This is a genomic window from Nocardia sp. NPDC050378 (assembly GCF_040655675.1).
GTDB classification, from domain to species: Bacteria; Actinomycetota; Actinomycetes; order Mycobacteriales; family Mycobacteriaceae; genus Nocardia; species Nocardia coubleae.
Genome location: NZ_JBFAKI010000002.1, coordinates 686,244 through 800,293, shown reverse-complemented (window position 1 = coordinate 800,293; position 114,050 = coordinate 686,244). Strand labels below are relative to the sequence as shown.

Below are 114,050 nucleotides of genomic sequence, written 5' to 3'. Positions count from 1 at the left end.
GCCGTAGACCTGCCACAGGCACGACAGGTCGAGCAGGCCGGGCACCTGGATCACATCGGCGGGGTCGACCTCTAACTCACGTAGTAGCAACTCCAGCATGTGCTCGGTCATGTCGTCGGAGACCTCGAGCCGCACCGGCTTGCCGAAACGGCGACGCGCCAGTTCGCGTTCCATCGCCTGCAGCAGGTCCTCGTCTCGGTCCTCGTCGACCTCGAAATCGGCGTTGCGGGTGATCCGGAACGAATGGGTCTCCACCACTGTCAGGCCGGGGAACAGCAGATCGAGGTGGGCGGCGATGAGTTCTTCCATCGGCAGGAAGGCCGCGATGGCCGACGGCGCGCCGGTGCGGCGCACGCGGACGAACCGGTCGACGTTGTCGGGCACCTTCACGCGGGCGAAGTGCTCGCCGCCGGTGCCCGCGTCCTTCACCGTCACGGCGAGATTGAGGCTCAGGCCGGAGATGTAGGGGAACGGGTGGGCCGGGTCGACGGCCAGCGGTGTGAGGACCGGGAAGACCTGATCGGTGAAATAGCTCGAAAGGCGTTGCCGTTCGGCTTCGTCGAGGCCCGACCAGCCGATGATGTCGATGCCCGCGCCTGCCAGCGCCGGGTTCACCGAATCGATGAAGACCTTCGCGTGCCGCTCGGCGAGTTCCTGTGCGCGGGCGGTGATCATCTCGAGCTGTTCGGACGGTGAGCGGCCGTCGGCGGAACGCACCGAGAGCCCGGTCTCGGCGCGGCGTTTGAGCCCGGCGACCCGGACCATGTAGAACTCGTCGAGGTTGGAGGCGAAGATCGCGAGGAACTTCGCGCGCTCCAGCAACGGCAGGGAGGCATCCTCGGCGAGGGCGAGCACCCGGGCATTGAAGTCCAGCCAGCTCAGTTCCCGGTTGAGGTAGCGATCGCGTGGCAATCGCTGCGAACTGCCGTCGGCGCCCGAGGCGATGGCGGCCGCAGGTGGCGGGGAAATCGGGGGCAGGGACTTGATGGTTTCCGTGTCGCTCACGCTGTCAATCATCCCCTACCGACCGCGTGGTCCGCAGCATGACATCGGGTGAACTCCTGGTGCGGCGACCGGCTAGCACACCGTACGGACGGGATCGCTTCGGTGGGCGGTGATTCCGAACTCCCGCAGCGCGTCGGCGGTGTGGACGCCGACGCCGAGCGCGCGCACGGCGTCCAGATCCTCGGGTGTGTCGACGTCGCAGCGCAGGCCCGGCCAGTGGCCGGGCACGACGACGGCGCCGTATTCACGGTGGGCGCGGGCCGAATCGGGGCCGAAACGTGGTGCCAGCGCATCCGGTGCGGTACCGGCCAGCAATGCCGAAGTGCCGGTCCCCGTGTGATCGATCACCACCGCGCGGGTGGCGGGCGCGACAGCGAGGAAGCCGGTGAGTTCGGCGGTGCGCAGGGCAGGCAGGTCGGCCTGCAGGGCGAGCAGGCGAACCGGACCACTGCGGTGGCGCACGTCGTCGGCCGCGGCGGTGAGGGCGGTGTTGAGGGGGTCGCGGTCGGCGGGCGGCTCGGCCAGGACGTGCGCGCCGAGTTCGCGTGCGCGGGCGGCCACGACGTCGTCGGGGGTGACAACGGTCAGCGAAGCGATCGCGGGCACGGCGGCGGCCGCCTCGACGGTGTCGGCGAACATGGCGAGCACCAGCCGAGCGCGCTGGTCGGCGCTGAGCACGGCCGACAACCGGCTCTTGGCCCGGTCTCGGTGCTTGACCGCCATCACGGCGTGCACGGTGTGCATGGTCTCGATCCTTGCATGGCATATTGGGCTGATGACGAGGGCTGCGGTTATGGGTGCTGGGTCGTGGGGTACGGCATTCGCGAAGGTGTTGGCCGAAGCGGGTACCGAGGTGACGATCTGGGCCAGGCGCGAAGAGGTGGCTCGCGCGCTCGACACCGAGCATCAGAATCCGTTCTACCTGCCGGGCGTGCAGTTGCCGCCCGTGCGGGCCACCCACGATCACCGGATCGCGCTCGACGGCGCGGATCTGGTCGTGCTCGCGGTGCCGTCGCAGTCCCTGCGGGCCAATCTGGGCCATTGGAAGGACGATGTCGGCGCCGACGCCACGCTGATGAGCCTGGCCAAGGGCATCGAGACCGGGACGCTGCTGCGGATGAGCCAGGTGATCGCGGAGGTGACCGGCGCCGAACAGGGCCGCATCGCGGTGCTGTCGGGGCCCAATCTCGCCCACGAGATCGTCGAACGCCAGCCCGCGGCCACCGTGATCGCCTGCACCGACACCGAACGCGCACAGCAGGCCCAACATGCCTGTGCCACCGGCTATTTCCGGCCCTACACCAATACCGATGTGGTGGGCTGCGAGATCGGCGGCGCCTGTAAGAACGTCATCGCCCTGGCCTGCGGTATCGCCTCGGGCATGGGACTCGGCGACAACTCCGTGGCCAGTCTCATCACCCGTGGGCTGGCCGAGGTGATGCGGCTCGGGGTGGCGCTCGGCGCGCAGCCGGTGACGCTGGCCGGGCTCGCCGGCGTGGGTGACCTCGTCGCCACCTGCACCTCGCCGCTGTCGCGCAACCGGTCCTTCGGGTATGTGCTCGGACAGGGCGGGTCGATGCAGGCCGCGCAGGAGGCGACCAACGGTCAGGTCGCCGAGGGTGTGAAGTCGTGCACATCGGTGCGGGCGCTCGCGGCCGAACACCAGGTCGAGATGCCGTTGACCGACGCGGTGCACAAGGTGTGCCACGAGGGACTTTCGGTGAACGAGGCCGTCGGCAGCCTGCTCGGCAGGCGCATGAAACCCGAATAAGGCCGATGCCGCCGCGGCGGCGCGAACCTACTACGGTGACGTTCATGACGGAACGGATCAGGGTAGCTGTGGTGTTCGGCGGGCGCAGCAGCGAGCACGCCGTCTCGTGTGTGTCCGCGAGCAGCGTCCTGCGCAACCTCGATCCGCGGCGCTACGAGGTGGTGCCCATCGGGATCACCACCACCGGCAGCTGGGTGCTTGCCGAGGGGATCGGCGAACTCACGCTCAGCCACGGCGAACTGCCCGCCGTCGATGCCGCGGGCACCGCGCTCACCCTGGCCGCCGACCCCGGCCGTTCCGGCGCGCTCGTCGCCCTGGACGATCCGACCGCCACGCTCGGCACCGTCGATGTGGTGTTCCCCATCCTGCACGGCCCGTTCGGCGAGGACGGCACCCTGCAGGGCATGCTCGAGCTGGCCGGGGTGCCCTATGTGGGCGCTGGTGTGCTGGCCAGCGCGGCCGGGATGGACAAGGAATTCACCAAGAAACTGCTGGCCGCCGAATCGCTTCCGGTCGGTGTGCAGGTGGTGTTACGTCCCGGCACGCAGACGCTGACCGCCGAGGAACGCGACCGCATCGGCCTGCCCGCCTTCGTGAAACCCGCGCGCGGCGGTTCGTCCATCGGCATCACCAAGATCACCGACTGGTCGGCCCTCGACGACGCCGTCGCCACCGCCCGCGCCCACGACCCCAAGGTGATCGTCGAGGCGGGCATCGTCGGGCGTGAAGTCGAATGCGGTGTCCTCGAATTCGCCGACGGCGACGTGCGCGGCAGCGTCGTCTCCGAGATCCGCATGCCCGACGCCGACGCCGCCGCCCCCGAGTTCTACGACTTCGCCACCAAATACCTCGACGACGTGTGCGAATTCGACGTGCCCGCCAAGCTCGACGACGCCGTCGCCGACGAGATCCGCGCGCTGTCGGTGCGTGCCTTCCGCGCCCTGGACTGCCAGGGCCTGGCCCGCGTCGACTTCTTCCTCACCGCCGACGGCCCGGTCATCAACGAGATCAACACCATGCCCGGCTTCACCCCCATCTCCCAATACCCCCGCATGTGGGAAGCAACCGGCATCGACTACCCGACGTTGGTGTCGACCCTCATCGAAACCGCCGTAGCCCGAGGCACCGGCCTGCGCTGACCCGGCGGCGGAACAACCACGGATTTTCGGCCGCCTCGAATCCGAGGGGCGAGACGTAACGGCGAAGCCGAAGTATCGCCCCTCGGATTCGAGGCCTTCCGGGCCGAAAATCCCGCGGCGCCAGCCGCCAATGTCACAGCTCGCCAGGGTTGATCGGTTGGGCGGGGAGGGTCGCGGTGATCGTGTCGGAGACCGTTTGCACCGCGGCTGTGCCCGACCCGTCGGGGACCGTCAGGGCGATGTAGGTTTCGCGATCGACGGCGAACCATGTGCCCGTCTTGGCCGTCTCGTCGCGAACCTGGAACCACTTCACCCCGTCGACCTCCTGCAGCGGTGAGGCACGGTTGAATTCGAGTGGCCGGTCCAGGCCGCAGCGCAGCACGATCGGCTCCCCACCCTCGGGCAGTTGCCAGGCGCGGGTGGCGGGCGGGGCCGGTTCGGCGAGGGTGGATTTGGTGTAGTCGCCCAGGTCGGCGGGCAGGGCAGGCAGCAGGGCCGCGCAGGCGGGGCCGTCGGCGGCGGGGGCGGGGACCGGTCCCAGCGCGAGCGGTTCGCGTTCGACGGGGGCGCGCAGGATCAGGAAGGCGGCCACGAGCACGCCCACGATCAGCACGATGGGTAGGGCGACAGCGGTGGCGATCAACGCGGGGGAGTACTGGCTGTCGGCGGCCGGTGTGTCGTCGGCGCTCTCGTCGTCAGGGTCGTCGGCCGGTTCCGCTCCTGGAGTGGCTTTGCGGAGGGCTGACGGTTCGGCAGTGCCCTCGGGCCCGGTCGCCTCGTCGCGATCGTCCGCTGTCGGGTCCGACGATTCCGCCATAGCCGCGTGGTCCTTTCCTCGTCGCCTGCGCCGCGCACCGTCGGTGGTGCCCGATCGCCTCCGAAAGGGTACCGTCGGGGCGGTTTCGTCAGGTCGGCAGCACAGCGGGAAGGAGTCGGTCATCAGCGAGGACAGCCGTTCGCAGACGGTGCGTGAGCTGGGTGAATTCGCGGTGATCGACCGGATCAACGCCGGTCGCGAGCAGGCCGCGCACGTGTTGCTCGGCCCGGGCGACGACGCCGCGTTGCTCGCCGCGCCCGACGGCCGGTTCGTGGTGAGCACCGACATGCTCGTGGAGGGCAGGCATTTCCGGCTCGACTGGTCGTCGCCGTCCGATATCGGGCGCAAGGCGATCGCGCAGAACGCCGCCGACGTGGTGGCGATGGGGGCGCGGCCGACCGGTTTCGTCGTCGCGATCGGTTGCCCGGCCGATACCCCGGTGCGCGTCGTGGAGGCCATCGCCGACGGCATGTGGGCCGAGGCGACCCGCGCGGGCGGTTCCATCGCGGGTGGCGACCTGGTGCACAGCGACCAGCTGGTGATCTCGGTGACGGCTTTCGGTGATCTGGGCGGGCAGGCGGCGCTCACCCGTTCCGGCGCGGTGGAAGGCGATATCGTCGCTGCCGCAGGCAAACTCGGCTGGTCGGCCGCCGGGCTGACCGTATTGTCCAGCGGGGCAGACCTTTCCGATCCGGCGTTCGCGCACGCGCTTGCCACACACCGGGTTCCGCAGCCACCGTACTCCGAGGTGATCGACCTGTTCGGGGTGCACGTGCCCAACGCGCTCACCGATGTGTCCGACGGTCTGCTCGCCGACCTCGGCCACCTGGCCGCGGCATCGGGCGTCGCGATCGACGTGCATGCCGCCGCGCTCACCGACCCCGCCCTCGACGCTGTCGCCGCCCGGCTCGAAGCCGATGCGGGGCAATGGATCCTGGCCGGCGGCGAAGACCACGCATTCGTCGGCACCTGGTCGCCCGAGACCGCGCTGCCGCCCGGCTGGCGGCCTGTCGGGGTCGTTACCGCAGGCAGCGGCGTCACCGTCGACGGTGCGCGGCCGACCGGAACCACCGGCTGGGAATCGTTCCGTGGGGCGGACGCCACGGTCGAGCCCGGCAAACGATAGGTTGTGCGGTCATGGGTGCCAAACCACTGTCGGAGATCATCGATCCGGGCTGGGCCCGGGCCCTGGAACCGGTCGCCGACCGCATCAGCGAGATGGGCGAATTCCTGCGCGCGGAGAACGCCGCCGGACGCGGATATCTACCCGCCGGGGAGAACGTGCTGCGCGCGTTCCGGCGCCCGTTCGACGCGGTGCGCGTGCTGATCGTCGGCCAGGACCCCTACCCGACTCCCGGCCACGCGATGGGACTGAGTTTCTCTGTCGCGCCGGATGTTTCGCCGATCCCGCGCAGCCTGTCCAACATCTTCGCCGAGTACACCAAGGATCTCGGCTTCGATACGCCCAAGTGCGGCGACCTGAGCCCGTGGTCGGATCAGGGTGTGCTGCTGCTGAACCGAGTGCTCACCGTCACCCCCGGCACCCCGGCCTCACATCGTGGTAAGGGCTGGGAAGCGGTGACCGAGCAGGCGATTCGCGCGCTCGTCGACCGTGACGAACCACTCGTCGCCGTGCTGTGGGGCCGGGACGCGGGCTCGCTGAAGCCGACCCTGGTCGCCGCCGAGGTCCCCTACATCGAATCGGCACACCCTTCGCCGCTGTCCGCCTCGCGCGGGTTCTTCGGGTCGCGACCCTTCTCCCGGGTCAACGAACTGCTCGACGAACTCGGCGCCGATCCTGTCGACTGGCGGTTGCCCTGACCCGGGGTGCCGCCGCACGAGAAGAAAATGATGAAGGAGCACAACCGGATGCACACCACAACCGTTCGCGCCGCACTGGCGACCGCCGCCGTCGCCGCCGCGATCACCGCGGGTGCGGGCTCGGCCTCGGCCGCGGGCCTGCAGCTCGAGCCCTACAACGAGCAGGCGACCCCGGTGCAGACCAGCCCCGTCGGTGAGGAATGGACCTCCACCGGCACCTCGACCATCTCCTCCGGCGTCAACGCCAAGATCACCTGCATCCTGCAGAACACCTTCAGCGCCCTCGGCGCTGTGTGTTAAAGCGGCTGGCGCCGCGGGATTTTCGGCCCTGAGGGCCGAAAATCCGTGGTGGCGGAGTTGCGGCGTGAGCGCCGGTCAGGCGAGGTTCGCGTAGTCCGGCTTGCGCTTGGCGACGAAGGCGTCCACCCCTTCGCGCCCGGTGCTGCTGTTCGCGGCGGCGGCGATGCTGTCGCGTTCCGCGTCGAGCTGCTGGTCCAATGTTGCCGTCGGCGACTGGGCCAGCAGCTTTTTCATGGCCGTGTAGGCGGCGCGGGGGCCGGTGGTGAAGCCGGTGGCCACGCGAAGGGCCTCGGTGCGGATCTCGTCGTCGGGGACGATCCGGCTGAGCAGCCCGAGTCGTTCGGCCTGCTCGGCGCCGATCACGGCGTCGGTCAACAGGATCTCGCGGGCCCGGCCGGCGCCGACGATGCGCGGCAGCGACCACGACATCCCGCCGTCGGGGGTGAAGCCGATGCCGGGGTAGGCGGGACGCATCTGGGTCGACGGACCGCCGATGGCGATGTCGGCCGCGCACACCAGGCTCATGCCCGCACCGGCGGCCCAGCCGTGCACCGCCGCGACGACGGGTACGGGGGCGGCGGTCAGGGCACGCACGAAGTCGTGCAGCTGGGTGGCCAGCTCGTGCAGGAAGGCGCCTCGGTCGTCGGCACCGGCGAAGTGGCGGACATTGCCGCCTGCGCAGAAGTTGGCGCCCGCACCGGTGATCAGGATCGCGCCGACCTCGTCGCCGAGCGAACGCAGGGCGGCGGTGCCCGCGTTGATCAGCTCGAAATCGAGGGAGGTGCCCGCGGCCGCGGTCGCGATGGTCAGGTGCAGTACGCCGTCGACGACGACCGGTTCGCTACTCATGCCCGTCACATTAGCGAGGAGCGCGCCGCCACTGTTGTTCGGGCAGCAGCGTGAACGGGTCGGTGCGGCGCAGACCCGTGTCGGCGAAACCGTGCCTGCGGTAGAAGGCGTGCGCGCGCGGATAGTCGCCGAGCACCCACAACTGGCAGGGCGCATCGGGAACGGTGGCCGCGAGCAGGTCGTCGGCGACGCCGGTGCCGTGCCAGGCGGCGCGCACGTACAGCGCTTCCAGCTCGCTACCGGTGGGCTGTCGCGACGCGGCGGCGAAGCCGATCAGGTCGTCACCGTGCCAGGCGACGAGCAGCCGATAGCGGTCGTCGGTGCGGCGGCGTTCCCAGGTGATCGCCGAACTGTCGAGATCGAACGCGGCGAGCAGGTGGGCGGGGACCAGCGAGTCATAGGCCTCCTGCCAGCTGGCGATGTGGCAGGCCGCGAGCGCGGTGATGTGCGTGGCGCTCGCCGGGACGATCCGCCACTCAACCACGAATCGCCCGTTCGACGACAAAACCCCGGACAACCCATGAAGGGTGCCGGGGCACTGTCGGCAGAATGTACGGGCCGGAAATCAGCCGCGGACGACCTTGCCCGCCTTCAGGCAGGAGGTGCACACGTTCATCCGGCGGGTGTTGCCAGGGGCAACCTGCGCACGCACGGTCTGGATGTTCGGGTTCCAGCGACGGTTGGTGCGCCGGTGCGAGTGCGAGACCGACTTCCCGAAACCGGGGCCCTTGGCGCAGACGTCGCAAACGGCAGCCATGTCGCGAGCTCCTTCATGTCATAAGCGGTCAGCGCGCACGTGTGCCGCTGAACCGGAAACTGATGTCGTCAAATGCCTTGCCGACTTGCATCGGCCAGCGCAGACCTGTCGAGGCCGCACGAGGCAACCCTGCAAGCGTAGCGGGCCCGGCCGGGAACTTCCAAACCGGGTGCCCTGCTCGTCGGCGCGAACACGGGGTGCGTCCGTGGTCAGGGTACTGCTGTCGGTCGCTGGCGCTAACCTGGCTGCGATGCTCGGCGGGCGAGCACGGCCGACGGGGAACGAGGTGACGGTGACGCAGGTGCCCGAGGCGCTCGACGGCGCCGCGCTGCTGTCGTGGGCCAGGTCCTGCTGTGCGGGCCTCGAGTCCCGCCGATCCGAGATCGACGCCCTCAACGTCTTCCCCATCGCCGATTCCGACACCGGAACCAACCTGCTGGCCACGATGCGGGCCGCTCTCGCTGCCGCCGAGGCCGACGGCGGAGCCCAGGAGCGGTCGCATGTGCAGCCCGAGCTGGGGCAGGCGCGTTATGCGACCGATTCGGGCGGCGCGCTGGGCGATGGTCGGGCCGGGGAGGTGGCGAAAGCGCTGGCGCGTGGCGCCACGGCCGGGGCGCGGGGGAACTCGGGGATCATCCTGTCGCAGGTGCTGCGGGGAATCGCCGAGGCAGCCGTCGATGGGCCGTTGACCGGGGAGCGGCTGCGGGTGGCGTTGCGGCGGGCGGCGGTGCTGGTGCGGCAAGGGTTGAGTGCGCCGGTGGAGGGCACGATTCTCACGGTGCTGGATCGGGCCGCCGTCGCTGCCGCCGAGTCCGGCGATTCCTCGCTCGAGGGTGTGGCGAAGGCAGCGGCCGATGGTGCCGCACGTGCGCTGAACGAGACGCCCGCCCAACTCGGTGTGCTGCGGGCCGCGGGCGTGGTCGACGCCGGTGCGCGCGGTCTGCTGGTACTGCTGGACTGCCTCGTCACCGAGGTGTGTGGTGTGGCTCCCGAACGCCATACCTACGCCCGTGAGCGAGGTGGCGGCGCGACGCCGGCTACGGGTGCGCAGCGTCGGCACGGGCAGTCGATCAGCGCCTCCGAGCGCGGACGCGGTGGCGGGCAGCTGCCGAGATCGGTCGGCGCGCCTCCGGTCGGGTCCGATGCCCGTCGCGATCGTGGTGCGTCGCTCGGTGGTCGTGACCTCGGCGGACACGCCGGGACGTGCGGTGACCACGACGATGCGCCGGGGTGCTGGAACGACGAGGCGCCGAGGCGCTGGGCTGAGGCGCGCAGGGTTGACGAAGGGCGGGGCAGCGACCAGGACGAGTCGTTCCGTGGCCGTGACGAGGTGCGCGGAGACCGCGACGGTCTACGGGCGGACGAGGACCGGGGCCGCGGCGCCGACCCGCATTTCGAGGTCATGTATGTGATCTCCGGCACCGACGACGCGGGCGCGGGGATACTGCGGGAGCGGTTGGCGGTGCTCGGTGATTCCGTCGTCGTGGTCGGCGACGGCGATACCACCTGGTCGGCGCATGTGCACTGCCGTGACGCGGGTGCGGCGATCGAGGCGGGGCTCGCGGTCGGGGCGTTGAGCGCCATCCGGGTCGAAAGCTTCGCCGTCACAGCGCACAACGGCGTCGGCGACCATCCGGAGTCGGCTCCGGTCGACGCGGGCTCGGTGGGGCGAACCACCCTTGCCACCGATGGGCTCGCTGACCGAGGGGTCGTCGCCGTCGTGGCCGGCGCTGATGCGGCGGAGCTTTTCGAGGACGCGGGCGCGGTGGTGCTGCGCGAGGACGAGGCCTTCGACGCCGACATCCTCCTGCGGACGATCCGGGCGATGCCGCACCGCGAGGTGCTGGTGCTGCCCAACGGTGCGCTGCCCGCGCAGGAACTGGTCGCCGTCGGTGTGGCCGCGCGTGACGGTTCGCGCGACGTGCTGTTGTTGCCGAGCGCGTCGATGGTGCAGGGGCTCGCCGCGCTCGCGGTGCACGATCGGGGACGGATCGCCGTCGACGACGCCTTCGCCATGTCCGAGGCGGCGGCGACCACCCGCTGGGGTGCGCTGCGGGCGGCCCGGGTGCGTGCGCTGACGATGGTCGGAACCTGTTCTCCCGGTGACGGTTTGGGCCTGGTAGGCGAGGATGTGGTGGTGATCGACCCGGACGTGGTCGGCGCGGGACGCATCCTGCTCGACCGGATGCTCGGTCTCGGTGGGGAATTGGTGACCTTGCTGATGGGCGCGGGCGCCGGGCACGAACTGGGGCAGATTCTCGCCGATCATGTGCGCGCCGGATTCCCCGGCGTGGATGTGGTGGTGTATTCCGGTGGGCAGCAAGCGGATCTGGTGCAGATTGGGGTCGAGTAGACGATGACGACACTGAGCGACCGGCTCGACCACGTACTCGGCGTGAAGGCCGCCGACCGCCTGGCCGAAGCCTTCGACATGACCACCGTCGAAGACCTGCTGCGCCACTACCCGGCGCGCTACGCCACCCAGGGGCAACCGCTGACGGAGGAGGAACCGGAGGAGGGCGCGCACATCACCGTGATCGGCCGGATCACGAAAACCGAACTGCGCCCGATGAAGAACCGCCGCGGCTCGCTGCTCAAAGTGCAGCTCGACACCGGCGCGGCCCGCCCGATCGAGGCCACCTTCTTCAATGGCGACAAGGTGCGCTATCTCGTGAAAGACGGTGTGCGGGCGATGATGTCGGGCACCGTGCACTGGTGGCGCCCCGACCGCTGGAACCTCTCGCACCCCGACTATCTGATCCTGCCCGACAAGGCCGAGGCGGGCGTGGAGCAGCTCACGTCGGTGCGCGGCAGCGGTGCGTTGCGCGGGCTGGCTCAGAGCGCCAAAGGTGCCGGGGGAGTGGACGCTTCGTTCTTCGAGCGGGAGTTCGTCCCGGTGTATCCGGCGACGGCGAAGGTGCAGAGCTGGGATCTGCTGGCCTGTATCCGGCAGGTCCTCGACCAGCTCGACCCGATCGACGACCCGCTCCCGGCGCAGCTGCGCGAGGAACGCAACCTGCTCGAGGTGTCGGACGCGCTGCGCCTGATCCACCTACCCGAACACAAGCTCGATATCGAGCGGGCGAGGGACCGTTTACGTTTCGACGAAGCCCTCGCCCTGCAGCTTGTGCTGGCCGAACGCCGTCACGAGGTGGAGGGCCGCACCGCGCCCGCGTGCCCGCCACGCACCGACGGCATCGCCGCCGACTTCGACCAGCGGCTGCCCTTCGAACTCACCGAAGGGCAGCGGCAGGTGATCGACGAGATCTCCGACGACCTGTCGCGCACCCGCCCCATGCACCGCCTGCTGCAGGGTGAGGTGGGTTCGGGCAAGACGATCGTCGCCCTGCACGCCATGCTCCAAGCGGTGGACGCCGGTCGCCAGTGCGCCCTGCTCGCGCCGACCGAAGTTCTTGCCGCACAGCACTACCGGTCGCTGCGGGCGATGCTCGGCGATCTCGGCACCGCGGGCGAACTCGGCGCCGCCGAGAATTCCACCAAGGTGGTGTTGCTCACCGGCTCCATGTCGGCGGCGGCGAAGAAGTCCGCGCTGCTCGACGCGGTGACCGGCGAGGCGGGCATCGTCATCGGCACCCATGCCCTCATCCAGGACGCGGTCGAGTTCTTCGACCTCGGTCTCGTGGTGGTCGACGAACAGCATCGCTTCGGCGTGGAGCAGCGAGACGCGCTGCGCGCCAAGGCGAAAGGCGGTGTGAGTCCGCATCTGCTGGTCATGACCGCCACCCCCATCCCGCGCACGATCGCGATGACGACCGTGGGTGACCTGGAAACCTCCACGCTCACCCAGTTGCCCAGGGGCCGTTCGCCGATCACGTCGAAAGTCGTTGCGCGCAAACTGCATCCGGCCTGGGTCGAGCGGGCATGGGAGCGCATCGTGGAAGAGGTCGGCCAGGGCAGGCAGGCCTATGTGGTGTGCTCGCGCATCGGCGAGGATCCGGACGCGCCACCGGCCAAGGGTAAGAAGGCAGAGGAGAAGGAAGGCCCGACCACCCAGGCCGCGGTCGACATGTACGAGACGCTGAGTACCGGGCCGCTCGCGGGTGTGCGCGTGGGACTGCTGCACGGGCGGTTGCCGTCCGACGAGAAAGACCACGTGATGCGCCAGTTCAACGACGGCGCGATCGACGTGCTGGTGTGCACCACCGTCGTCGAGGTCGGTGTCGACGTGCCGAACGCCACCGTGATGGTGATCGTCGACGCCGACCGGTTCGGTGTGAGCCAGCTGCACCAGTTGCGCGGACGCATCGGCCGCGGCAAGCACCCCGGCCTGTGCCTGCTGGTCACCGATGCCGCACCCGGCGGCACCGCGATGGCCCGGCTGGAAGCGGTCGCCGCCACCACCGACGGCTTCGAACTGTCGGTACTGGACCTGCGTCAGCGCCGGGAGGGCGACGTACTCGGCTCGGCTCAGTCCGGCACCGCGCGCTCGCTGCGCCTGCTGTCCCTGCTCGACGACCTCGAGGTCATCACCGCCGCCCAGGACCTGGCCCGCCGGATCGTCGCCGAGGACCCCGGCCTGGTGGAACACCCCGGCCTCGCGGGCATGATGAATGCCGCCGTCGACGGCGAACGCCTGGAGTACCTCGCCAAATCGTAGGGGTGGGCGGCGCGGTCATGGATGGCTCGTCGTGCGCTGCGCGCCTGCTTCGTGGCCCCTGGGCGGAAGCGGCTGGGCGATCAGGCGGGACGCACGCCGATCGCCTGATCCATCGCCGCTCGAGCAGGCCGTGTCTCAGCGTGGCAATCGCGGATACGGCAGATCCGTCGCGGTGTGTTCGGCGACCGCCAACGGCCGCCCGATCTGCGGGAACGCGCGCTGTGGGCACGCGGGCCGCTCGCACACCTTGCACCCGGCCCCGATCGGCACCGCGATATTCGGGTCGTCCACCTGCATCCCCTGCGAGTACACCAGCCGATCGGCGTACTCGATATCGCAGCCGAGCGCGACGACGAAGTTCTTCGCCGCTGTCCCGTACCCCTGCGCCGTGGCGGGTGTGGTGCGCGCGATCCACAGGTAGCGTCTGCCGTCGGGCATCTCCGCGATCTGGGTGAGGATGCGCCCGGGGTGGGCGAAAGCCTCGTGGGTGACCCACAGCGGGCAGTTGCCTCCCACGCGCGAGAAGTGGAAAGCCGTGGCGGACTGGCGTTTCGAGATGTTGCCCGCCCGGTCGGTGCGGACGAGGAAGAACGGGACCCCACGCTGACCCTGCCGCTGCAACGTCGCCAGCCGATGACAGACCGTCTCGAACCCCACCTCGAATCGCAACCCGAGCAGGTCGACGTCGTAGCGCAGTTCCTCGGCCGACCGCAGGAACCGCCCGTAGGGCAGGATCAGCGCCCCGGCGAAGTAGTTGGCCAGCCCCACCCGCGCCAGCGTGCGCGACTCCCCGACCAGGGCCCGGGATTCGGCGAGCACATTGTCGATCTCGCGGCCGTAGAGCAGCAGGCCGAGAGTGGACGCGATCTGGAACGCGCGCTGCCCGGGCCGCAGCCGCCGGGCCAGGGTGAGCGTGCGGGTATCCGGGTCGTAGTGGCGTTTGGGGATGGACGGGTCGGCGCCGTCGCCCCGCACGAGCACGGTGACGCCCGCGCGTTCCTCGGCGATGCGCGCCAGCTGCCGGTCCAGCGAACCGATGCTCAGCCCCGACTCCTCGAACAGCTGCTCCGCGGCGTGATCGAGGGTGGCGATGTGATTGCGGTGGTCGTAGAAGAAGTCCCGGACGTCCTCGTAGGGCAGCGGGGTGCCCGGTGCGCCGGTCGGGGTGTCGACGCGGGAGGAGAGCAGGTCGAGCTGATCGGTGGCCGCGCGTAGCCGCCGGTGCATGGCGATGACGATCCGCGCCACCTCCGGTAGCCGGGTGGCCAGCTCCTCCACCTCGGTGATCGGTGCGGTGTCGCCGCCGCCCGCCGCCTCGACGAGCACCTCGTGCAGGTCCGAGACCAGCCGCGCGTCGGAGTCGGCGGCGAAGAACTGCACGTCAAGGTCGAAGGTCGAATTCAGTTTCAGCAGAACGGGAATGGTGAGCGGACGCTGATCGCGCTCGAGCTGGTTGAGGTAACTCGGCGAGAGATCGAGCGATTTGGCCAGCGCGGCCTGGGTCATCCGTCGTTCTTCGCGTAGCCGTCGAAGTCTGGCCCCCGCGTACATCTTCCGCACGCCAGGATCCTAGCGCCGCTGGTTCGCAATGTTCGCTGAAAGTGTGGAATGCCCTAGGAGAAGTGCAGTCCCGCAAGGGATTCTGCCGTGGATTACTCGTGCGTAACATGCGAAGCGAGCGTGGGTGCCGATCGCACCGGAGGCGGGGCGCGGCGGTGAGATGTGACGGCCGCGTAACCGCCGGTTCGCAGGTGGGCGGGGGCGGCGGTGAAGAATGCTGCGAACCCACCTTGCGTGCCGGACGGGTCGGTGCGGCCGGGTACCGTGGTCCAATGTTCTCGAAAGTCTTGGTCGCCAATCGCGGCGAGATCGCTATCCGTGCCTTCCGCGCGGCCTACGAACTCGGCATCGGAACGGTCGCGGTCTTCCCGCACGAGGACCGCAACTCCGTCCACCGGCTGAAGGCGGCCGAGTCGTATCAGATCGGCGAGGAGGGGCACCCGGTCCGGGCGTACCTCTCGATCGAGGCGATCATCGACGCGGCCAAGAGCGCGGGTGCCGACGCCATCTACCCCGGATACGGGTTCCTCTCGGAAAACCCCGACCTCGCCGCGGCCTGCGCACGCGAGGGCATCACCTTCATCGGCCCGTCGGCCCAGGTGCTGGAGATGGCGGGCAACAAGGCGACCGCGATCGAGGCCGCCCGGGCCGCCGGTCTGCCGGTGCTGAAGTCGAGCGAACCGAGTGCCGACATCGACGAACTGCTCGCCGCGTCGGAGCAGCTCGAGTACCCGATCTTCGTCAAGGCCGTGGCCGGTGGTGGCGGACGCGGTATGCGCCGGGTCGCCGCGCCGGAGCAGCTGCGCGAGTCGATCGAGGCGGCCTCGCGCGAGGCCGAGTCGGCCTTCGGTGACCCCACGGTGTTCCTCGAGCAGGCGGTGGTGAACCCGCGCCACATCGAGGTGCAGATCCTTGCCGACCAGCACGGCAATGTGATGCACCTGTTCGAGCGCGACTGTTCGCTGCAGCGCCGCCACCAGAAGGTCATCGAGCTCGCGCCCGCCCCGAACCTCGACCCGGCGCTGCGCGAGCGGATCTGCGCCGACGCCGTCGCCTTCGCCCGCCAGATCGGGTACAGCAACGCGGGCACCGTCGAATTCCTGCTCGACGAGCGCGGCAACCACGTGTTCATCGAAATGAACCCGCGCATCCAGGTGGAGCACACGGTGACCGAGGAGATCACCGATGTCGACCTGGTGCAGTCGCAGTTGCGCATCGCGGCCGGGGAAACCCTCGCCGATCTGGGCCTGAGCCAGGACACGGTGGCGATCCGCGGCGCCGCGCTGCAGTGCCGCATCACCACCGAGGACCCGGCCAACGGTTTCCGTCCCGACACCGGTCGCATCACCGCCTACCGCACGCCCGGTGGCGCGGGCATCCGGCTCGACGGCGGCGCGAACCTGGGCGCGGAGATCGGCGCCTACTTCGACTCCATGCTGGTCAAGCTCACCTGCCGCGGTCGCGACCTGCCCGCCGCCGCCGCTCGTGCCCGCCGCGCGCTGGCCGAGTTCCGCATCCGTGGCGTGACGACCAACATCCCGTTCCTGCTGTCGGTGCTCGACGACCCCGACTTCCAGGCGGGCCGGGTGACCACCTCGTTCATCGACGAGCGCCCCGAGCTGCTCACCTCGCGCGGGTCGGCCGACCGTGGCACCAAGATCCTGACCTACCTGGCCGATGTCACCGTCAACAAGCCCAACGGTGACCGCCCGACCACGGTGTACCCCTACGACAAGCTGCCCGCCGTCGACCTGACGGTGCCGCCGCCGGACGGTTCGCGGCAGCGGCTGCTCGCCCTCGGACCGGAAGGTTTCGCCAAGGCCCTGCGCGAGCAGAAGGCCGTCGGTGTCACCGACACCACCTTCCGCGACGCGCATCAGTCGCTGCTCGCCACCCGGGTGCGTACCAACGGCCTGCTCGGTGTGGCGGGCCACGTCGCCCGGCTCACGCCCGAGTTGCTGTCGATCGAGGCGTGGGGCGGCGCGACTTACGATGTGGCGCTTCGCTTCCTGCACGAGGACCCGTGGGAGCGCCTCGCCGCGCTGCGCGAGGCGGTGCCGAACATCTGTCTGCAGATGCTGCTGCGCGGCCGCAACACCGTCGGCTACACCCCGTACCCGGAGCAGGTGACGCGGGCGTTCGTGTCCGAGGCCGCCACCACCGGTATCGACATCTTCCGTATCTTCGACGCGCTCAACAATGTCGACCAGATGCGCCCGGCCATCGACGCGGTCCGTGCGACCGGCACGTCGATCGCCGAGGTCGCCATGTCCTACACCGGCGACCTGCTGAACCCCGACGAGCAGCTCTACACGCTCGATTACTACCTGAAGCTGGCCGAGCAGATCGTCGACGCGGGCGCCCATGTCCTTGCCATCAAGGACATGGCCGGTCTGTTGCGCGCGCCTGCCGCCGCGAAGCTGGTCACCGCGCTGCGGAGCAACTTCGATCTGCCGGTGCACGTGCACACCCACGACACACCCGGCGGTCAGCTCGCCACCTACCTCGCCGCCTGGCAGGCCGGTGCCGACGCGGTCGACGGTGCGAGCGCCGCGATGGCGGGTACCACGTCGCAGCCTGCGCTGTCGGCGATCGTCGCCGCGGCCGCGCACACCGAGCGCGATACCGGTCTGAACCTGCAGAACGTGTGCGATCTCGAGCCGTACTGGGAGGCGCTGCGCAAGGTGTACGCGCCGTTCGAGTCGGGTCTGCCCGCACCGACCGGACGCGTGTACACCCACGAGATCCCCGGCGGTCAGCTGTCGAACCTGCGTCAGCAGGCGATCGCGCTCGGCCTCGGCGACCGGTTCGAGGAGGTCGAGGCCAAGTACGCGGCGGCCGACCGGCTGCTGGGCCGCCTCATCAAGGTGACGCCGTCGTCGAAGGTCGTCGGCGACCTGGCCCTGGCCCTGGTCGGTTCCGGCGTCGACATCGAGGACTTCGCCGCCGACCCCGGCCGCTACGACATCCCCGACTCGGTGATCGGGTTCCTGCGCGGTGAACTCGGCGAACCGGCTGGTGGCTGGCCCGAACCGTTCCGCAGCAAGGCCCTGGCCGGTCGCAACGAACCCAAGCCGGAAACCCCGCTCACCCCGGCCGATCAGGCCGGGCTCGACGGCACCTCCGAAGAACGGCGCGCCACCCTCAACCGGCTGCTGTTCCCCGGCCCGACCGCCGAGTTCCTGGCCCACCGCGACAAGTACGGCGACACCACCGGCCTGTCGGAGAACCAGTTCTTCTACGGTCTGCGCCGCGGCGAGGAGCACCGGGTGCAACTGGAGAAGGGCGTCACCCTGCTCATCGGGCTCGAAGCCATCTCCGAGCCGGACGAGAAGGGCATGCGCACGGTCATGTGCATCATGAACGGGCAGCTGCGCCCGATCGCGGTGCGCGACCGGTCGGTCGCCTCCGAGGTGCCCGCCGCCGAGAAGGCCGACAAGAACAACCCCGGTCACATCGCGGCACCGTTCGCCGGTGTGGTGACCCTCGCGGTGACCGAGGGCGACACGATCAACGCCGGTGACACCGTCGGCACCATCGAGGCGATGAAGATGGAAGCGGCCATCACCGCGCCGCGCGCCGGTGTGGTCCGGCGCATCGCCACCGCCAAGGTGCAGCAGGTCGAAGGTGGGGATCTGCTGGTGGAACTGGCCGCGCGCGAGTCGGAATGACCCGCATCATCGCCGGTGTGGCCGGTGGGCGGCGCCTCGCGGTGCCGCCCACGGGTACCCGGCCCACCTCCGACCGGGTGCGTGAGGCGTTGTTCAGCGCGATCGATGCCCGGCTCGATCTCGACGGCGCACGGGTACTCGACCTGTACGCCGGGTCGGGCGCGCTCGGGCTGGAAGCCCTCTCGCGGGGCGCGTCCCAGGCGCTACTGATCGAAGCCGACCGCAAGGCGGGCGCGGTGGTGCGCGCCAATATCGCCGAGCTGAACCTGCCCGGCGCCGAACTGCGTCTGGGCAGCGTCGCCTCGGTGCTGGCGCGGCCGGCTCCCGCGGCCTACGACGTGGTGTTCTCCGACCCGCCCTACGACGTGAGCACCGACGACGTCACCGCCGACCTGCGTGCCCTCGCCGAACACGGCTGGCTCGCGCCCGAGGCGCTGGTGGTGGTGGAACGATCCATCCGATCACCCGAAATCGCCTGGCCCGCAGGGTATTCGGTGCTGAAAGCACGTAAATACGGAGAGACGAGGATCGAGCTCGCCGAGTTCGGTGCTAGCGTCTGAGCTATGGCTGCTGCAGCACTGTGCCCCGGTTCCTTCGACCCGGTCACCAACGGTCACCTCGACGTGTTCACCCGCGCCGCCGCGCAATTCGACGAGGTGATCGTCACCGTGATGGTGAACCCCAAGAAGCAGGGCATGTTCACCGTCGAGGAGCGCATGGAACTGCTGCGCGAATCGGTGGCCCACCTGCCCAACGTGCGCGTCGGGTCATGGCAAGGGCTGCTGGTGGACTTCGCCAAGCAGGAGGGCGTCAGCGCGATCGTCAAGGGTCTGCGCGACGCGGGCGACTTCGGCTACGAACTGCAGATGGCCCAGATGAACCACAAACTGGCGGGCGTCGACACCTTCTTCATCGCCACCAACCCGTCACTGAGCTTCCTGTCCAGCTCCCTGGTGAAGGAAGTAGCGGCCTACGGCGGCGACGTCACCGACATGCTCCCCCCGGCCGTCCACAAGCGCCTCCTCGACCGCCTGGCCGAGCGGCGCGGCTAGAAGACGAAGCCTCTGAGCGCCAGGAAGCGCAGACCGCCGACGGCGGCGGTGATGGTGAGCACAGCCAGTGCCTGTGCGACATCGCCGAGACCGGGGGCCCAGACGCCGAGCGCGCCGAGGCTCGCCGTCGTGATCACCAGCCCGAGCAGGGCGAGCCCACCACCTTCCCACTGCGCGGTGAACCAGCCGACGCGGTCGGCGGCGTGAAAGGTGAGCTGGCGGTGCAGTTCGTTGGCGATCACGGTGCTCACGATCGAGCCGACGACATTGGCCACCAGGGGGCCGGTGCCGATCATCGCGAAGAACAGCAGGACGTAGGCGATGTTGCTGGCGCCGCCGACCAGGGCGAATCGGATGAGCTGGGGGAAGGCGCGGTCGCCGCGCAGGTACTCGAGGGTGCGGTCGAGCCGGGGGCGGGCCGCGGGTGCGGCGGGCATCGTCGTCGGGTACGGGGCGAACCAGGGTGTGAAAACACTCGTCACCGGATACTTCGGTGTTTCCAGGACGGTCATGATCGCTCCGATCGCGGTACAGGCGTCGACGCCGTTGTCGTGCCCTTCGATCGTAGCGAAGTGGAGGGTTGCACTCCACTTGATATCTGTGCGATCTCGGACACTGTCGCGACACACCGCGCCGACATTCGGCGCACCGGCCGATCACGGGCAGACTGGGCACGGCGGTAGCCGTTTTCGCCGTGAGTCCGCAGGAGGGTAGTGAGCATGTATCGCGTATTCGAAGCACTCGACGAGCTCGTCGCCATCGTCGAGGAGGCGCGCGGCATCCCGCCGACCCGCAGCTGCATCGTGCCCCGAGGTGACGTCCTCGAGCTCCTCGACGACGTCCGCGACGCCCTGCCCGGCGAACTCGACGACGCCCAGGACGTGCTCGACCACCGCGACAAGATCGTCGGCGACGCCCGCGCCGGCGCCGAGACCACCATCACCTCGGCCAACGAGCAGGCCCGCACCACCGTCGAGGACGCCCGCGCCGAGGCCGACCGGATCCTGGCCGACGCCAAAGCCCACGCCGATCGCATGGTCGCCGAGGCCACCGCGCACGCCGACCGCCTGGTCGCCGCCGCGCAGGCAGAGGCCGACCAGGTGGTCGCCGACGGCAACGCCGAATACGACGAACTCACCGGCCGCGCGCAGATCGACGCCGACCGCGCCATCGAGGCGGGCAAGGCCTCCTACGAACGCTCGGTCGCCGACGGTGAGGCCGAGCAGGCCCGACTGGTCTCGCAGACCGAGGTCGTGCGGGCCGCGCACGCCGAGTCCGCGCGCCTGATCGACGAGGCGCAGGCCGAGTCCGACCGGGTCCGCGCCGAATGCGACGAATACGTCGATCAGCGGATGGCCGAATTCGACGGCAAACTCGCCGCACTCGAGGAGACGCTCACCACCACCCGGCGCACGATCACCCGGGGCCGCAGGCACATGCGCGGCGCTCCGGCGCCCGACTATCCCGAATACGCCGCCGAGCACCGCCGGTGACGTTTTGAATTCGGGCGGGGTCCTGCATTACTGTTGAGTGGTTGCCCACGATCCCCTCAGCAGAAGTGAGTTTGTGATGTCCGCCCGTTCCGGTTCGCCTTCGCGTCCGCACAAGACCAGCAACGGTCCTGTGTCCGACGCGGGTTTCGTGCTGGATGTCCGCAATCTCGGCCGTCGGCCGGGAACCATGCGGGAGGTGCGGCGCACCGCCACCGAGCACGAGCGGATGGGTCTCGACCTGATCGCCATCCCGGCCGACGCCGAGGTGGACTTGGACCTGCAATTGCAGGCCGTCTCGGAGGGTGTGCTGGTCACCGGCACGGTGTCCGGGCCGACGGTCGGGGAGTGTTCGCGCTGCCTCGAGCCGTTCGAGGACCGGGTCGAGGTTCGTCTGACGGAACTGTTCGCGTATCCGGACAGCAAGACCGAGCAGACGACCGAGGACGCCGAGGTCTACCGCATGGAAGACGACCTCATCGACCTCGAGCCGGTGATTCTCGACGCCATCGGGCTGGAGCTTCCGCTGCAGCCGCTGTGCACCCCGGACTGCGCGGGCCTGTGCCCCGAATGCGGTGTGCGGATGGCGATTGCCGGTCCCGATCATGGGCATGAGATACTGGATCCCCGCTGGGCCAAGTTGGCATCGTTCGCCACCGAGGCGCCCGGCACCGGCGATCCCGCCGAGGGTTCCACCCCCCAAGACCGATCCGCTCCCGGGGCAGACGACGCCCGTGTGGTCAGCGAAAACCAAGAGGAGAAGTAGCCGTGGCTGTTCCCAAGCGCCGGATGTCCCGTTCCAACACCCGGTCGCGGCGCAGCCAGTGGAAGGCCGTCGCGCCGACCCTGGTCACCTGCCCGAACCGTGCCTGCGGTGAGAAGACCCTCCCGCACATCGCGTGCCCGTCCTGCGGTACCTACAAGGGCCGCCAGGTCACCGCTGCTGTCTGATCGTCCGATCAAACGTAGCGACGTGACCGATCACGCCAGTCTCCTCGCCGCCCTCGGTGTCGACGTACGACCGGAGCTTCTGCGCCTCGCGCTGACGCACCGGTCGTACGCGTACGAGAACGGTGGCCTGCCGACCAACGAGCGCCTGGAATTCCTCGGCGACTCGGTGCTCGGCCTGAGCATCACCGAACGCCTCTACACCGAGCACCCGGAGAAGTCCGAGGGTGAACTCGCGAAGCTGCGCGCCAGTGTGGTGAACATGCACGCGCTCGCCGAAGTGGCGCGTGGCCTCGGTGACGGCGGACTCGGTCAATACCTGCTGCTCGGCAAGGGCGAAGAGCTCACCGGCGGCCGCGACAAGCCGAGCATCCTCGCCGACGGCATGGAGTCGCTGCTCGGTGCGGTGCACCTCGAGCACGGCATCGAGGTGGCGCGTGGTGTGGTGCTTCGCCTGTTCGCCGATCTCCTCGAGCGCGGTCCGCGCATGGGCGCGGGCCTCGACTGGAAGACCAGCTTGCAGGAACTCACCGCCGAACGCGGTCTCGGCGTTCCCGCCTACGAGATCACCTCCACCGGCCCGGATCACAACAAGGAGTTCACCGCCACCACGGTGATCGCCGGGAATCCGTACGGTTCGGGTGTCGGCCGCTCCAAGAAGGAAGCCGAGCAGAAGGCCGCCGGTGCCGCCTACAAGGCGCTCACCGAGAAGACCACCGCCGCGGACGAAGCCGCCCAAGCCTGACGTGCCCGAACTTCCCGAAGTCGAAGTGGTGCGGCGTGGTCTGGCCGAGCACGCCGTCGGCCGGGTCATCAAGGACGTGACCGTCACCCATCCGCGTGCTGTGCGCAGGCATGTGGCGGGTCCGGCCGACCTCTCCGCGCAGCTCACCGGGCTGCGAATCGACGCCGCCCACCGTCGCGGCAAGTACCTCTGGCTCACCTTCGACGAGGCCCGGCCGCACCGGATCGGCGGCGGCGACCCCGCATCGGCAGCCGCGATGGACCTGGCCCTGGTCGTGCATCTGGGAATGAGCGGTCAGATGCTGGTGCAGCCCGCCGCGGCGCCGGTCGAGAAGCACGCCCATATCCGGGCGGTCCTCGACGACGGTGCCGAATTGCGGTTCGTCGACCAGCGCACGTTCGGCGGGTGGTCGCTGGCCGGTCTCGTCGAGGTCGACGGGAGCGTCGTCCCCGACACCGTCGCCCACATCGCCCGCGATCCGCTCGATCCGCGTTTCGATCGCGAAGCGGTCGTCGCCGCCATCCGGGCCAAGAACACCGAGATCAAACGGGTGCTGCTCGATCAGACCGTGGTGTCGGGCATCGGCAATATCTACGCCGACGAGGCGCTGTGGCGTGCCGGACTGCACGGCACCCGCATCGCTGCCGGCCTGACCCGTCCCGCGCTGCGCACCCTGCTCGACGCCGTCACCGCCGTGATGACCGAGGCACTGGCCGTCGGCGGCACCTCCTTCGACGCGCTGTATGTGAACGTGAACGGTGAATCCGGGTATTTCTCCCGGTCACTGGCCGCCTACGGCCGTGAGAACGAACCGTGCGACCGGTGCGGAGCGCTGCTGATCCGTGAGCAATTCATGAATCGCTCGTCGTTTTCCTGTCCGACGTGTCAGCGGAAGCCGCGTCGGCGCTGATCGCCGCGCGATACCGTTTCCCTGACAGATCTGCCGCAGGTGGGGTCCCCAGGAGGACGGGTATGCGCAAGCTGACGTATTTCGTGGCATCGACGATCGACGGCTTCATCGCCGCCGAGGACGGGTCGGTGGACTTCTTCCCGGTGGGCGGTGATCACGTGCCATCGATCATCTCGCAATACCCGGAGACGCTGCCCACCAAGGTGCGCGAAGCGCGCGGGGTGGCGGCGGGCAATATCTACTTCGACACCGTCATCATGGGGCGCAAGGCCCACGACTTCGGGGTACGCACCGGCACCGCGAGCCCGTACGAGCATCTGCGCCAGTTCGTCGTGTCGACCACGATGCCCGAGCCGCCCGCGCCCGGTGTCGAGGTGATCTCGGGCGACCCGGTCGCGGCGGTGCGCGATCTCAAAAAGCAAGCAGGACTGGGCATCTGGCTCTGCGGTGGCGGTGAACTCGCCCAGACCCTGCTGCCCGAGATCGACCAGGTGTTCCTGAAGCTGTATCCGGTCCTGCTCGGCACCGGCAGGCCGCTGTTCGGTGGGGGCATGAAACTGCCCGAGCCCGAACGCTTCCGGGTGATCACCAGCCGGGTGTACGCCGACGGTGTCGCCTTCCTCAAGTACGGCCGGATCCGGTAGCGATGACGGGCCTCGATCCGGTTGCCGCCCTGCGCGAGATCGCGTTCTGGCTAGAGCGATCGCGCGCCCAGACCCATCGGGTGAAGGCCTACCGCCGAGCCGCCGACGTCGTCGAGGGGCTGTCGGAGGGCGAAAGATCCTCGCGCGCGGCCGAACACAGCTGGCAGGATCTGCCCGGCATCGGACCCAAGACCGCCACGGTCATCGAACAGGCCTGTGCCGGTGAGATCCCCGCCTACCTGGCCGACCTGCGCGCCGCGGCCGAACCCATCGGCCCCGCGGGCGAACCCCTGCGCACCGTGCTGCGCGGTGACCTGCACACCCACTCCGACTGGTCCGACGGCGGCAGCCCGATCGGCGAGATGATGCGCATGGCCGCCGCACTCGGCCACCAGTACTGCGCACTCACCGACCACTCCCCGCGACTGAAGGTCGCCAACGGGTTGTCGGCCGAACGGCTACTTCGTCAGCTCGACGTGATCGCCGAACTCAACGACGAACTCGCCCCCTTCCGTATCCTCACCGGCATCGAGGTCGACATCCTCGACGACGGCACCCTCGACCAGCGCGCCGACCTGCTCGAACGGCTCGACATCGTGGTCGCCAGCGTGCACTCGCACCTGCGTGACGACAGCGCGACCATGACCAAACGCATGGTCTACGCCGTGGCCGACCCGAATGTCGATGTGCTCGGCCACTGCACCGGCCGACTCGTGGAAGGCGGGCGCGGCACCCGCCCCGAATCCCGGTTCGACGCCGAACTGGTCTTCGAGGCCTGCCGCAAGTACGGCACGGCCGTGGAGATCAACAGCCGCCCCGAACGCCGCGACCCACCCGGTCGGCTGATCGACCTCGCCGTCGAGGTCGGCTGCTACTTCAGTATCGACACCGACGCCCACGCACCGGGCCAGTTGTCCTGGCAGGGCTACGGATGCGAACGTGCCGTCGCGCACGGGGTGACGGCGGATCGGGTCGTCAATACGTGGCCGCTGGACGACCTGCTCGCCTGGACGGCGGAATCCGGTGGGTGAAGGTTTGCCCAACAGCTGATGTCGGCCGCCGGGCAGCGGGTTCTCCTCTGATACAACTCGATTCGGACGAGTGGTGTGGGGGACTGGTGAACTTTCCGATCGAGATCGTGCTGTCGGTGCTCGGCGTGGTGGTCGCGGTCGCGACCTTCCTGCGGCAGTTCGTGTTCCCCGGCTACAAACGCATCGGGTTCCGGGTGCAGATGGACACCCCGGTGACCGGTCAGATCCAGTTTCCCGCGGCCGCCGACCCGGATGCCGATGTCACCGGCGCACTGCGCAATCTACAGACCGCGGCGACGCCGAACGGTGAACCGCTGACCTTGCGCAACCTGTCGCTGGCCCTGGTGCGTATCGAAAATGCCGGGTCCTTGCCCATCGTCTGGCAGGACTACACCTCGACCGACCCCAATATCGGTTTGCGCCTGAGCTTTCCGGGGCGGGAGGTGATCGCCGTCGCGGTCACGGAGTTGCAGGGCGTCGATCCGGACGATCTCGGACCCAACTCCGGTATCGCTCGGCGCACCGAAGGCGAAGGCGACACCTTCAAAGGCGTCGTCGACCTGCCGAAGGTGCCGATGGACCGCAAGGGCCACTACAAGATCCTCGCCGTCCTGAACAACAAGAACAACCTCACCACGTTCAAAGACGCGGAGCTGACCGGCCTGCGCAGTCTCAAGGCGTACCCGACACGCAGCAGCTCACGGTCCTGGCCCCTGATCGGCCTCAGCGTCTTCCTGCTGATACTCGTCCTGGTTCAACTCGGCGTCGCCTTGACGCGCACCGACCCACCACCGAGTTACTGCGCTGACGGCAACCTCACCCTCGTCGGCTCCACCGCCATGGAGAAGATGGTCCGCGAGGTCGCCGAAAACTACGAAACGCACTGTTCCGGTGCCGACTTCACCTTCGATTTCGCCGGTACCAGCGACGGTCTGCGTGTCCTTGACAAACCGGAGCAAGCACCGAACACCGTCGCCATCGGTGAGGGCCCCAAGCGCGACACTTTTCCCGACCTGTTCGAAACACCGTTCGCGGTGGCGCCGTTCGCGGTCGTCACCCACCCGGACCTCGGCATCGCCGACCTGTCGACCCCGCAGATCCAGCGCCTGTTCCGCGGCGAGATCGACAATTGGGCAATGCTCGGTGGTCCGGATCTACCCGTGGTCGTGGTGGATCGCCAGCACGGGTCGGGGTCGCGGTTCGCCCTCGAAGCCCGGCTGCTCGACTGGCAGCGCCCGCTCTACCAGCCCGAATTCTGTGCGGGCAGATCGCGGCTTGTCCACTGCGAGGTCGGCTCCACCGCGGAGATGGCCGAAGTCGTCGCCGCGACGCCGGGCGCGGTGGGCTATCTCGAGGCGACGACCGTCGGGGAAGGGCTGCGCGCGGTGACCATCGACGACCGGACGGCGACCAAAAACCATGTGGCCGACCGTAGCTACCCGTTCTACTCGGTGGAATTCGCCTTTCACGACTACCCGGGCGGCAACATGCCCGCCGATTCGCTCGCCGCGAAATTCGTCGACTATCTCGTCTATGGTGACGGGCGGCTCGTCGTCGCGGAATTCGGTGGCATCGCCTGCCTGGAGTTGGCCAAGCGATCAGAATGCGAACCGTGATCGAAGTGTGCTGATCGGTCGCTCGATGCGCTACGGCGGCGGGTAGTCCGCGGCGCGACTCGACCGTGACAATTCTCTGTACGGCGTAGACCGGCCGTGACGGCGGAATCTGCTGTCGCGGCAGGGAATCGCGTACAACAAAACCAGCAACATGCTGGTTTACTTTCCGGTAGCGGGGTACGTTCCTTGACGGCCCCTCTGATCAGGCGGGCACCCCAGCGGTGCGCTCCGCGCCTGGCCAGGCCAACCATGCCCCATGGACGGCGGTGAAGCTCTCGGTCTCCACCCCGCCGAGGCGGCCATCTCTTGTTCGCGCAAGTGTTGCGAGGTTGTGTCCCTGGAAGGAAGGTCATGAGTACAGATATGTCGGCAATGTCGCCGACCGGGTTCTCCAGTTCTGATCTCTATTCGATCGAGCACAATGGTGGCCCACTGCGAATTGCGATGGTCGTGCCACCGTATTTCGATGTTCCCCCCAAGGCGTACGGCGGGGTGGAAGCCGTTGTCGCCGAATTGGTCGATTCCCTGTGTGAGCGCGGCCATCACGTCACCCTGTTCGGTGCGGGCGAGGCCGGTACGAAAGCGAATTTCGTCCCGCTGTGGGATCGGATCGTGCCCGAGCGGCTCGGTGACCCGTTCCCGGAGGTGGTCCACGCGCTGCGCGTACGCCGCGCGATCGAGCGACTGGCCGACACCGAGGGCATCGACCTCGTGCACGACCACACGTTCGCCGGACCGCTCAACGCCCCCGCCTACGCCAATCTCGGCCTGCCGACCGTGGTCACCGTCCACGGCCCCGTCCAGGACGACTGCTACCGCTACTACCGCGAACTCGGCGAGGAGTGCTCGCTGATCGCCATCAGCGATCGGCAGCGCGAGCTGGCGCCGGATCTGGGCTGGGCCGGTCGCGTGCACAACGCGCTTCGCCCGGATCAGTGGCCCTTCCAGCCGGAGAAGGACAACTACGCGCTCTTCCTCGGCCGCTTCTCGATGGACAAGGGCCCGCACCTGGCCCTCGACGCCGCCCACGAGGCCGGTATCCCGCTGATCCTGGCGGGCAAGTGCTCCGAACCGCCGGAAAAGGCCTACTTCGAGGAATACGTGCGCCCCCGGCTCACCGCGGACGATCATGTATTCGGCCTCGCCGACGCGACCGCCAAGCGTAAACTGTTGGCCGGAGCTCGGTGTCTGCTGTTCCCCATTCGCTGGGAGGAGCCGTTCGGCATGGTGATGATCGAGGCAATGGTCTGTGGCACACCGGTTGTCGCCCTGCGCGGCGGCGCGGTGAGCGAGGTGCTGGTCGACGGTGTCACCGCGCGCATCTGCGAGGATCCCGCCGAACTGCCCGCCGCGATCCACGAGGTCGCCACCTACGACCCGGCCGCCTGCCGGGCGCACGTGGAGGCGCACTTCGGCGCCGACACCCTCGGCCGTGGCTACGAACAGGTGTACCGGGAAATTCTGGCGCGCACCACGATCGGATACGGCGGCGCCTTCACGATGCCGTCCGTCGCGGCGACCACCGGGCGCGCATGAGCCACAGCGACGCGCAGCCGAGCCCGACTCCGCTGAACGCGGGTGAACCGGCCGGGCTCGGCGGCCACGGCGGCAATGTGACCCTGGTCGAGGGCGGCACCTTCTGCCTCTCGGACCGGCTCGGCGACGTGGAGCCGGGCAAACCGCAGGGTTTGTTCTTCCGTGACGCCCGGGTCATCTCGCGCTGGGAACTGCTCGTCGACGGCAAGAAGCCCGAGCCGCTGTCGGTGCTGAGCCCGGAGGCCTTCGCGGCGCGTTTCGTGTTGCGCAGGCCGCCCCAGGCGGGCATGGCCGACAGCACCCTGCTCGTGGTGCGCGACCGGCTCGTCGCCGAGGGTATGCACGAGGTGATCACCCTCGAGAACATGAGCCGCGAAGCCACCGCGGTCGTGCTCGAGGTGCACGTCGACGCCGACTTCGTCGACCTGTTCTCGGTGAAGGAGGGCCGTGCGGGCGGGCGCCGCGCGGAGATGACAACCGCCGACGGCGAACTGCTGCTGCACGACCGCGCCGACCTGGCGCGCGGGCTCGCCCTCACCTCGACGGTGGAGCCGATGGTGCTGCCCGGCACCATGATCTGGCGCATCGTCGTGCCCGCGGGCGGTCGCTGGCAGACCGAGATCGCGGCCCTGCCCGCAGGCGCGGCCCAGCGCCCGCCGATGCAGGGTTCGGTGGGTGAACGCTACCGGGCGAGCGAACCGGTGAAGAAGATCCAGGCCTGGCGGGCGACGGCCACCGACATCACCAGCGATTCCCTGATGCTCAACCGGATACTGCGACGCAGCGAAAGCGATCTCGGCGCACTGCAGATCCACAGCGATTCCGGGACCGGCCGGCCGTTCGTCGCGGCGGGCGCGCCCTGGTTCATGACCCTGTTCGGTCGCGACTCGTTGCTCACCGCCTGGATGTCGCTGCCGCTGGAAACCGATCTCGCCCTCGGCACGCTGCAGCAGCTGGCCGAATTGCAGGGCGAGACAGTGGATCCGCTGGTCGAGGAGGAACCGGGCCGCATCATGCACGAGATGCGGCGTGGCCCGGCCGTCGGGCAGGTCCTCGGCGGCCAGATCTACTACGGCACGGTCGACGCCACCCCGCTGTTCGTGATGCTGCTCGCCGAATGTCTGCGCTGGGGCGCCGATCCCGCGTCGATCGCCACCCTGCTGCCCGCCGCCGACGCCGCCATCGGCTGGATCACCGATTTCGGTGACCGCGACGACGACGGTTTCGTCGAATACGTGCGCGCCACCGACCGCGGACTCATCAACCAGGGCTGGAAAGACAGCTTCGACGGCATCAATTTCGCCAGCGGCCAGCTCGCGCAGGCGCCGATCGCGCTGTGCGAGGTGCAGGGGTACGTCTACGCGGCGCTGCTGGCGCGCGCCGAACTCGCCGACGCCTTCGACGACGAACCGCTGGCCCGCAAGATGCGCGAACGCGCCGTCGCCTTGCGCACGAAATTCGCCGAGCAGTTCTGGCTACCCCAGTGTGGTTGGTACGCCGTGGCTCTGGACGGCAACAAGCGCCAGGTCGACGCCCTCACCAGCAACGCGGCACACTGCCTGTGGTCGGGAATCGCCACCGACGAGCACGCCGAGATCCTGATCCGGAACCTGTCCTCGCCGGAGATGGACTCCGGATTCGGTCTGCGCACCCTGGCTTCCAACATGGGTGCCTACAACCCGATGAGTTACCACTGCGGTTCGGTGTGGCCGCACGACACGGCGATCGCGGTGGCCGGGCTCATGCGGTACCAGCACGTGCCGGGCGCGATCGAACTGGCCACCCAGCTCTCGGCCGGGCTGCTCGACGCGGCAGCGGCTTTCGACGGCCGCCTGCCGGAGCTGTTCTGCGGTTTCCCCCGCGGACGCTTCGCCGCACCCGTGCCGTACCCCACCTCCTGCTCCCCGCAGGCCTGGGCCAGCGCCGCGCCGCTGCTGCTCATCCGTTCCTTCGTCGGCATCGACCCGGACGTCCCCGCCAAGACCCTGACGGTCCGTCCGCGCGTCCCGGCCTCGTGGGGCATCGTTCGCCTGGCCGATTTCCGGCTCGGCACCGACACGATCGACATGGAAGTGCGTGGCACCGAGATACTCACCGCGAGCCTGCCCGAGGGTTGGGAACTGGTGATCGAATAGCGCGGCGATGCGCCGGGAACCCCCTGGTACCCGGCGCATCCGTTCAGCGCGACAGCGGGAACTGTTCGTCCAGTGCGAGATTGAGCTCGAGGACGTGCACCCGCGGTTCACCGAGGAAGCCCAGCGTGCGACCGTGGGTGTGCTCGCTGAGTACCGCCCGCACCTGCTCGGGGGAAATGCCGCGCGCCCGGGCCACCCGGTCGACCTGGATGGCGGCGTATTCGGGGGAGATGTGCGGGTCGAGGCCGCTGCCGCTCGCCGTCACCGCGTCGGCGGGCACCGCCGGGTGAGCCGGTGCGTCGCCGGGGACGGGAACGAGCACGCCCGTCGAGTAGTCCTCGCCGGTTCGCGCGCATTCCACCGCGACACCACGAAAGGTTGGGGTGAAGGGGCGCGTCGGACACGGCTCGTTGACGCTGACCACCCGCTCCGGCCGCGACACGTCACCGTCGGCGTCACGCGGACCGAGCACCGAGACAACCGCGCCCACACCGCTTTCCGTGCAGAACCGGCGACGGCCGTCGACCCCCTCACGGTCGCCGACCTCCACGGAACGCGCGCAGACGGCGGTGAGCAGACTGGTCCGGTCGGTCGTGTCGACGATGTCCTCCGGGCCGAGATTGCTCGCGGCGGAGGCGAGCGAGTCGTAGCCCTCGCCCGCCGCGGACGGGCGGCTCTGGAAGTACTGCCCGAGCGCGGTGCCGTCGGCATCGGTGAACGACTGCCCGATCAGGCTCGAGCCCACCAGCCTCCCGTTCCGCTCGACGAGCGATCCGGCGGCTCGGTGATCCAGACCGGGCAGCTGGGCGATCGTGAAAACCGCCAGGGGATAGACGATTCCGGTGATCGCGGTGAGTACCAGCAGAGCACGCAGGGCGGCCAGGTGCTGGCGGAACCAGGTCGAAGTACGCATATCAGGACATCCCGGGAAGGAGTTGGACGAACAGATCGATGACTTTGATGCCGAGGAACGGCGCGACGATGCCACCCAGCCCGTAGACGGTCAGGTTGCGGCGCAACAAGTCCGAGGCGCTGCTCGGCCGGTATCCGACACCGCGCAGTGCCAACGGGATCAGTGCGACGATGACGATCGCGTTGAAGATCACCGCCGACAGGATCGCCGACTGCGGACTGGCCAGCCGCATGATGTTCAGCGCGTCCAGGCCGGGGAACAGCGGCACGAACAGGGCCGGGATGATCGCGAAGTACTTGGCGATGTCGTTGGCGATGGAGAACGTGGTGAGCGCCCCACGGGTGATGAGCAGCTGTTTGCCGATTTCCACGATCTCGATCAGCTTGGTCGGATCCGAGTCCAGATCGACCATGTTGCCCGCCTCTTTGGCCGCCGAGGTGCCGGTGTTCATGGCCACGCCGACATCGGCCTGGGCCAGCGCGGGGGCATCGTTGGTGCCGTCGCCGGTCATCGCGACCAGTCGGCCACCGTTCTGTTCCTTCTTGATGAGAGCGAGTTTGTCCTCCGGTGTCGCCTCGGCGAGGAAGTCGTCGACGCCCGCTTCGTCGGCGATCGCCTTGGCGGTCAGGGGGTTGTCGCCGGTGATCATCACCGTGCGGATGCCCATCCGCCGCATTTCGTCGAAGCGTTCTCGCATGCCCTGTTTGACCACGTCTTTGAGGTGGACGACGCCGAGCATGCGGGCGGTGCCGCCGTCGACCTCACCGACCATCAGCGGTGTTCCGCCTGCCGCGGAAATACCGTCGACGAGGGTGGACGCTTCGGCCGGTACCGAACCGCCCTGCGCGCGGACCCATTCGGCCACGGCACCGGCCGCGCCCTTGCGCAGGCGGCGCCCGTCGGCCAGGTCGACACCGGACATGCGCGTCTGGGCGGTGAACTCGACCCAGACGGCGCCCGGCAGTTCCCCCGCGCCGCGCTCGCGCAGGTTGAACACTTCCTTGGCGAGAACGACGATCGAGCGGCCTTCCGGGGTTTCGTCGGCCAGGCTCGACAACTGCGCCGCATCGGCCAGTTCGTCATCGAGAATGCCTGGCACGGTGAGGAATTCAGCGGCCTGGCGGTTACCGAGAGTGATGGTTCCGGTCTTGTCGAGCAGCAGCGTGTTCACATCACCCGCCGCCTCCACCGCACGTCCCGACATGGCGAGCACATTGCGCTGCACCAGCCGGTCCATCCCGGCGATGCCGATGGCCGAGAGCAGCGCGCCGATGGTGGTGGGGATCAGGCAGACCAGTAGCGACACCAGCACGATGCCGGTGATGCCGTCGCCGTCGAGCGCCAGGGTGTCGGCCACGCCCGGATTGTTCGACTTCGAGAAGATCGCCAGCGGCTGCAAGGTCGCGACCGCGAACACGAAGATGATCGTCAATGCGGCGAGCAGGATGTTCAGCGCGATCTCGTTGGGCGTGCGCTGCCGGTTCGCGCCTTCCACCAGGGCGATCATCTTGTCGATGAAACTGGCACCGGGTTCCTGGGTGATGCGGACGACGATGCGGTCCGAGAGCACGGTGGTGCCGCCGGTGACCGCCGAACGGTCGCCACCGGATTCGCGGATGACCGGCGCCGATTCACCGGTGATCGCTGATTCGTCCACCGACGCGATGCCCTCGACCACATCGCCGTCACCGGGGATCACCTGACCTGCCTCCACCACCACGAAGTCACCGCGGCGCAGTTCGGGTGCGGCGACCCGCTGCTCGACGATCGGGGCGCCCGGCCGCCAGTCGGTGAGCCGACGGGCGACGGTGTCGGTCTTGGCTTTTCGCAGGCTCTCGGCCTGCGCCTTGCCGCGCCCCTCGGCGACGGCCTCGGCCAGATTCGCGAAGACCACCGTGAGCCACAGCCAGGCGACGACGGCCCAGGCGAACAACGACGGTTCGGCGACCGCCAGCACGGTCGACCACGCCGCGCCGATCTCCACGATCAGCACGACCGGGTTCTTCCAGAGGGTGCGCGGGTCGAGTTTGCGGATCGCCTCGGGCAGCGCCGTGCGCAACAGCGTCGGGTCGAGGACGCCACGGGTGGGTCGCTCGGTGCGCGGGGAAGCGAGACTGGGAACGGACATGTCAGTGGATTCCTTCGGCGAGCGGCCCGAGCGCGAGGGCGGGCAGGAAGGTGAGCGCGACCAGGATCACCGTCACCCCGACCACCAGGCCGACGAACTGTGGCCGGTGGGTGGGCAGGGTGCCGACCGAGGCGGGCGTGTGGCCCTGCGCGGCCAGCGAACCGGCCAGCGCGAGCACGACGATGATCGGGACGAACCGGCCGAGCAGCATGGCCAGCCCGAGCGCGGTGTTGAACCAGGTGGTGTTGCCGGCCAGTCCGGCGAAGGCCGAACCGTTGTTGTTGGCTGCGGAGGTGAAGGCGTACAGCACTTCCGACAAGCCGTGCGGTCCGCTGTTGAGCATGCTGTCGCGCGGCCCGGGCAGGGCCGTCGAGACCGAAGTCCCGACCAGCACGATCAGCGGGCTCACCAGGAAATACGTGGCGGCGAGCTTGATTTCGCGCGGCGTGATCTTCTTGCCGAGGTATTCCGGTGTGCGCCCGACCATCAGGCCCGCGACGAACACCGTGACGACGGCCAGGATCAGCATGCCGTAGAGGCCCGAACCCACCCCGCCGGGCGCGACCTCGCCCAGCTGCATGTTCACCATGGTCACCAGGCCACCGAGGCTGGTGTAGGAGTCGTGGGAGGAATTCACCGCGCCGGTCGAGGTGAGGGTCGTCGCCCCGGCGAACACGGCCGAATCGGCCACGCCGAAGCGGGTTTCCACCCCTTCCATCGACGCACCGACGGCGGTGGGAACGGTTCCGTGGTGTTGCGACTGGAACCCGGTGAGCAACGAAACACTCACCAGTGCAATAGTTCCCATTACCGCGACGATGGCGTAGCCCTGCCTCCTGCTGCCGACCATGCGCCCGAAGGTGCGCGGCAGCGAGAACGCGATCAGCATCAGCGCGAAGATCTCCACGAAGTTCGTCCACGTGGTCGGGTTCTCGAACGGGTGCGCGGCATTGGCGTTGTAGAAACCGCCGCCGTTGGTGCCGAGTTCCTTGATCGCCTCCTGGCTCGCGACGGGACCGCCGGTGATCGTCTGCGCGGCGCCGCCGAGTGTCCGCGCCACCTGGTCGTGCAGGTGGAAGTTCTGGATCACCCCGCCGGCCACCAGCACGACCGCGACGACGAACGCGAGCGGCAGCAGGATGCGCACGGTGCCGCGCACCAGGTCGACCCAGAAATTGCCGAGCTCACCGGTGCGGTGGCGGGCGAAACCACGGACCAGCGCGACGGCCACCGCCATACCCACCGCCGCCGACACGAAGTTCTGTACGGCCAGCCCGGCCATCTGGACCAGATGCCCCTGGGTCGACTCGCCGGAATAGTTCTGCCAGTTGGTGTTGGTGACGAAACTGGCGGCGGTGTTCCACGCCAGCGCCGGGGTCATCTCGGTGCCCGGATCGTTCAGGTGCAGCGGCAGCGCGCCCTGGACCAGCTGGAAGAAGAACAAACCGAGCACGCCGACGGCGGAGAAGGCCAGCACACTGCGGGCGTACACCGGCCAGGTCTGCTCGACGTCGGGGTGCGCGCCGATCGCGCGGTAGATCAACCGCTCGGCACGGGAATGCCGCTCGCCGTTGAACACCCGGTACATGTAGTCACCGAGCGGCACATGTGCCAGTGCCAACGCGAGTACAAGGGCCGCGAGGAAGACGATCCCCGCTGTTGTCGTGGTCACTAGAACCTCTCGGGGAAGAGCAGGGCCGCCACCATGAACACGGCGACACCCGCGGCGAGCACCAGACCGACCAGATTCGCGATCACAGCTTCTCCAGCCCGCGCTGGATCAGGCCAAGCAGCGCGAAGACCGCCACGGTGAGCACCGTGAACACCACCACAGACATGTCCGACCTCCTCGCGCCCCACCGTGGGGCGCCACTCCGAGTCAAGGCCTTCGGATGGGTGGCGCGGGCATTCCTTACGGATCCTTAGCGCACCGCGGCGCCGCCTTTGCGGGTTGTTGACGGTGCCCCGCGCGATGATGAACCGGTGAAACGCGGTCGACTACGCATCTACCTGGGTGCCGCACCCGGCGTCGGCAAGACCTACGCCATGCTCGGTGAGGCACACCGGCGGCTCGAGCGTGGCCGCGATGTGGTGGCGGGTGTGGTGGAGACCCACGGGCGGGCGAAGACCGCCGAGCTGCTCGACGGGATCGAGCGGATCCCACCGAAGGCGGTGCGTTACCGAGGCACCGAACTGCCCGAACTCGATGTCGACGCGGTACTGGCGCGCAAGCCCGCCGTGGTGCTCGTCGACGAACTCGCCCACACCAACGCGCCGGGCAGCGCGCACGAGAAACGCTGGCAGGACGTGGAGGCGATTCTGGACGCGGGAATCGACGTCATCTCCACGGTGAACGTGCAGCACCTCGAGAGCCTCAACGATGTGGTCGCCCAGATCACCGGCATCGAACAGCGCGAGACCGTACCCGACGCGGTGGTACGCGGAGCGGATCAGGTAGAACTCGTCGATCTGACGCCGGAAGCGCTGCGGCGCAGACTTTCCCACGGCAACGTCTACGCCGCGGACAAAGTCGACGCGGCCCTGCGGAACTACTTCCGTCCGGGAAACCTCACGGCCCTGCGCGAACTCGCGCTGCTGTGGCTGGCCGATCAGGTCGACGCGGCACTCGCGAAGTACCGGGCCGACCACGACATCACCGAGCTGTGGGAGGCGCGCGAACGCGTGGTGGTCGCGGTGACCGGTGGTCCCGAATCGGAGACCGTGGTGCGCCGGGCCGGGCGGATCGCCTCGAAATCCAGCGCGGAACTCGTGGTGGTGCATGTGGTCCGCGGCGACGGTCTGGCCGGAGTGTCCACGCAACGGCTGGCGCGGCTGCGCGAACTCGCCGCCGCGCTCGGCGCCTCGCTGCACACCGTCACCGGCGACGACGTGCCGACCGCCCTGCTGGAATTCGCGCGCGAGGTCAACGCCACGCAGCTGGTACTCGGCACCTCGCGGCGCTCGCGCTGGGCGCGGATGCTCGACGAGGGCATCGGCTCCACCGTGGTGCAACGCTCCGGCAAGATCGACGTGCACATGGTGACCCACGAGGAAGCCAACCGTGGGGTCCGGCGCAATCCGCTGCGAACGCGCCAACCGGTTGTGGCCTGGGTGGCTGCCCTGCTCGTGCCCACGCTGGTGAGCGTGCTCTGCTGGGCGGTGCTCGACCGGCATCTGCAACTCGGTGGGCTCAGCGCGATGTTCTTCGTCGGGGTCGTCGCGGTCGCGTTGCTCGGTGGGGTGCTGCCCGCGATCGCCTCGGCCCTGCTGTCGGGACTGCTGCTGAACTGGTTCTTCACCACGCCGCGCTACAGCCTCACCATCGCCGAACCGGACAACTTCGTCACCGTGGTCGTGCTGTTGATCGTCGCGGTGGCGGTGGCGGCGCTCGTCGACCTCGCCGCGAAGCGAACCAGGCAGGCGCGTAAGGCATCCCGCCAGGCCGAGCTGCTCACCCTGTTCGCGGGGGCCGTGCTGCACGGCGCCGATCTGCCGCATCTGCTCGAACAGGTCCGCGAGGTCTACGGGCAACGCGCGGTGAGCCTGCGCTGCGGTGACGAAGTGATCACCTCGGTCGGAGCCGACCCGCCGCATCGGGTCGCCGACGCGGAGACCGCGATCGAAGCCGGCGACACGACCAGTCTGCTGCTGCTGGCCGGGCATCCGCTCGATCCGGGGGAGCGGCCCGTGCTCAACGCGGTGGCGAACCAGGCCGTCGGCTTGGTGCGCCAGCAGCGCCTCACCGAAGAGGCGGGGGCGGCGGCCGCGCTGCTCGAAGCCGACCGGTTGCGACGCGCGTTGCTGTCGGCGGTGAGCCACGACCTGCGCACACCGCTGGCCGGGGCCAAGGCGGCGGTGTCGAGTCTGCGCAGCGACGACGTGGAGTTCTCGCCCGAGGACACCGGCGAACTGCTCGAGGCCATCGAGGAATCCGTCGACCAGCTCACCGCCCTCGTCGGCAACCTGCTCGATTCCTCGCGACTGGCGGTCGGGGTGGTCACCCCGCAGACGCGGCAGGTGTATCTGGACGAGGCCGTGCATCGGGCGCTGGTCAGCGTGGGAATGGGTACGAGGGGGCTGCGGCGCGCGGCGATGGACCGGGTGACGGTGGAGGTGGGGGAGATCTCGGTGTCGGCCGACAGCGGATTGCTCGAACGAGTACTGGCGAATCTGCTGGACAACGCGCTTCGCCACGCCGGACGCGACACGCCTGTGCGCGTGACCGCCGACCGCGTCGGCGACCGGGTCGTCGTCGCGGTCGTCGACACCGGGCCGGGTGTCCCCGCGGGCAGCGAGGAGCACCTGTTCGCGCCGTTCCAACGGCTCGGGGACCGCGACAACACCACCGGCGTCGGCCTGGGATTGTCGGTGGTCCGCGGCTTCGCCGAGGCCATGGGCGGTACCGTCCACGCCGAACCCACGCCCGGCGGCGGACTGACGGTGCTGCTCGAGCTGCCTGCCGGTGTGTCTGCCTCGACCGCCCCCGCCGCCCGACCAGGAATGTGAGGACATGAGCAACTCATCGGGGACGGACGCGCCGCAGCCCGGCGATTCCCGGTCGGCCGGGTCCGCCACCCGCGTGCTCGTGGTCGACGACGAACCGCAGATCGTGCGCGCGCTGCGGATCAACCTGTCGGTGCGCGGGTACGAAGTGTTCACCGCCGGCAACGGCGCCGCCGCGTTGCGCGTGGCCGCGGAGAAGCAGCCGCACGTGGTGATCCTCGACCTCGGCCTGCCCGATCTGGACGGAATCGAGGTGCTCGCCGGGCTGCGCGGGTGGACCTCGGCACCGGTGATCGTGCTCTCGGCGCGCACCGATTCGGCCGACAAGGTGGAGGCGCTCGACGCGGGCGCCGACGACTACGTCACCAAGCCGTTCGGGATGGACGAACTGCTGGCCCGGCTGCGGGCGGCGGTCCGGCGCGGTGCGGGGGCGGCCGACGAGGCGGAACCGGTGGTCGTCACCGACTCCTTCACCGTCGACCTGGCCGCCAAACAGGTCACCAAGAACGGCGCACCCGTCCACCTCACCCCCACCGAATGGGGGATGCTCGAGATGCTGGTGCGCCATCGCGGAAAACTGGTGGGCCGCAAGGAATTGCTGCGCGAGGTGTGGGGCCCGGCGTATGCCACCGAAACCCACTACCTGCGGGTCTACCTCGCCCAACTCCGCCGCAAACTCGAAGACGACCCCGCCCACCCCCGCCACCTGCTCACCGAGCCGGGCATGGGCTACCGCTTCCACGAATGAAAGCCCAGCCACTGCTTTTGTGAGCACCTGGGTAACTCGCCGGGTACGAGCTGACCCGCCCACCTCCCTACTGCATGCCGCGTCTCCACCTCGCTTCGCACCCGAGGCCGGCCGAAGTCGCGGGGGCAGGTGAGCCTGGGTTTCCGGGGAGGCGGGCCGGCATGCCAGGATCAGTTCCATGGCAGTTGAGCAGAACGCACCCGTGAGCACCGCGCCCGTCGAACTGTGGGTCGAGCGCACCGGAACCCGGGCCTACACCGGACGCAGCAACCGTGGCGCCGAAGTACTGATCGCCTCGCAGGGTGTGCCCGGCGCGTTCACCCCCGGCGAGCTGCTGAAGATCGCCCTCGCCGCGTGCACCGGGCTCAGTTCCGACCTGCCGCTCTCGCGTCGCCTCGGCGACGACTTCGACGCGACCATCCGTGTCTCCGGCGACGCCGACCGCGAGAACGAGCTGTACCCGCAGCTCGACGAGGTGTTCGAGCTCGACCTGTCCGAACTCGACGAAGAGGCCCGCGAACGGCTGCTCGTCACCGTGCAGCGCGCCGTCGACAAGGTGTGCACCGTCGGCCGCACACTCAAGGCGGGCACCAAGGTGACCTTGAACTTCGACATCGACGCCTGACCGGCGAGGAGCCGCTGTGACCGAACCTGTCCGACTGTCCGCGTGGGTCCACGGGTACGTCCAGGGCGTGGGTTTCCGCTGGTGGACACGCTCGCGTGCACTGGAACTCGGTCTCACCGGGTACGCGCGCAACCACGCCGACGGACGGGTCCACGTGGTGGCCGAGGGACAACGAACCTCGGGCGAGAAGTTGCTGGAACTGCTACGGTCCGGCAAGGCGCCTGGGCGGGTAGACCTGGTTGTGGAAAGCTGGGAACCCGCGCGCGGTGACATGACCGGATTCGAGGAGCGGTAGAAGTGACTTCGGGGGTTAGGCGGCAGTGAGCACACACAACCCTGGTACGCCCGACCAGCCGGACGAGCCGGGCGGATCCTCGCCCTGGACCCCGCCCGACTCCGGCGCGGCCCCGACCCCGCCGGAACCACCCGCGGGCACGCAGCCCACCTGGCCCCCACCACCACAACAACCGCCGCAACCGCGTCCCGGCCGGGTGGCCAGGCAGGAACCGGGCCGCACCCAGCCCCGCCCGCCGACGGTCGCCGAGGCACGGGCGCGCGAGAAGGCGCGCAAACAGGCCGAGCAGGCCGAACGCGCCGCCGCCGAAGCCGCGGAAGCCAAGCGCCGCACCAGGAAACGGGTGATGATCGGCGGTGTCGCCGTGGTCGGTGTCGCCGCCCTCGTCGGCGGCGGCTACCTCGCCTACCGGGCGATCAACGCGCCCGAACAGGTCACCGCCTCCTGCGTGCAGATCGACCAGAACGGCCAGGAGGTCGTCGTCCCGGACGAGCACTGCGGCGACGGCAAGACCAACTTCCGCAGCGACAGCTCCGGTGGCATGGGCAGCCTGATCCTGCTCGGCTGGCCACAGTACCGCTACCACTACGGCGGCAACGCCACCATCGGCAGGCCGCCGAGCGGGGGGACCTCGGTGAAACCGCGCAACGCCGAGATCAAGACCAAGTCCGGCACCACCGTTCAGCGTGGTGGTCTGGGCAGCAAGTCCGGCGGGAGTGGGTCTTAGTGCGACGTGTCGCGAGTACGCCCCGGCCGGGCTGGCAGGAGATCATCGAAAGCCAGGGGCTCGTCTACGGCGTGCCCGGCCGCGATGCCAGCGGTCAGCCGCGGCCCTACTGGGACGAATCGGTGCACTACGAGTTCTCGATGGACGAGATCCTCGCGCTGGAAGCCGATGTGGAACTGCTGCAGTCGATGTGTCTGCACGCGGCCGAACACGTGGTGCTCACCGAGCGGTACGCCGATTTCGGACTGCCCGAATGGAGTTGGGGCCCGATCGCCGAATCCTGGCGGCGCAGCGACCCTTACGTGTACGGCCGGTTCGATCTGCGCTACGACGCGCGCCGTCCTGCCAAACTGCTCGAATACAACGCCGACACCCCCACCTCGCTGCTCGAGGCGGCCATCATCCAATGGCACTGGTTGCAGCAGATGTATCCCGGTGGCGACCAGTGGAATTCACTGCACGAGAAGCTGGTTGAGCGCTGGGGCGAGCTGCGTGACGTGCTGCCCGGCACCGAACTGCACTTCACCTGGTCGGGCGCCGACGCCACCGGCGAGGACAACGTCACCACCGCCTACATGCAGGAAACCGCGGCCGAAGCGGGCTTCGACACCGTCGCGCTGCCGATCGAGGAGGTCGGCTTCGACACCGAACTCGGCCGCTTCGTCGACCTGGCCGAGGCGCCGATCGAATCGATCTTCAAGCTGTACCCCTGGGAATGGATCCTCGACGACGACTTCGGCAGACGTGTCGTCGCGAGCATCCCGCAGACCGCCTGGATCGAACCACTGTGGACCACCCTGCTGAGCAACAAGGCGCTGCTGGCGATCCTGTGGGAGATGTATCCCGGTCACCCGAACCTGTTGCCCGCCTACCTCGACGACCCGCACGAGCTCACCGAATACATCCGCAAACCCAAGCTCGGTCGTGAAGGCGCCAACATGACCATCGTCGGTCCCGGCATGGAGACCGCGACCGGTGGCGTGTACGGCGCCGAGGGCTTCGTCTACCAATTGCTCGACCCGCTCCCGGAATTCGACGGTATGCGTCCCGTGCTCGGTGCGTGGGTCGTCGGTGACAACGCCGCCGGGCTCGGTATCCGCGAGACCGCGGGCCTCATCACCGATGACGGCGCCGCGTTCGTCCCGCACCGCATCGTCGACTGACCACAACACTGTTTCGAAAGGACCACGATGACCGCCCTCGCCCTGGAATCGGGTTATTGGAGTGCGCTCGGTGAAGGCGTCGGCGCCATCATCCTGTACTGCCTGATCGGCCTGATACTGATGCTGATCGGCTTCTTCGCCATCGACCTGACCACACCCGGCAAGCTGCGCGACCTGGTGATCGCGGGCAAGCCCAACGCCATCATCGTCTCGGCCGCCGGCATGATCAGCATGGCGTTCATCGTCGTGTTCGCGGTCTTGGCAACCGATCCGGGCGCCAAACTGACGCAGGGGCTGATCACGGCGGTCGTGTTCGGCCTGGTCGGCATCGTCGCGCAGGTGATCTCCGTGCGCGTGGTCGAGAAGGTCACCGGCATCGACATCGGCCGCACCCTGCACGCCGACACCTACACCCCCGAGGTGCTCGTCGTGGCCGCCGCCCACTTCGCCCTCGGCTTGGTGGTGGCCTTCGCCATCCTCTAGTGCGGGTTGATGTGCTTCATCTGCTTTTGCAACTGACGCAGGTGGGTGGCCGAGCCCGGCTCGGCCTCCCAGCCGGTGACCACGCGGAACAGTAGGACCGCACCCCAGGGGCCGATCACCCACATGGGCCAGAAGTAGGTGAGTTCGCCTGCGGTCAGCGAGATCAGGCCCCAGATGACCAGCACGATGATGCTCACACCGAGCCAGCTGCCCGCTTCGATGCGCTGCCACACGGGGATGCGCGGCGCCTGCTTCGGCGGGGTGGCGGGCTGCTTGTCTGGCAGGGCCGGGAGGTCCGACAGGACGAGGGCGAGGTCGTCGCGGGTGGTGGTCGCGTAGACCTTCGCGACGCGCTGGTCGTACTCGGCCAGATCGAGTCTGCCGTCGGCCAGGTGGGTGCTCAGCTGGGCCACGATCGCATTGCGCTCGGCATCGGACGCGCGCGTGCCGGGGGTGATGTCCATACCGACAACCTCTCGTTCACCAAACACAGTGATCTGCTGGTACCAAGCGTCCACCCTCCACTGTGTAATGTCAACCCTCGAGCGCGTGACCGCTCAGAGGTACACAGCGCCACCACGCCCATCCGATAGGCTCTCGCAAGCACATGGGTAACTCGTCGGGTACGGGCTGACGCCCCCGACCACCCACCGCCGGCCGCCTGCCGTGGTCCCCCCGCACCTAGGTCTGGCCAAAAATCGCGGAGAGGCGGATATGTATCTGAAGAGTTTGACGTTGAAGGGGTTCAAGTCCTTCGCGTCCGCGACCACGCTGCGCTTCGAACCCGGCATCACCTGCGTCGTCGGGCCCAACGGGTCGGGCAAATCCAATGTCGTCGACGCCCTCACCTGGGTGATGGGCGAGCAGGGCGCCAAGGCACTGCGCGGCGGCAAGATGCAGGACGTCATCTTCGCCGGGACCAGCGGACGTGCGCCCCTCGGGCGTGCCGAGGTGACGCTGACGATCGACAACTCCGACGGCGCGCTGCCCATCGACTACGCCGAGGTGTCCATCACTCGCCGCATGTTCCGCGACGGCGCGGGCGAATACGAGATCAACGGCAGCAGTTGCCGTCTGATGGATGTGCAGGAACTGCTGTCGGACTCCGGTATCGGGCGCGAGATGCACGTGATCGTCGGGCAGGGTCAGCTCTCGGCGATTCTCGAGTCGCGGCCCGAGGACCGGCGCGCGTTCGTCGAAGAGGCCGCGGGCGTGCTCAAGCACCGCAGGCGCAAGGAGAAGGCGGTCCGCAAGCTCGACGCGATGCAGGCCAATCTCGCCCGCCTCACCGACCTCACCACCGAACTGCGCCGCCAGCTCAAACCGCTCAGCAGGCAGGCCGAGGTGGCGCGGCGCGCCCAGACCGTGCAGGCCGACCTGCGCGATGCCCGGCTGCGCCTGGCCGCCGACGACCTCGTGACCCGGCGCGGCGAACTCGAGTCGCAGCTGAGCAAAGAGGCCTACGCGCGCGAACAGCAGATCAACGTCCAGTCCGAGCTCGACGCCGCCAATGCCGCGCTTGCCCAGCAGGAGTTCCAGTTGTCGCGGCTGAGCCCGAGCGCCGAGGCGGCCGCGCAGACCTGGTTCCAGCTCTCCGCACTGGCCGAGCGCGTCAACGCGACCATCCGCATCGCGGCCGACCGTGCCCGCAACCTGCACACCGAGGCACCCGTTGGCACCGGCCGCGACCCCGAACAGCTCGAGGCCGAGGCCGACCGGATCGAGGCCGAGGAAGCCGAACTGCGCTACGCCGTGGAAATGGCGGCCGAGACGCTCGAGGCTGCCCGCGAAGCGCTGGCCGACCGCGAACACGCCGCCAAGGCCGCCGAGCAGGCGCATCTGGCCGCCGTGCGGGCCATCGCCGACCGCCGCGAAGGGCTGGCCAGGCTGTCGGGCCAGGTGGAGAACCTGCGCACCCGGGCGCAGTCCGTGGATGCGGAGATCGCGCGGCTGTCGGTCGCCATCGCCGATGCGCGGCACCGCGGCGAGGCCGCCCAGGCCGAATACGACACCGTGCAGGACGAACTCGGCGAACTCGACGCGGGGGAGAAGGGGCTCGACGCCCAGCACGAACACGCGGTCGCCGCCTTGGAATTGGCCGACGAGCGGGTGCGTGAGCTGCGCGAACAGGACCGCGAGGCGAGCAAACTCGTCGCTCGGCTCGGTGCCCGCATCGAAGCGCTCGAGATGAACCTGGCCCGTAAGGACGGCGCCGCCTGGTTGCTCGAACACGGGGTGAGCGGCGTCGGCGACCGGCTGTCGGGCCTACTGCGCGTCGAGGCGGGATTCGAAGCCGCCCTCGCCGCACTGCTCGGCCCATTGGCCGACGCGATCACCGCTGATACGGCCGAGGCCGCCGATGCCGCCGTGCGTGAGTTGCGGGCGGGCGACGGTGGTCGCGTGGCGTTCGTGTTCGCCACCGGGAACGCGGGCCGGCCTGCTATGCGCGCTCCTGCCGACGTCGGGAGTGGCACGTCGGCCACGGAAGAGGCGTGGGCACCGACCGACGCGGGACAGGTGACGCAGTCCGCCTCGGCTGGGGGAGCCTCGCTGGATGCGGGCCGTGGTACCGCGAGGGCTGGTTCGTCAGCGGCAGGGGAGGCTGCCACACGTGCCGGCGATGGCTCGCAGGCGATGCCGTCCGCGGGTGCCGGGCGTGCGTCTCTTCCGGCCGGAGCCCGATGGCTCGCCGATGTCGTGGACGGTGCCGCGCAGGTGCGGCCCGCGTTGGCCGCGCTCACCGCAGGCGTTGTCGTCGTCGACGATCTGGCGGCCGCCACCGCTCTGGCCGCCGAGCGCCCGGAGTTGCGGGTCGTCACCCGTGACGGTGATCTGGCCGGGTCGGGCTGGGTTGTCGGTGGTTCCGAGCGGATGCCGAGTCAGCTCGAGATCCAGGCCGACATCGACGCCGCCACCGCCGAATTGGCCGCCGCGCAGCGCCGAGCCGAAGAACTCGAGGCCGCGCTGGCAGGTGCGCTCGCCGAGCAGAACGACCGGAAAGAGGCCGCCGACCACGCGCTGATGGCGCTGCACGAATCCGATCAGGCGCTGCTGGCCATCTACGACCGGCTCGCCCGGGTGGGACAGACCGCGCGCGCCGCGCAGACCGAGGGCGAACGACTCACCGCCCAGCGCGCCGAGGCCGAAGCCACCCGGGAGAAGTCCCTCGCCTCCCTCGCCGAACTCGAGGATCGGCTGCGCCACGCCGAAACCGAGCACGACGACAGCGACGACAGCTACGGCACCGCAGGCACCGAGACCGCCGGACGGGCCCGCGAGGAGGCCGCCGCCGCGCTCGCCGAGGCACGGACCATGGAGGTCGAAGCCCGGCTGGCGGTGCGCACCGCCGAGGAGCGCGCGGAATCCGTTCGGGGCAAAGCGGATTCGTTGCGTCGCGCCGCACGTGCCGAGCGGGAGGCGCGGGCGCGGGCGGAGCGGGCACAGGCCGCACGCAGGCAGGCGGCCGCGGTCGCGGCGGCGGTGGCCGAGTCCGGTGCCAAGATCGCGAAGGAACTCGAGCAGGTCGTCGCCGCGGCCGCCGCCCGGCGCGACGAATTGGTTCGGCGCCGTGGGGAAGTGGCGTCGGCCGTGGAGCAGGTCAAGGAGCGGGCGCGTGCCCTGAATACCCAGCTGGCCCAGCTCACCGACGCCGTGCACCGCGACGAGGTGGCCAAAGCCCAAGCGGCGCTGCGCATCGAACAGCTCGAGACCACCATCTCCGAGCAGTTCGGCATCGCGCTGGCCGATCTGGTCGCCGAATACGGTCCCGATGTGCCGTTGCCGCCGTCGGCGCTGGAGATGCAGGAATACGAGGACGCCAAGGAGCGCGGCGAGCAGGTCACCGCGCCGCAGCCGATGCCCTACGACCGCGCCACCCAGGAGCGTCGTGCCAAACGCGCCGAGAAGGACCTCGCCACTCTCGGCAAGGTCAATCCGCTCGCACTGGAAGAGTTCGCGGCGCTCGAGGAACGCTACAACTTCCTGGCCACCCAGCTCGAGGACGTCAAGAACGCCCGCAAGGACCTCCTGGATGTGGTCGCCGAGGTCGACGCCCGCATCCTGCAGGTGTTCACCGAGGCCTACGCCGATGTGGAGCGCGAATTCGTCGGGGTGTTCGCCAAGCTGTTCCCCGGTGGTGAGGGCCGGCTCGTGCTCACCGACCCGTCCGACATGCTCACCACCGGCATCGAGGTCGAGGCCAGGCCGCCGGGCAAGAAGGTCAAGCGGCTGTCGCTGCTCTCCGGTGGCGAGAAGTCGCTGACCGCCGTGGCGCTGCTGGTCGCGATCTTCCGCGCCCGCCCGTCCCCGTTCTATGTGATGGACGAGGTGGAGGCCGCCCTGGACGACACCAACCTGCGCCGCCTCATCGGCCTGTTCGATCAGCTGCGGGAGAAGAGCCAGCTGATCGTCATCACCCACCAGAAGCCGACCATGGAGATCGCCGACGCCCTCTACGGCGTGAGCATGCGCGGCGACGGCATCACCCAGGTGATCTCCCAGCGACTCACCCGCGCCCCAGCCCCCGCCGGCCGGGCCGAGGCGTCCACTTCGGTCTGACCCCTGCTACAGCAGGTCGCTGACGTCGTCGGGGACGTCGACGGCGTATTTGCGCAGGATGTCCATCGAGATGACCTCGAGGGCGTTCTCGTGGGTCGCGGCCAGGACCACCGGCGCGGCGACACCGTCCTCGTGGGCGTGCAGCCACCGGACCGCGACCACGCACCAGCGGTCGCCCGGCTGCAGGCCGGGGAAGTTGTTCTCCGGGCGCGGGGTGCTGAGGTCGTTGCCGATGGATGCCTGATGTTCCAGGAATTCCGCCGTCACCACGGTGCACACGGTGTGGCTGCCGAGATCCTCCGGACCGGTGCTGCAGCAGCCGTCCCGGTAGAAGCCCGTGAGAGGATCGGTGCCGCACTCTTCCAGCGGCCCCCCAAGCACGTTTCGATCGGTCACTCCGCCGATCCTATGGGTGAAACGCCAGAAGTTCCGCAGGACAACGAATCTGTAGTGTTTCCGCCGATCGGCGAACACCGCCGAAACCCGCGCCCGACCCGCCGGGACGACGCCGCCGACGTGCCGCGACGAGGCAGCCGAATAGACTCGGCCGAGTGAGTTCGCAAGCGTGGATCCTGATCGCCGCGATCGCCGCCGTGCTGCTGGTGGCGCTCGTCGCGGGTTTCGTCCTGTACAAGCGCCGCCAGATTTCGCTGGCGCCGCCCGAGCCGGACAAGGAGTTGACGGACCGCTCCGGTGGTTACACGGCATCCGGCGGATTCAGTTTCACCCAGGGTGGGTCGACGGCTACCGCGCCGCGTCCGGAACCCCTGCCGCGCGTCGAGCGCACCGACACCGAGGGGCAACCGCACGTCGGTGACGACGCCGCCGTCCCTCGCGACGCCCCGCGCCGCAACATCACCGATGTGCCGCTACCCGAGGGTGACGTGTCGGTCGAGGAGCCGGTCGTCGTCCCGGACGACGCCTCTTCGCTCACGACTCCGGTAGCGCCCACCGAACCCGCGCCCGACACCACACCCACGACGGCTCCGCCCGCCGAGACCGCGCCCACGGACACCGCGCCGACCACGGAGGCGCCTACCGAGGTCGCGCCGACCGAGACGCCGAAGACCACCCCGGCGGACACCGCGCCACCTGTCACTCCTGCCCCGGCACCCGAAGCGCCGAGCACCGCGGAGCCCGAGGTCACCACCGAGATCGAGGAGATCGACCCGACAACCGGTCGCCTCGTCCGCCTGCGCGGCCGTCTCGCCCGCTCGCAGAACGCCGTGGGCAAGAGCCTGCTCGGCCTGCTCGGCGGCGGCGACCTCGACGAGGACTCCTGGGAGGAGATCGAGGACACCCTCGTCCTCGCCGACATCGGCACCGCGAGCACCGCCGCCATCGTCACCCGCCTGCGCGAGGAGATGGCCGCCCGCAGCGTGCGCACCCCCGAACAGGCCCGCGCCGCCCTGCGTGACGTGCTCATCGAGGCGCTGCGCCCCGAACTCGATCGTTCCATCCACGCGCTGCCGCACGGCGACAAACCGGCCATCCTGCTGGTCGTCGGCGTGAACGGCACCGGCAAGACCACCACCACCGGCAAGCTCGCCCGCGTGCTCGTCGCCGACGGCCGCCGGGTCCTGCTCGGCGCCGCCGACACCTTCCGCGCCGCCGCCGCCGACCAGCTGCAGACCTGGGGTGAACGGGTCGGGGCCGAGACCGTGCGCGGCAAGGAAGCCGCCGACCCCGCCGCCGTCGCCTTCGACGCGGTGACCGCGGGCATCGATCGCGGTGTCGACGCGGTGCTCATCGACACCGCGGGTCGTCTGCACACCAAGACCGGCCTGATGGACGAGCTGGGCAAGGTCAAGCGGGTGGTGGAGAAGAAGGCCGAGGTGGACGAGGTGCTGCTGGTCCTCGACGCCACCGTCGGCCAGAACGGCCTGATGCAGGCGCGGGTCTTCGCCGACGTCGTCGACATCACCGGTGTGGTGCTCACCAAACTCGACGGCACCGCCAAGGGTGGCATCGTGTTCCAGGTGCAGCACGAACTCGGCGTTCCGGTGAAGCTCGTCGGCTTGGGCGAGGGCGCCGACCATCTGGCGCCGTTCGAACCGAGCGCTTTCGTCGACGCCCTGCTCGGCGGCGCTTCCTAGCACTACGACACTGCCCGCCCGGTCACCGCGAACCGGGCGGGCAGCGCTGTGTCCAGGGCAGGTACGCACCGGCGACCCGCCGCGCGAACGGGCGGCAAACCGCACCTGCGTCCCGACCTCACGGTGAGCTGCCAAGCTGTGGCGAAACTCGCGAAACCTGGTGGCAACACAAGTGGCCGATCCGTTCACGCAGGTGAAACACCACAGCTCAACGGATGAAACACCAAGTCGCGACCCTTCTGTACAGGTCCTTTTTGCCGTCATCGGCGAGGCCCGAGATGAGGAGGAAGACAAGGTGGCATTTCCATTGATCGGTACACCGGATACCGGTGATACCGCTTGGATGCTGGCGTCGGCAGCGCTCGTGCTGTTGATGACGCCGGGTTTGGCGTTCTTCTACGGCGGCATGGTCCGTGGCAAGAACGTGCTGAACATGATCATGATGAGCGTCTCGGCCATGGGGCTGGTCACCGTCCTGTGGTGTCTATACGGGTTCTCCATGGCGTTCGGCGAGGACAAGGGCAACCTGGTCGGTGACCCGCTCCAGTACTTCGGTCTGAAGAGCATCTTCGGTGGCACCGCCGCCGATTCCCCGGGCATCCCGCTGTTCACCGCGACTCCGGAGGACCCGACGGCCCCGATCACCTCGGGTATCCCGCTCACGGTCTTCGTGGCCTTCCAGCTCATGTTCGCGATCATCACGGTCGCCCTCATCTCGGGTGCGGTCGCCGACCGCCTGAAGTTCGGTTCGTGGCTCGTATTTGCCGGAATCTGGGCCACCGTCGTCTACTTCCCTGTCGCGCACTGGGTGTTCGCCTTCGACGGCTACACCGCCGAGGCCGGCGGCTGGATCGCCAACAACCTCAAGGCCATCGACTTCGCCGGTGGCACCGCGGTCCACATCAACGCCGGCGCCGCCGGTCTGGTGCTGTGCCTGATCCTCGGCAAGCGCAAGGGCTGGCCCAAGACCCCGTTCCGTCCGCACAACCTGCCGTTCGTGATGCTCGGCGCCGGTCTGCTGTGGTTCGGCTGGTACGGCTTCAACGCCGGTTCGGCCCTCGGCGCCAACGGCATCGCCGGTGCCACCTTCCTCACCACGACCATCGCCACCGCCGCCGCGATGATGGCCTGGCTGCTCGTGGAGAAGATCCGCGACGGTCACCCCACCTCCCTCGGTGCCGCCTCGGGCATCGTCGCGGGTCTGGTCGCCATCACCCCGGCGTGTTCCTCGGTGAACGTGATCGGCGCCCTGGCCATCGGCGTCGTCTCCGGTGCGCTGTGTGCCCTCGCTGTCGGCCTGAAGTTCCGCTTCGGCTTCGACGACTCGCTCGACGTGGTCGGCGTCCACCTGGTCGGTGGTCTGGTCGGCACCCTGATGGTCGGTCTCGTCGCTACCAGCGAAGCCCCGGCGGGCGTCGCCGGCTTGTTCTACGGTGGTGGGGTCGAGCAGTTGAAGCTGCAGGCTGTCGGTGCCTTCGTGGTTCTGGCCTACTCGCTGGTCGCCACGGCCGTCATCGCGTACGCGATCAAGTTCACGATCGGCCTGCGCGCCAGTGAAGAGTCCGAGGCCGCGGGCCTCGACGAGTCCGAGCACGCGGAAACCGCTTACGATTTCGCTGCTGTGGGTGGCACGGCACGCTCGCTCGTCAAGGAGGCATGACGAACATGAAACTGGTTACGGCAATCGTCAAACCGTTCACGCTCGAAGACGTCAAGACCGGGCTGGAACAGGCAGGCGTGCTCGGCATGACCGTCAGCGAGGTCCAGGGTTACGGCAGGCAGAAGGGCCACACCGAGGTCTACCGCGGTGCGGAGTACTCCGTCGACTTCGTGCCGAAGGTGCGCGTGGAGGTCGTCGTCGACGACGCCTCGGTGGAGAAGGTCGTCGAGGTGATCGTCGAGGCCTCGCGCACCGGCAAGATCGGTGACGGCAAGGTGTGGGTGACCCCGGTCGACACGATCATCCGGGTCCGCACGGGCGAACGCGGTACCGACGCACTGTAATTCGCCGCAGTCGCACGGCAAACGATCGAGCGGCCCCGCTCCTACCGGATTCGGTCGGGGCGGGGCCGCCCGCATGAATGGGTGGTGGGGCAGTGGAACAGCGCAAGGGTGGAACACAGAACAACGCGGCGGCCGATCTGGTGAAGGCCAGAGCGGCGCTGCTCGAGGGAGCGGGCACCCGCAATCCGCGGCTCGACCCACAGGCGTTGCGGGCGGCGCTGGTCGACCTGTTCGACCTGTGGCTCACCAGCAAGGGCAACGAACTCGGCATCACCCCCGACAGCGGACTGGCCCTGGTGGCCGTCGGCGGGCTCGGCAGGCGCGAGATGCTGCCTTATTCCGATCTCGATCTCGTACTACTACACGACGGCGTCGACCAGTCCGTGGTCGCCGAGGTGGCCGACCAGCTCTGGTACCCCCTCTGGGACGCCCACATCAAACTCGACCACAGTGTGCGCACGGTGCCGCAGGCGCTGCGGGTAGCCGCCGACGACACCATCGCCGCGCTAGGCCTGCTCGAGGCCCGCCACATCGTCGGCGACGAGGATCTGAGCAATCTGCTGATCGGCGGGGTGCGCCGGGAATGGCGCACCGGCATCCGTTCCCGCTTCGACGATCTCATCGCGCAGGCGAACGCCCGCTGGCAGCGCAGTGGCGAAATCGCCCACCGCGCCGAACCCGATCTGAAGAACGGCCGGGGCGGACTGCGCGACATCCAGCTGCTCGATGCCCTCGCCATCGCCCAATTGACCGACGCCGTACCGGGTTTGGGGCCCGAGGTGCCCGGGGGTGGCCTGAAACAGGCGCATCGCCGCCTGCTCGACGTGCGCACCGAGCTGCACCGCGTGGCCGGTCGCGCCCGCGACCAGTTACGCGCGCAGGACGCCGACGAGATCGGTGCCGCTCTGCGTATCGGCGACCGTTTCGACCTGGCCCGCACCCTCACCGATTCCGCACGCACGGTGAGCTATTCGACCGACGTCGGCCTGCGCACCGCCGCCAACGCGCTGCCACGGCGCGGGCTGGCCCGGCTGCGTCGCCTGCCGGTGCGCCGCCCGCTCGACGAGGACGTGGTCGAGCACGCCGGTGAGGTGGTGCTCGCCCGCGACGCGCGCCCGCAACGCGACCCCGGCCTGATCCTGCGTGTCGCCGCAGCCTCGGCCCAGACCGGGCTGCCGATGTCGGCGACCACCCTCAACCGGCTCTCCGAAGACGCCCCCGAACTGCGCGAACCCTGGCCCAAGGACGCGCTCGACGACCTGCTCGTGCTGCTCGGCGCGGGCCGCGGCGCCATCGACGCGGTGGAGGCCCTGGACCGAACAGGCTTGTGGGGCAGGCTCTTTCCCGAGTGGGGCGCGGTACGTGACCTGCCACCGCGCGACGCGCTGCACACCTGGACCGTCGACCGCCACCTCATGGAAACCGTCGCCTACGCCACCGGTCTCAGCACCCGCGTGGCCCGCCCCGATCTGTTGATCCTCGGCGCCCTGATGCACGACATCGGCAAGGGGCGCACCGGCGACCACAGCGTGGTCGGCGCCGAACTGGCCACCCACATCGGGCGCAGGCTCGGCCTGTGGCCCTCGGACGTGCGAACCCTGAGCGCCATTGTGCGCCACCACCTGCTGCTGCCCGACACCGCGACGCGGCGCGACCTCGACGACCCGGCCACCGTCGGCCACGTCGTCGACGCGCTCGGTGGCGACGTGGGTCTGCTCGAATTGCTGCACGCCCTGGCCGAAGCCGACTCGATGGCGACCGGTCCCGGTGTGTGGGGTGATTGGAAGGCCTCGCTGATCGGCGAACTGGTTCGCCGGTGCCGGCTGGTGATGGCGGGAGAGCCGCTGCCGCAACCGGAACCGATCGACCCCGACCTGGTCGCCAAGGCGGAAGCCGGCGGGGTGCATGTGACGCTGAGCGCGGGGGAGGGCAAACACACCCACGTGGTCACCGTCATCGCGCCCGACGAGCCGGGCCTGCTCGCCGACGCGGCGGGCGTGCTGGCGCTGCATTCGCTCCGGGTGCTGTCGGCCTCGCTCGGCGGCGTGGGCGAATCGGCGATCAACACCTTCGTCGTCACCCCGAAGTTCGGCGACCCACCCGACGCGGGTCTGCTCCGCCAGGAACTGATCCGGGCAGTCAGCGGTGCGCTGGATCTGCAAGCGGCGCTGGCGAAACGCGAGACCGAGACCGTCGGCCGCTACGCGCGCGCCCAGCCGCGCCTGATCTGGCAGTCCGCACCCACACCGGGACAGGTGATCCTGGAATTGCGCGCCGAGGACCGGGTCGGGCTGCTCAGCAGGCTCGCGGGCGCGTTCGCTGCGGCGGGCGCGAATGTGCGCTGGGCCAAGGTGGTCACGATGGGCACGGCCGTGGTCGACGCGTTCTGCCTCGAACTCGGTGACGCCGACAGCCCCGCCCTGCGCGAACGGATCGAAAAGGCCGTTCTGGACGTGGTTCCCCGCCCGGCACCCCCACCGCAGTCCACCGACATCGGTTCGGACGCCTGAAACGTTAGGACACGGTTTACTCACCGATTGCTATCGGGTTGCTACGTATTGGTTACTCGCTGCCCGATAAGTCGAAACACGACCTATAGCATTCGAAAGGTCCGGCTGTCACTCGTTCGAGGGGAGCTGATCCGTGGCTATCGAAGTCGTCTCCGCATCGATGATGACCAGCGACGCGACCGCGCACATCGCGCGCTGCGTCGGCGGTGACCTGTGGGTGGTTTCGTGGTTGCCGGGCCGCACCCTCACCGGTGCTCAGGCCCTGGCCGCGATGACCATCGCCTCGACCACCGCCCACCACACCGATTCCGCCGAATCCGAGTGGAACCGGATCGAGGCGCTCTCGCGTGAGCTCGGCCTCACCGGGCGCGAGGCGGTGTACCTGGTCAACATCGAGAACCACGAATTGCGCCGCACCGCGCCACCGCACGTGCGCTCCGGGGAATAACACCCATTACCCTGGGAGGGCAATAGAGGTCCCTTTCAGATCAGGAGCGCGATCGGTGTTCGAATCCCTGTCCGACCGGCTTACCGGTGCACTGCAGGATCTGCGCGGTAAGGGGCGGCTGTCACCGGCCGACATCGACGCCACCGCGCGCGAGATCCGCCTCGCCCTCCTCGAAGCCGACGTGGCGCTGCCCGTGGTGCGCGGGTTCATCGCCAATGTCAAGGAACGCGCCAAGGGCGCGGAGGTCTCGGCGGCGCTCAACCCGGCCCAGCAGGTCGTCAAGATCGTCAACGAGGAACTCGTCGCCATCCTCGGTGGTGAGACCCGGCGCCTCAACCTGGCCAAGAACCCGCCGACGGTCATCATGCTGGCCGGTCTGCAGGGTGCCGGTAAGACCACCCTCGCGGGCAAGCTCGCCAAATGGCTCAAGGGTCAGGGACACCAGCCGCTGCTCGTGGCCTGTGACCTCCAGCGCCCCGGCGCCGTCACTCAGCTACAGGTCGTCGGTGAGCGCGCGGGCGTGCCCGTGTTCGCCCCGCACGGCGGCACCTCCATCGGCGGTGGCGAGAACCCGCTCGGCATCACCGCCGCCGACCCGGTCGCGGTCGCGGCGGGCGGTATCGAAGAGGCCAAGGCCAAGCAGTACGACGTGGTCATCGTCGACACCGCCGGTCGCCTCGGCATCGACGAAGAACTGATGCGCCAGGCCGCGGGCATCCGCGATGCCGTGAAACCCGACGAGACCCTCTTCGTGCTCGACGCGATGATCGGCCAGGACGCGGTGAGCACCGCCGAGGCCTTCCGCGACGGTGTCGGCTTCACCGGTGTGGTGCTCACCAAGCTCGACGGTGACGCGCGCGGTGGTGCGGCGCTGTCGGTGCGCAACGTCACCGGCGCGCCCATCATGTTCGCCTCCACCGGTGAGAAGCTCGAGGACTTCGACGTCTTCCACCCCGACCGGATGGCCTCGCGCATCCTCGGCATGGGCGACGTGCTGACCCTTATCGAGCAGGCCGAACAGGTCTACGACGCCAAGCAGGCCGAGGAGACCGCCCGCAAGATCGGCAGCGGTGAGCTCACCCTCGAGGACTTCCTCGACCAGATGCTCGCCATCCGCAAGATGGGCCCGATCGGCAACCTGCTCGGCATGCTGCCCGGCGCGGGTCAGATGAAGGACGCGCTCGCGGCGGTCGACGACAAGCAGCTCGACCGCGTGCAGGCCATCATCCGCGGTATGACCCCCGCCGAGCGCGACAACCCGAAGATCATCAACGCCTCCCGTCGGCTGCGCATCGCCAACGGCTCGGGCGTGCAGGTCTCCGAGGTCAACCAGCTCGTCGACCGGTTCTTCGAGGCCAAGAAGATGATGGCCATGATGGGCCGTCAGATGGGACTGCCCGGCGCGCGCCGCGGCAATACCAAGAAGGGCAAGAAGGGCAAGAAGGGCGGGCGTGGCCCGACGCCGCCGAAGATGCGCGGTGGGTTCCCCGGTATGCCCGCCGGTATGCCGCCGGGGATGGATCTCTCGCAGATGCCGCCCGGTCTCGACCAGCTGCCACCCGGTCTCGAAGGAATCGACCTGTCCCAGCTGAAGTTCCCCAAGAACTGAGCTGTGTTTTCGGAGCGCTGGCGCGCTCGAGTCGGCGGCCCCTGAGGTCCCGACGATCAGGCACCGTGGCTTGCTCCTTCGTCGCCTACGCCACGGCGCCTGATCGTCGGGACGGCCGCCGACCGCCGCTTCGCGGCGTCCCCTCCTCAGGGTCGGGGAGTGCGGGGGCCGGTTTGGTCAGAGCAGCTTGGGGATCAAGGCCTTCCGGTTCGCCGGGTAGTCGGCGAACTTCTCGCGGTACCAGCGGTGCGTCGCGAAGGCGCGTGGCACCAGGTTGCCCGCGGTGATCAGGAAGATCGCCACGCCCGCCAACGACCAGGTGAGCAGCGCGAATCCGGCCCACGCGATCAGCTCGCCGAGATAGGCCGGGCTGCTGACGAAACGGAAGCCGCCGCCGTGCGGGACGCGGTACTCGGCGGCGCCCGGGTCGTTCTTGTCCCGCAGATTCCGCACGATCGACTCCGACCGCACCAGCAGCGCGAACCCGCCCAGGTACACGACCAGCCCGATCAGGAAACGCGGGTCGGTGAGCCAGGCGGTGCCGTACTGGTTCTTGTAGTCGTTGCTGAAGAAGGCGCCGTTGAGGTAGCCGTGCAGCGCCGTCACGAACACGCCCGCTCCGACCACCGACACATTGAAGGTGCTCTTCTTGCCCGGCACCTGCCGGATCGACAGCGGGAAGAACCAGCCGCGATTGCCGTAGTGCAGCACCCAGATGGCGGCCAGCACCAGCGGGACGGGCTCGAAGCGGTCGGGTCCGCTCAGATAGCACACCGCGAACACCACGGTCGCGGGCAACTCCATCAGCCACCAGCCCAGCTTCGGGTTCAGATTGAAGCCCACCGCGTTCGAGGCGAAGCGGCCGTACGGGCTCTGCGCGAACAGCCCGCCCACGATGACGAACGCGGCGAAGCCGAACGCGATGGTCAGCACCGTGTCGTAGGTCGTTTTCCCGGTGTACCAGTCCATCGAGATCCTCTGTCCAGGCGTCCGGCACGATCGCCGACGCAAAACTAGAACACGTTCTATCATGGATCGCGCAGGGGGAACGCGACAATGGAGGACGCAGATGCCGGTGGACCGGACCGCTGAAGACCTGCTGGCGGCGGTGCTGGCATCCCCGCGCGCCGTTGCTGCCCACGACAAGACCGCCTGGGTCGGGTTGTTCGCCGAGCAGGCGGCGGTGCACGATCCCTACGGCTCGCGTGCGCACATCGGGCCCGAGGCGATCTCGCGCTTCTACAACGTCTTCATCGCGCCCAACACCATCGCCTTTCGTGTCGAGCGCGACATCGTCGCCGGGCATACGGTGGTGCGCGACCTGCACATCGAGACGACCATGTCGACGGGTGCGACCGTTGTCGTGCCGATGCATCTGCGCTACGACCTGGTGGCGACGGACGGTGGTTGGCGGATCACCCGACTTGCCGCGCACTGGGAGTTGGGCGTGATGGTCGGGCGGCTGTTGCGGACCGGTCCTGCCGGTGTGCTCGCGGGTGTGAAACTCGGCCCGCAACTGATCTCGGAACTCGGCTTCGGCGGGGCGCTCGGCATGATGCGCGCCCTGCGCGGGGTCGGCGCCGCGGGTAAGCGGGCCGTCGAGGAATTGTTCGCGGCGACCGCTCGGGGCGATGCCGTGGCGGTGCGGACCCTGCTGGGAACGCAAGCGGAGGTCGAACTGCCCGCCGGGCACGCGTTGGGGCTCGAGGAATTCGCCGACCGCGCGCGTGGCATGGAGTGGTCCAAGCTGATCGCCGCGGGCCGGACGGTGAGCGCGAGCGTGCGCGTCGGCGGGGCCGCGGGCGTGGCGTTCGTCGACTTCGCCGCGGACGCGAACCGGATCATCGCGGTGACGGTCTTCCTCGACGGCTCCCTCGAGTCCTAGCGTTCGACGGCGCCGGCTTTCGGGTGCGTCGCAGCGGGCCGGGCGGTAGGTTCGACAGACAGGCCGACGTCTGGAGGTTCGTGTGCATCTGCGTGGTGTGGTTCTCCCCGGGGACGAGGAACGTGATCTGTGGGTCGTCGACGGTACGGTGACCTTCGAACCGGTGGCCGGCGCCGAAACTCTGTGTCGCACAGGCTGGATCGTGCCCGGCCTGGTCGACGCGCACTGCCATGTCGGCATTCGCTACGGGGGCGGTGACGAGACGCGCGAGGGCGCCATCGAGCAGGCCGAGACCGAACGCGACGCGGGCGCCCTGCTGCTGCGCGACGCGGGCTCACCGATCGACACCCGCTTCATCGACGAGCACGCCGAACTGCCGCGCATCATCCGCGCGGGCCGCCACATCGCCCGGCCCAAGCGCTACATCCGTGAACTCGGCATCGAACTCGACGACGAACGCGACCTCCCCGAGATCGTCGCCGAGCAGGCCCGCTTCGGTGACGGCTGGGTCAAGATCGTCGGCGACTGGATCGACCGCTCCGTGGGCGACCTGCGCCCGCTGTGGAGTGACGACATCCTGAAACAAGCGATCGACGCCGCGCACGCCAACGGCGCCCGCGTCACCGCCCACGTGTTCGGCGAGGACGCCCTGCCCGGCCTCGTCAACGCCGGCATCGACTGCCTCGAGCACGGCACCGGCCTCACCGACGACACCATCGAACTGATGCTGGCCAACGGCACCGCGCTGGTCCCCACCCTCATCAATATCGACACCTTCCCCGGCATCGCCGACTCGGCGACCAAATTCCCCGTCTACGCCGCCCACATGCGCGACCTGCACCGTCGCGTCCGCGACACCGTCGGCAAAGCCCACGAGGCGGGCGTCCCGATCTACGCGGGCACCGACGCGGGCGGTTCCATCCGCCACGGTCGCATCGCCGACGAGATCGCCGCCCTCACCGGCGCGGGCCTGTCCCCCCACGACGCCCTCGGCGCCGCCTCCTGGAACGCCCGCACCTGGCTCGGCCGCGAATCCGTCACCGAAGGCGCCCCCGCCGACTTCGTGGTCTACGCCCACGACCCCCGTACCACCCCCGCCGCCCTCACCGACCCCCTCTGGGTCGTCCTCCGGGGCATGGTCGTCAAAACTCCCGACCCGGTCACCGGCCACCGCTGATCGGTATTCGGTAGAACTGCCGGCTGCAGCCCAGCCACTAGATATTCATATCTAGTGGTCGATGAGTTATAGAGTGAGAAATAGACAAACCACAGTGCGGTTTCGTCATAGGGCGGCAACGAGTTCGCTCAAGTGGTCGCGAGAAGGTACACGGCAGATCGGACAGCTATGACCATGAGCGCCGAGGTTTCGATGTTTCACCCGCTGGGCCCGAAGACTGTGGAAGATTGGCTCGTCGAAGAGCAGCCAGAAGATGGATCGCGACTCGAACTCATCTGGGGGTATCTGCACATGACGCCGCCGCCGGGGTGATGTTGCGGGATGCGCTGCGGGCAGCCGAACGGTCCGATCTCCATGTTCTGCCCGCCGTGGGCGTTCGCATCAGCACGCCGCTGCGGACCGCCGTCCTCCCCGATATTTCCGTTATCGCGCGGGAGAGATCGGTCATGTCAGCTTCGCGGCAGAGGACGTGCTCCTCGCGGTCGAGGTCTGGTCGCCCGGCAACTCTCGTGAGGAGCGGGACACGAAGATCGCGTCCTACGCGTCGGCGAGGATCCCGAATCTGTGGATTGTCGAGTTGCCGATCGGAAAACCGCCTCGATTCTGGGGCTACAGCCTGGGTGAGAGCGGATACCGGCAGGAAGTCTTCGCCGACAACGGGGAAACGGTGAAAGCGCCCGGACCGGTGCCGGTCGTCGTAGATACCTCACAGTTGCGCTGAGGCGGCGCCGGTCGAGCCGATTTCAGCTGGGCTCGACCCGTCTGGCACAATGGACCACCGTCCTCCCTGGACAGTGTCAGCCCGTCTCCGGTTACGTACCGCGCGGCGGTCACGCACTTCATGCGCGAAACCGGACCCGCAGACCATGTGGGTCGCCGAATCGCGTGGTGACCAAACTATCGAAAGAGGCAGATCAGCATGGCTGTTCGCATCAAGCTCACCCGTCTGGGCAAGATCCGCAACCCCCAGTACCGCGTCGTCGTCGCCGACGCCCGCACCCGTCGTGACGGCCGGGCCATCGAGTCGGTCGGCAAGTACCACCCGAAGGAAGAGCCCTCGCTGATCGAGATCGATTCCGAGCGCGTGCAGTACTGGCTGTCCGTCGGCGCGCAGCCGACCGAGTCCGTGCAGCGTCTGCTGGAGATCACCGGCGACTGGCAGAAGTTCAAGGGCCTGCCGGGCACCGAGGGCACCCTCAAGGTGAAGGCCGCCAAGCCGTCCAAGCTCGACCTGTTCAACGCCGCGCTGGCCGCCGCCGACAACGAGCCCGTCGCCGAGGCCGTCACCCCGAAGAAGAAGGCAGCCAAGAAGGACGAGGCTGCCGCCGAGGAGACCCCGGCCACCGAGGCTGCCGAGTAATGACTGCCGTTGTTGCCGACGCCGTCGAACATCTGGTTCGTGGCATCGTCGCCAACCCGGACGATGTCCGCGTCGAGCTGCTCACCGGCCGTCGCGGACGCACCGTCGAGGTGCATGTCCATCCTGAAGACCTGGGCAAGGTGATCGGGCGCGGTGGTCGCACCGCGACCGCGCTGCGCACCCTGGTCGCCGGTATCGGTGGCCGGGGCATCCGGGTCGACGTGGTCGACACCGACGCCTAGATGGAACTCGTCGTAGGTCGGGTCGCCAAGTCGCACGGCGTGCGCGGCGAACTCGTCGTCGAGGTGCGCACCGATGAGCCGGACCTCCGGTTCGCCCCCGGTGCCACCCTGCACGGCCGCATGCCGAAGTCCTCGGCGACCCGTGAGTTCACCGTGAAGTCGGCTCGCGAGCACTCGGGCCGGCTTCTGGTGTTCGTCGACGGCGTCGACGACCGCACCGCCGCCGACGCCCTGCGCGGGCTGCTGTTCGTAGTCGACAGCGAAACCCTGCCTCCGTCCGACGATGACGACGCCTTCTACGACCACGAGCTCGAAGGTCTGCGCGTCGAACTCGCAGACGGCACCGTCGTCGGCAAGGTCACCGAGGTATTGCATTCCGCCGCAGGCGAATTGCTGTCGGTACGCGCCGCGGACGACGGCCGCGAAATTCTGATTCCCTTCGTCACCGCCATCGTGCCGACCGTGTCGGTCGCCGACGGTCTGGTGGTCATCACCCCGCCCGAGGGCCTGCTCGATCCGGAGTAATTCGTGCAACTCGATGTCGTCACGATCTTCCCGGAATATCTCGAGCCGCTGCGCACAGCGCTGCTCGGCAAGGCCGTCGACAAGGGCCTGATCTCGATCGGTGTGCACGACCTGCGCCGCTGGACCCATGACGTGCACAAGTCGGTCGACGATTCGCCCTACGGCGGCGGCCCCGGCATGGTCATGAAGCCCACCGTCTGGGGCGACGCGCTCGACGAGGTATGCCCCGACGACGCGCTGCTCGTCGTCCCCACTCCGGCCGGGGTGCCTTTCACCCAGGCCACCGCCCAACGCTGGTCCACCGAAAAGCACCTGGTTTTCGCCTGTGGCCGCTACGAGGGCATCGACCAGCGCGTTTTCGACGACGCCGCCCGCCGCGTGCGTGTGGAAGAGGTGAGCATCGGTGACTACGTGCTCATCGGCGGCGAGGCCGCGGTACTGGTGATGACCGAGGCCGTGGTCCGGCTGATCCCCGGTGTACTCGGCAATCAGCAGTCACACCAAGAGGATTCGTTTTCCGACGGCCTCCTCGAGGGGCCCAGCTACACCCGCCCGGTGTCCTGGCGCGATCTCGAGGTGCCGCCGATCCTGCTGTCGGGCGATCACGCGAAGATCGCCGCCTGGCGTCGTGAGCAGTCGCTGCGGCGGACCCGCGAGCGCAGGCCGGATCTGCTGCCCGACTAGGTCGCCATCACCCGCGTGGTGATGCAGAACGGATGCCCGGCCGGGTCGAGTAGCACCCGCCAGCGTGGATCCTGTTGTACCGGTGCGGGTGTGGCGCCCACCGCCAGCGCGTGCTGTTCGCACAGATCCAGGTCGGCGTCGGCCGCGAGGTCCAGGTACACCGCGGGCGTGCCGGGCCATTGCGGCGGGTAGTAGCCCTCCACGTACTGTGCCGCGATCGTCAGTCCCGACGGTATGCGGATACCGACGCTGTGCTCGTCGTTCCACAGGACGCGGCCGCCGAGCAGCCCCAGGTAGAAACGGGCGAGAGACTCGGGGTCGGCACAGTCCAGGGAGAGGCCGGCCAGCTGAAAAGGCTCCGTCATCGGACCGACGGTACCGGTCGGTGGCGGTGTCCAGATTGTTTTGCGGCAAAGAGATCTGGGTATTATTTCCGCTCATTCGTTGTGTAATCGTCCAAGGCGGGGGTTGCTGGTTCCGTTCGGAATCGGTTGTGCGCGAGAACGTTCGGCGCCGGGTATCCGGCGAATACCGTCCCGTCACCGGACAGTCGCTGCGCACGTTGACAATTCGCGCACCGCGCCTTCGACGACCCGTCGCGAGCAATCGGACGGCAGCCACGGCGGCACCCCACCCGAGCGGCGGAGGCGACCGATGGCGACGCCGCACCGGTCACTGCCCGCGTGACGAATTCCACATCAGGGCAACAGTCCGTGCCGCCGGGCGATCGCCACAGCCTCGTGCCGGGTACGGGCGTCGAGCTTGCTCATCGCCTGCCGCAGGTAGCTCTTCACCGTCTCCGGGCCGAGCGACAAGCGCAGCGCCGCTTCCTGGTTGGTGCACCCGAGCGCGATCTGGGCGAGCACGTCGAGTTCGCGGCGCGACAACCGGGGTGTCTGCCCGGCCGGTTCCCCGGTGAGTACCCCCGTCAGCCGGGCACACACCCCGCTCAACCGGTCGCGCAGCACCGCGTCGTCGGTGGTGGTGGCCAGGGCGCGCAGGTCGGCGTGGATCTGGCGCAATTCCTCGGCGGCGGGCACGACGGAGGGGACAGGAGCGGTTAGTTCGAGCATCCTGACCCGCCGATCCACCTCGTCGCGGATCGCGATCTCGCCGGCGAGTCGTCGGCCTGCCTGCATCACCACCTCGGTGGTGCGGTCACCGAGCGGAGCGGCGCCTCGCGTGGCCGCGTAGAGGACGGCGCGTGGGCGGTCGGCCACCACCACCGGCACCGCGATCACCGAACGCAACCCTTCGCCGCTGACAGGTCCGTCGTAGTGGTGGGTGATCGAGGACGCGCCGCGATAGTCGGCGACCGCCGCGGGCCGGTGGTGCTCCATGACCTGCCCGCCCAGCCCGGACGAGCGCAGCACGGTCAGTCCGCGCAGTCCCGTTGTGATTGTGCCGACGAACTCGCTGAGCAGCAGCGTGTCGTCGTCGACCTCGCCGCCGAAGACCACCGGGACATTCGCCCGGCGCGCCACCCAGCGGACCTCGGCCCGCAAGGCGTCGCTGTCGCGCGGGCGCAGCAGGGAGGAAACAGGCAATCCGGTCACCCCTTTTCGGGGGTAGTGGCGAACGTGAGGTGTGCCACATTCTAGGGGAAGACCTGGCGGCCCGGTCCAGGTGTTGAGGAGAACTGCGATGAGTACCGACCTGGATGCGCGCGTGCGTGACCTGCTCGACCGCTACGACGGACCCGAAGCCTGCGCGGCCGACCTGCTGTGTGACCGGCACCCGGCCGAGCGGGTCGCGTTCACCGTGATCGAGCCCGATCTGAGCGCCCGTGACCTCACCTACGGCGAGTTGCGCGAACGTTCGTCCCGGTTCGCCGTCGCGCTGGCCGAACTCGGCGTCGGCCCCGGCGATCGCGTCGCCACCTTGATGGCGAAGTCGGCCGACCTGGTCGTCGCGCTGCTCGGCATCTGGCGCCGCGGCGCGGTGCATGTGCCGTTGTTCACCGCGTTCGCACCGCCTGCCATCGGTTTCCGATTGGCGGCGAGCCGCGCGAAGGTGGTCGTGGTCGATGCCGACCAGGCACCGAAACTCGCTGCGGGTCCCGACCTTCCGGTCGATCCGCAGCGTCGCACGATCATCGTCGGCGGGGTCGACGGCTCCGATCCGCAACGTCGCGGAATCGGCGCCGACGCGGCCGGTAGCACTGGCCCGCAGGGTCGCGAGATCGTCGCAGGTGTGGTCGACGGCTCCACTACCCAGTGTCCCGGAGGCGGCGCGGCGACGGCCGAGGGCCACGACCCGCGACATTCCGCGAATGTCCTCGACCCGCTGCTGTTCGACGAGCTGCTGGCCGCGCACCGCACCGACGATCCGCGTGCCGACGCAGCCGTGGTCGGTGGCGACGGCCTGCTGGTTCAGCTGTTCACCAGCGGCACCACCGGCACGCCCAAGGGTGTACCGGTCCCCGTGCGCGCACTGGCTTCCTTCCACGCCTACCAGGAGTTCGCCTTGGACGTGCGCGCCGAGGATGTCTTCTGGAACGCGGCCGACCCGGGCTGGGCCTACGGGTTGTACTACGCGATCCTCGGGCCGCTGGCGGCCGGTACGCGCAGCCTGCTGCTGCACGCGGCGTTCTCTGCCCCGCTCACCGTGGAGGTGCTGCGCCGCTTCGGTGTCACCAACTTCGCGGCAGCGCCGACCGTCTATCGGGCGTTGCGCGCGCACGGCATCGCCGAGCCGATCGAGCTGCGGCGCGCATCCTCGGCGGGCGAGCCGCTGACCCCGGACGTCGTGTCCTGGTCCGCGCGGGAACTCGGCGTCGCGGTGCGCGATCACTACGGGCAGACCGAGCACGGCATGGTCATCTGCCACGGCTGGCACCCCGCGCTCGACCGTACCGCGCCGCTGGGCTCGATGGGCACCCAACTGCCCGGTTGGCACTGTGCGGTGCTGGCCGAGGACACCGACACCGAGGCCGCGCCCGGCGAGATCGGCCGGGTCGCCATCGACACCGACCACAGCCCACTGCTGTGGTTCTCCGGATACCTCGACGCGCCCGAACGCACCGCGAGCCGATACACCGCCGACGGCCGCTGGTACCTCACCGGTGACGTCGGTTCCCGCGACGCCGACGGCTTCTTCCGCTTCAGCGCGCGCGACGACGACGTCATCATCATGGCCGGGTACCGGATCGGCCCGTTCGAGGTCGAGAGCGTGCTCGTGCTGCACGATCAGGTCGTGGAGGCCGCCGTGGTCGGCAAGCCCGACGAACTGCGCGGCGAGGTGCTCGAGGCATTCGTGGTGTTGCGTGCGGGTGTCGAGGGCGACGCCGAGCTGGTCGGTGAACTCCAGCAGCTGGTCAAGGACAAGTTCGCCGCGCACGCCTATCCGCGCTCGATTCATTTCGTGCCGAGTCTGCCCAAGACGCCGAGCGGCAAGGTGCAGCGTTTCGTGCTGCGCGGACAGGAGAACCGGTGATGCCCGAACTCAGCTACAGCCACTGCCCCGCCGACACCCCACTGCTCGGTGACACCATCGGTGCGAACCTCGACCGCACCGTGGCCACGTATCCCGGCAACGACGCGTTGATCGACCGGCCGTCCGGCCGTCGCTGGACCTATCGTGAACTCGGCGCGGCCGTCGACGCCGTCGCGACCGGTCTGGCGGACGCCGGGATCGGTGCGGGGGACCGGGTGGGCATCTGGGCGCCGAACTGCCCCGAGTGGTTCTTCGTGCAGTACGCCACGGCCAGGCTCGGCGCGATTCTGGTGACGATCAATCCCGCGTACCGCAGCAGCGAACTCGAATACGTCCTGCGGCAGGCGGGGGTGACGCTGTTGATCGCCGCACCGGAGTTCAAGACCTCGAACTATGTGGCGATGATCGAGCAGGTGCGCCCGTCGTGTCCCGCGTTGGAACAGGTGCTGATCCTCGGTTCGCCGCAGTGGCAGCGGCTGGCCGAGACCGAACCCGATTCCGAACGGCTGGCGACGGCGGCGGACACCTTGTCCGCGGACGACCCGATCAACATCCAATACACCTCGGGGACAACCGGTTTCCCCAAGGGCGCCACACTGAGCCACCACAACATCCTCAACAACGGCTTCTTCGTCGGCGAACTGTGCGGTTACACCAGCACCGACCGGATCTGTGTGCCGGTGCCCTACTACCACTGCTTCGGCATGGTCATGGGCAATCTCGCGGCCACCTCACACGGTGCGGCGGTGGTGATTCCGGCGCCGTCGTTCGATCCGGCCGCCACACTGGCCGCTGTGGCCGCCGAACGATGCACCTCGCTCTACGGTGTGCCGACGATGTTCATCGCCATGCTCGCCGAGCTCGACAACGGTGCGTCCCAAGACCTTTCGAGCCTGCGCACCGGCATCATGGCCGGTTCGCCGTGTCCGGTGGAGGTGATGAAGTGGGTGATCGACCGGATGGGGATGGCCGAGGTGTCGATCTGTTACGGCATGACCGAGACCAGCCCCGTGTCCACCCAGACCCGCCGCGACGACAGCATCGAACGCCGAACCGCGACCGTCGGCCGCGTCGGACCGCACCTCGAGGTGAAGGTGGTCGACCCCGACACGGGCCGCACCGTGGCGCGCGGCGAACCCGGCGAGCTGTGCACCCGCGGTTACTCGGTGATGCTGGGCTACTGGGACCAGCCGGACAAGACGGCCGAGGCGATCGACGCCGCCCGCTGGATGCACACCGGCGACATCGGCGTGATGGACGACGACGGCTACCTTTCGGTCACCGGCCGGATCAAGGACATGGTGATCCGCGGCGGCGAGAACATCTACCCCCGCGAGATCGAGGAGTTCCTCTACACCCACCCCGACATCGTCGACGCCCAGGTGATCGGCGTCCCCGACGACAAATACGGCGAAGAACTCATGGTCTGGGTGCGTCTGCGGGAGGGCTCGGACCGGCTCGACGCCGACACCCTGCGCGATTTCTGCACCGGCCGTCTCGCGCACTACAAGATTCCCCGGTACGTCCACGTCGTCGACGAGTTCCCGATGACGGTCACCGGCAAGGTCCGCAAGGCCGAGATGCGCGAACTGGCCAAGGATCTCCTCGGTTGACGCATCCTTTGCTAGCGTGACGCGACGGCCGGGTGCTCCTTCCCGCCGCGTAAGAGCCTGGGGGACAGTGTGATCCGTCGCGTATCGATGCTCTTGGCGATGACGTGCGCGCTGGTCGTGGCAAGTGGTGCGCCCGGCGCCGCCGTGCCCGCCGGGAGCGTGCTGCCCGCTCCCGGCGGTGCACTGCCGGTCGGCACCACCACCCTGCACCTGGTCGACACGGCAAGACCCGACCCGTTCGTGCCCGACCGGATCCGGGAACTGATGGTTTCGGTGTTCTACCCGGCCACCGGCACCGAGGCTCATCCACCGGCGCACTACCTCTCGACCGAGCTGATCGTGGGTCTCGAGCAGCGTCTCGGCGTCGAACTTCCCGGCATCCTGACCCATGCCCGCCGTGACGCACCCGCTCGTGCGGGCAGCCGGTATCCGGTGGTGTTGTACTCGCCGGGCGCGGGCGTGTCGCGGATCCTCGGAACCGGGCTGGCCGAGGACCTCGCTTCCCGGGGCTACGTGGTGGTCACCGTCGACCACACCTACGAAACCGGTCCGGCCGTCGAGTTCCCCGGCGGTAGACTCGTGCGACCCGCCGAGGCGCCCAACGGTTTCGACACCGCCATCCGCGAGAAATACATCGCCGCACGGTTGCTCGACTTCCGCTTCGTTCTCGATTCGCTCACCCGCCTCGCGGCAGGCGAGAATCCGGATGCCGAACAGGACCCGCTGCCTGGCGATCTGGGCCCGGTGCTCGACATGGAGAGGGTCGGTACCGTCGGCCATTCCTCCGGCGGCTATACCGCAGTCGAGGCCATGCATACCGACCGGCGCATCGACGCGGCCGTCGACCTCGACGGCCAGATCGGCGTGGACGCCGCGTTCGGTCGCGCGGTCACCGAGGGCACGGACCGGCCGACGCTGGTGCTCACCAGCAGCCAGATCGAGGAAGTCGGCGACGGCAACCCCTCGTTCGACGCGTTCTGGCGCAGCGGCACCGGGTGGAAACGCCATCTGGCCGTGGCGAATTCGGCCCACTACGACTTCACCGACATGTCGGCCCTCGTTCCCGCCGCGGCCAGACCCGCCGCCGCCCGCTATGTCGGTGCGATCGACTCCGGTCGGATGGCCACCCTCGTCCACGGCTATGTCGCCGCAATGTTCGACAAGTTCCTGCTCGACCGGCCCGACACGCTCCTGGATCGCCCGATCACCGATCCGGAGCTCTCCACGGTGCGCTGACCTGCGGTCGAGCCGCGTGTCGGCGGGGAGCTGTAGTCTCTGCGGCTGTGACGACAGCGCCCGAGATCGCCCGTTCGACGTCGAACGGCACTCCGACCGACAGCACGACCATCCTGGCCAGCGTAGGCAGGCGGATCGCCGACGAATTGGGGGTGCGTGAGACGCAGGTCCGCGCCGCCGTCGAACTGCTCGACGGTGGTTCGACGGTCCCGTTCATCGCGCGCTACCGCAAGGAGGTCACCGGCGGCCTCGACGATGCCCAGTTGCGTCAGCTCGAAGAACGGCTCGGCTACCTGCGCGAGCTCGACGAGCGACGCGGCGCCATCATCGAATCCATCCGCGGCCAGGGCAAACTCGATCCGGCCCTGCACGAGCAGATCATGCTCGCCGAGACCAAGGCCCGTCTCGAAGACATCTACCTGCCCTATAAGCCCAAGCGCCGGACCAAGGCCCAGATCGCACGCGAGGCCGGGCACGAACCGGTGGCCGACGCGCTCATCACGGACCCGACCACCGACCCGGCGAACTACACCGCCGAGCAGCTCGACGGTGCCCGCGCGATCCTGGTCGAACGTTTCGCCGAAGACGCCGACCTGGTCGGTGAGCTGCGCGAAATGATGTGGAACCGGGGCCAGGTCACCTCGACGGTGCGTGCGGGCAAGGAAGAGGCCGGCGCCAAGTTCGCCGACTACTTCGAGTTCAGCGAACCGTTCCACAAGCTGCCCTCGCACCGGATCCTCGCGCTGCTGCGCGGGGAGAAGGAAGAGGTGCTCACCCTGCACCTCGAACCCGACACCGAAGAACCCGAACCCGGGACGCGCACCGTCTACGAGGGTCGCATCGCCAAGGCCTTCGGCATCGCCGACCAGGGCCGCCCCGCCGACACCTGGCTGCTCGACACCGTGCGCTGGGCCTGGCGGACAAAACTGCAGGTGAGCCTCGGTATCGACACCAGGATGCGGTTGCGTCAGGCCGCCGAGAAGGACGCCGTCGACGTCTTCGCCGCCAACCTGCGCGACCTGCTGCTCGCCGCGCCCGCGGGTACCCGCACCACGATGGGCCTGGACCCCGGTTACCGCACCGGCGTGAAGGTCGCCGTCGTCGACGCCACCGGGAAGGCCGTCGCGACCGAGGTCATCTACCCGCACAAGCCGCAGGGGCAGACCGAGAAGTCCCTCGCCGTGCTCGCCGCGCTGGTCGCCCGGTTCGACGTCGAGCTCATCGCCATCGGTAACGGCACCGCCTCCCGCGAAACCGATGCCCTTGCCACCGAACTGATCTCGCGCATCCCCGAGAACAAGCCGACCAAGATCGTGGTCTCGGAAGCGGGCGCGTCGGTGTACTCCGCCTCGGCCTACGCCTCGGCGGAACTGCCCGACATGGACGTGTCGCTGCGCGGTGCGGTGTCGATCGCGCGCCGCCTGCAGGACCCGCTGGCCGAGCTGGTGAAGATCGATCCCAAGTCGATCGGTGTCGGCCAGTACCAGCACGACGTGTCCGAAACACTGCTGGCGCGCTCGCTGGGCGCCGTCGTCGAAGACGCGGTGAACGCGGTCGGTGTCGACGTGAACACCGCCTCGGTGCCGCTGCTGGCCCGCGTCTCCGGTGTGTCCTCCTCGGTCGCGGAAAGCATTGTGGCCCACCGTGATCACAACGGCCCGTTCCGCAGCCGCACCGCGCTGCTCGAGGTGCCGCGGCTGGGGCCCAAGGCCTTCGAGCAGTGCGCGGGCTTCCTGCGCATCCGCGGGGGTGAGGACCCGCTCGACACCTCCGCGGTGCACCCCGAGGCCTACCCGGTGGTCCGCCGGATTCTCGAGCGAACCGGTAAGCCGATCGCCGAGGTCATCGGCAACACCTCGGTGCTGCGCTCGCTGAAGCCGGTCGAGTTCACCGACGAGAAGTTCGGTGTGCCCACCGTCAGCGACATCATCGCCGAACTCGAGAAGCCCGGCCGCGACCCGCGTCCGGAGTTCAAGACCGCCGAATTCGCCGCCGGGATCGAGAAAGTCGCCGATCTGAAGCCGGGCATGGTGCTCGAGGGCGTCGTCACCAATGTGGCCGCGTTCGGTGCGTTCGTCGATGTCGGTGTGCACCAGGACGGCCTCGTGCACGTCTCGGCGCTGTCGCACACCTTCGTCAAGGATCCGCGCGAAGTGGTCAAGTCCGGTGACGTGGTGAAGGTGAAGGTCCTCGAAGTCGATGTCGCGCGTCAGCGCATCGGGCTCACCCTTCGGCTCGATGACGAACCGGGCAAGCCCGCCACGGGGGACAATCGTGGGGGCGGTGCGCCGCGTGGCCAAGGTCGTCCCCAGGGTGGTCGTGGCCAGGGCGGTGGCCGCGCGCAGGGCCGGGGTCAGGCGCAACCGCGCGGCGGCAATCAGCGCAAGCCGGCTGCCGAACCCACCGGCTCGATGGCCGAGGCACTGCGCAGGGCCGGTTTCGGCAAGTAGGTCGACGACAGGGCGGGCGGCATGCGACGGTGGCTCGAAGACGATGTGATCGCGCACGGCCGCCTGCCCCTGCTCTGTTTCCTGCTGGGGTTCATCCTCGGCTTCGTGGTGATCCGGGTCAGCGTGCGCTTGATCCGCGCGCAGGTGAAGTGGTGGCCGGGCAATCTCAAGGCCGGTGACACCCACATCCACCACATGGTGTTCGGCGTCATCACGGTGCTGCTCTCGGGCATCGGCCTGATCGCCACCGCCGAGGACTCCACCCAGGTCACCTCGAGTGTGCTCGCCGCGTTCTTCGGCATCGGCGCGGCGCTGGTGCTCGACGAGTTCGCGCTGATCTTCTACCTGCGCGATGTGTACTGGGAGGAGCAGGGCCGGACCTCGGTGGACGCGGTGTTCGTCGCGTTGGCCGTGACGGGGCTGCTACTGCTCGGGGTGCAGCCGGCGACCTTCCTCGACTACGACGATTTCCGGGAGTCGGCCGGTGTGGGGGTGCGCGTCGGCATCGTCGTCACCGTGGCGATCAATCTCGTCCTGGCTGCCGTGGTGATCGCCAAGGGCAAGATCTGGACCGGGTTGTTCGGCATGTTCTTCACCCCATTGCTGCTGGTGGGTGCGATCCGGCTGAGCCGCCCGGGAGCGCCGTGGGCGCGGTGGCGCTACGGGCACCGGCCCAAGACGATGTCACGCGCGATCGCCCGGGAGCGGCGCTACCGTCGTCCGGTGATCCGGGCCAAGATCTTCATCCAGGATCTGATCGCCGGGAAGCCCGACGTCGAACACGCACGCACCGCCGCCGAGGTCGAGTTGCGGCGCAAGGTCGTCGCGGCCCCGCCCGCGCCGCCACCGCACCCGCACCTGCTGCCGCGTCGACGGGCCGAAGCCGGTCCCGGTAAGCCCGCCGACGAGTGACCGGCGCCGGCCGATTTCAGTCGTGACCACCCCGTCTGGCACAATGAACCGGTTGCCTTGGGCGAGTCATGTCCGGGAGCACCCCTGTACTGAGCACGAACCGGTCGAGCGCGAGCCGCCAGGTTCCTCTGTTCGCGCGAAGAATCCGAAAAGGTGGAAAATGAACACCCTTGATTTCGTCGACGAGAAGTCGCTGCGTAGCGATGTCCCCGACTTCCGTCCCGGTGACACCCTGAACGTGCACGTGAAGGTCATCGAAGGCTCGAAGGAGCGCATCCAGGTCTTCAAGGGCGTCGTGATCCGGCGTCAGGGCGGCGGCATCGGCGAGACCTTCACGGTCCGCAAGGTGTCCTTCGGTGTGGGTGTCGAGCGCACCTTCCCCGTGCACAGCCCCAACATCGACCACATCGATGTCGTGACCCGTGGTGACGTGCGTCGCGCCAAGCTGTACTACCTGCGCGACCTGCGCGGCAAGGCCGCCAAGATCAAGGAAAAGCGCTGATCTTCCGGTAGCTCTTTCCGGCACAGAATCTTTGACAGTAGCCCGGCACCCGACTCACGTCGGGGTGCCGGGCTACTCTGTTCGGCGTGGCAGACGAAAGTGGGTCGGTGTCGGTGTCCGATTCGGGTGACGAGGGCAAGCGGCGCAGGAAAAAGGCCGACGACAAGAAGCAACGGCCGTTCTGGCAGGAACTGCCGATACTGGTCGTGATCGCGGCGGTGATCGCCGCCCTGATGGTCACTTTCGTCGGGCGGCCCTACGTGATCCCGTCGCAGTCGATGGAGGACACCCTCCAGATCGGCGACCGCATCTACGTGCAGAAGATCAGCTACTACGGTTCCGAGCCGGGTCCGGGCGATGTGGTGGTGTTCGTGGGCCCCGAATCGTGGAACGGGCACTACAAGTCCATCCGCTCCGACAACGCGGCCATCCGCGGCGTGCAGAACTTCCTGTCCTACTTCGGCCTGGTTCCGCCCGACGAGAACGATCTCGTCAAGCGCGTGATCGCTGTCGGCGGGCAGACCGTGCAGTGCTGTGACCCGCAGGGCCGGGTGATGGTCGACGGGAAACCGCTCGACGAGCCCTACATCAAGAAGGACTATCCCTGGTTCACCGACCGTCCGAACGCCGTGTACCCGGCCGGGCGGATGTTCGGGCCGGTGAAGGTGCCCGAGGGGCATCTGTGGGTGATGGGTGACAATCGCAACGAGTCGGCCGATTCGCGCGCTCATGTGAGCGACGATCTGCAGGGCACCGTCCCGGTCGACAACGTGCGTGGCAAGACGGTGTTCAAGATCTGGCCGCCCGGCCGGATGGGCCCGGTGAGCTCACAGAATCCGCAGGACAACTAGACACGGGGACAATCGAACTGTGGGGCAGGATCGGACCAGCTGGCCGCCGCGGGTGGTGATGCGCCGGGCGGGTGGCCTACGCACGCTCGAGGCGGCACTCATCCGCGGCCGCCTCGGCCCGGTGGCCGGTGTCGACGAGGCCGGGCGCGGGCCCTGCGCGGGACCGCTGGTGGTCGCCGCGTGCCTGCTCGCGCCCAAGGCCTACGACAAACTGGCCGGGCTCGACGACTCCAAGAAACTCACCGAGGCGGCCCGCGAGGAACTGTTCCCGGTGGTCAAGCGTCTCGCGCTGGCCTGGAGTGTGGTGGTGGTTCCCGCTTGGGAGATCGACGCCATCGGCATCCACGTCGCCAATATCGAGGGGATGCGACGTGCTGTCGCCCATCTCGGCCGCACCCCCGGCTACATCCTGACCGACGGATTCAAGGTCCCCGGTCTGCCCGCGCCCTCGCTGCCCGTGATCGGTGGCGACGCGTCGGCGGCGTGCATCGCGGCGGCCAGCATCCTGGCCAAGGTCACCAGGGACCGCATGATGGTCGAGCTCGACGCCGAGCTGCCCGGCTACGGTTTCGCCGCGCACAAGGGCTACAACACCCCCGAGCACACCGCGGCCCTGCGCGCGCTCGGTCCGAGCACCGAACACCGCCGATCTTGGCGGAATGTGCGCGAACTCGAGGTGCCGGACGGTAGCCGGGTGGCTACCCGCGCGGCTCATGCGCGATGATGGGACCAATGAACGCGGCGCTGCTAGCAGGAGGATGTCCCACCCGATGAGTGCTGAGGACCTCGAGAAGTACGAAACCGAGATGGAACTGTCGTTGTACCGCGAGTACAAGGACATCGTCGGCCAGTTCTCGTACGTGGTGGAGACAGAACGGCGCTTCTACCTGGCCAATTCCGTCGAGCTGCGGCCACAGAACGCCGACGGCGAGGTCTACTTCGAAGTGCGGATGAGCGATGCCTGGGTGTGGGACATGTACCGTCCCGCCCGCTTCGTCAAGCACGTTCGGGTGATCACGTTCAAGGACGTCAATATCGAGGAGCTGGAGAAGCCCGACCTCCGTTTGCCCGAATAAGGGGAGTTGTCCCCAGGGGGTGAGTTGTCCACAGGGTTAGTGTTTCCGCAGGTCGTGCTCCCGGCGTAGTTCGGCGCCGGGAGCACGCTTGCACCCGTGACGGACAAACAGGCGCTCGGCGCATACGGGGAGAAGCTGGCCGCGCAATATCTGTGCGAGGCCGGGATGCAGATCGTCGCCCGCAACTGGCGATGCCGGTACGGGGAGCTGGACCTGATCGTCCAGGACCCGTCGGTGACGGCCTTCGTGGAAGTGAAGACACGGTCCGGCCTCGGCTTCGGCAGCCCGGCCGAGTCGGTCACCTTCGGTAAGCAACAGCGGATCAGGCGATTGGCGTTGCTGTGGCTGGCCGAGCAGGAGGGGCCGTGGCGGCGCATCCGGTTCGATGTGGTGTCGGTGCTCGTCCCGCGCGGCCGCAAACCGGTGATCGACCATCTGACGGGGGCGTTCTGATGGCTCTCGGACGTGCGCTGTCGGTCGCGGTGACCGGTGTCGACGGACAGCTGGTGGAGATCGAGGCCGATATAGGCCAAGGCCTACCCTCGGTGAATCTTGTCGGGCTGCCCGACACGGCCCTGCAGGAGTCACGCAACAGAGTGCGCTCCGCGGTGGCCAACACGGGGGAGAAATGGCCCGACGGGCGCGTGATTCTGGCGCTGTCTCCCGCGACGCTGCCCAAGGTCGGCTCGGTTTACGATCTGGCGCTCGCTGTGGCGGTGCTGGACGCCTCCGGAGCGGTGCCGGGCGACAGGCTCGTGAAAACCGTGCTGCTGGGCGAACTCGCCCTCGACGGGCGGGTACGCCGGGTTCGCGGCGTGCTGCCCGCGGTGATCGCGGCACGCAATGCGGGCTGCCCGGCCGTCGTGGTGCCCGCCGACGCGGTGGCCGAAGCCGGACTGGTCGAGGGCGTCGAGGTGCTCGGTGCGACGAGTCTGCGCGCTGTGGTCGCCTGGTTGCGCGGTGAAGGGACACTGCTGGAACCCGACGGTGTGGTGCCGAGCGTCCAGGTGCCGTGTGGGGATCTCAGCGATGTCGTCGGCCAGGACGAGGCGCGCTGGGCGCTGGAGGTGGCCGCGGCGGGTGGCCACCACCTGCTGCTCACCGGGCCACCGGGGATCGGGAAAACCATGCTGGCGCAACGTCTCCCGGGATTGCTGCCGCCGCTCTCGGAGGCCGAGTCGCTCGAGGTGACGGCAATTCATTCGATGGCGGGCTCGTTGACGGCCGAACAACCGTTGATGACGCTCGCGCCGTTCGTCGCGCCCCATCACTCGACTTCGGTGACCGCCATGATCGGCGGTGGCTCCGGCATGGCCCGGCCCGGTGCGGTCAGCCGGGCGCATCGGGGAGTGCTGTTTCTCGACGAATGCGCCGAGATCGGCACCAAAGTGCTGGAGGCACTGCGTACTCCGCTGGAAGAGGGCGAGGTGCGGATCGCCCGGCGTGACGGTGTGGCTCGCTATCCGGCGCGGTTCCAGCTGGTGCTCGCGGCGAATCCGTGTCCGTGTGCGCCCGCCCGTGATGTCGACTGCATCTGCGCGCCCCTCGCTCGTCGCCGATACCTCGGCAAGCTGTCGGGTCCGCTGCTCGATCGCATCGACATCTGGGTGCAGATGCGTGGTCAGGCGGGGGCCGCATTCGGTGACCAGCAGACCGAGACCAGTGCTGTCGTCGCGGCACGGGTTGCCGAAGCTCGGGCACGTGCCGCGCAGCGGTGGAGCGCGGACGGTTGGGCGACCAATGCCGAAGTGCCGGGGCACATTCTGCGTCAGCGGTTCCGGTTGCCCGCGGAGGCGATCGCGCCGATCGAGACCGCGCTGCGCTTGGGGCGGATGTCGGCGCGCGGTGCCGACCGGGCGGTGCGCGTGGCCTGGACGGTCTGCGACCTGCGCGGTGGGGAGCTGCCGAGCGTGCAGGATGTGCTGTCGTCGTTGAACTTCCGTCAGCGGGGTGGGCAGTGACGGGGCTGGGCGCGGTGGGCACCGTCGACCTCGACGTCGATGAACGCAGGCTGGCGTGGGTGTACCTGTCTCGGGTGGTGCAGGGTCCGTGTGCGCCTTTGTCGGCGCTGATCGCCTCGGTCGGGGTCTGCGAGGCGGCGCGGGCGGTGCGCGAGCACGAGTTGCCCGCCGCATTGCGCGGCCCCACCGCCGCGCGGCGTGAAATAGACTCCGCTGCCAGGGATCTCGAGGCTATACAGCGAATCGGTGGTCGGGTCATCACGCCTGATGACGACGAGTGGCCAGGCTGGCGAATGCTCGGCCTCGACCAGCTCGACACCGACCGTGATCGGGAAGCCGCCGTGCCGCTCGTGCTGTGGGCGCGCGGACCGCTGTCGCTGCGTACCGCATCGGAACGCGCTGTGGCAGTGGTCGGTTCACGATGCAGCAGCGGGTACGGGATGCAGGTGGCCAGTGAGATCGCCTGTGATCTGGCCGGGCGCGGCTGGACCATCGTGTCCGGTGCGGCCTTCGGTATCGACGCGGCCGCCCACCGGGCCGCACTCGCCGTCGGCGGGCCCACCGTCGCGGTTCTGGCCTGCGGCGTCGACCGCCCCTACCCCGCTCAGCACGACCGGCTGCTCGCCGCCATCGCCGACAGCGGTCTGGTCGTCAGCGAATACCCACCCGGCGTCGCGGCCCAGAAGCATCAGTTCCTGGCCCGCAACCGGCTCATCGCCACCTTGGGAGACGGCGTGCTCGTGGTGGAAGCCGGATTGCGCAGCGGTGCAAGGAATACAGTGAAATGGGCGCGCCGCCTCGGTCGCCCGGCCATGGCGGTTCCCGGCCCGGTCGGGTCGGCGTCATCGGTGGGATGCCATCGCATGATCCGCGAAGGCGAGGCGTTGCTGGTCACCGGCGCCGAAGACGTCGTCGAGGAAGCGGGCCCCCTGCGCCTTCCCGTCGGCGAAGGCAACCCCACCGACCCCGCCCACCACCTACGCGGCGCCGAAGCCGAGGTCTACGCCGCTCTTCCTGCCATCGGCTCCCGCCAACCCCGTGACCTGGCCGGCCAGTGCGGCCTCGACCTTGCTACCGTCCGTGCCGTCCTCCCCAGCCTGGAACTAGCCGACCTGGTCGGCTGCGATTCCGAGGGGTGGTTCCGCACCCGGCGCCCAGGGTAACCGGTTCGTCGAGCTTCGCCCGTGACGAACAGCACTACCCGCCGGCCCAGCCGAGCGACCCTGATTTGCGAGGAATAGGGCTGTACGTCCGGTAGCGGACAGCTGGGCGTTGGTGGTCTCGCCATTCGGGTATCCGGCGGACCGGGGCGGTGCGGCTGTTGAGCGGGAGGGCGCCAGTCCATGCCTGGATGGATGGGCGCTGGTGCCATTGCAGGGCATCGAGGGCGAGGGCGGTACTGCCGCCTCGTCGGCCAGGTGACCGCAGCGTCCTAGGCGCCGATCCCCCTATCGGGATAGCGGCGGTGCCTGGTGGACGTGTGGGCGCGGGCGGAATGTGAAAGCGCGAGAGCGACGTGTCTGAGGAGGCGGTGCTTGTCGGCGGTGTGATCGCTCGGGTCACCGCCGCTGCCACTCGTCGACTCAGCGGTGTAGGTGGTGCGTGAGGGTGTGCGGCGTGGTGGGTTGCGTGAAGGAGGGGGAGGGGCGACGGTTGGGGGATGGACGCTTTGCCCGAGGATTTGACTGCATTGCTCGGGGAGTTCGGGCGGCATCTGCGGCTGGGTCGGAATCGGTCGGCGCATACGGTGCGGGCTTATGTGGGGGATGTGCGGTCTCTGCTCGAGCATCTGTACGCGCGGTCGGCGGATGCGGCTTTGCGGGAACTCGATCTGGGAGTGTTGCGGTCGTGGCTGGCCGAGCTGGCGGCGGGTGGGGCCGCGCGGACGACACTGTCGCGAAGAGCCTCGGCGGCACGGACTTTCACCGCGTGGCTCACCGAGACGGGGCGGCTGGATATCGATCCGGGGCTGCGGTTGCAGGCCCCCAAGGCACACCGTGTGCTGCCTGCGGTGCTCGGTCGTGAGCAGGCCGCACAGGCAATGGGCGCGGCGGAATCCGGTGCGGCACAGCACGACCCGATGGCCTTGCGTGACCGGTTGATCGTGGAACTGCTGTATGCCACTGGCATCCGGGTGAGCGAACTGTGCGGTCTCGACCTCGACGACATCGACCGTGAACGCCAACTCGTCCGGGTACTCGGCAAAGGCAACAAGGAGCGCTCGGTGCCCTTCGGTGCCCCGGCCGAGGCAGCCCTCGTCGCCTGGCTGCGTGCCGGCCGCCCCGCCCTGGCCAACGAGCGTTCCGGTCGCGCACTGTTCCTAGGCCAGCGTGGCCGCCGCCTCGACCAACGCCAGGCGCGGACCGTCGTCCACGAGGTCGTCGCAGCCATCCCCGGTGCACCCGACATGGGCCCCCACGGCCTGCGCCACACCGCCGCCACCCACCTCCTCGAAGGCGGCGCCGACCTGCGCGTGGTCCAGGAGCTCCTCGGCCACGCCAGCATGGCGACCACCCAGCTCTACACCCACGTCTCCGTCGAACGCCTCAAACGAGTCCACGACCAAGCCCATCCCCGCGCATGATCGCTACGGCGGCGCCGCATCCGCGCGATGCCACGCCGACGCGACAACCGTGGTGAACGACCTATTCGAGCCGATGCTTGGCCTGTCGGTTGCCGACTCTCAGCCGGATCGCCGTTGCCGCGAGCAGGTTGCGCATTGTGTGAGGACGATGAGCTCGTCGTCGGCGATCCAGCGCCGTTGCCGGGCACCGAAAGGAAGCACGTCGGTGAGCTAGACACCATCGATGGCGCACTGCACGGACTCGAGGACGTAAAGCTTGTCAGGCCACACTGATCGGCTTCGGGGGAGACCGAACTCGACCGATTGCACCGCGCAACCCGGGCACGCCACACCTCGACCCGATTGGTCAGCTCGTCGAATACGAGAGGCTGTCGAGGAGACAACGTGGATCGTTGGCGAGTTGTGGGTCGACGCGTCGGTTGTACGAGGTTGATCGGGGATGGGCTGTCGGGGGCGCATGATGGGTGGCGGAGGTGATGGGATGACATTGCCCGAGGTCGGGGCCGAATCCGAGGACGGGGAGGGTGAGGTCGACTATCGGTTCACGCTCGCCAACGAGCGGACATTTCTGGCGTGGATCAGGACCGCACTCGGCCTGCTCGCCGGCGGCGTCGCGGTGCACACCCTGGTTCAGCCACCGCGATTGGCGGGGTTCGCCGGTGTGATCACGCTGGCCTGCCTGGTGATGTCCCTGGCCGTCGCGGTGGGCGCGTATGGGCACTGGCGTCGGGTGAATCGGGCGATGCTGGCCGGTGGGCCGTTGCCGGGCACGGTGCTGGTGCCGGTGTTGTCGGTCGGCGTCGCGGTGATCGCCGTACTCGTCTGTGTGGCGGTCGTACTGTCGTGACCGCGCCGACCCTTGCCATGGAACGCACCGCGCTCGCGTGGCGGCGCACCGCCCTCGGCGCTGCTGTCTGTGCGCTGCTCTTCGCGCACGAGGCGACCACCGAGGACGGCATGTGGATCGTTCTTCCCTGCGCCGCCGCCACCGCGGCCGTACTGCTCTCCGGTCTGGGCTGGTATCGCGGTCGGTCGCTCGGTCGGGGCCGCTCGGCGGGCGGACACCGGCTGGTGTCGATCACCACCCTCGTGGTCACGCTGGTGATCCTCATCGCCGTAGCCGAGGTCCTGCTCGGCAGCCGATACCCATCATGACGCCGATCGAACAACCGCCCAGTCGGCCACCGGAACTCGATCGACGGGCACCGAGCAGGCAATTAGAGTCGACGCTCATGACCGCAGGATCACCGGACCAGCCCCTCACCGCGTTGCGGGATCGCCTGCGCACCGCACTGAAGCCCGCGATGAAAGCCAGGGATCGCAGCGCGATCTCGGCGCTGCGATCAGCCCTGGCCGCGATCGACAACGCCGAGGCGGTCGACGTCGGCGACGCGAAAGCCGGTGCGCTGGAAGACAGTGCCGTCGGCCTCGGCGCCGCCGAAGCCCGCCGCCGGGAACTCACCGAGGACGACATCGTCGAGATCGTCCGCCACGAGATCAACGAAAGGCGCATCACCGCAGGGGAGTACGACCGCCTCGGTGCGGTGGACCAGCGCGACCAGGTGACCGCGGAGGCCGACGTGCTGAGCGCCTTCCTCTGACGACCTGCCCGCTCGGGTCAGCTTCCGGTATTGCTCGGCAATGTCCGAAGGTAGCGGTGGGCGAACCAGTGTTGCAGCAGTCGCGCGACCGGTCCACCCAGGCGGGTGTACCACGCGGCGGGTGTCGAAAACGCGGTGACCAGCCCGTACACCGTGTCGTCGGCCGGGTCGTATTCGACCGCGAACAACTCCTCGCCCCGTTCGGGATGCCCCGGCAACGTGCCGTAGGCGAACCCGCGGCGGTTCGGTTCGTCGAGCACATAAACCACCCGGCACGGCGCGTTGATGCCGAGCGGTCCGGCGCCGAGACGAACCGTCAATTCGGTCCCCTCCCCGGCTGTTTCGGAATCGGCCCGCTGGAAGATGCCGACTCCCTTCTGCATCCCGAAGGCGAGGATGTGAGCCCCCGCTCGATCGAAAAGCTCGCGACCGCGCCCTATCGGTCGCCGGAGCCGGAACCGGTGGTAACCGGCAGGCAGCGTGGTCGCGCGGGTCGCGCCGACATCGGGATAGGTGAAGGGCGTTGATTCTGCGGGCACAGTACCGATTGTGGCCGGTATTCTCTGCGGCTTCGTGCCGGGTCGTCGAGGTCACAGCGCCGGGTTCAACGGCTCGAGGCGTACCGGGACTTCGTGCAGCAGACCCAAGGGGTCGATGTATTCGCGTCGGTTGTGGATGCTGGATTCGCGGCGGACACCCCAGTGCAGGCAGGCCGGTACCGGGCAGCCCTCATGTCCGGCGACCAGGGTGCCGATCGGGGTGCCGCGACCTATCCGGGCTCCCACTTCCACCTGCGCCTGCACGGGTTCGTATGTGGTGCGCAGGCCGCCCTCGTGGTCGATCGACACCACAGGTTTCCCGGCGACCGTGCCCGCGAAGACGACGATTCCCTCGCCCGCCGCGAGAACCGATTGACCTTCGACGCCTGCCAGGTCGACCCCGCGATGGCCCGGCAACCAATCGCGCTCCGGTTTGTCGAACCGCCGTTCCACCGTCGGTCGTGGACGCAGCGGCCAGCCGAACGGTCCGGATTCCACCGCCCCGACCGGCGCCACCCCACCCGCGATCACCGTCAGCACGAGGACGGCACCCGAAATCCAGGCGTACGGACGAACCCGGCTCGCCATCGTCGATCGCCTCAGCGATGGGGCCGCGGCGCAGGCACGCGCTGAGGCACCAGCACGCGCATGAGTTCGCGCAACGCGGCAGGCAGGTCGGCCGCCGAACCGCTCCCGCCGCGCACCCGAATCTCGAGCTCCGGCCCGGAACCGCGATCCTTCTCCGGCCGGGCCCGCTGCTGGGCAGGCGCCGCCGATCCGAGATCGTGCACGCTCACCCGAACCGGAACCGGCGCCGGAACCAGCGACCCCTTCGGCATCTCCCCGGGCCGCAGAATCGGAGCCTTGCCACAGGGACCGGGCCGCCGCACCGGCACCCGCTCGCCGTCGTCGCCCGGACCTTCGCCACCGCCACACCCCGCCGGAATCCCGGAACCAACTTCTCCGTCAGTGCCCGCCGCGGCACACGGGCTGCCGGCGGCGTCGACCCCGGAAGGCCGTGGCGCGATCGGCCCCGGCACCACGATCACAACGACCGGCCCAGGCGCGGCTCTCTCACCAGGCGGTGGTGGCGCAGCCGGCACCGAGCCCGGTGCCGCCGCCCGAGACGGTGGGGAGACGACCTCCCCGTCACCCGGTGGCTGCGCGAGGAGCGCACACCCCGGAGCGGGATGACCGGCCGCCGGCGCCGCTACACCCACGGCGCAGAAGAGGGGAAAGGTGGTGATCAGGACACGCGTCAATGTGTTCATGGCACAACTGTCGGCCCCGCAATCCCCGAGCGGGACAACGATTTCCCGATTGGGGACAACTTCGGCACATGTGGATATCGCGCACTTCACCACGAAAATCCCCGGTCGGCGAGCGGGGGCGATTTCGGCCCTGGCCCGTCGCCGCGTAGACTGAACGAGCGGTTTGTGCTCAGCAGCAACACGTGTGCTCGGTACGGACCGACTTCGCGCGCCACCCGTGCTCGTCCATCCGGTCGTCGCTCGCAACGCAGACGGTCCGCGAGGGCATGTCAGCGCGAGTTCTCCAGCGGATGAACAGTGAAATCGCCGGCTGGTCCCGATCACGTCGATCGGGTCCGGTGGTTTCGGTGGCGCCAGGGCAGTCGATCGCCGATCGGCTGCGTCAACCGGCAACGAAAGAGGGTACGGGAGCTATGGCTGTCGTAACTATGAAGCAGCTGCTCGACAGCGGCGCGCACTTCGGGCACCAGACTCGTCGGTGGAACCCGAAGATGAAGCGGTTCATCTTCACCGACCGCAACGGCATCTACATCATCGACCTGCAGCAGACGCTGACCTACATCGACAAGGCCTACGAGTTCGTCAAGGAGACCGTCGCCCACGGTGGCACCGTTCTCTTCGTCGGCACCAAGAAGCAGGCCCAGGAGTCGATCGCGGCCGAGGCGACTCGCGTCGGTATGCCGTATGTCAACCAGCGCTGGCTGGGTGGCATGCTCACCAACTTCTCGACCGTCCACAAGCGCCTGCAGCGCCTGAAGGAGCTCGAGGCCATGGAGCAGACCGGTGGCTTCGAGGGTCGCACCAAGAAGGAAATCCTCATGCTCACGCGTGAGATGACCAAGCTGGATCGCACCCTCGGTGGTATCCGCGACATGGCCAAGGTGCCCTCGGCCATCTGGGTCGTCGACACCAACAAGGAGCACATCGCCGTCGGTGAGGCTCGCAAGCTGAACATCCCGGTCATCGCGATCCTGGACACCAACTGCGATCCTGACCTGGTCGACTACCCGATCCCGGGTAACGACGACGCGATCCGTTCCGCCGCTCTGCTCACCAAGGTCGTCGCCTCCGCGGTGGCCGAGGGCGTGCAGGCCCGCGCGGGCCGTGCTTCCGGCGATTCGAAGCCCGAAGCCGGCGCAGGCGAGCCCCTCGCCGAATGGGAGCAGGAGCTGCTGGCTCAGGCGACCCCGGCCGCTGAAGCCCCCGCCGCCGAGGCCCCGGCCGCCGAGACCCCGGCCGAAGCCGCTGCCGAGGTGAAGGCCGACCCGGCCCAGCACACCCCGGCCGACTTCTGAGCTGATCTCCTAGCTCTACGTTCACCTTGCCGGCCCTTCTGAGTTCAGAAGCGGTCGGCAAGGTGGTGTTAACACCCAAGCACCCCACACACGAGGAGGCTCGCCCCCGATGGCGAACTACACCGCTGCTGATGTGAAGCGGCTCCGGGAGCTCACCGGCTCCGGCATGATGGACTGCAAGAACGCGCTGGCCGAGTCCGACGGCGACTTCGACAAGGCCGTCGAGGTGCTGCGCATCAAGGGCGCCAAGGATGTCGGCAAGCGTGCCGAGCGCGCCACCGCCGAGGGTCTGGTCATCGCCAAGGACGGCGTCATGATCGAGATCAACTCCGAGACCGACTTCGTCGCCAAGAACGCCGAGTTCCAGGAGCTGGCCGACGCGATCGTCACCGCGGCCGCCGCTGCCAAGCCGGCCGATCTGGACGCCCTCAAGGCGCTGAAGCTGGACAACAGCACCGTCGACGAGGCCGTGCAGGCGCTGGCCGCCAAGATCGGCGAGAAGCTGGAACTGCGCCGCGTCGTGTCCTTCGACGGCCCGGTCGCCACCTACCTGCACAAGCGTGCCTCGGACCTGCCGCCCGCCGTCGGCGTGCTGGTCGAGTACGAGGGTGAAGGCGACGCCGCCGCCGAGGCCGCTCGCGCCGCGGGCATGCAGGTCGCCGCGCTCAAGGCCAAGTACCTGACCCGCGACGAGGTGCCCGCCGAGACCGTCGAGAACGAGCGCCGCATCGCCGAGCAGACCGCGCGCGAAGAGGGCAAGCCCGACGCCGCACTGCCCAAGATCGTCGAAGGCCGGGTCAACGGCTTCTTCAAGGATGTCGTCCTGCTCGAGCAGGCCGCCGTCACCGACTCCAAGAAGACTGTCAAGGCCCTTCTGGAGGACGCGGGCGTGACCGTGAAGCGTTTCGCGCGCTTCGAGGTCGGCCAGGCCTGATCAGGCCATCAGACGCCCCCGATGCGCTCAGCATCGGGGGCGTTTTGCCGTGCGCCGCCGACGCGCGGACCGACCCGGCGCGGGCCGCGCGCGAGGGGGTCTTGTGTGGTGGCGGTAACCGGATAAGGCAGGATGGATGCCGCTCTGCCTTGCTGTGCGGCCTGCTCCGCGCGCCCGCAGTTCGAACCGATCTCACCTCGCCGAAGGAGACGAACACCCATGACCGACCCGGGTAACGACCGCCCTGGATATCGCCGGGTGCTGCTGAAGCTGGGTGGGGAGATGTTCGGTGGCGGTGGTGTCGGGCTCGATCCCGATGTCGTGCAGACCGTGGCCGAACAGATCGCCGAAATCGTCGAGACCGGCGTCCAGGTGGCCGTGGTGATCGGTGGCGGCAACTTCTTCCGGGGCGCCGAGCTCGAGGAGCGCGGCATGGAACGCGCCCGCTCCGACTACATGGGCATGCTCGGCACCGTGATGAACAGCCTTGCGCTACAAGACTTCCTGCAGCAGCAGGGGGTGGATACGCGCGTGCAGACCGCCATCACGATGGGCCAGGTCGCCGAGCCGTACCTCCCGCTGCGCGCCAAGCGACACCTGGAGAAGGGGCGCGTGGTGATCTTCGGCGCGGGCATGGGCATGCCCTACTTCTCCACCGACACGACCGCGGCCCAGCGTGCGCTCGAGATCGGCGCCGACGTGGTGCTGATGGCCAAGGCCGTCGACGGTGTGTTCGACGCCGACCCACGGGTCGACGACAACGCCAGCATGTTCACCGAGATCACCCACAAGGAAGTGATCGAGAAGGGTCTGAAGGTGGCCGATGCCACCGCTTTCAGCCTTTGCATGGACAACCAGATGCCGATGCTGGTGTTCAATCTGTTGATCAAGGGCAATATTGCTCGTGCGGTCGCCGGTGAACCCATCGGCACCTTGGTTCGGTCCTGACCCCGCACTCGCGGACGATGACGATGACGACGCTGTGGAGGAACCGGTCGTGATTGATGAAGCGCTCTTCGATGCCGAGGAGAAAATGGAGAAGGCCGTCTCGGTAGCGAAGGACGATCTGGGCAGCATCCGCACCGGGCGCGCCAACCCGGGCATGTTCACCCGGGTCCTGGTCGACTACTACGGCACGCCGACGCCGATCACCCAGATGTCCAGCATCTCCGTGCCGGAGCCGCGCATGGTGGTGATCAAGCCCTACGAGCAGAGCCAGCTCGGTCCGATCGAGAACGCCATCCGCAACTCCGATCTCGGCGTGAACCCCACCAACAACGGTGACATCCTGCGCATCACGGTCCCGCAGCTCACCGAGGAGCGGCGCCGCGAGATGGTCAAGATGGCCAAGGGCAAGGGCGAGGACGCCAAGGTCTCGATCCGCAACGTCCGTCGCAAGGCGATGGAAGAACTCGGCCGGATCCAGAAAGATGGTGAAGCGGGCGAGGACGAGGTCGGGCGCGCCGAGAAGGAGCTCGACAAGACCACCGCCAAGTACGTGGGCCAGATCGACGAACTGGTCAAGCACAAGGAAGCCGAACTGCTCGAGGTCTGAGCGCAGATCTCGCCAGTCCCGCTCGTGCGGGGGATGAACGGAACGACGAGTTGAGCGACGGGACAATCGTGGCCGAAGACGCCGCCGCCACAGGTGCGGCACCGGAACCGGAATCGCCGCCGGACACGGTCGAGCCGACCGGCGCGGCCGTGGCACGGGACGAACCCGGCGCGGCCGTGCCGCAGGAACAGCCGAAGGCTCCGGCATCGCGGGCAGGTCGCAACCTGCCCGCGGCGCTGGCGGTCGGGTTGGGCCTCGGGTTGTCGCTGATCGCGATCCTGTTGTTCGTCCCGAAGGTGTTCATCGGTGTCGCCGGTGTCGGTGTCGGCGTGGCCATGTGGGAGGTCACCAAGCGGCTGCGCGAGGCCGACGTCCTGGTGCCGCGCATCCCGTTGCTCGTCGGCGGGCAGGCGGTGTTCTGGCTCGGCTGGCCGTGGGGTGCGAGCGGGGTGCTCGGCGCGTTCGCCGCGACCGCGCTGACCTGCATGGTCTGGCGCCTGTTCGATCACGGCCTGAGTACCGCGCCACGGAACTTCCTGCGCGACACCGCGATCGCGATCTTCACGCTGTCCTGGATCCCACTGCTCGCGGCGTTCTCGACGCTGTTGCTGCTCGAACCCGACGGCAACCTGCGGGTGCTCACGTTCATGATCCTCGTCGTCTGCTCCGATGTCGGCGGTTACGTCGCAGGCGTGCTGTTCGGCAGGCATCCGATGGTGCCCGCGATCAGCCCGAAGAAGTCGTGGGAAGGGTTCTGCGGTTCGCTGGTGTTCAGCGTGATCGGTGGTCTGCTCACCGTCACGCTGCTGCTCGAGGCCAACTCGATGATCGGTGTGGTGCTCGGCGTCGGCCTGGTGGTCGTGGCGACCCTCGGCGACCTGATCGAGTCGCAGATCAAGCGCGAACTCGGCATCAAGGACATGGGCACGTTGCTGCCGGGGCACGGCGGGATCATGGACCGGCTCGACTCGATGCTGCCCTCGGCGTTCGTGTCGTGGCTGGTGCTCAGCGCGTTGGTCTGAGGTTCTCAGGGTTGCCGGGCGGCATGACGCAACTGCAGGATGCGGATGCCGCCGACCAGACCCATCACCAGTGCGCCGAGGATCACCGACAGCAGCACCATGACTCCCAGCGGTAGCGAGAAGCTCCAGAACAGCAGCGTCACCTGCACCTTGTCGAGGTTCTGCAGGATGAAGATCAGCAGAACGATCCCGAAGATCGCGGCGGCGAGCAGCGCCATCCACGTGTAGCCGGTGCGGGACCGCACCAGCGCGTCCGGCTTCGGTCGCTTGGTGGGCGCGTGCCCGGCCGGCACAGGCTCGGGTTCTCGACCGGCGACCGGGCCTGCCTCAGGCTCGCGCGCCGGTGGCGTGCCTGATTCTGCGTTCGTGGACATACTTCGATCATGGCGGACCGCTATCATCGCCGCACGCATCTTCTCGATAACGGCGACCGGCGTGGCGGCCCCGACGCGGCGTTTGGGACAATGGTGGAATTATGGCCACCTCCCTGCCCCTCGTGTTCGATGCCCCGCGTCGCGGTATGCCGCCGCGCCACCTCGCCGATCTCGACGCGGACGAGCGCAAGGCCGCGGTGCAGGAGCTTGGCCTGCCGAAGTTCCGCGCCGATCAGCTGGCGCGCCAGTACTACGGCCGCTTGCAGTCCGATCCGGCGCAGATGACCGATCTGCCCGCCGACGTGCGCGAGAAGGTGGGCGAGACGCTGTTCCCGCCGCTGCTCGACGTGGTGCGTCACCTGGCCTGCGACGAGGGCGACACCCGCAAAACGCTCTGGCGCGCCCACGACGGCACGCTGCTCGAGAGCGTGCTCATGCGCTACCCGGACCGCAATACGCTGTGCATCTCCAGTCAGGCGGGCTGCGGCATGGCCTGCCCGTTCTGTGCGACCGGGCAGGCGGGCCTCACCCGCAATCTGTCGACCGCCGAGATCGTCGACCAGGTGCGCGCCGCGGCCGCCGCCCTGCGCGACGGCGAGGTGCACGGTGGGCCCGGCCGGTTGTCCAACATCGTGTTCATGGGCATGGGTGAGCCGCTGGCCAACTACAAGCGGGTGGTGAACGCGGTCCGCCGCATCACCGCCCCCGCACCCGACGGTCTCGGGATCTCGCAACGTTCGGTGACGGTCTCGACCGTCGGGCTGGCGCCCGCGATCCGCAAGCTGGCCGACCAGAACATGTCGGTGCGCTTGGCCGTCTCGCTGCACACCCCCGACGACGAACTGCGCGACACCCTGGTCCCGGTGAACAACCGCTGGCCCATCTCCGAGGTCCTCGACGCCGCCCGCTACTACGCCGACAAGTCCGGCCGCCGGGTATCGATCGAATACGCCCTGATCCGCGACGTGAACGACCAGCCCTGGCGCGCCGACATGCTCGGCAAGAAGCTCCACAAGGCCCTCGGCCCCTTGGTCCACGTGAACCTGATCCCCCTCAACCCGACCCCGGGCAGCGAGTGGGATGCCAGCCCGAAGCCGGTCGAGAAGGAATTCGTACGCCGCGTGATCGCCCAGGGTGTGTCCTGCACGGTGCGCGATACCCGCGGCCAGGAGATCGCCGCCGCCTGCGGTCAGCTCGCCGCCGAAGGCTGACACTGAACTGTTGCGGCCCAGGCGTTATCGTCGCGGGACCGCAATGATGCCTCGGTCCGAGATCGTTGACTATGGCGCGCGAAACAGCTTCTGTCACAGTCACTGTCGAGCTCGAAGCGGGTTACGACCGCCTCTCTCATCCGGGCCGCGCTCGGGCGGGCGGGTTCGCCGCAGCCGGGGCACAAGGCGGTCGGTGCGCTCAGCCGTGATCAGTTGCGGCGCATCGCGATTCGTAAGTTGCCCGATCTCAACACCACCGAAGCCGACGCGGCGATGCGCATCGTGGCGGGTACGGCTCGGTCGATGGGGGTGCGGGTCGAAGAGTGACCCGGACCCTGATGGGGTGGTGTGGCCTGCACTAAGTTGGATCGGTAATCGATCGGTTCGACAACGGGGGATCATGCTTGCGACGGGGGATGTTTTCGCCGGGTACGCGATCGAACGACAGCTGGGTCGTGGCGGGATGGGTTCGGTGTATCTGGCCAGGCATCCTCGGCTGCCGCGCCAGACCGCGCTCAAATTGCTGAATCCGGAATTGTTCTCGGACAACGAGATCCGGGCCAGGTTCGAGCGGGAGGCCGATCTGGCCGCACAGCTCGAACACCCGAATATCGTCACTGTGTACGACCGGGGCGTCGACGACGGGCGGCTGTGGATCAGCATGCAGTTCGTCGACGGTGTCGACGCCGCCGCCATCGAGCATCCTGTTCCCGCGGGGCGTGCCCTGCACATCGTCGAGGGCACCGCCGCCGCACTCGACCACGCGCACGGCAACGGCGTGCTGCATCGCGACGTGAAACCGGCCAATATTCTGCTGGCCGCCGCGAACGGCCCGGAGCGCGTGCTGCTCACCGATTTCGGTATCGCCCGCCCCCGCGACGACGTCCACCACCTCACCCAGACCGGAACCTTTACCGCCACCTTGGCTTTCGCGTCTCCCGAACAGCTCACCGGCGCGCCGCTCGACCATCGCGCCGATCAGTACTCCCTCGCCTGCACGCTGTACTCGTTGCTCACAGGACAGGCTCCGTACGAGGCGGCGAATCCGGTGCTCGTCATTCAAGGTCATCTGCAATCCCCACCGCCCTCGGTACGCAGGCGCCGACCGGACCTCCCCGCCGCGTTGGACGCGGTCCTGGCGCGGGCGCTGGCCAAGCGCCCGGCGGACCGCTTCGATTCGTGTGCGGAATTCGCATCCGCCGCCCGCCATGCTCTCACCGGGACGAGCGGGCAACCGACGGCATTCGCACCCCCTGTGCACCAGCAGTATTCACGCCCATCGATGGCCGCGCCGCCGCCCCCGCGACCGGCGCCGGTTCATTCCGCTCGCCCCGTTCCGGCCCGGCGCGGGCGTGGCGTCGTACCGCTGATTCTGCTGACGGTGTTCGCCGCGATCGCGGGCGCTTCGTACTGGGTGTGGCAGGACGACAGCACCTGGGTGTCGCAGATCCTCAATCGTTCCCGTGCCCATCGCGACATCGCCGCGATGTCGGCGGCGTTCCCGCAGATGCTGCCGCCCGGTGAAGCCGATGGAACATCGCTGTCGAACCCCTACCTCACCGGAGTCGGTGCTGGTGGCCGCTCCTGTGAGGCCTATGTCAATACGACCACACGCGGCGAACTCCAGTGGGAACTGACATTTCAAGAGGCGCATGCCAAATGGTCCTGCAAACCCGCCGACATCAACGCGACCAGATTCGCCTTCTACGCATTCCCCTCCGAGGAGTCGGCGAAGACGGCGGTCGCCCGATTCGAGCGCGAGACCAAAGATGTGGGCAGCGGCTCGTCCGGCACACGCACCGACGACCACCGGGCCCGCTTCGTCAAGGACCAGTACGGCAGAGACAGCTACAACATGACCGTGGTCGTCTCCACTTTCAGTGACCCCGGCCGAGAACGCTGGGTATTCCTGTTCTCCCGGGATTCGGACGTGCTGGCCGAGGACCTGCCCGAACTGCTGAAGGAACTGACCACCTTCCCGATGAGCTAGCGGATGCCCGCGACGGCACGAACACCGTTTTGGTAGGGTCCAGCGCGTCGGACGACGAGCGAGATTCGGGGGTCAGAGTGGTTTCTGACGGGACGGTATTCGCCGGATACACGATCGACCGGCAGTTGGGTCGCGGCGGGATGGGTTCGGTGTATCTGGCCAGGCACCCTCGGCTGCCGAGGTGGACCGCGCTGAAACTGCTGAACCAGGAGCTGTTCTCCGACGCCGAGATCCGGGCCAGGTTCGAACGGGAAGCCGATCTGGTCGCCCAGCTCGACCACCCCAATATCGTGACGGTGTTCGACCGCGGTGTGGAGAACGACCAGCTGTGGATCAGCATGCAATACATCGACGGGATCGACGCGTCGATGCTCGATCCGGCGACGTTGCCACCGGATCGGGCGTTGCAGATCATCCGGGAGACCGCCGCCGCCCTGGACTTCGCGCACCGGGCGGGCGTGCTGCACCGCGATGTGAAACCGGCCAATATCCTGCTGGCCAGGTCCAACAGCCAGGAGCGGGTGTATCTCACCGACTTCGGCATCGCGCGCCTGCGTGACGATTCCGGTCACCTCACCGAGACCGGCTCGTTCACCGCCACCCTGGCCTACGCGGCTCCCGAGCAACTCACCGGTGTCCCGCTCGATCATCGCGCCGACCAGTATTCGCTGGCCTGCACGCTCTACACCCTGCTCACCGGCACCGCGCCGTTCGAGGCGCCGAGCCCGGCCGCCGTCATCACCGGGCACCTGCAGTCGCCGCCACCGCCGGTGAGCCCGCGCCGGGCCGGGCTGCCGCCGAATCTGGATGCCGTGATGGCGCGGGCGCTGGCCAAGCGACCAGCCGACCGGTTCTCCTCCTGCGAGGAGTTCGTCGAGGCCGCCCAGCGGGCCATGCGCACGGGGACCACAGGTGCCCGCCCGATCGCCCGCCCGCCGTCCGGGGCGCACGCTCAGCCGTTCATGGGGATGCAGCCGATGCGGCCGGTGAATACCTCCGGTGCCGCGATCCCGGTCGCACCGGTTCCGCCGATGGCGCCGCGACCGGCGACGCCCGCTGCCTGGCCCCAGCCCGCGATGCGCGCGCCCATGCCGCCACCACCGCCCGCGCGGGGCGGTTGGGGGTCGACGTTCGGGGTGCTGCTGGTGGTGTTCGCCATCGTGATCGGCATCGCGGTGCTCATCGCCGTGCTGACGAACCTGTGATCGGCGCGCCGACCTGTTCGGTGCGTGCCATATTCTGATCCGAATGAGCGACTTCGACGTCACCGCCGCCGACTCCATCGACCTCGTCCGGCTGCGTCGGTTCGTCGCCGTGGCCGAGGAACTGCATTTCGCGCGCGCCGCGAAGGCGTTGCGGATTCCGCGTCAAGCCTTGAGCGCCACCGTGATCGAGCTCGAGGGTGAACTCGGCACGCGGCTGTTCGTGCCAGGTGCGTCGCCGACCCAGCTGTCCGAGGACGGCGCGACCCTGCTCGAACACGCGCGGGAGCTGATCCGTGCCGACGAGCAGGCACAGCGCGAACAGAAGCCGGAGGGGCCCGCGAGCCTGCGCGTCGGTTTCGTGCCGGGGGTGACGGTGTCGAAGTGGGCGCGCGTGTGGGGCGAGCGGCTGCCCGACCATCCGCTCGAGGTGCTCGGTGTCGCGCAACGCGAGCAGGAGAGCGCGCTGCGCGAGGGCCGGGTGGACCTGTGCTTCGTGCGCTTGCCGATGGACCGGTCCGGAATGAACGCGATCCCGCTGTGGGAGGAGACGCCGGTCGCGGTCGTACAGAAGGACGACGCGCTGTCGCTGCTCGATGCGGTGAGCCCGGCCGATCTGGTCGGCGAACAGCACCACGACAGCGGCGATCTGGATCAGGCCGCGGACGCCCTGGCGATGGTCGCCGCCGTGGGGGGAGTGACGATCGTGCCGCAGTCGATCGCCCGACTGCACCATCGGCGCGACCTGGTGTACCGCCCGATCAGCGACACCGAGTTCACCCGGATCGCGCTGGCCTGGCCCACCGACGGGGATTCGGAACTGGTCGAGGAATTCGTCGGCATCGTGCGCGGCCGTTCGGCCAACAGTTCACGCGGCGCGGAACCGGCCCGGCCCGCGCCCGAGCGTGCGCCGAAGAAGCAGGCGCCGAAGAAGCCGACCGCGCAACGCAAACCTGCCAAGACCGGCCGCAAGCCCGGCGCACGACGCGGCCGCTGACACGACGATGCCTGCGGCGCGATCGAATCGCGGCCGCAGGCATCGGTGCGGGGTGTCTACCTCGGGATGCGCTTGGTGAGCGAATCGAGGACGAGGATCGCCGCGAGCAGACCGGCGAACCCGATGAGGAAGATGTCCTCGACGTGGCCCTGGTGGTTACCGATGGTCATGCCGAGCAGCGCGATCACGACGAACCAGCCGGCGATGCGGAAGGTCTTGGGCGACTCGCCGCTCCAGCCCCACGCTGCCGAGGGCACCTCGGCGGGGTCGACGCTGGTGGCGACGGCGCGCTCGGTGCTGGCTTTTTCGAGGTCCGTGGCGGCCACGATCGCTCCTTAGGGCTCGAGTTCTGTTTGGGCGAGTGTGCATATCGTGGCATACGACCGTTCGTCGTAGCCAGCAGCCCTGCCACAATGGGCCCGTGTCCCACCACGCACCCCGTGCCGCGCACGGCAATACGACGTCGACCGACCGGGTGAAGGTGCTGCTCCTGGGCAGTACCGGTTCGATCGGCACCCAGGCGCTCGAGGTGATCGCCGCCAACCCGGACCGCTTCGAGGTGGTCGGGCTGGCCGCGCGCGGCGGCAATCCCGCGCTGCTGGCCGAGCAGATGGCCGCCACCGGCACCCGCAATGTCGCCGTGGCCGATCCCGCCGCCGCCCGGCAACTCGATCTCGACCTCGGCGGGCCGGGGGCGGTGACCGAACTCGTACGCCGCACCGAGGCCGACGTGGTGCTCAACGCCCTGGTCGGTTCGCTCGGTCTGGAACCGACGCTGGCCACCCTCGAGGCGGGCACCCGGTTGGCGCTGGCCAACAAGGAGTCCCTCGTCGCGGGCGGTTCGCTGGTGACGCGGGCGGCCGCACCCGGCCAGATCGTCCCCGTCGATTCCGAACACTCCGCCCTCGCCCAATGTCTGCGCGGCGGCCGCGCCGAGGAAGTCGACCGGCTGGTACTCACCGCCTCGGGCGGTCCGTTCCGCGGTTGGACCACCGAGATGCTCGAATCGGTGAACCCCGACGAGGCGAAAACACATCCGACCTGGTCGATGGGGCCGATGAACACGCTGAACTCGGCCTCGCTGGTGAACAAGGGCCTGGAACTGATCGAGACCCACCTGCTGTTCGGCGTGCCCTACGACCGCATCGATGTCACCGTGCACCCGCAGTCGATCGTGCATTCGCTCGTCACGTTCACCGACGGTTCCACCCTGGCCCAGGCGAGCCCACCGGATATGAAGCTGCCCATCGCCTTGGCTCTCGGCTGGCCCGACCGCCTTCCCGGCGCGGCCACGCCCTGCGATTTCGGTACGGCCTCGACCTGGACGTTCGAGCCCGTCGACGACGCGGTCTTCCCCGCTGTACGTCTGGCCAGACAAGCCGGGGAGGCGGGCGGCAGCGTCACCGCCGTCTACAACGCCGCCAACGAAGTCGCGGTCTCGGCATTCCTGGCCGGCACGATCAGCTTCCCGGCCATCGTGCGCACCGTCACCCGCGCGGTCGAGGCCGCGGACCGCTGGCGTGCCGAACCCGATACCCTGGACGACGTCCTCGCGGCCGACCGCTGGGCAAGGCAGTTCGCCGCCGAGGCCATCGCCGAAGTACCGACGCCCTGACCTGACCGACTCAACGGGACCCCCACGTTTTTCGGATTCGGGGTTACGAGGCCGAAAAACCGCGGCGCCAGCCGCCGAGAACAGAGAAAGGGCCAGATGGTATTCGCGTTCGGGTTTGCCTTGTTCGCCGTCGGTATCACGATCTCGATCGCGTTGCACGAATGCGGGCACATGTGGGCCGCGCAGGCGACCGGCATGAAGGTGCGCCGCTACTTCATCGGTTTCGGGCCCCGTGTCTTCTCGTTCCGTCGTGGTGAGACCGAATACGGCCTCAAGGCGCTGCCGCTCGGCGGTTTCTGCGATATCGCGGGCATGACCGCCCTGGACGAGCTGGAGCCCGAAGAGATGGACCGGGCGATGTATCGCCAGTCCACCTGGAAGCGGCTGGTGGTGATGTTCGGTGGCATCGCCATGAACTTCCTGCTCGGCTTCATCCTTCTGGTCGTGCTGGCGGTGGGCTGGGGTCTGCCGCAGCTCGAGCAGCCGCCCGCCACCGCGCTCGGCACCATGAGCTGCGTCGCGCAGGAGACGCTGGACAAGAAGCTCGCTCCGTGCACGGGTGACGGTCCGGCTCAGCGCGCCGGTTTACGGCGTGGCGACGTGGTGAAGGCGGTCAACGGCGTCGAGGTGACCACCTGGGCGCAGTTCCAGGCCGAAACCCAGAAGCAGTCCGGCACGTTCACCTACACCATCGAACGCGACGGCGACACCCTCACCGTGCCCGTGACCCCCGAGCGGGTGATGCGCTCGCCCAAGGAGGGTCCGGCCCGCGAGGTGTCCGCGGTCGGTGTGGGCCCCGATTACGCCGAACCGCAGCAGTACGGCGTGGTCGAGGCGATTCCGGCGACCATCGTGTTCACCGGGGACTTCTTCGTCGAGACGGTGAAGTCGCTGGCCAAGATGCCGCAGAAGGTGTCGGCGCTGTGGGAGGCCGTCACCGGTGGTGAGCGCGACCCGGAGACGCCGGTCAGCGTCTACGGCGCGAGCCGGATCGGTGGCGAGACCGCCGAGCGTGGTCTGTGGGGCATGTTCATCCTGGTACTGGCCAGCCTGAACTTCTTCCTCGGCGCGTTCAACCTGCTGCCGTTGCTCCCGCTCGACGGCGGGCACATCGCGGTGGTGCTCTACGAGAAGGTGCGCGATGTGGTGCGGTCCTGGCGCGGCAAGGCCCCCGCGGGCCCGGTCGACTATCTGAAACTGCTCCCGGTGACGTATGTGGCCGTCGTGATCGGCGGTGCGTTCATGCTGCTCACCCTCGCCGCCGACATCGTCAACCCCATCCGCCTACCCTGATCCGCGTACGCCCGCTGTCGCGCCCCTCACAGGGTGCGGCGGTGGCGTGCGCGACTAAGCTCGGAAGCAATCAGCCCAGGTCGATTCGAGATCCGTAGGAAAGAAGGCAGCCGACCGTGACCAGCACTATCGGATTGGGGATGCCCGCCGCTCCCGCTGCTGTTCTCGCACCACGGCGCAAGACCCGTCAGCTCATGGTCGGCAACGTCGGCGTGGGCAGTGACCATCCCATCTCGGTGCAGTCGATGACGACCACCAAGACCCACGACGTGAACGCCACCCTCCAGCAGATCGCCGAACTCACCGCCTCGGGCTGCGACATCGTGCGCGTGGCGTGTCCGAGGCAGGAAGACGCCGACGCCCTGGCGACCATCGCCAAGAAGTCACAGATCCCGGTGATCGCCGACATCCACTTCCAGCCCCGCTACATCTTCGCCGCCATCGACGCCGGCTGCGCCGCTGTGCGGGTGAACCCGGGCAACATCAAGGAATTCGACGGCCGCGTCGGCGAGGTCGCCAAAGCCGCAGGGGCGGCGGGCATCCCGATCCGTATCGGCGTGAACGCCGGATCGCTGGACAAGCGGATGATGGAGAAGTACGGCAAGGCCACCCCCGAGGCGCTGGTCGAGTCGGCGCTGTGGGAGGCGAGCCTGTTCGAGGACCACGGCTTCGGCGATATCAAGATCTCGGTCAAGCACAACGACCCGGTCGTGATGGTCGAGGCCTACCGGCAGCTCGCCGCGCGCAGCGACTACCCGCTGCACCTCGGAGTCACCGAGGCGGGCCCGGCGTTCCAGGGCACCATCAAGTCGGCGGTCGCGTTCGGCGCCCTGCTCAGCGAGGGTATCGGTGACACGATCCGCGTCTCGCTGTCGGCGCCGCCCGCCGAAGAGGTGAAGGTCGGCGGCCAGATCCTGCAGTCGCTGAACCTGCGTCCGCGCAAGCTCGAGATCGTGTCGTGCCCGTCGTGTGGGCGCGCCCAGGTGGATGTGTACACGCTGGCCGACGCGGTCGCGGCCGGTCTCGACGGCCTCGAGGTGCCGCTGCGCGTGGCCGTGATGGGTTGCGTGGTGAACGGGCCGGGCGAGGCGCGCGAAGCCGATCTCGGGGTGGCCTCCGGCAACGGCAAGGGACAGATCTTCGTCAAGGGCGAGGTCATCAAGACCGTGCCGGAAGCGCAGATCGTGGAGACTCTGATCGAGGAGGCGATGCGGATCGCCGAGGAGATGGGCACCGAGCCGGGCGCGCAGCCGGTGGTCACGGCGGGCTGATCCCTCACGGTCCGGCGACGGATTCACCTCGACCCGTACCACTGCGCCCGCTTTCGTGGCAGGCTGGTGCCGTGCGGAGTCTGCTGGAGCCGACGCGACGGTCCAAGGCCACCCCCGCGCGTCCGGTGACCGTGCGGGACCTGGCCGAGGTGCTACGGGTACTCGATGCCGATCCGGTCGCCTCGTGCATGATCGCGGCCCGTGTCCAGGAATTCGGGCTCGACACCCGTTCCGGCGTCGGTGAGTTGTGGAGTCGCGGCGGTCCGGCCGACTCCCTGTGCTTCTCCGGTGCGAACCTGGTTCCGCTGCGCGGCGATCAGCAGGCCCTGCGCGCGTTCGCCGATCGGGCGACCAGGTGGCCGCGCGTGTGTTCCTCCGTGGTCGGCAGGCAGGAGCTGGCGCTGCCGCTGTGGGAGATGCTGGCGCCGAGTTGGGGTCCGGCTCGGGAGTTACGTGCCGACCAGCCGCTGCTCGCCCTGGCCCAGCCTGCCCTCGCCCGCCCGGACAGCGCGGTGCGACGAGTGCGGCCCGACGAGATCGACCGCTACCTCACTGCCGCGATCTCCATGTTCATCGAGGAGGTCGGCGTCGACCCGCGCGCCGGCGACGGTGGTCGCGGTTACCGCCGCCGCATCAAGAGTCTCATCGAATCCGGCCGGGCCTGGGCACGTTTCGACGACGGCGAAGTGGTGTACAAGGCCGAGATCGGGTCGTTGTCCCGGCGCACCGGTCAGATCCAGGGCGTGTGGGTGCATCCCGAGCATCGCGGTGCCGGGGTGGGGACGGCGGGAACGGCCGCTGTCGCGAATGCCGTTGTGTCGACCGGCCGTACGGCCAGTCTGTACGTGAACGATTACAACCAGATCGCCCGACGTGCTTACAGCCGTGTGGGTTTCCGTCAGATCGCCACCTTCGCGACCGTCCTCGTCGATTAGTTTTCCGCCGCTGACCCGGCGTTGTTGCGTCGTCGGCGTCCGGTTCGCCGTTACCATCTGTGCCGATGAGGACTCGGATGTTCACCACCTGTGCGGTGCTCGCGCTCGCGCTCTCCTCGGGCGCGTGTTCGACGGGTCCGCAGGGACCGGTGCCCGCCGCCCAGGATTTCGCCGAGGCCCTGGCCGACCGTGATCTGGTCACCGCGGGTGGTCTCACGACCGCGCCCGAGAAGGCCACGGCCGCGCTCACTTCCACCTGGGACGCCCTGCAGGCCGAGAAGCTCACCGTCCGCACCGGCGACGCGCGCGTGCAGGGCGATACCGCCACCGTCGACTACACCTACGAGTGGACCCTGCCCAAGGGCCGCCACTGGACCTATTCGGGTGAACTGCAGATGGGCCGCAGCGACGGCCGCTGGCTGGTGCGCTGGACCTCCACCGACATCCATCCCAAGCTCGGCGACACCCAAAGCCTGGAGTTGCGAACACAACCCGCGCCGCGCGCGCGGGTCAACGAGTCGGCGGGCAGCGATGTGCTCGTGCCTGGCAAGGTGTCACGGGTGCGGTTCACGGTCGCCGACGCCCCGGACCCCGACCGGGTCGCGGGCGCCTTGGCCGCTGCGCTGAGCCGCATCGATCCGGTGGCCTACACCCCGCAGGCCATTCTGTCGGCCGCGCGCAAAGCCGATGGGGCGTACACGGTCATCCTGCTCAGCGAGTACGAGGCCGAGACGCTCGGCGGTCACCTGATCGGTCTGCCCGGAGTGACGCTCACCCAGGAGTGGGACATGGTGCCCACCGATCGCAAGTTCGCCCCCGACCTGCTCACCCAGGTGCGCAAGACCGTGATCGCCGAGGTCGACGGCAAGGCGGGCTGGAGCGTGGTCACCCGCAACGCCAACGGCGCGGATCTCGATGTGCTGCACGAGGTCCCGGCCCAGCCGGCACCGTCGTTCGCGCTCAGTATCGACCGTTTCGTGCAGAATTCGGCGCAGCACGCAGTCGACCTGCGCACCGAGCAGACGATGATGGTGGTGATCCGGCCCTCCACCGGCGCGATTCTCGCGGTGGCCCAGAACAAGGCCGCCGACCGTGACGGACCGGTGGCCACGAGCGGTCAGTACCCGCCCGGCTCGATCTTCAAGACGGTCACGGCGTCGGCGGCGATGGCGGCGGGTATCGCGACGCCCGAGACAGTGCTGCCCTGCCCGAGCCGGACAACCATCGGCGAGCGGACGATTCCCAACTACAACCTCTTCTCGGTGGGTGATGTGCCGATGGCCACCGCCTACGAACGCTCTTGCAACACGACCTTCGCGGGGCTGGCCAGCCGGCTCGAACCCGACGCGCTCACCGAGGCCGCCGCCCGCCTCGGCATCGGCCAGGACTACCGGGTGGCCGGGTTGCCGACGCTGTCGGGGTCGGTGCCGCCCGCCGACGGGCTGGTCCAGCGCGCCGAGGACGGCATCGGCCAGGGACGGGTGGTGACGAGCCCGTTCGGGATGGCGCTGATGGCCGCGGCGGTGGCGCACGGGTCGGCGCCGGTGCCGTATCTGATCGCGGGCAGGCCCACCGAGATCGTCGGTGAGCGGCCCGAACTCGCGCCCGAAGTGGTAGCGGGGCTGCGCGAGATGATGCGGATGGTCGTCACCGGCGGCACCGCCGAACGCATCCGCGATCAGGGCGAGGTGTACGGCAAGACCGGTGAGGCGGAGGTCGACGGCGGATCGCACTCGTGGTTCGTCGGCTATCGCGGCGACATGGCCTTCGCGACATTGCTGGTCAAGGGTGGCAGTTCCGACAACGCGGTCGCCGTCACCCGTGACATGTTCGCGGCGCTGCCGCCCGGCTACTGAGCGCGATACGGCGGAACGACGTAGGCGTCTTTGTCGGTGTGCTCGACCGCGTCGCGATGGACCACTTCATAGCCGGGCGCCGGTTTGGGCGGCGCGGATTGGACTCGGGCGTCGAGCAGATCGATGGCCATGGCACCCCCGAGAATCATTCCGGCGGTGGTCAAAATCAGGGTGGAACGGCTCATATTCGTCTCCCTCGTCCAGGGTTTCGACGTGTTCCGAATGGGAGAACCGTAGAACGCGGAAGCGCTCGGCAACAGGCGGCGGCAGTAAGCGACACACAATTGTTGCCATATGTGCGGGCGTGTTCGAACGTAATCGCTATGCGACCGTGACGATCCGCTGTCGCGATCGAACACGCTGCTCAGGGGGTACGTGCAAATGAAATTGCATTGTCACGCACGTTGCAGGGTCGCGCTCAGATGATGTTGCAGGGATTCGCCGACGGCGGCCATCCGCAGCGTGTACTCGATGGTGTCGCCGGTCACATGGAAGGAACGGCCAACGGCGGTCACCGATTTCGCCGACCCGCTCACCCCGATATTCGTCGAATTCAATTCGAGCCGAATTCCGTCGACGGTTTCGGTGAGTGTTCCCTCGCAGATCTCGGTGATTCCCGTGGGATGGGCGAGCACCAGTTCGACCTTGCCGGGCGCGGGCAACCGCAGATAGCCCGTCTCCGCGTGCAGCGGGCGCCCGTCGTCGGCGGCCTTGGTCCGCTGGCGGTAGGTCAGGAACGGCCGGCCGAGATGACCGAAGGTGATCTCCTCGACGTAGTCGAAGGGGTCGATGGTCGGGTACTCACCGTGACCTCGCCCGCGCCAGGTACCGAGCAGCGGTGCGAGGGCGGCGACGGCGGGATGCGGGGCGATGGGCGCGCTTGGTTCGACCACGCGCGACAGCCTAGACCTGCCGCCACAGCCATGTTCACGGCACACCGTCACACAGGTCGGGATAAGGTCAGCGTCGCCTGAACGCCGTCCGGCGGAGGTCGAAAGGAATGAACGTTGAACGGACATGTGAGGGGCACCCGCCGGGTGCTGTCCGGGCCGGTGCGCGGTGCGGTTCTCGGCGCGGTGCTACTGGTCGCTGCCGCGTGCTCGGGCACCGACTCGGCGGGCGACGGTGTCGCCGCCCTCGACGGCAACCGGTACAGCCAAACCGATCTGGCCGCCAGCTCCGACTCCTATCACGCCCAATTCACCATCGCCGAGATGGTCGACGCCTGGGGTCTGGCGAATCGGCCCAAGGGCGCGGGCGGACATTTCTGGGTGGGCGCGGGTGGTAAGTCGTTCCAGTTCCTCGGCGATGTCAGCGAGTCGACGGATCCGGCACTGCAGAAACTCACCAGGGACCAGTTCGAATCCGTCGCGATTCCCGGTACCGATGCCGACCCGTCCGACAAGTCGGCGGGCAAGACGACCGGTGTGGTGTTCAACCCGGCCCCGATCAATTCCGATCTGTTCGCGGTGCGCGACCAATGGGTCGATCTGAACGGAATGCCGGTCCCGCTCGGCGGTTCGGCACGGTTCATCGTCGGCACCGATTCCGGCAGGATCAACGCCTGGACCGAGCAGGCGCCGGACGGAGCCGTCATCCGCCGCAACGGCGTCGCCAACCAGGTTTTCGACGGTTCGGCCCAGGGCATGTCGTTCCTCGGGCTCGCGCTCGCACCCTCCGGTGACAAACTGCTGGCTGCCGACTTCGGCGCCGACCCGCAGATCCGCACCTTCGACAAGTTCTGGCAGCCGGTGGCGACCACCGGCTTCGCCAACCCGTTCGCCACCGGCAAGCCCATCGACCCCGCCAGTCCGGAGAAGGGCAACAAGGCCGTTCCCGGCGACCCGGCACCGTTCAACATCACCACGGTCGGCAGCCGAGTTTTCGTCTCCTACGCCGTGACCAAGGCCGACAAGAAGGACCCCGAGGCCTTCGACAAGGGCGAGGAGGTCTCGCTCGACGCCAAGGCCGACGAAGCGGCCGACGGCACTCCGGACAAGGGCAAGGTCGCCGAATTCGACGCCGCGGGCAAGCTGGTGCGCATCATCGACGACGGCGGGCGCCTCAACGCACCGTGGGCGGTGACGATCGCGCCGTCGAATTTCGGTGCACTCTCGGGCAAGTTGCTGATCGGCAACTCCGGTGGCCTCGGCCGGGTGCTCGCCTTCGACGACACCACCGGAACCTTTGTCGACTACCTGCGTGACAGCGACGGCAAGCCGGTGCAGATCGAGGGATTGTGGGCGTTGACGTTCGGCAACGGTGAGAGCGCGGGCGACGCCGACGCGCTGTACTTCACCGCGGGCCCACGTGAGGAGAAGGACGGCCTGTTCGGCAGTCTGCGCGCGCTGTAGCGCGGCGGGCACACGCCAGGCGAACAGGACAACCTGAATGTCCGCAGGCCTGTTCGCTTCCGTCTGGCATCGTGGTAGGGGACAGTGGTGGCGGAGTGTTTGCCGGGTGGCCGAGCCGGAGGTGCCAGATGACGGTGATGCGCTGTGAGACGCGGTTTTCGGTCGACCGGACCAGGTTGCCCGGGCGTGAGCTGATGCTCGCCGCGTTCCGTGGGCTGACCGAGGACTACCACCCGGTGCTGCATGCGGCGGCCGAGCTCGCCGTGCTGCACCAGGTGCGCGACCGCACGCCGGCTTTCGAGGCGCCCGGCCTCGACCGTCGCCGGGGGCAGCTGATGCGCGCGATCGACCGCTGGGTGATCCTGGCCGCCCCGCTGCCCTCGGCCACCGCGGCCGAGCACTGCGAAACCCTCGGCATGCTCGTCGACCGGCTCGCCGCGCACAGCGCGCGGCTGTTCGTCACCATGGCCGACGCCACCGACGCGCAGTTCTACGACGAGTGGGCCCGGCTCGACGACCTCGCCGAGAGCTACCAGCGCCTCATCGACGATTTGTGGGCCGGTTCCCGCTGTCTTCCCTCGGTCGTCCACTGACCGATGCCCCCGGAATCGTTGGCTCGGTAGAACTTTCGTACGACGTACCATTTGTTGTGCGCACAGACGAGGAGCAGGCGCAGACCTGCGAGTGGTCCCGCGAGGTGTTCGCCGAACCGCGACCCGCTGCCGCGGTGTCGACCGTGCTGCCGATCCGTCCGCGCTCGGATTCGGCCGACGGCGCACCGCTGTTCTGTCTCGCCGGTGAGGCGGGCCTGGCCTGGCCGTTCGCCTGCCTGCTCGCTCACCTCGAGCCGGAGGTACCCGTCTACGGGCTGCAGACGCTTGTCGACCTGCCGACGATCGGCGCTTACGCGCAGCACTTCCTGACCGAGATCCGCCGGATCGCTCCGCGGGGGCCGTATCGGTTGCTCGGATGGTCGACGGGCGGCCTCGTCGCTCAGGAGATGGCGGTACGGCTGGGGGAGGACAAGCAGGTTGTCCGGGTTGTCCTCCTTGGCACGGATGCCGGTGCCGGACCGCTGTCGCCGACCACGCCGGGCGGTTTTGTCGAGCGGCTCGTCGGTATCGCGGACAACGGATCTCGTCCGCCCGACCCGGAAACGGGCATTGACACGTCAGCGGCTGAATTGACCGACCGGCTGGCGGGCACGATCGCCATGACGGGCGACGAATTGCGGCACCTGATCGATCACTGCGACGCGCTCGCACGCGCAGCGTCGACCCATCGCCCACAAAGCCTGCCCGGTGACCTCGTCGTGGTCGTCCCCGAGCGCGATCGACCCGATGCGACTGCCGTGCTGGTGGACTGGCGACGCCTGGTGACGGGCAACGTGACGGCCCATGCCGTCGACGCGACCCTCGACGACCTTCTCGCACCCGAGGCCCTCGCCCGGATCGCCGGCCTGCTCACCACATGAGGCGCGGCTACCGTGCCCGATCCACCCCGGCAGCGATCTCGTCGCGTGCCCGCTGAATCAGCGCGGCGGAATCACGTGGGCTCAGCGCCATGGCCCGCAACTGGTCGAAGATCACGCCGAATCGGCGGATCTCCGAATGACCTTCGACCAGGTCGTGCACGGACATGCTCTCCACGTACACCAGCTCGGGGTCGACCGGATTGCGGAAGTCGAGCAGCGTGAACGACCCGGCCATGCCGGGATGCGCGCCCGCCTCGAACGGCAGGACCTGCAGGATCACGTTCTTGCGCTTGGTCTCCTCCAGTAGCCGGTCGAGCTGGCCGACCATGGTCACCGGACCGCCGACCACCCGGCGGATGGCGGCCTCGTCCATCACCACCCACAGCTCGAGCGGATCGTCCTTCGTCAGGTTGACCGCGCGGTCCATGCGCGCCTTGGCCCGGCTCTCCATCACAGAGGCATCGAGGCGCGGCATCGACGTATCGATCACCGCCGCCGCGTATTCGAAGGTCTGCAACAGGCCGGGCACAGTGGAGGTCTGGTACTGACGTGCCGAAAGTGCTTCCGCCTCGAAGTTGATGTAGGTGGCGTAGACATCGGACAACGCGCCTTCGTACGCATGTGACATACCTGGTTTGAGCGCGTCACTGAGCAGGCTCATGGCCTCCTCGCGCATTTTGTCGCTCACCTGGTACAGGTCGAGCATCGCGCTGAGAGTGCGCCGCTGTGGGCGCGCCTGCGCCATTTCGATGCGGTACAGGGTTGTCACATTGATGCCCGTGCGCGCGCTCACGTCCTCTTTGCTGAGCTGGGCGGATTCGCGCAGCTCACGGAGCATCGCGGCGAGCCTGCGAAGCCGGACGGTGAGTGTGGTTCGCTTGCCTGCCATGGGTGCCCCTTCGCCTGTGGCGCGTCACGTGAATCGCATTATTGCGCTGCTCGTCCATGCTGTCACGGGTTCGGGAAAGAATGCCGGTCGGCCTGTTCGTCGGTGGTCAAGTGACCCGCGATTCTGTCAGGGCGGCTTTACTGCAGGAGTGACAACGCAATCTTGCGTTTCCCGTTGTGAGCGAGCATGATCCAGTTAGCCTGGTTGCGAGCAAGCCGAACAGAAGACCGGGATAACCGAATCGAGAGCCAATCATGTTGGTAGACAAATCTTGGGTGTCGGGTGAATTCGGGGCGTTGCGATGAGCGCGCCGGTGATGGGTGGGGTACTGCCGACGGCGCCACAATTGTTGTGCGCCTTTCAGGGGCGGCGTTTCCAGGATCGCGAATTGCTGCGATCGGCACACGCGCTCGCTGAGCTGCACGAACGGCGGGCACAGGTGCGTGACGCCGCATTGATCGCCGAAATAGATTGCCGTCGAGGAGAACTCGTCGACGACATCAACGACTGGATTGTCGCCGAGATTCCGGTGAACCGGACGGGTGCCTCGCTGCACACCGAAAGTCTCGGCGCCGTCGTCGACCGGATGGCGCGCAGCTGGGTGGATGCCAACCAGGCCATCGACCTGGACGGCGCGCGAAGCGACAGCACGCACAAGCACTGGTATCACCTGGCCGAACTGGTCGACGGCTACACCGACCTCGTCACCGATGTGATCGGTGGCAGGCGAAGGCTGCCCGAGCAGTAGGCGGCTACACGGGTTCCGGTGACAGCCTCGCCTCGAAGGCGACGCGGTCACCACGATAGAGCGAGCGCACCCGTTCGATAGGTGCGCCGTCCGCATCGACACTTCGCCTGTGCAGCAGCAACATCGGTAGTGCGGTCGTGCTTTCGAGCAGGCCCGCCTCCCGTGGCGAGGCGAGAACGGTCTCGATGCGTTCCCGCGCACCGGCGAAGCTCACGCCGGTGGCGCGGATCGCGGCGTAGAGCGACGTGGTCGGGTCGTAACTGCCACGAAGCCCGCCGAAACGATGCAGTGGCAGATAGGTGCTCTCCAGGCCGATGCGTTCACCGTCGGCGAACAGGACGCGTTCGAGGTGCATCACCGGCGTGCCGGGTTCCACCTCGAGATCGGTCGCGGTCTGCGCGTCGGCGGGAACGTCTTCCCAAGCGACGACTATGCGGCCGGGTACGCGGCCGAGACTGATCGCACCCTCGGTGTAGGAGCGCAGCGACAGCGGCTGGGTGAGTTTCGGCCGCGACACCACCGTTCCGCGTCCGCGTCGGCGAATCCTGCCCTCCACCAGCAGTTCCCGCAGCGCGTGGCGCACCGTCTCGCGCGCCACTCCGAAGCGGGTGGCGAGATCGCGTTCCGACGGCACCGGGTCGCCCTCGTCGAGTTCGGCGAGGATCGCGTCGATCTGGGTGCGGACGCGGAACACCTTCGGGACGCGCGTGGTGTGCGGTGAATCCATGCCGCTCAGCGTACCCGGATTGGTCTATACCAAAAGTTAACGCGGTGTTCGCTCTGGCCACACCTATCGGTCTAGACCATTTGTCACTATCGGTGCCATGCGATTGGTCATCATCGGTGGTGGGATTCTCGGCACGGCGCACGCCTGGGCCGCGATAGCCCGCGGCCACGAGGTCGTCCACCTGGAACGCGAACGCGAGGCGCGTGGCGCGACGGTCCGCAACTTCGGCCTGGTCTGGGTATCCGGCCGGTCGGCGGGTGAACTGGAACTCACGCTGCGTTCGCGCGAGCTGTGGGAGGAGATCGGCGGTCGGGTCGCGGGCGTCGGTTTCCGGCCCGCCGGGTCGATCACCCTGGTCCGCACCCCGGCGGAGCTGGCCGTAGCCGAGGCCGCCGTGGCGGGGCCGACCGCGGCCGATCGCGGTTTCGCGCTGCTCGAACCCGAGCAGGTGCTGGCGCACAACCCGGCGCTGCGCGGCAAATACCTTGCCGGCCTGCACTGCTCGACCGACGCGGCGGTGGAGTCGCGGCAGGCGCTGCCGGCGTTGCGTGCCCACATGGCCGCCAGCGGTCGCTATACCTTCCACGAGTCGACCGAGGCCCGGGCGGTCACCGATACCGGCGCCGGTGCGGTGGTGCTCGACGATCAGGGCCGCCGTCACGAGGCCGACCTGGTCGTGCACTGCCCCGGCGCGGCGCATTCCGGGCTCACCCGGGAACTGGCCGGTGTGCTGCCGGTGCGCCGGGTGCGGTTGCAGATGATGCAGACCGAGCCGCTCGGCGAAGAACTCACCACGGCGATCGCCGACGGCGACAGCTTCCGCTACTACCCGGGATTCGCGGGCCCGCAGGTGGATTCGCTCACGCGTGAACAGTCGCAGACCGCCACCGCCGCCGAGCACAAGATGCAACTGCTGTGTGTGCAGCGGTTGCACGGCGGGCTGACCATCGGCGACACCCACGAATACACCGAACCGTTCGCCTTCGACGTCGACGAAGCGCCCTACGACCATCTCACCGAGGTGACCGAGGAACTGCTCGGCCGCAAGCTGCCACGGGTGGTGCGCCGCTGGGCGGGTGTCTACAGCCAGAGCGTCGACCCGGACGCCATCGTCACCCGCGTGCGGGCCGACACCAACGTGTGGGTGGTGACCGGCCCCGGTGGTCGCGGAATGACGCTCGGCCCCGCCCTCGGCGAACAAACCGCCGACGAGATCGGACTGTGAGGACGACCATGCACCACAACAATATTCAGCTCGCCGTGCTCGACATGGCAGGCACCACCGTCGCCGACGGCGGATTGGTGCTTCGCGCCTTCGAGGAGGCGGCGACCGCGGTCGGGATCGAGTCCGACGGCCCACGTCGCGAGGCGGCCCGCCGATACGTGCTCGACACCATGGGGCAGTCCAAGATCGAGGTCTTCCGCGCGCTGCTCGGTGACGAGGACGCGGCCCAGACAGGTAATCGCGCCTTCGAGGCGGCCTACGACGCGCTCGTCGGCGAGGCCGACATCGCGCCCATACCCGGTGCGGTAGCGGCGATCACGGCCCTGCGCGACGCGGGTGTCCGGGTGGCGCTCACCACCGGGTTCAGCCGCGGCACCCAGGACAAGCTGCTGTCCGTGCTCGGCTGGGCCGAACTGGCCGACCTCACCCTCGCCCCGTCCGACGCCGGTCGTGGCCGTCCCTACCCGGACATGGTGCTCACCGCGGCCCTGCGCCTGCGGGTCGACGCGGTCGACCGGATCGCCGTCCTCGGCGACACCACCAGCGATATCGCGACGGGGCTGGCGGCCGGGGCGAGCATCGTCGCGGGCACCCTGACCGGCGCGCACAGCGCGGCACAGCTACGAGAGGCGGGCGCGACCCACGTCATCGACTCCGTCGCCGACTTCCCCGCCCTGCTGCTGGCCTGAACTTCCGTCGCGGCGACCGCCGCGGCGAATGCACCTCCGTGAAACGAAAGTTGCTGTCATCGTGCGTACGTCCCTCACCAGACGCCGCCTCGCGCGCACCGCGTTGCTGCTGGCAGGCGTCACCGCCGTCGCGTTCTCCTCGGCGTGTGGCGGCACCGGAACCGAGTCGGCCGACGGCCGCACCGTCACCGTGTACTCCGCCGACGGCGTCGGCGGCTGGTACAAGAACCGCTTCGACGAGTTCACGAAGCAGACCGGGATCGCGGTGAACCTGGTCGAGGCCGGGTCGGGCGAGGTGGTCAACCGGGTCGACAAGGAACAGTCCAACCCGCAGGCCGACATCGTGGTCACCCTGCCGCCGTTCATCCAGAAGGCCGAGCAGTCGGGTCTGCTGCAGCCAAGCGGAATCGACACCGCCGCGATTCCCGCCGCCGACAAGGATCCCGACGGCAACTACGTGACGATGGCCAACAACTTCCTGTGCTTCATCGCCAACCCGTCGGTCGATGCCGCCGCGCTCACCTGGGACGACCTGCTGAAACCGGAGTTCAAGGGCAAGCTGCAGTACTCGACGCCCGGCCAGGCCGGTGACGGCACGGCGGTGCTCGTGCTGCTTCAGCAGTTGCGCGGCAAGCAGGGTGCGCTGGACTACCTGGCGGCGTTGCAGGCCAACAATGTCGGCCCGTCGTCGTCGACCGGCAAGCTGCAGGCCAAGGTCGACAAGGGTGAGCTGCTCATCGCCAACGGCGACGTGCAGATGAACCTGACCACGGTGAAGGAGAAGGGTTCGAAGTTCAACGTCTTCTTCCCCGCCGCCGACGGCAAGCGCTCCACCGTGGCGGTGCCGTACATGATGGGTCTTGCCAAGGGCGCGCCGCACAAGGACGACGCCACCGAGCTGATGCGTTTCCTGCTGGCGCCCGAGGCGCAGGCAGCGCTCGGACCCGAGGCGTTCGCGGTGTCGCCGCGGACCGATGTGCCCGCGCCCGCCGAGGGCGGTCCCGCCGCGGCGATGCGTGGTGTCAAGGTGGTCCCGGTCGACTGGAACACGGTGCTCACCGAGCTGGATGCCGATCTCGCGGCATACCAGAAGGCAACCGGCAGCTGAAATCCCCTGTAAAAGGAGTCGACAATGTCCGATGGTGACGTGCGCACGGGGTCCGTCGTTTCGGCCGGTGCCACCACGACGGAACCGGCGATCGTGTTCGACCGGGTCGGTGTCAGCTACGGCGGGGGCCCCAAGGCCGCTGTCGCGCTGGCCGACTTCAGCCTGCGCGTCGCCGTCGGCGAGACGGTGGCGTTGCTCGGCCCGAGTGGGTCGGGCAAGTCGACAGCGCTCAAGGCGCTGGCCGGATTCGTCCGTCCCACCGCGGGTTCGGTGCGGTTGGCCGGACGCGATGTCACCGCGTTGTCGCCCGCCAAGCGGGGGATCGGCGTGGTCGTGCAGTCGTATGCGCTGTTCCCACACATGAGCGTGCACAGCAATGTGGCGTTCGGGTTGAAATCGCAGCGAGTGCCGCGCGCCGAGATCGGGCCACGCGTCACCGAGGCCTTGGAGATGGTCGGCATGGGTGGCTATGCCGAGCGTCTGCCGAGGGAACTGTCTGGTGGTCAGCAGCAGCGGGTGGCGATCGCCCGTGCGCTGGCCATCCGGCCGAGGGTGTTGCTGCTCGACGAACCACTCGCCGCCCTCGACGCGCAGTTGCGGCACTCGATGCTCGGCGAACTGCAGGAGTTGCGGAAAGCGCTGCCCGACACGGCGATGCTGTACGTCACTCACGATCAGGCCGAGGCGCTCGCCCTGGCCGACCGGATCGCGGTGATGCGTGATTCCCGCCTCGTCGACATCGACACCGCCGAAAACCTCTGGCAGCGACCGCCTTCCGACTTCACCGCCGGATTCATCGGTGGGGCGAACCTGGTGCCGTGCACGGTGAAGCACGTCACCGGGGCGGCGGCGCTGGTCACCGCGGGCGCCTCGACGCTGCGGGCCCAGGCGCCGGTGCCCGGTGTCGGGCAGGACGAGTGGAAGCCGGACGACGCCGCGCTGCTGTGCGTGCGCCCGCACACCATTACCCTCGGCAAGACCTCGGATCGTGACGCGTTGCGTGCCACGGTGCGCAGCGCGGTCTGGCGTGGGGCGTCGACCCGGGTCGAGTTGGATGTCGACGGGTTGTCGTCCGCACTCGCCGCCGACGTGCCCGGACATTTCACCGCTGCGGTGGGTTCGGTAGTCGGGGTCGTCTTGCCCGATCCTGCCGGTGTCCTGATCGCGAACACGGTCGGGGCCGGTTCGCGCGACGAGGAGGACGCGCAGTGAAGTCGGTTGAATTCTGTGCGGCGGTGAGTGCGCCGGTCCTCGATCCACCCGCCGTTGTGAAGCCGAAATCCGCTGGTGCGCAGCGCTCGTGGGTGCCTGTCCTCTGGACGTTGCCGCCCGTACTCATCGTGCTCGGTGTCGCCGGTTATCCGATTCTGCGAGTTCTCACCGAGTCGACGCGCACACCGACCGGACGCGGCACCGAGGTGTGGTCGACGGTTCTCGGCTCGACGGCGTTCCGGGATGCGTTGTGGCGCACCATCTCCATCGCCGTGTGCTCGACACTCGGCTGCCTGGTGCTCGGCACGTTCCTGGCGATCGTGCTCGCGTTCGTGCCGTTTGCCGGGTCGGGGGTCGTCGGCCGACTCATCGACACCATCCTCACGCTGCCGTCGTTCCTCATCACCCTGGCCTTCACCTTCCTCTACGGCACGGCGGGGGCGGTGAACGCGCTGATCGCCGAATTGACCGGAGCGACAACGCCTGTGCTCGATTTCCTCACCACACCGCTGGGCGTGATCCTCGCCGAGATCACCTTCTTCACCCCGTTCGTGGTGCGACCCGTGCTCGCCGCGTTCGCGCAACTGCCGCGCGAACAGCTCGATGTGGCGGCCAGTCTCGGCGCCTCGCCGTGGCGGGTGCTGCGCCAGGTGGTGCTGCCCGAAGCGTGGCCCGCGCTGGCGGCGGGCGGCAGCCTGGTGTTGCTGCTGACGCTCAACGAGTTCGGCATCGTGCTGTTCACCGGTGCCAAAGGTGTCATCACCTTGCCCGCACTGATCTACACCCGCGGCATCGTCACCTTCGACCTGCCCGGCGCCGCTGTCCTCGCCACCGTGCAAGTGGTCCTGTCACTCAGCCTCTATGTCACCTACCGGCTCGTGTTCGCCCGGCTCATCGCCCGTCCGAAGGAGGACTGATCGTGCTCGTCTGGACTCCGCGCGGGAAACTGTTGGTCCTCACCATCTTCGGGCTCGTGGTGACGGTGGTCTTCGTCGCCCCGATCGCGACGGTCGTCCTCGCCGCGCTCGCGGGCAGCTGGACCGGCCCGCTCCCGGCGGACCTCGGTTTCGCCAATCTCGGCAGCGCTGTGAGCGGTGAACAGGCGGCGAGCCTGTCGGTGAGCCTGCAGACCGCTTTGATCTCGGGCGCGGTCGCCCTGATCGTCGGCACCTGGGCCGCCCTCGCTGCCCGTGAAGCCCCTACCTGGTTGCGCCGCCTCACCGACGCCGTGTTCCACCTGCCGGTCGCGGTGCCCTCGGTGGCCATCGGCCTCGGCGTCCTCATCGCCTTCAACGAACGTCCGCTGCTACTGGGCGGCACGAAGTGGATCGTCATCCTGGCCCACACCGTCCTGGTCCTCGCCTACGCCTTCAGCGCCATCTCCGCCGCCCTCGACCGCCTCGACCCCGCGTACCGCCAAGCGGCCGAATCCCTCGGCGCAGGCCCCCTGCGCGTCCTGACTCGGATCACCCTGCCCCTGCTGCTCCCCGCCCTCGGCGCCGCCGCGGGCCTCTCGATCGCCCTGTCCATGGGCGAACTGGGCGCCACCATCATGGTGTACCCCGCCACCTGGAAAACCCTGCCGGTCAGCATCTTCGCCCAGACCGACCGAGGAGAAGTCTTCGACGCCGCCGCCGCGACAACGATCCTCGTCACGGTGACGCTCGTGGTACTGGTCGTCCTCGGTCGGTTGCGCGGCCGCGCCGCCGTACGCTGAGCGGGGCGGCGACGGCGCTGCCTCGGTGGCCCCGGAGCTAGAGCAGTGCGGCGGCGTCTACCGCGGTGAGGCCGCCGTCGATGCGCAGGTCGTGGCCGTTGATGTAGGAAGCCTCGGCGGAGGCGAGGAAGGCGACGGCGGCGGCGATGTCGTCCACGGTGCCGACGCGGCCTGCGGGGGAGAGGGCCGCGACCCCCGCCTGGGCGGACTCGGAGAGTTCGGCGCGGAAGGCCGGTGTGTCGATGTAGCCGGGGCTCACCGAATTGACCCGAATTCGTCTCGGCGCCAATTCCGCTGCGAGCGTGCGCGTCAGATTGTGCACGGCCGCCTTGCTCGCCGAATACAACGCCGCACCCGGCACACCGCGGTGCAGGCCGAACGACGCGTTGATGACGATGGCACCGTGGTCGACCAGCACGGGGAGCGCCTTCTGAATCGTGAAGAACGCCCCTTTGAAGTTGCTGTCGATCACCTGCCCGAACAGCTGGTCGCCCACCTGCTCGATCGACTGGAACGACCCGATCCCCGCATTGGCGAACACCACATCGAGCCGCCCGAACCGCTCGGAGATCGTCCCCATCACAGCATCCAGGTCGTCGAGGTCAGCCATGTCCCCGGCGATCCCGACCGCTCGATCACCCAACTCCTCGACCGCCGCATCGAGCCGCCCCTTGTCCCGGCCGGTCACCACAACCCGCCCACCCTCCTCGATCAACCGCCGAGCGGCAGCCGACCCCATCCCACTGCTCCCCCCGGTAACCAGAGCGATCTTGCCGTCGAACCGAAAGCTGTTGTGCGTCATGCACTCACCCTGCGCCTCCGCTGAAAAGGTAAACAGTGCGCGTTTATCAGGGGTGTGCCACCACCACCCTGACGGCACAGAAACGGAGGATGCTCGGCGCGAGACTTGCGGAACGCGCCATCGCGATCGTCTCGCGTGAGACTCCGTGGGCTACCAGAGCTTCGTGCGCCTGCGCCCAGGTGAGGCTCCACATGCGGTAGACCGAGCGAAGGCCCGCCAGACTTCCCCGAATGCTCCTGGCATCTCACCGAGCACACCGAGCCCATCGCCTTCCTCGAGCACGAGCACCCCACCCGGTGCCAATGCCCGAGTCAATCTCTCCACCACGACTTGTCTTTCGGCGATGTGGAGCAGCACGACCCGGGTATGGACGAAATCGAAGAAGCCTGCGGGGAGAGGATCGGTGACGAGGTCCATCCGGACGGTTTCACCACCGAGGTCCGGCAAGTCGGTGAGATGACGCGGATCGGTGTCCACTGCCAGAACACGGCCACCGGGCAGCGCGACGGTGCACAGCCAGCGTGCGAAAGACCCACCACCAGCTCCGGCTTCGAGGCACCGCCAGCCGGCAGACACGCCGAGCTGTTGCGCCAGCGCGATACTCCCTGGGTCGTACGCCGCGCCGAGCAAGCTCAGACGTTCCTCGGCGAGACTCCAGTGGTTGGGCAGCGTGTAGTCCATCCTCGGACGCTAGGACCGTCGGCCTGAACGCCGAGGTGATTCGGCGACCCCCGGCCACGTGAGTGGTCGATGCCACAGTGCGCACAGGCGACGCCATTGCTGGTCTGGCTCAGGCGGATTCGGTGAGGTGCAGGTGGGGGAGGGTGGTCAGGCGGGCGTGGGTGGCCGTGCCCGGTTTCGGGTTGTAGAGGACCACGGACCAGTTCGGGTTGTCGGCGACGGTGAGGGTTGTCGCGTCGAAGAACAGTTCGCCGGCTTCGGGGTGGAGTAGGGCGTTGACTGCCTGCGCCGGGACTCCCACCTCGTGCCGGTCCCACAGTCGGGCGAATTCGGGTGACGATGCCACGAGTTCTTCTGCCACACGGTCGAATTGGTCGTCGTGCGGCGCGAGCGCCGCGTCGGCACGGTAGGCCGCGACAACACCCGGCGCCGCAGCGGCCCAGATCTCGGGCAGACCGCGATAGCGGGGGCTGGTGAAGAACGTGACGAGGCAGTTGTGTGACTCCCCGTCGTCGCAGCCGAAGATCCGACCGGCAAGAGTGTTGAACGCCAAGATGTTCCAGTAGCGGTCGCGCACCACGGCGGGCCCACGCTCCCACCCGTCGAGAAGCGCCCGGATTTCCGCGGTCACCTCCGTCCCCGATCCATTCGCAGGCGGCGGGTTGAGTCCGGCGAGCAAATACAGGTGCGCGCGTTCGGACTCGTTCATTCGCAGAACCCTCGCGACGGCATCGAGAACATCACCGGAGACCGAAATATCGCGCCCTTGCTCGAGCCACGTATACCAAGACACCCCGACCCCGGCCAGCATCGCCACTTCTTCCCGCCGCAGGCCCGGAGTCCGCCGCCGCCCCACCATCGGCAGCCCTACCTGAGCTGGACTGATCCGCTCCCGCCGCGACCGCAGGAAGTCACGCAATTGTTCACGCCGCTGAGCAGATGCCGCACTCACCATGAAGCCAAGGTATCAACGTGGTGAGGCACCTTCGAGTTCGAGCACGTCAGACGGTCGGTGATCGAACCATGGGCTGACAGCAGTCAGCCCGCCGCATCGCTCCGCTCCAGCGCTGCCGCCAGTTCGATGCGTGCGGTCTGGCCCTCATGTTGAGTCCGACGGCGGTGCAGGCGCAAATACGGAGTGCTCGCTGAGGCCGTCCCCGATGATTGGAATGTCGAGGAGGTCAGTGCCCTCGAACAAATAACAGCCGAGGAATTCGAAAATGTCTGGATGGTGGCTCGTGGAGCGATTGAGCTGCGCTTCCTGCGGATAGCTAGATCGGCCGTGACAGGCGGTGATCTGAACATCTCGGTAGTGGACGGGTAGCACAGTGGCGGTCCGTCAAGCCGCAGCGGTGGGGGAACGTCTGTCAAATGCCTACGCCCTCGAGGAAGGCCCTCGTGCCGACCGTCGTGTAGTCCATCGCATAGCTCCATAGAGCGTAGAGGCGGTCGTCGGAGCGAAAGTAAGTCTTCCCGAACCCGTTGTCGAGCACCTCGATCCAGTTCTGTTCCTGCCCATAGTGCGCGAACAGGTAGGCATTCCGCGCCGCGGCAGCCTCACCGGATTCCTCCGGGGTCTGATAAATGACCTCGTGCAACTGCCCGTGCCAATAGGTGAGGAGCATTCGGCCAGCGGGAATCCGGAAGCAGACAACCAGCGCGTCAGCTGTCCTCTCGTGCTCGCGCCACCACTCGACCTCACCAGGCTCGGTCAGCTCTTCGGTCAGAAGATCCATCAACGGCAAG

Annotated in this window: 110 protein-coding genes and 1 pseudogene (1 of these 111 only partly in view); 82 read left to right on the top strand and 29 right to left on the bottom strand. The window is 68.5% G+C overall.

The window, feature by feature from the left end; translation table 11 throughout:
• Both AB0I35_RS07635 and cofC read right to left on the bottom strand, forming a co-directional pair.
• Positions 1-1,017, bottom strand: partial view of an RNA degradosome polyphosphate kinase gene (locus AB0I35_RS07635; protein WP_357394964.1) — the start only. It extends 1,152 nt beyond the left edge of the window; 1,017 of the gene's 2,169 nt are visible here — the first part of the coding sequence; the start codon lies at positions 1,015-1,017; its stop codon lies beyond the left edge, outside the window.
• A 60-nt stretch (positions 1,018-1,077) separates the two neighbouring features.
• Complete coding sequence (gene cofC / locus AB0I35_RS07630; RefSeq protein ID WP_357394962.1) at positions 1,078-1,749, bottom strand: 2-phospho-L-lactate guanylyltransferase; 672 nt, start codon at positions 1,747-1,749, stop codon at positions 1,078-1,080.
• 31 nt (positions 1,750-1,780) lie between these two features.
• Here cofC and AB0I35_RS07625 point away from each other — a divergent pair, with 31 nt between their 5' ends.
• Positions 1,781-2,776, top strand: coding sequence for an NAD(P)H-dependent glycerol-3-phosphate dehydrogenase (locus AB0I35_RS07625; RefSeq protein ID WP_357394961.1), 996 nt, complete (start codon positions 1,781-1,783; stop codon positions 2,774-2,776).
• 44 nt (positions 2,777-2,820) lie between these two features.
• Positions 2,821-3,915 carry a D-alanine--D-alanine ligase family protein gene (locus AB0I35_RS07620; RefSeq protein WP_357394960.1) on the top strand — a complete coding sequence of 365 codons (1,095 nt, stop codon included), beginning with the start codon at positions 2,821-2,823 and terminating at the stop codon, positions 3,913-3,915.
• A gap of 133 nt (positions 3,916-4,048) precedes the next feature.
• Here AB0I35_RS07620 and AB0I35_RS07615 read toward each other — a convergent pair whose 3' ends face one another.
• Complete coding sequence (locus AB0I35_RS07615; RefSeq protein WP_357394959.1) at positions 4,049-4,732, bottom strand: DUF3515 domain-containing protein; 684 nt, start codon at positions 4,730-4,732, stop codon at positions 4,049-4,051.
• 121 nt (positions 4,733-4,853) lie between these two features.
• Here AB0I35_RS07615 and AB0I35_RS07610 point away from each other — a divergent pair, with 121 nt between their 5' ends.
• From AB0I35_RS07610 to AB0I35_RS07600, 3 genes are read left to right on the top strand one after another with little or no spacing between them, the layout of a single operon-like run.
• Positions 4,854-5,858: a thiamine-phosphate kinase gene (locus AB0I35_RS07610; protein WP_357395030.1), complete on the top strand. Its 1,005-nt coding sequence runs from the start codon at positions 4,854-4,856 to the stop codon at positions 5,856-5,858.
• Between the two features lie 11 nt (positions 5,859-5,869).
• Positions 5,870-6,553, top strand: a complete 684-nt coding sequence (locus AB0I35_RS07605; protein ID WP_067493352.1) for a uracil-DNA glycosylase — start codon at positions 5,870-5,872, stop codon at positions 6,551-6,553.
• A 48-nt stretch (positions 6,554-6,601) separates the two neighbouring features.
• Entirely contained in the window at positions 6,602-6,853 is a 252-nt protein-coding gene (locus tag AB0I35_RS07600; protein ID WP_357394958.1) for a hypothetical protein, read from the top strand.
• 75 nt (positions 6,854-6,928) lie between these two features.
• On the opposite strand, the gene AB0I35_RS07595 is transcribed toward AB0I35_RS07600, so the two are convergent.
• From AB0I35_RS07595 to rpmB, 3 genes are all read right to left on the bottom strand, one after another.
• Positions 6,929-7,702 (bottom strand): enoyl-CoA hydratase-related protein, encoded by a 774-nt coding sequence (locus AB0I35_RS07595; protein WP_357394956.1) that lies wholly within the window; start codon positions 7,700-7,702, stop codon positions 6,929-6,931.
• Positions 7,703-7,712: 10 nt separating this feature from the next.
• On the bottom strand, positions 7,713-8,186 hold the full coding sequence (locus AB0I35_RS07590) for a GNAT family N-acetyltransferase (protein ID WP_357394954.1): 474 nt from the start codon (positions 8,184-8,186) through the stop codon (positions 7,713-7,715).
• Positions 8,187-8,267: 81 nt separating this feature from the next.
• Positions 8,268-8,459, bottom strand: coding sequence for a 50S ribosomal protein L28 (gene rpmB, locus AB0I35_RS07585; protein ID WP_011210730.1), 192 nt, complete (start codon positions 8,457-8,459; stop codon positions 8,268-8,270).
• A 250-nt stretch (positions 8,460-8,709) separates the two neighbouring features.
• Here rpmB and AB0I35_RS07580 point away from each other — a divergent pair, with 250 nt between their 5' ends.
• Together AB0I35_RS07580 and recG are read left to right on the top strand one after the other, a co-directional pair.
• Positions 8,710-10,812: a DAK2 domain-containing protein gene (locus AB0I35_RS07580; RefSeq protein ID WP_357394952.1), complete on the top strand. Its 2,103-nt coding sequence runs from the start codon at positions 8,710-8,712 to the stop codon at positions 10,810-10,812.
• Between the two features lie 3 nt (positions 10,813-10,815).
• Positions 10,816-13,077: an ATP-dependent DNA helicase RecG gene (gene recG, locus AB0I35_RS07575; RefSeq protein ID WP_357394950.1), complete on the top strand. Its 2,262-nt coding sequence runs from the start codon at positions 10,816-10,818 to the stop codon at positions 13,075-13,077.
• Positions 13,078-13,212: 135 nt separating this feature from the next.
• Here the strand turns inward: recG and AB0I35_RS07570 are convergent, their stop codons facing one another.
• Complete coding sequence (locus AB0I35_RS07570) at positions 13,213-14,637, bottom strand: short-chain fatty acyl-CoA regulator family protein (protein ID WP_357394948.1); 1,425 nt, start codon at positions 14,635-14,637, stop codon at positions 13,213-13,215.
• Between the two features lie 272 nt (positions 14,638-14,909).
• On the opposite strand from AB0I35_RS07570, the gene AB0I35_RS07565 reads away from it, so the two are divergent.
• From AB0I35_RS07565 to coaD, 3 genes are read left to right on the top strand one after another with little or no spacing between them, the layout of a single operon-like run.
• Positions 14,910-18,308 carry a pyruvate carboxylase gene (locus AB0I35_RS07565; protein ID WP_357394947.1) on the top strand — a complete coding sequence of 1,133 codons (3,399 nt, stop codon included), beginning with the start codon at positions 14,910-14,912 and terminating at the stop codon, positions 18,306-18,308.
• Positions 18,305-18,868: a 16S rRNA (guanine(966)-N(2))-methyltransferase RsmD gene (gene rsmD / locus AB0I35_RS07560; protein ID WP_357394945.1), complete on the top strand. Its 564-nt coding sequence runs from the start codon at positions 18,305-18,307 to the stop codon at positions 18,866-18,868. Before AB0I35_RS07565 ends, rsmD begins: the two co-directional genes overlap by 4 nt.
• 3 nt (positions 18,869-18,871) lie before the next feature.
• Positions 18,872-19,360 (top strand): pantetheine-phosphate adenylyltransferase, encoded by a 489-nt coding sequence (coaD, locus tag AB0I35_RS07555; protein WP_357394944.1) that lies wholly within the window; start codon positions 18,872-18,874, stop codon positions 19,358-19,360.
• On the opposite strand, the gene AB0I35_RS07550 is transcribed toward coaD, so the two are convergent.
• Positions 19,357-19,872 (bottom strand): GtrA family protein, encoded by a 516-nt coding sequence (locus AB0I35_RS07550; RefSeq protein ID WP_357394943.1) that lies wholly within the window; start codon positions 19,870-19,872, stop codon positions 19,357-19,359. The genes coaD and AB0I35_RS07550 overlap by 4 nt on opposite strands.
• A 207-nt stretch (positions 19,873-20,079) precedes the next feature.
• Here AB0I35_RS07550 and AB0I35_RS07545 point away from each other — a divergent pair, with 207 nt between their 5' ends.
• The 10 genes from AB0I35_RS07545 (at position 20,080) to AB0I35_RS07500 (ending at position 30,415) form a co-directional block, all read left to right on the top strand.
• Entirely contained in the window at positions 20,080-20,853 is a 774-nt protein-coding gene (locus tag AB0I35_RS07545; protein ID WP_067493372.1) for a DivIVA domain-containing protein, read from the top strand.
• Positions 20,854-20,929: 76 nt separating this feature from the next.
• Positions 20,930-21,616 carry a DUF177 domain-containing protein gene (locus AB0I35_RS07540; protein WP_067493375.1) on the top strand — a complete coding sequence of 229 codons (687 nt, stop codon included), beginning with the start codon at positions 20,930-20,932 and terminating at the stop codon, positions 21,614-21,616.
• A gap of 2 nt (positions 21,617-21,618) precedes the next feature.
• Positions 21,619-21,801, top strand: a complete 183-nt coding sequence (gene rpmF / locus AB0I35_RS07535; RefSeq protein WP_022565580.1) for a 50S ribosomal protein L32 — start codon at positions 21,619-21,621, stop codon at positions 21,799-21,801.
• Between the two features lie 22 nt (positions 21,802-21,823).
• A complete protein-coding gene (gene rnc, locus AB0I35_RS07530; RefSeq protein WP_357394941.1) occupies positions 21,824-22,543 on the top strand; it encodes a ribonuclease III in 720 nt (239 codons plus the stop codon).
• 1 nt (position 22,544) lies between these two features.
• Positions 22,545-23,453 (top strand): bifunctional DNA-formamidopyrimidine glycosylase/DNA-(apurinic or apyrimidinic site) lyase, encoded by a 909-nt coding sequence (mutM, locus tag AB0I35_RS07525; protein ID WP_357394939.1) that lies wholly within the window; start codon positions 22,545-22,547, stop codon positions 23,451-23,453.
• A 62-nt stretch (positions 23,454-23,515) separates the two neighbouring features.
• Entirely contained in the window at positions 23,516-24,097 is a 582-nt protein-coding gene (locus AB0I35_RS07520) for a dihydrofolate reductase family protein (protein ID WP_357394937.1), read from the top strand.
• A gap of 2 nt (positions 24,098-24,099) precedes the next feature.
• Entirely contained in the window at positions 24,100-25,128 is a 1,029-nt protein-coding gene (locus tag AB0I35_RS07515) for a PHP domain-containing protein (RefSeq protein WP_357394936.1), read from the top strand.
• An 86-nt stretch (positions 25,129-25,214) separates the two neighbouring features.
• Positions 25,215-26,744: a substrate-binding domain-containing protein gene (locus tag AB0I35_RS07510; RefSeq protein WP_357394935.1), complete on the top strand. Its 1,530-nt coding sequence runs from the start codon at positions 25,215-25,217 to the stop codon at positions 26,742-26,744.
• A 372-nt stretch (positions 26,745-27,116) separates the two neighbouring features.
• Positions 27,117-28,280, top strand: coding sequence for a glycosyltransferase family 4 protein (locus AB0I35_RS07505; protein WP_357395029.1), 1,164 nt, complete (start codon positions 27,117-27,119; stop codon positions 28,278-28,280).
• Positions 28,277-30,415 (top strand): glycogen debranching N-terminal domain-containing protein, encoded by a 2,139-nt coding sequence (locus tag AB0I35_RS07500; protein ID WP_357394934.1) that lies wholly within the window; start codon positions 28,277-28,279, stop codon positions 30,413-30,415. The genes AB0I35_RS07505 and AB0I35_RS07500 overlap by 4 nt, the downstream gene beginning before the upstream one ends.
• A gap of 43 nt (positions 30,416-30,458) precedes the next feature.
• Here the strand turns inward: AB0I35_RS07500 and AB0I35_RS07495 are convergent, their stop codons facing one another.
• Genes AB0I35_RS07495 through kdpA form a run of 3 tightly spaced genes read right to left on the bottom strand, consistent with a single transcriptional unit; the run spans position 30,459 to position 35,128 of the window.
• Entirely contained in the window at positions 30,459-31,328 is an 870-nt protein-coding gene (locus AB0I35_RS07495; RefSeq protein WP_357394933.1) for a potassium-transporting ATPase subunit C, read from the bottom strand.
• Between the two features lies 1 nt (position 31,329).
• Positions 31,330-33,456 carry a potassium-transporting ATPase subunit KdpB gene (gene kdpB, locus AB0I35_RS07490; protein WP_357394932.1) on the bottom strand — a complete coding sequence of 709 codons (2,127 nt, stop codon included), beginning with the start codon at positions 33,454-33,456 and terminating at the stop codon, positions 31,330-31,332.
• 1 nt (position 33,457) lies between these two features.
• Entirely contained in the window at positions 33,458-35,128 is a 1,671-nt protein-coding gene (kdpA, locus tag AB0I35_RS07485; RefSeq protein WP_357394930.1) for a potassium-transporting ATPase subunit KdpA, read from the bottom strand.
• Positions 35,129-35,439: 311 nt separating this feature from the next.
• Here kdpA and AB0I35_RS07480 point away from each other — a divergent pair, with 311 nt between their 5' ends.
• The 7 genes from AB0I35_RS07480 to AB0I35_RS07450 all read left to right on the top strand — a co-directional run bounded on the left by AB0I35_RS07480 (position 35,440) and on the right by AB0I35_RS07450 (position 42,000).
• Entirely contained in the window at positions 35,440-37,962 is a 2,523-nt protein-coding gene (locus AB0I35_RS07480; RefSeq protein ID WP_357394928.1) for a sensor histidine kinase KdpD, read from the top strand.
• 4 nt (positions 37,963-37,966) lie between these two features.
• A complete protein-coding gene (locus AB0I35_RS07475) occupies positions 37,967-38,707 on the top strand; it encodes a response regulator (RefSeq protein WP_357394926.1) in 741 nt (246 codons plus the stop codon).
• A gap of 178 nt (positions 38,708-38,885) precedes the next feature.
• Positions 38,886-39,332: an OsmC family protein gene (locus AB0I35_RS07470; protein WP_067493401.1), complete on the top strand. Its 447-nt coding sequence runs from the start codon at positions 38,886-38,888 to the stop codon at positions 39,330-39,332.
• 16 nt (positions 39,333-39,348) lie between these two features.
• Positions 39,349-39,627: an acylphosphatase gene (locus tag AB0I35_RS07465; protein ID WP_067493403.1), complete on the top strand. Its 279-nt coding sequence runs from the start codon at positions 39,349-39,351 to the stop codon at positions 39,625-39,627.
• A gap of 25 nt (positions 39,628-39,652) precedes the next feature.
• On the top strand, positions 39,653-40,354 hold the full coding sequence (locus tag AB0I35_RS07460; RefSeq protein WP_357394925.1) for a hypothetical protein: 702 nt from the start codon (positions 39,653-39,655) through the stop codon (positions 40,352-40,354).
• Positions 40,354-41,517 (top strand): glutathionylspermidine synthase family protein, encoded by a 1,164-nt coding sequence (locus AB0I35_RS07455; protein ID WP_357394924.1) that lies wholly within the window; start codon positions 40,354-40,356, stop codon positions 41,515-41,517. Before AB0I35_RS07460 ends, AB0I35_RS07455 begins: the two co-directional genes overlap by 1 nt.
• Before the next feature lie 27 nt (positions 41,518-41,544).
• Positions 41,545-42,000, top strand: a complete 456-nt coding sequence (locus AB0I35_RS07450; protein WP_067636770.1) for a DUF350 domain-containing protein — start codon at positions 41,545-41,547, stop codon at positions 41,998-42,000.
• Here AB0I35_RS07450 and AB0I35_RS07445 read toward each other — a convergent pair.
• A complete protein-coding gene (locus AB0I35_RS07445) occupies positions 41,997-42,464 on the bottom strand; it encodes a DUF1707 domain-containing protein (protein WP_357394923.1) in 468 nt (155 codons plus the stop codon). The two genes, AB0I35_RS07450 and AB0I35_RS07445, sit on opposite strands and share 4 nt — an antisense overlap.
• 250 nt (positions 42,465-42,714) lie before the next feature.
• Between AB0I35_RS07445 and AB0I35_RS07440 the strand changes: the two genes are divergently transcribed.
• Positions 42,715-46,557 (top strand): AAA family ATPase, encoded by a 3,843-nt coding sequence (locus AB0I35_RS07440; protein ID WP_357394922.1) that lies wholly within the window; start codon positions 42,715-42,717, stop codon positions 46,555-46,557.
• 6 nt (positions 46,558-46,563) lie between these two features.
• Here AB0I35_RS07440 and AB0I35_RS07435 read toward each other — a convergent pair whose 3' ends face one another.
• Positions 46,564-46,953: a DUF2237 domain-containing protein gene (locus tag AB0I35_RS07435; RefSeq protein WP_019048221.1), complete on the bottom strand. Its 390-nt coding sequence runs from the start codon at positions 46,951-46,953 to the stop codon at positions 46,564-46,566.
• A gap of 155 nt (positions 46,954-47,108) precedes the next feature.
• Here AB0I35_RS07435 and ftsY point away from each other — a divergent pair, with 155 nt between their 5' ends.
• The 6 genes from ftsY to ffh all read left to right on the top strand — a co-directional run bounded on the left by ftsY (position 47,109) and on the right by ffh (position 55,224).
• Positions 47,109-48,653: a signal recognition particle-docking protein FtsY gene (gene ftsY, locus AB0I35_RS07430; protein WP_357394921.1), complete on the top strand. Its 1,545-nt coding sequence runs from the start codon at positions 47,109-47,111 to the stop codon at positions 48,651-48,653.
• Between the two features lie 295 nt (positions 48,654-48,948).
• Positions 48,949-50,313: an ammonium transporter gene (locus tag AB0I35_RS07425; RefSeq protein WP_067493415.1), complete on the top strand. Its 1,365-nt coding sequence runs from the start codon at positions 48,949-48,951 to the stop codon at positions 50,311-50,313.
• A gap of 5 nt (positions 50,314-50,318) precedes the next feature.
• Positions 50,319-50,657, top strand: a complete 339-nt coding sequence (locus AB0I35_RS07420; RefSeq protein WP_067493492.1) for a P-II family nitrogen regulator — start codon at positions 50,319-50,321, stop codon at positions 50,655-50,657.
• A gap of 92 nt (positions 50,658-50,749) precedes the next feature.
• Positions 50,750-53,167 (top strand): [protein-PII] uridylyltransferase, encoded by a 2,418-nt coding sequence (locus AB0I35_RS07415; RefSeq protein WP_357394920.1) that lies wholly within the window; start codon positions 50,750-50,752, stop codon positions 53,165-53,167.
• A 133-nt stretch (positions 53,168-53,300) separates the two neighbouring features.
• Positions 53,301-53,615 (top strand): hypothetical protein, encoded by a 315-nt coding sequence (locus AB0I35_RS07410; protein WP_225279181.1) that lies wholly within the window; start codon positions 53,301-53,303, stop codon positions 53,613-53,615.
• A 55-nt stretch (positions 53,616-53,670) separates the two neighbouring features.
• Positions 53,671-55,224, top strand: coding sequence for a signal recognition particle protein (gene ffh / locus AB0I35_RS07405; RefSeq protein ID WP_357394919.1), 1,554 nt, complete (start codon positions 53,671-53,673; stop codon positions 55,222-55,224).
• Positions 55,225-55,401: 177 nt separating this feature from the next.
• On the opposite strand, the gene AB0I35_RS07400 is transcribed toward ffh, so the two are convergent.
• The gene (locus AB0I35_RS07400) at positions 55,402-56,193 is read right to left on the bottom strand and encodes a 3-oxo-5-alpha-steroid 4-dehydrogenase (RefSeq protein WP_357394918.1); all 792 of its coding nucleotides are present in this window, start codon (positions 56,191-56,193) and stop codon (positions 55,402-55,404) included.
• Positions 56,194-56,293: 100 nt separating this feature from the next.
• Here AB0I35_RS07400 and AB0I35_RS07395 point away from each other — a divergent pair, with 100 nt between their 5' ends.
• The 7 genes from AB0I35_RS07395 to trmD all read left to right on the top strand — a co-directional run bounded on the left by AB0I35_RS07395 (position 56,294) and on the right by trmD (position 61,097).
• Complete coding sequence (locus tag AB0I35_RS07395) at positions 56,294-57,109, top strand: nuclear transport factor 2 family protein (protein WP_357394917.1); 816 nt, start codon at positions 56,294-56,296, stop codon at positions 57,107-57,109.
• 82 nt (positions 57,110-57,191) lie between these two features.
• Entirely contained in the window at positions 57,192-58,286 is a 1,095-nt protein-coding gene (locus AB0I35_RS07390) for an amidohydrolase family protein (RefSeq protein WP_357394916.1), read from the top strand.
• Positions 58,287-58,725: 439 nt separating this feature from the next.
• Positions 58,726-59,007 carry a Uma2 family endonuclease gene (locus AB0I35_RS07385; RefSeq protein WP_357395028.1) on the top strand — a complete coding sequence of 94 codons (282 nt, stop codon included), beginning with the start codon at positions 58,726-58,728 and terminating at the stop codon, positions 59,005-59,007.
• 198 nt (positions 59,008-59,205) lie between these two features.
• The gene (gene rpsP, locus AB0I35_RS07380; protein ID WP_067496202.1) at positions 59,206-59,646 is read left to right on the top strand and encodes a 30S ribosomal protein S16; all 441 of its coding nucleotides are present in this window, start codon (positions 59,206-59,208) and stop codon (positions 59,644-59,646) included.
• Positions 59,646-59,888 (top strand): RNA-binding protein, encoded by a 243-nt coding sequence (locus AB0I35_RS07375; RefSeq protein ID WP_056811833.1) that lies wholly within the window; start codon positions 59,646-59,648, stop codon positions 59,886-59,888. Before rpsP ends, AB0I35_RS07375 begins: the two co-directional genes overlap by 1 nt.
• On the top strand, positions 59,889-60,413 hold the full coding sequence (gene rimM, locus AB0I35_RS07370; RefSeq protein WP_357394915.1) for a ribosome maturation factor RimM: 525 nt from the start codon (positions 59,889-59,891) through the stop codon (positions 60,411-60,413).
• A gap of 3 nt (positions 60,414-60,416) precedes the next feature.
• Positions 60,417-61,097, top strand: a complete 681-nt coding sequence (gene trmD, locus AB0I35_RS07365; protein WP_357394914.1) for a tRNA (guanosine(37)-N1)-methyltransferase TrmD — start codon at positions 60,417-60,419, stop codon at positions 61,095-61,097.
• Here trmD and AB0I35_RS07360 read toward each other — a convergent pair.
• Together AB0I35_RS07360 and AB0I35_RS07355 are read right to left on the bottom strand one after the other, a co-directional pair.
• The gene (locus AB0I35_RS07360) at positions 61,094-61,462 is read right to left on the bottom strand and encodes a VOC family protein (RefSeq protein ID WP_357394913.1); all 369 of its coding nucleotides are present in this window, start codon (positions 61,460-61,462) and stop codon (positions 61,094-61,096) included. The genes trmD and AB0I35_RS07360 overlap by 4 nt on opposite strands.
• Before the next feature lie 333 nt (positions 61,463-61,795).
• Entirely contained in the window at positions 61,796-62,644 is an 849-nt protein-coding gene (locus AB0I35_RS07355; RefSeq protein ID WP_357394912.1) for a LuxR C-terminal-related transcriptional regulator, read from the bottom strand.
• Between the two features lie 97 nt (positions 62,645-62,741).
• Between AB0I35_RS07355 and AB0I35_RS07350 the strand changes: the two genes are divergently transcribed.
• The 16 genes from AB0I35_RS07350 (at position 62,742) to AB0I35_RS07275 (ending at position 79,318) form a co-directional block, all read left to right on the top strand.
• Positions 62,742-64,532, top strand: a complete 1,791-nt coding sequence (locus AB0I35_RS07350; protein ID WP_357394911.1) for an AMP-binding protein — start codon at positions 62,742-62,744, stop codon at positions 64,530-64,532.
• Positions 64,532-66,145: an AMP-binding protein gene (locus tag AB0I35_RS07345; RefSeq protein WP_357394910.1), complete on the top strand. Its 1,614-nt coding sequence runs from the start codon at positions 64,532-64,534 to the stop codon at positions 66,143-66,145. Before AB0I35_RS07350 ends, AB0I35_RS07345 begins: the two co-directional genes overlap by 1 nt.
• Before the next feature lie 99 nt (positions 66,146-66,244).
• Positions 66,245-67,381 (top strand): hypothetical protein, encoded by a 1,137-nt coding sequence (locus tag AB0I35_RS07340; protein ID WP_357394909.1) that lies wholly within the window; start codon positions 66,245-66,247, stop codon positions 67,379-67,381.
• A 47-nt stretch (positions 67,382-67,428) separates the two neighbouring features.
• Entirely contained in the window at positions 67,429-69,831 is a 2,403-nt protein-coding gene (locus AB0I35_RS07335) for a Tex family protein (protein WP_357394907.1), read from the top strand.
• A gap of 21 nt (positions 69,832-69,852) precedes the next feature.
• Complete coding sequence (locus tag AB0I35_RS07330; RefSeq protein WP_357394906.1) at positions 69,853-70,743, top strand: hypothetical protein; 891 nt, start codon at positions 69,853-69,855, stop codon at positions 70,741-70,743.
• Positions 70,744-70,903: 160 nt separating this feature from the next.
• Positions 70,904-71,245 carry a 50S ribosomal protein L19 gene (rplS, locus tag AB0I35_RS07325; protein WP_019048201.1) on the top strand — a complete coding sequence of 114 codons (342 nt, stop codon included), beginning with the start codon at positions 70,904-70,906 and terminating at the stop codon, positions 71,243-71,245.
• A gap of 107 nt (positions 71,246-71,352) precedes the next feature.
• Positions 71,353-72,096, top strand: coding sequence for a signal peptidase I (gene lepB / locus AB0I35_RS07320; protein ID WP_067496225.1), 744 nt, complete (start codon positions 71,353-71,355; stop codon positions 72,094-72,096).
• 19 nt (positions 72,097-72,115) lie between these two features.
• Positions 72,116-72,820 (top strand): ribonuclease HII, encoded by a 705-nt coding sequence (locus AB0I35_RS07315; protein ID WP_357394905.1) that lies wholly within the window; start codon positions 72,116-72,118, stop codon positions 72,818-72,820.
• Between the two features lie 46 nt (positions 72,821-72,866).
• A complete protein-coding gene (locus AB0I35_RS07310; protein WP_011210678.1) occupies positions 72,867-73,172 on the top strand; it encodes a DUF2469 domain-containing protein in 306 nt (101 codons plus the stop codon).
• Positions 73,173-73,268: 96 nt separating this feature from the next.
• Positions 73,269-73,625: a YraN family protein gene (locus AB0I35_RS07305; protein ID WP_357394903.1), complete on the top strand. Its 357-nt coding sequence runs from the start codon at positions 73,269-73,271 to the stop codon at positions 73,623-73,625.
• A complete protein-coding gene (locus AB0I35_RS07300; protein WP_357394902.1) occupies positions 73,625-75,133 on the top strand; it encodes a YifB family Mg chelatase-like AAA ATPase in 1,509 nt (502 codons plus the stop codon). The genes AB0I35_RS07305 and AB0I35_RS07300 overlap by 1 nt, the downstream gene beginning before the upstream one ends.
• Positions 75,130-76,296: a DNA-processing protein DprA gene (gene dprA, locus AB0I35_RS07295; protein WP_357394901.1), complete on the top strand. Its 1,167-nt coding sequence runs from the start codon at positions 75,130-75,132 to the stop codon at positions 76,294-76,296. Before AB0I35_RS07300 ends, dprA begins: the two co-directional genes overlap by 4 nt.
• 497 nt (positions 76,297-76,793) lie before the next feature.
• Positions 76,794-77,717, top strand: coding sequence for a tyrosine recombinase XerC (locus AB0I35_RS07290; protein ID WP_357394900.1), 924 nt, complete (start codon positions 76,794-76,796; stop codon positions 77,715-77,717).
• 481 nt (positions 77,718-78,198) lie between these two features.
• Positions 78,199-78,564: a DUF202 domain-containing protein gene (locus tag AB0I35_RS07285; RefSeq protein ID WP_357394897.1), complete on the top strand. Its 366-nt coding sequence runs from the start codon at positions 78,199-78,201 to the stop codon at positions 78,562-78,564.
• On the top strand, positions 78,561-78,872 hold the full coding sequence (locus AB0I35_RS07280; RefSeq protein WP_357394896.1) for a DUF202 domain-containing protein: 312 nt from the start codon (positions 78,561-78,563) through the stop codon (positions 78,870-78,872). Before AB0I35_RS07285 ends, AB0I35_RS07280 begins: the two co-directional genes overlap by 4 nt.
• Positions 78,873-78,949: 77 nt before the next feature.
• Positions 78,950-79,318 (top strand): GatB/YqeY domain-containing protein, encoded by a 369-nt coding sequence (locus AB0I35_RS07275; RefSeq protein ID WP_067636533.1) that lies wholly within the window; start codon positions 78,950-78,952, stop codon positions 79,316-79,318.
• A 17-nt stretch (positions 79,319-79,335) separates the two neighbouring features.
• Here the strand turns inward: AB0I35_RS07275 and AB0I35_RS07270 are convergent, their stop codons facing one another.
• Genes AB0I35_RS07270 through AB0I35_RS07260 form a run of 3 tightly spaced genes read right to left on the bottom strand, consistent with a single transcriptional unit; the run spans position 79,336 to position 80,696 of the window.
• Positions 79,336-79,857, bottom strand: a complete 522-nt coding sequence (locus tag AB0I35_RS07270) for a DUF1990 domain-containing protein (RefSeq protein ID WP_357394894.1) — start codon at positions 79,855-79,857, stop codon at positions 79,336-79,338.
• Between the two features lie 51 nt (positions 79,858-79,908).
• A complete protein-coding gene (locus AB0I35_RS07265; protein ID WP_357394893.1) occupies positions 79,909-80,445 on the bottom strand; it encodes a M23 family metallopeptidase in 537 nt (178 codons plus the stop codon).
• 11 nt (positions 80,446-80,456) lie between these two features.
• Positions 80,457-80,696 (bottom strand): hypothetical protein, encoded by a 240-nt coding sequence (locus AB0I35_RS07260; RefSeq protein WP_357394891.1) that lies wholly within the window; start codon positions 80,694-80,696, stop codon positions 80,457-80,459.
• An 845-nt stretch (positions 80,697-81,541) separates the two neighbouring features.
• Here AB0I35_RS07260 and rpsB point away from each other — a divergent pair.
• From rpsB to AB0I35_RS07235, 5 genes are all read left to right on the top strand, one after another.
• Entirely contained in the window at positions 81,542-82,423 is an 882-nt protein-coding gene (rpsB, locus tag AB0I35_RS07255; RefSeq protein ID WP_067496258.1) for a 30S ribosomal protein S2, read from the top strand.
• A gap of 109 nt (positions 82,424-82,532) precedes the next feature.
• The gene (gene tsf, locus AB0I35_RS07250; RefSeq protein ID WP_067496261.1) at positions 82,533-83,357 is read left to right on the top strand and encodes a translation elongation factor Ts; all 825 of its coding nucleotides are present in this window, start codon (positions 82,533-82,535) and stop codon (positions 83,355-83,357) included.
• Positions 83,358-83,576: 219 nt separating this feature from the next.
• Positions 83,577-84,305: a UMP kinase gene (gene pyrH / locus AB0I35_RS07245; protein ID WP_067636525.1), complete on the top strand. Its 729-nt coding sequence runs from the start codon at positions 83,577-83,579 to the stop codon at positions 84,303-84,305.
• A gap of 49 nt (positions 84,306-84,354) precedes the next feature.
• On the top strand, positions 84,355-84,912 hold the full coding sequence (frr, locus tag AB0I35_RS07240; RefSeq protein ID WP_067496444.1) for a ribosome recycling factor: 558 nt from the start codon (positions 84,355-84,357) through the stop codon (positions 84,910-84,912).
• 149 nt (positions 84,913-85,061) lie between these two features.
• Positions 85,062-85,934 carry a phosphatidate cytidylyltransferase gene (locus tag AB0I35_RS07235; protein WP_357395027.1) on the top strand — a complete coding sequence of 291 codons (873 nt, stop codon included), beginning with the start codon at positions 85,062-85,064 and terminating at the stop codon, positions 85,932-85,934.
• A 5-nt stretch (positions 85,935-85,939) separates the two neighbouring features.
• On the opposite strand, the gene AB0I35_RS07230 is transcribed toward AB0I35_RS07235, so the two are convergent.
• Positions 85,940-86,308, bottom strand: coding sequence for a lipopolysaccharide assembly protein LapA domain-containing protein (locus tag AB0I35_RS07230; RefSeq protein WP_357394889.1), 369 nt, complete (start codon positions 86,306-86,308; stop codon positions 85,940-85,942).
• Between the two features lie 101 nt (positions 86,309-86,409).
• Between AB0I35_RS07230 and rlmN the strand changes: the two genes are divergently transcribed.
• From rlmN to AB0I35_RS07205, 5 genes and pseudogenes are all read left to right on the top strand, one after another.
• Positions 86,410-87,519 carry a 23S rRNA (adenine(2503)-C(2))-methyltransferase RlmN gene (rlmN, locus tag AB0I35_RS07225; RefSeq protein WP_357394887.1) on the top strand — a complete coding sequence of 370 codons (1,110 nt, stop codon included), beginning with the start codon at positions 86,410-86,412 and terminating at the stop codon, positions 87,517-87,519.
• A gap of 90 nt (positions 87,520-87,609) precedes the next feature.
• Positions 87,610-87,846, top strand: a complete 237-nt coding sequence (locus AB0I35_RS07220) for a hypothetical protein (RefSeq protein ID WP_357395026.1) — start codon at positions 87,610-87,612, stop codon at positions 87,844-87,846.
• Positions 87,847-87,919: 73 nt separating this feature from the next.
• Positions 87,920-89,509: a serine/threonine-protein kinase gene (locus AB0I35_RS07215; protein WP_357394886.1), complete on the top strand. Its 1,590-nt coding sequence runs from the start codon at positions 87,920-87,922 to the stop codon at positions 89,507-89,509.
• A 77-nt stretch (positions 89,510-89,586) separates the two neighbouring features.
• Positions 89,587-90,405: pseudogene (locus AB0I35_RS07210) on the top strand (serine/threonine-protein kinase); the annotation flags it as partial.
• Between the two features lie 352 nt (positions 90,406-90,757).
• The gene (locus AB0I35_RS07205) at positions 90,758-91,708 is read left to right on the top strand and encodes a LysR substrate-binding domain-containing protein (protein WP_357394884.1); all 951 of its coding nucleotides are present in this window, start codon (positions 90,758-90,760) and stop codon (positions 91,706-91,708) included.
• A 56-nt stretch (positions 91,709-91,764) separates the two neighbouring features.
• Here the strand turns inward: AB0I35_RS07205 and AB0I35_RS07200 are convergent, their stop codons facing one another.
• Entirely contained in the window at positions 91,765-92,034 is a 270-nt protein-coding gene (locus AB0I35_RS07200; protein ID WP_067636515.1) for a DUF2631 domain-containing protein, read from the bottom strand.
• 95 nt (positions 92,035-92,129) lie between these two features.
• On the opposite strand from AB0I35_RS07200, the gene dxr reads away from it, so the two are divergent.
• From dxr to AB0I35_RS07175, 5 genes are all read left to right on the top strand, one after another.
• Positions 92,130-93,323: a 1-deoxy-D-xylulose-5-phosphate reductoisomerase gene (gene dxr, locus AB0I35_RS07195; protein ID WP_357394883.1), complete on the top strand. Its 1,194-nt coding sequence runs from the start codon at positions 92,130-92,132 to the stop codon at positions 93,321-93,323.
• A gap of 96 nt (positions 93,324-93,419) precedes the next feature.
• Positions 93,420-94,616, top strand: coding sequence for a M50 family metallopeptidase (locus tag AB0I35_RS07190; RefSeq protein ID WP_357394882.1), 1,197 nt, complete (start codon positions 93,420-93,422; stop codon positions 94,614-94,616).
• A gap of 116 nt (positions 94,617-94,732) precedes the next feature.
• Positions 94,733-95,887, top strand: a complete 1,155-nt coding sequence (ispG, locus tag AB0I35_RS07185; protein WP_181696838.1) for a flavodoxin-dependent (E)-4-hydroxy-3-methylbut-2-enyl-diphosphate synthase — start codon at positions 94,733-94,735, stop codon at positions 95,885-95,887.
• Positions 95,888-95,958: 71 nt separating this feature from the next.
• Positions 95,959-96,822 (top strand): GNAT family N-acetyltransferase, encoded by an 864-nt coding sequence (locus AB0I35_RS07180; RefSeq protein ID WP_084456521.1) that lies wholly within the window; start codon positions 95,959-95,961, stop codon positions 96,820-96,822.
• Between the two features lie 65 nt (positions 96,823-96,887).
• Complete coding sequence (locus tag AB0I35_RS07175; RefSeq protein ID WP_357394880.1) at positions 96,888-98,678, top strand: penicillin-binding transpeptidase domain-containing protein; 1,791 nt, start codon at positions 96,888-96,890, stop codon at positions 98,676-98,678.
• Here AB0I35_RS07175 and AB0I35_RS07170 read toward each other — a convergent pair.
• The gene (locus AB0I35_RS07170; RefSeq protein WP_067496292.1) at positions 98,672-98,863 is read right to left on the bottom strand and encodes a hypothetical protein; all 192 of its coding nucleotides are present in this window, start codon (positions 98,861-98,863) and stop codon (positions 98,672-98,674) included. The genes AB0I35_RS07175 and AB0I35_RS07170 overlap by 7 nt on opposite strands.
• A 210-nt stretch (positions 98,864-99,073) precedes the next feature.
• Complete coding sequence (locus tag AB0I35_RS07165; RefSeq protein WP_357394879.1) at positions 99,074-99,571, bottom strand: peroxynitrite isomerase; 498 nt, start codon at positions 99,569-99,571, stop codon at positions 99,074-99,076.
• A 183-nt stretch (positions 99,572-99,754) separates the two neighbouring features.
• Between AB0I35_RS07165 and AB0I35_RS07160 the strand changes: the two genes are divergently transcribed.
• From AB0I35_RS07160 to AB0I35_RS07150, 3 genes are all read left to right on the top strand, one after another.
• Positions 99,755-101,032: a TIGR03118 family protein gene (locus tag AB0I35_RS07160; protein ID WP_357395025.1), complete on the top strand. Its 1,278-nt coding sequence runs from the start codon at positions 99,755-99,757 to the stop codon at positions 101,030-101,032.
• Between the two features lie 128 nt (positions 101,033-101,160).
• Positions 101,161-101,625, top strand: coding sequence for a DUF4254 domain-containing protein (locus AB0I35_RS07155; RefSeq protein WP_357394877.1), 465 nt, complete (start codon positions 101,161-101,163; stop codon positions 101,623-101,625).
• A 56-nt stretch (positions 101,626-101,681) separates the two neighbouring features.
• Positions 101,682-102,506, top strand: a complete 825-nt coding sequence (locus AB0I35_RS07150; RefSeq protein ID WP_357394876.1) for a thioesterase domain-containing protein — start codon at positions 101,682-101,684, stop codon at positions 102,504-102,506.
• 7 nt (positions 102,507-102,513) lie between these two features.
• Here the strand turns inward: AB0I35_RS07150 and AB0I35_RS07145 are convergent, their stop codons facing one another.
• Positions 102,514-103,395: a helix-turn-helix transcriptional regulator gene (locus AB0I35_RS07145; protein WP_357394874.1), complete on the bottom strand. Its 882-nt coding sequence runs from the start codon at positions 103,393-103,395 to the stop codon at positions 102,514-102,516.
• Between the two features lie 388 nt (positions 103,396-103,783).
• Between AB0I35_RS07145 and AB0I35_RS07140 the strand changes: the two genes are divergently transcribed.
• Positions 103,784-104,143 carry a DUF4254 domain-containing protein gene (locus AB0I35_RS07140; protein WP_067496462.1) on the top strand — a complete coding sequence of 120 codons (360 nt, stop codon included), beginning with the start codon at positions 103,784-103,786 and terminating at the stop codon, positions 104,141-104,143.
• 4 nt (positions 104,144-104,147) lie between these two features.
• Here AB0I35_RS07140 and AB0I35_RS07135 read toward each other — a convergent pair whose 3' ends face one another.
• Entirely contained in the window at positions 104,148-104,870 is a 723-nt protein-coding gene (locus AB0I35_RS07135; protein ID WP_357394873.1) for a GntR family transcriptional regulator, read from the bottom strand.
• A gap of 97 nt (positions 104,871-104,967) precedes the next feature.
• Between AB0I35_RS07135 and AB0I35_RS07130 the strand changes: the two genes are divergently transcribed.
• From AB0I35_RS07130 to AB0I35_RS07105, 6 genes are all read left to right on the top strand, one after another.
• The gene (locus AB0I35_RS07130; protein ID WP_357394872.1) at positions 104,968-106,095 is read left to right on the top strand and encodes a TIGR03364 family FAD-dependent oxidoreductase; all 1,128 of its coding nucleotides are present in this window, start codon (positions 104,968-104,970) and stop codon (positions 106,093-106,095) included.
• An 8-nt stretch (positions 106,096-106,103) separates the two neighbouring features.
• The gene (locus AB0I35_RS07125; protein ID WP_357394870.1) at positions 106,104-106,784 is read left to right on the top strand and encodes a phosphonatase-like hydrolase; all 681 of its coding nucleotides are present in this window, start codon (positions 106,104-106,106) and stop codon (positions 106,782-106,784) included.
• A 103-nt stretch (positions 106,785-106,887) separates the two neighbouring features.
• Positions 106,888-107,892 carry a 2-aminoethylphosphonate ABC transporter substrate-binding protein gene (locus AB0I35_RS07120; RefSeq protein WP_357395024.1) on the top strand — a complete coding sequence of 335 codons (1,005 nt, stop codon included), beginning with the start codon at positions 106,888-106,890 and terminating at the stop codon, positions 107,890-107,892.
• A 24-nt stretch (positions 107,893-107,916) separates the two neighbouring features.
• Positions 107,917-109,104, top strand: coding sequence for an ABC transporter ATP-binding protein (locus tag AB0I35_RS07115; RefSeq protein ID WP_357394869.1), 1,188 nt, complete (start codon positions 107,917-107,919; stop codon positions 109,102-109,104).
• Between the two features lie 56 nt (positions 109,105-109,160).
• Complete coding sequence (locus tag AB0I35_RS07110; protein ID WP_357395023.1) at positions 109,161-110,021, top strand: 2-aminoethylphosphonate ABC transporter permease subunit; 861 nt, start codon at positions 109,161-109,163, stop codon at positions 110,019-110,021.
• 2 nt (positions 110,022-110,023) lie between these two features.
• Positions 110,024-110,821 (top strand): ABC transporter permease subunit, encoded by a 798-nt coding sequence (locus tag AB0I35_RS07105; protein ID WP_357394868.1) that lies wholly within the window; start codon positions 110,024-110,026, stop codon positions 110,819-110,821.
• 37 nt (positions 110,822-110,858) lie between these two features.
• Here the strand turns inward: AB0I35_RS07105 and AB0I35_RS07100 are convergent, their stop codons facing one another.
• The 4 genes from AB0I35_RS07100 to AB0I35_RS07085 all read right to left on the bottom strand — a co-directional run bounded on the left by AB0I35_RS07100 (position 110,859) and on the right by AB0I35_RS07085 (position 114,040).
• Positions 110,859-111,623, bottom strand: coding sequence for a glucose 1-dehydrogenase (locus AB0I35_RS07100; RefSeq protein ID WP_357394867.1), 765 nt, complete (start codon positions 111,621-111,623; stop codon positions 110,859-110,861).
• A 150-nt stretch (positions 111,624-111,773) separates the two neighbouring features.
• Entirely contained in the window at positions 111,774-112,304 is a 531-nt protein-coding gene (locus AB0I35_RS07095; protein WP_357394866.1) for a class I SAM-dependent methyltransferase, read from the bottom strand.
• 109 nt (positions 112,305-112,413) lie between these two features.
• Positions 112,414-113,259, bottom strand: a complete 846-nt coding sequence (locus tag AB0I35_RS07090; protein ID WP_357394865.1) for a helix-turn-helix transcriptional regulator — start codon at positions 113,257-113,259, stop codon at positions 112,414-112,416.
• A gap of 412 nt (positions 113,260-113,671) precedes the next feature.
• Complete coding sequence (locus AB0I35_RS07085; RefSeq protein WP_357394863.1) at positions 113,672-114,040, bottom strand: hypothetical protein; 369 nt, start codon at positions 114,038-114,040, stop codon at positions 113,672-113,674.
• Positions 114,041-114,050 lie beyond the last annotated feature (10 nt).

What these genes read in the sequence shown, in the direction of transcription:
- AB0I35_RS07215 (WP_357394886.1), top strand. Translation starts at nt 87,920, where the DNA reads ATGCTTGCGACGGGGGATGTTTTCGCCGGGTACGCGATCGAACGACAG.
- AB0I35_RS07545 (WP_067493372.1), top strand. Translation starts at nt 20,080, where the DNA reads ATGTATCGCGTATTCGAAGCACTCGACGAGCTCGTCGCCATCGTCGAG.
- AB0I35_RS07310 (WP_011210678.1), top strand. Translation starts at nt 72,867, where the DNA reads ATGAGTGCTGAGGACCTCGAGAAGTACGAAACCGAGATGGAACTGTCG.
- rpsB (WP_067496258.1), top strand. Translation starts at nt 81,542, where the DNA reads ATGGCTGTCGTAACTATGAAGCAGCTGCTCGACAGCGGCGCGCACTTC.
- AB0I35_RS07495 (WP_357394933.1), bottom strand. Translation starts at nt 31,328, where the DNA reads ATGCGTACTTCGACCTGGTTCCGCCAGCACCTGGCCGCCCTGCGTGCT.
- AB0I35_RS07440 (WP_357394922.1), top strand. Translation starts at nt 42,715, where the DNA reads ATGTATCTGAAGAGTTTGACGTTGAAGGGGTTCAAGTCCTTCGCGTCC.
- AB0I35_RS07145 (WP_357394874.1), bottom strand. Translation starts at nt 103,395, where the DNA reads ATGGCAGGCAAGCGAACCACACTCACCGTCCGGCTTCGCAGGCTCGCC.
- recG (WP_357394950.1), top strand. Translation starts at nt 10,816, where the DNA reads ATGACGACACTGAGCGACCGGCTCGACCACGTACTCGGCGTGAAGGCC.
- AB0I35_RS07275 (WP_067636533.1), top strand. Translation starts at nt 78,950, where the DNA reads ATGACCGCAGGATCACCGGACCAGCCCCTCACCGCGTTGCGGGATCGC.
- AB0I35_RS07260 (WP_357394891.1), bottom strand. Translation starts at nt 80,696, where the DNA reads ATGCCGAAGGGGTCGCTGGTTCCGGCGCCGGTTCCGGTTCGGGTGAGC.
- AB0I35_RS07345 (WP_357394910.1), top strand. Translation starts at nt 64,532, where the DNA reads ATGCCCGAACTCAGCTACAGCCACTGCCCCGCCGACACCCCACTGCTC.
- AB0I35_RS07625 (WP_357394961.1), top strand. Translation starts at nt 1,781, where the DNA reads ATGACGAGGGCTGCGGTTATGGGTGCTGGGTCGTGGGGTACGGCATTC.
- AB0I35_RS07580 (WP_357394952.1), top strand. Translation starts at nt 8,710, where the DNA reads ATGCTCGGCGGGCGAGCACGGCCGACGGGGAACGAGGTGACGGTGACG.
- AB0I35_RS07100 (WP_357394867.1), bottom strand. Translation starts at nt 111,623, where the DNA reads ATGACGCACAACAGCTTTCGGTTCGACGGCAAGATCGCTCTGGTTACC.
- rsmD (WP_357394945.1), top strand. Translation starts at nt 18,305, where the DNA reads ATGACCCGCATCATCGCCGGTGTGGCCGGTGGGCGGCGCCTCGCGGTG.
- coaD (WP_357394944.1), top strand. Translation starts at nt 18,872, where the DNA reads ATGGCTGCTGCAGCACTGTGCCCCGGTTCCTTCGACCCGGTCACCAAC.
- AB0I35_RS07115 (WP_357394869.1), top strand. Translation starts at nt 107,917, where the DNA reads ATGTCCGATGGTGACGTGCGCACGGGGTCCGTCGTTTCGGCCGGTGCC.
- AB0I35_RS07340 (WP_357394909.1), top strand. Translation starts at nt 66,245, where the DNA reads ATGACGTGCGCGCTGGTCGTGGCAAGTGGTGCGCCCGGCGCCGCCGTG.
- AB0I35_RS07470 (WP_067493401.1), top strand. Translation starts at nt 38,886, where the DNA reads ATGGCAGTTGAGCAGAACGCACCCGTGAGCACCGCGCCCGTCGAACTG.
- AB0I35_RS07285 (WP_357394897.1), top strand. Translation starts at nt 78,199, where the DNA reads ATGACATTGCCCGAGGTCGGGGCCGAATCCGAGGACGGGGAGGGTGAG.
- AB0I35_RS07595 (WP_357394956.1), bottom strand. Translation starts at nt 7,702, where the DNA reads ATGAGTAGCGAACCGGTCGTCGTCGACGGCGTACTGCACCTGACCATC.
- cofC (WP_357394962.1), bottom strand. Translation starts at nt 1,749, where the DNA reads ATGCACACCGTGCACGCCGTGATGGCGGTCAAGCACCGAGACCGGGCC.
- AB0I35_RS07375 (WP_056811833.1), top strand. Translation starts at nt 59,646, where the DNA reads ATGACTGCCGTTGTTGCCGACGCCGTCGAACATCTGGTTCGTGGCATC.
- AB0I35_RS07155 (WP_357394877.1), top strand. Translation starts at nt 101,161, where the DNA reads ATGACGGTGATGCGCTGTGAGACGCGGTTTTCGGTCGACCGGACCAGG.
- AB0I35_RS07360 (WP_357394913.1), bottom strand. Translation starts at nt 61,462, where the DNA reads ATGACGGAGCCTTTTCAGCTGGCCGGCCTCTCCCTGGACTGTGCCGAC.
- AB0I35_RS07515 (WP_357394936.1), top strand. Translation starts at nt 24,100, where the DNA reads ATGACGGGCCTCGATCCGGTTGCCGCCCTGCGCGAGATCGCGTTCTGG.
- AB0I35_RS07475 (WP_357394926.1), top strand. Translation starts at nt 37,967, where the DNA reads ATGAGCAACTCATCGGGGACGGACGCGCCGCAGCCCGGCGATTCCCGG.
- rplS (WP_019048201.1), top strand. Translation starts at nt 70,904, where the DNA reads ATGAACACCCTTGATTTCGTCGACGAGAAGTCGCTGCGTAGCGATGTC.
- AB0I35_RS07190 (WP_357394882.1), top strand. Translation starts at nt 93,420, where the DNA reads ATGGTATTCGCGTTCGGGTTTGCCTTGTTCGCCGTCGGTATCACGATC.
- AB0I35_RS07395 (WP_357394917.1), top strand. Translation starts at nt 56,294, where the DNA reads ATGCCGGTGGACCGGACCGCTGAAGACCTGCTGGCGGCGGTGCTGGCA.
- AB0I35_RS07550 (WP_357394943.1), bottom strand. Translation starts at nt 19,872, where the DNA reads ATGACCGTCCTGGAAACACCGAAGTATCCGGTGACGAGTGTTTTCACA.
- rpsP (WP_067496202.1), top strand. Translation starts at nt 59,206, where the DNA reads ATGGCTGTTCGCATCAAGCTCACCCGTCTGGGCAAGATCCGCAACCCC.
- AB0I35_RS07445 (WP_357394923.1), bottom strand. Translation starts at nt 42,464, where the DNA reads ATGGACATCACCCCCGGCACGCGCGCGTCCGATGCCGAGCGCAATGCG.
- AB0I35_RS07290 (WP_357394900.1), top strand. Translation starts at nt 76,794, where the DNA reads ATGGACGCTTTGCCCGAGGATTTGACTGCATTGCTCGGGGAGTTCGGG.
- pyrH (WP_067636525.1), top strand. Translation starts at nt 83,577, where the DNA reads ATGACCGACCCGGGTAACGACCGCCCTGGATATCGCCGGGTGCTGCTG.
- AB0I35_RS07130 (WP_357394872.1), top strand. Translation starts at nt 104,968, where the DNA reads ATGCGATTGGTCATCATCGGTGGTGGGATTCTCGGCACGGCGCACGCC.
- AB0I35_RS07265 (WP_357394893.1), bottom strand. Translation starts at nt 80,445, where the DNA reads ATGGCGAGCCGGGTTCGTCCGTACGCCTGGATTTCGGGTGCCGTCCTC.
- AB0I35_RS07500 (WP_357394934.1), top strand. Translation starts at nt 28,277, where the DNA reads ATGAGCCACAGCGACGCGCAGCCGAGCCCGACTCCGCTGAACGCGGGT.
- AB0I35_RS07085 (WP_357394863.1), bottom strand. Translation starts at nt 114,040, where the DNA reads ATGGATCTTCTGACCGAAGAGCTGACCGAGCCTGGTGAGGTCGAGTGG.
- AB0I35_RS07605 (WP_067493352.1), top strand. Translation starts at nt 5,870, where the DNA reads ATGGGTGCCAAACCACTGTCGGAGATCATCGATCCGGGCTGGGCCCGG.
- AB0I35_RS07565 (WP_357394947.1), top strand. Translation starts at nt 14,910, where the DNA reads ATGTTCTCGAAAGTCTTGGTCGCCAATCGCGGCGAGATCGCTATCCGT.
- AB0I35_RS07170 (WP_067496292.1), bottom strand. Translation starts at nt 98,863, where the DNA reads ATGAGCCGTTCCACCCTGATTTTGACCACCGCCGGAATGATTCTCGGG.
- rpmB (WP_011210730.1), bottom strand. Translation starts at nt 8,459, where the DNA reads ATGGCTGCCGTTTGCGACGTCTGCGCCAAGGGCCCCGGTTTCGGGAAG.
- AB0I35_RS07230 (WP_357394889.1), bottom strand. Translation starts at nt 86,308, where the DNA reads ATGTCCACGAACGCAGAATCAGGCACGCCACCGGCGCGCGAGCCTGAG.
- AB0I35_RS07420 (WP_067493492.1), top strand. Translation starts at nt 50,319, where the DNA reads ATGAAACTGGTTACGGCAATCGTCAAACCGTTCACGCTCGAAGACGTC.
- AB0I35_RS07450 (WP_067636770.1), top strand. Translation starts at nt 41,545, where the DNA reads ATGACCGCCCTCGCCCTGGAATCGGGTTATTGGAGTGCGCTCGGTGAA.
- AB0I35_RS07330 (WP_357394906.1), top strand. Translation starts at nt 69,853, where the DNA reads ATGCGACGGTGGCTCGAAGACGATGTGATCGCGCACGGCCGCCTGCCC.
- AB0I35_RS07400 (WP_357394918.1), bottom strand. Translation starts at nt 56,193, where the DNA reads ATGGACTGGTACACCGGGAAAACGACCTACGACACGGTGCTGACCATC.
- AB0I35_RS07615 (WP_357394959.1), bottom strand. Translation starts at nt 4,732, where the DNA reads ATGGCGGAATCGTCGGACCCGACAGCGGACGATCGCGACGAGGCGACC.
- rlmN (WP_357394887.1), top strand. Translation starts at nt 86,410, where the DNA reads ATGGCCACCTCCCTGCCCCTCGTGTTCGATGCCCCGCGTCGCGGTATG.
- AB0I35_RS07300 (WP_357394902.1), top strand. Translation starts at nt 73,625, where the DNA reads ATGGCTCTCGGACGTGCGCTGTCGGTCGCGGTGACCGGTGTCGACGGA.
- AB0I35_RS07175 (WP_357394880.1), top strand. Translation starts at nt 96,888, where the DNA reads ATGAGGACTCGGATGTTCACCACCTGTGCGGTGCTCGCGCTCGCGCTC.
- AB0I35_RS07620 (WP_357394960.1), top strand. Translation starts at nt 2,821, where the DNA reads ATGACGGAACGGATCAGGGTAGCTGTGGTGTTCGGCGGGCGCAGCAGC.
- AB0I35_RS07090 (WP_357394865.1), bottom strand. Translation starts at nt 113,259, where the DNA reads ATGGTGAGTGCGGCATCTGCTCAGCGGCGTGAACAATTGCGTGACTTC.
- tsf (WP_067496261.1), top strand. Translation starts at nt 82,533, where the DNA reads ATGGCGAACTACACCGCTGCTGATGTGAAGCGGCTCCGGGAGCTCACC.
- AB0I35_RS07125 (WP_357394870.1), top strand. Translation starts at nt 106,104, where the DNA reads ATGCACCACAACAATATTCAGCTCGCCGTGCTCGACATGGCAGGCACC.
- rimM (WP_357394915.1), top strand. Translation starts at nt 59,889, where the DNA reads ATGGAACTCGTCGTAGGTCGGGTCGCCAAGTCGCACGGCGTGCGCGGC.
- kdpB (WP_357394932.1), bottom strand. Translation starts at nt 33,456, where the DNA reads ATGTCCGTTCCCAGTCTCGCTTCCCCGCGCACCGAGCGACCCACCCGT.
- AB0I35_RS07505 (WP_357395029.1), top strand. Translation starts at nt 27,117, where the DNA reads ATGTCGCCGACCGGGTTCTCCAGTTCTGATCTCTATTCGATCGAGCAC.
- AB0I35_RS07095 (WP_357394866.1), bottom strand. Translation starts at nt 112,304, where the DNA reads ATGGACTACACGCTGCCCAACCACTGGAGTCTCGCCGAGGAACGTCTG.
- AB0I35_RS07135 (WP_357394873.1), bottom strand. Translation starts at nt 104,870, where the DNA reads ATGGATTCACCGCACACCACGCGCGTCCCGAAGGTGTTCCGCGTCCGC.
- AB0I35_RS07205 (WP_357394884.1), top strand. Translation starts at nt 90,758, where the DNA reads ATGAGCGACTTCGACGTCACCGCCGCCGACTCCATCGACCTCGTCCGG.
- AB0I35_RS07520 (WP_357394937.1), top strand. Translation starts at nt 23,516, where the DNA reads ATGCGCAAGCTGACGTATTTCGTGGCATCGACGATCGACGGCTTCATC.
- AB0I35_RS07540 (WP_067493375.1), top strand. Translation starts at nt 20,930, where the DNA reads ATGTCCGCCCGTTCCGGTTCGCCTTCGCGTCCGCACAAGACCAGCAAC.
- AB0I35_RS07350 (WP_357394911.1), top strand. Translation starts at nt 62,742, where the DNA reads ATGAGTACCGACCTGGATGCGCGCGTGCGTGACCTGCTCGACCGCTAC.
- AB0I35_RS07600 (WP_357394958.1), top strand. Translation starts at nt 6,602, where the DNA reads ATGCACACCACAACCGTTCGCGCCGCACTGGCGACCGCCGCCGTCGCC.